The sequence below is a fragment of the Devosia sp. genome, from assembly GCF_048261455.1.
Taxonomy (GTDB): Bacteria; Pseudomonadota; Alphaproteobacteria; order Rhizobiales; family Devosiaceae; genus Devosia_A.
Genome location: NZ_JBLXGA010000002.1, coordinates 55643 through 169136, shown reverse-complemented (window position 1 = coordinate 169136; position 113494 = coordinate 55643). Strand labels below are relative to the sequence as shown.

106 protein-coding genes, 1 tRNA gene and 1 pseudogene (1 of these 108 only partly in view) are annotated in these 113494 nt (G+C 64.9%); 42 read left to right on the top strand and 66 right to left on the bottom strand.

The features are described 5' to 3' along the window. Positions 1-352, bottom strand: the start of a protein-coding gene (locus ACN0TK_RS02825; protein WP_417307924.1) for a LytTR family DNA-binding domain-containing protein. 422 nt of this gene lie to the left of the window's left edge; 352 of the gene's 774 nt are visible here — the first part of the coding sequence; its start codon is at positions 350-352; its stop codon lies off the left edge, out of view. A 90-nt stretch (positions 353-442) separates the two neighbouring features. Between ACN0TK_RS02825 and ACN0TK_RS02820 the strand changes: the two genes are divergently transcribed. After that, positions 443-937, top strand: coding sequence for a DUF2306 domain-containing protein (locus tag ACN0TK_RS02820; protein ID WP_417307923.1), 495 nt, complete (start codon positions 443-445; stop codon positions 935-937). A 43-nt stretch (positions 938-980) separates the two neighbouring features. On the opposite strand, the gene mbfA is transcribed toward ACN0TK_RS02820, so the two are convergent. Together mbfA and ACN0TK_RS02810 are read right to left on the bottom strand one after the other, a co-directional pair. Beyond that, the gene (gene mbfA / locus ACN0TK_RS02815) at positions 981-1964 is read right to left on the bottom strand and encodes an iron exporter MbfA (RefSeq protein ID WP_417307922.1); all 984 of its coding nucleotides are present in this window, start codon (positions 1962-1964) and stop codon (positions 981-983) included. A gap of 95 nt (positions 1965-2059) precedes the next feature. Beyond that, a complete protein-coding gene (locus ACN0TK_RS02810; protein WP_417307921.1) occupies positions 2060-3001 on the bottom strand; it encodes a LysR substrate-binding domain-containing protein in 942 nt (313 codons plus the stop codon). Positions 3002-3096: 95 nt separating this feature from the next. Here ACN0TK_RS02810 and ACN0TK_RS02805 point away from each other — a divergent pair, with 95 nt between their 5' ends. From ACN0TK_RS02805 to ACN0TK_RS02785, 5 genes are all read left to right on the top strand, one after another. Then, positions 3097-3231 carry a hypothetical protein gene (locus ACN0TK_RS02805; protein ID WP_417307920.1) on the top strand — a complete coding sequence of 45 codons (135 nt, stop codon included), beginning with the start codon at positions 3097-3099 and terminating at the stop codon, positions 3229-3231. 86 nt (positions 3232-3317) lie between these two features. Then, positions 3318-4151 (top strand): arylamine N-acetyltransferase family protein, encoded by an 834-nt coding sequence (locus ACN0TK_RS02800; RefSeq protein WP_417307919.1) that lies wholly within the window; start codon positions 3318-3320, stop codon positions 4149-4151. Further along, the gene (locus ACN0TK_RS02795) at positions 4151-4771 is read left to right on the top strand and encodes a YdeI/OmpD-associated family protein (RefSeq protein WP_417307918.1); all 621 of its coding nucleotides are present in this window, start codon (positions 4151-4153) and stop codon (positions 4769-4771) included. The genes ACN0TK_RS02800 and ACN0TK_RS02795 overlap by 1 nt, the downstream gene beginning before the upstream one ends. Further along, positions 4768-5286, top strand: a complete 519-nt coding sequence (locus ACN0TK_RS02790) for a DUF1697 domain-containing protein (RefSeq protein WP_417307917.1) — start codon at positions 4768-4770, stop codon at positions 5284-5286. The genes ACN0TK_RS02795 and ACN0TK_RS02790 overlap by 4 nt, the downstream gene beginning before the upstream one ends. Beyond that, positions 5283-6176, top strand: coding sequence for a ribokinase (locus ACN0TK_RS02785; protein ID WP_417307916.1), 894 nt, complete (start codon positions 5283-5285; stop codon positions 6174-6176). Before ACN0TK_RS02790 ends, ACN0TK_RS02785 begins: the two co-directional genes overlap by 4 nt. A gap of 3 nt (positions 6177-6179) precedes the next feature. On the opposite strand, the gene ACN0TK_RS02780 is transcribed toward ACN0TK_RS02785, so the two are convergent. Then, a complete protein-coding gene (locus ACN0TK_RS02780) occupies positions 6180-7040 on the bottom strand; it encodes a glycosyltransferase family 2 protein (protein WP_417307915.1) in 861 nt (286 codons plus the stop codon). A gap of 130 nt (positions 7041-7170) precedes the next feature. Here ACN0TK_RS02780 and ACN0TK_RS02775 point away from each other — a divergent pair, with 130 nt between their 5' ends. Both ACN0TK_RS02775 and ACN0TK_RS02770 read left to right on the top strand, forming a co-directional pair. Further along, positions 7171-7590, top strand: coding sequence for an Hsp20 family protein (locus tag ACN0TK_RS02775; protein ID WP_417308136.1), 420 nt, complete (start codon positions 7171-7173; stop codon positions 7588-7590). Positions 7591-7631: 41 nt separating this feature from the next. Beyond that, complete coding sequence (locus tag ACN0TK_RS02770) at positions 7632-7883, top strand: DUF1150 family protein (protein ID WP_417307914.1); 252 nt, start codon at positions 7632-7634, stop codon at positions 7881-7883. Positions 7884-7910: 27 nt separating this feature from the next. Here ACN0TK_RS02770 and ACN0TK_RS02765 read toward each other — a convergent pair whose 3' ends face one another. From ACN0TK_RS02765 to ACN0TK_RS02735, 7 genes and pseudogenes are all read right to left on the bottom strand, one after another. Then, positions 7911-8378, bottom strand: coding sequence for a PTS sugar transporter subunit IIA (locus tag ACN0TK_RS02765; protein ID WP_417307913.1), 468 nt, complete (start codon positions 8376-8378; stop codon positions 7911-7913). A gap of 35 nt (positions 8379-8413) precedes the next feature. Continuing rightward, on the bottom strand, positions 8414-8980 hold the full coding sequence (gene hpf, locus ACN0TK_RS02760; RefSeq protein ID WP_417307912.1) for a ribosome hibernation-promoting factor, HPF/YfiA family: 567 nt from the start codon (positions 8978-8980) through the stop codon (positions 8414-8416). A gap of 183 nt (positions 8981-9163) precedes the next feature. Further along, a complete protein-coding gene (gene rpoN / locus ACN0TK_RS02755; RefSeq protein ID WP_417307911.1) occupies positions 9164-10666 on the bottom strand; it encodes an RNA polymerase factor sigma-54 in 1503 nt (500 codons plus the stop codon). 107 nt (positions 10667-10773) lie between these two features. After that, positions 10774-11676, bottom strand: coding sequence for an LPS export ABC transporter ATP-binding protein (gene lptB / locus ACN0TK_RS02750; protein WP_417308135.1), 903 nt, complete (start codon positions 11674-11676; stop codon positions 10774-10776). Further along, a pseudogene (locus ACN0TK_RS02745) lies at positions 11571-11969 on the bottom strand (LptA/OstA family protein); the annotation flags it as partial. The gene lptB and the pseudogene ACN0TK_RS02745, both read right to left, overlap by 106 nt. Next, the gene (locus ACN0TK_RS02740; protein WP_417307910.1) at positions 11969-12616 is read right to left on the bottom strand and encodes a hypothetical protein; all 648 of its coding nucleotides are present in this window, start codon (positions 12614-12616) and stop codon (positions 11969-11971) included. The pseudogene ACN0TK_RS02745 and the gene ACN0TK_RS02740, both read right to left, overlap by 1 nt. A 4-nt stretch (positions 12617-12620) precedes the next feature. Further along, positions 12621-13235 carry a ribonuclease D gene (locus ACN0TK_RS02735; protein ID WP_417307909.1) on the bottom strand — a complete coding sequence of 205 codons (615 nt, stop codon included), beginning with the start codon at positions 13233-13235 and terminating at the stop codon, positions 12621-12623. A 118-nt stretch (positions 13236-13353) separates the two neighbouring features. Here ACN0TK_RS02735 and ACN0TK_RS02730 point away from each other — a divergent pair, with 118 nt between their 5' ends. From ACN0TK_RS02730 to dhaL, 8 genes are all read left to right on the top strand, one after another. Beyond that, on the top strand, positions 13354-15213 hold the full coding sequence (locus ACN0TK_RS02730; RefSeq protein WP_417307908.1) for a polysaccharide biosynthesis protein: 1860 nt from the start codon (positions 13354-13356) through the stop codon (positions 15211-15213). Positions 15214-15612: 399 nt separating this feature from the next. Continuing rightward, entirely contained in the window at positions 15613-17931 is a 2319-nt protein-coding gene (locus ACN0TK_RS02725) for a PAS-domain containing protein (RefSeq protein ID WP_417307907.1), read from the top strand. A 56-nt stretch (positions 17932-17987) separates the two neighbouring features. Continuing rightward, complete coding sequence (gene tsaE / locus ACN0TK_RS02720; protein WP_417307906.1) at positions 17988-18428, top strand: tRNA (adenosine(37)-N6)-threonylcarbamoyltransferase complex ATPase subunit type 1 TsaE; 441 nt, start codon at positions 17988-17990, stop codon at positions 18426-18428. Between the two features lie 52 nt (positions 18429-18480). Beyond that, on the top strand, positions 18481-21444 hold the full coding sequence (gene addB / locus ACN0TK_RS02715; RefSeq protein WP_417307905.1) for a double-strand break repair protein AddB: 2964 nt from the start codon (positions 18481-18483) through the stop codon (positions 21442-21444). Further along, entirely contained in the window at positions 21441-24860 is a 3420-nt protein-coding gene (gene addA, locus ACN0TK_RS02710) for a double-strand break repair helicase AddA (protein WP_417307904.1), read from the top strand. Before addB ends, addA begins: the two co-directional genes overlap by 4 nt. Positions 24861-24939: 79 nt before the next feature. Continuing rightward, positions 24940-25263 carry a thioredoxin gene (gene trxA, locus ACN0TK_RS02705; protein WP_417307903.1) on the top strand — a complete coding sequence of 108 codons (324 nt, stop codon included), beginning with the start codon at positions 24940-24942 and terminating at the stop codon, positions 25261-25263. Between the two features lie 191 nt (positions 25264-25454). Beyond that, complete coding sequence (gene trxA, locus ACN0TK_RS02700) at positions 25455-25778, top strand: thioredoxin (protein WP_417307902.1); 324 nt, start codon at positions 25455-25457, stop codon at positions 25776-25778. Positions 25779-25948: 170 nt separating this feature from the next. Then, positions 25949-27646, top strand: a complete 1698-nt coding sequence (gene dhaL, locus ACN0TK_RS02695; protein ID WP_417307901.1) for a dihydroxyacetone kinase subunit DhaL — start codon at positions 25949-25951, stop codon at positions 27644-27646. A gap of 64 nt (positions 27647-27710) precedes the next feature. Here the strand turns inward: dhaL and ACN0TK_RS02690 are convergent, their stop codons facing one another. The 3 genes from ACN0TK_RS02690 to trpA form a co-directional block, all read right to left on the bottom strand. After that, positions 27711-29030 carry a bifunctional folylpolyglutamate synthase/dihydrofolate synthase gene (locus tag ACN0TK_RS02690; RefSeq protein WP_417307900.1) on the bottom strand — a complete coding sequence of 440 codons (1320 nt, stop codon included), beginning with the start codon at positions 29028-29030 and terminating at the stop codon, positions 27711-27713. Between the two features lie 77 nt (positions 29031-29107). Next, positions 29108-30061 (bottom strand): acetyl-CoA carboxylase, carboxyltransferase subunit beta, encoded by a 954-nt coding sequence (accD, locus tag ACN0TK_RS02685; RefSeq protein ID WP_417307899.1) that lies wholly within the window; start codon positions 30059-30061, stop codon positions 29108-29110. Positions 30062-30194: 133 nt separating this feature from the next. Then, entirely contained in the window at positions 30195-31025 is an 831-nt protein-coding gene (trpA, locus tag ACN0TK_RS02680) for a tryptophan synthase subunit alpha (protein ID WP_417307898.1), read from the bottom strand. Positions 31026-31157: 132 nt separating this feature from the next. Here trpA and ACN0TK_RS02675 point away from each other — a divergent pair, with 132 nt between their 5' ends. From ACN0TK_RS02675 to ACN0TK_RS02660, 4 genes are all read left to right on the top strand, one after another. Next, positions 31158-31571 (top strand): lysozyme inhibitor LprI family protein, encoded by a 414-nt coding sequence (locus tag ACN0TK_RS02675; protein WP_417307897.1) that lies wholly within the window; start codon positions 31158-31160, stop codon positions 31569-31571. A 45-nt stretch (positions 31572-31616) separates the two neighbouring features. After that, positions 31617-31985, top strand: a complete 369-nt coding sequence (locus tag ACN0TK_RS02670) for a nuclear transport factor 2 family protein (protein ID WP_417307896.1) — start codon at positions 31617-31619, stop codon at positions 31983-31985. A 116-nt stretch (positions 31986-32101) separates the two neighbouring features. Beyond that, positions 32102-32452, top strand: coding sequence for a TIGR04076 family protein (locus ACN0TK_RS02665; RefSeq protein ID WP_417307895.1), 351 nt, complete (start codon positions 32102-32104; stop codon positions 32450-32452). Beyond that, positions 32452-33489, top strand: coding sequence for an aldo/keto reductase (locus ACN0TK_RS02660; RefSeq protein WP_417308134.1), 1038 nt, complete (start codon positions 32452-32454; stop codon positions 33487-33489). Before ACN0TK_RS02665 ends, ACN0TK_RS02660 begins: the two co-directional genes overlap by 1 nt. 15 nt (positions 33490-33504) lie before the next feature. Here ACN0TK_RS02660 and trpB read toward each other — a convergent pair whose 3' ends face one another. The 5 genes from trpB to sppA all read right to left on the bottom strand — a co-directional run bounded on the left by trpB (position 33505) and on the right by sppA (position 37143). Further along, a complete protein-coding gene (gene trpB / locus ACN0TK_RS02655) occupies positions 33505-34743 on the bottom strand; it encodes a tryptophan synthase subunit beta (RefSeq protein ID WP_417307894.1) in 1239 nt (412 codons plus the stop codon). Between the two features lie 104 nt (positions 34744-34847). Beyond that, positions 34848-35498, bottom strand: a complete 651-nt coding sequence (locus tag ACN0TK_RS02650; protein WP_417307893.1) for a phosphoribosylanthranilate isomerase — start codon at positions 35496-35498, stop codon at positions 34848-34850. 9 nt (positions 35499-35507) lie between these two features. Further along, complete coding sequence (locus ACN0TK_RS02645; protein ID WP_417307892.1) at positions 35508-35861, bottom strand: lipopolysaccharide assembly protein LapA domain-containing protein; 354 nt, start codon at positions 35859-35861, stop codon at positions 35508-35510. A gap of 17 nt (positions 35862-35878) precedes the next feature. Then, positions 35879-36163: an integration host factor subunit beta gene (locus tag ACN0TK_RS02640; RefSeq protein WP_417307891.1), complete on the bottom strand. Its 285-nt coding sequence runs from the start codon at positions 36161-36163 to the stop codon at positions 35879-35881. A gap of 38 nt (positions 36164-36201) precedes the next feature. Beyond that, positions 36202-37143 carry a signal peptide peptidase SppA gene (gene sppA, locus ACN0TK_RS02635; protein WP_417307890.1) on the bottom strand — a complete coding sequence of 314 codons (942 nt, stop codon included), beginning with the start codon at positions 37141-37143 and terminating at the stop codon, positions 36202-36204. A gap of 150 nt (positions 37144-37293) precedes the next feature. On the opposite strand from sppA, the gene ACN0TK_RS02630 reads away from it, so the two are divergent. Further along, positions 37294-37632, top strand: a complete 339-nt coding sequence (locus ACN0TK_RS02630; protein ID WP_417307889.1) for an ArsR/SmtB family transcription factor — start codon at positions 37294-37296, stop codon at positions 37630-37632. Beyond that, positions 37622-38065, top strand: a complete 444-nt coding sequence (locus tag ACN0TK_RS02625; protein WP_417307888.1) for an SRPBCC domain-containing protein — start codon at positions 37622-37624, stop codon at positions 38063-38065. The genes ACN0TK_RS02630 and ACN0TK_RS02625 overlap by 11 nt, the downstream gene beginning before the upstream one ends. Positions 38066-38136: 71 nt before the next feature. Here the strand turns inward: ACN0TK_RS02625 and ahcY are convergent, their stop codons facing one another. From ahcY to ACN0TK_RS02585, 8 genes are all read right to left on the bottom strand, one after another. After that, entirely contained in the window at positions 38137-39534 is a 1398-nt protein-coding gene (ahcY, locus tag ACN0TK_RS02620; RefSeq protein ID WP_417307887.1) for an adenosylhomocysteinase, read from the bottom strand. Positions 39535-39625: 91 nt separating this feature from the next. Then, complete coding sequence (locus ACN0TK_RS02615) at positions 39626-40165, bottom strand: DUF2937 family protein (protein WP_417307886.1); 540 nt, start codon at positions 40163-40165, stop codon at positions 39626-39628. A gap of 28 nt (positions 40166-40193) precedes the next feature. Further along, positions 40194-40799, bottom strand: coding sequence for a GrpB family protein (locus ACN0TK_RS02610; protein ID WP_417307885.1), 606 nt, complete (start codon positions 40797-40799; stop codon positions 40194-40196). After that, complete coding sequence (locus tag ACN0TK_RS02605; RefSeq protein WP_417307884.1) at positions 40796-41110, bottom strand: HPr family phosphocarrier protein; 315 nt, start codon at positions 41108-41110, stop codon at positions 40796-40798. The genes ACN0TK_RS02610 and ACN0TK_RS02605 overlap by 4 nt, the downstream gene beginning before the upstream one ends. Before the next feature lie 56 nt (positions 41111-41166). Next, entirely contained in the window at positions 41167-41565 is a 399-nt protein-coding gene (locus ACN0TK_RS02600; RefSeq protein WP_417307883.1) for a PTS sugar transporter subunit IIA, read from the bottom strand. Between the two features lie 83 nt (positions 41566-41648). Further along, positions 41649-42134 carry an HPr kinase/phosphorylase gene (locus ACN0TK_RS02595; RefSeq protein WP_417307882.1) on the bottom strand — a complete coding sequence of 162 codons (486 nt, stop codon included), beginning with the start codon at positions 42132-42134 and terminating at the stop codon, positions 41649-41651. Then, positions 42131-43921: a stimulus-sensing domain-containing protein gene (locus tag ACN0TK_RS02590; protein WP_417307881.1), complete on the bottom strand. Its 1791-nt coding sequence runs from the start codon at positions 43919-43921 to the stop codon at positions 42131-42133. The genes ACN0TK_RS02595 and ACN0TK_RS02590 overlap by 4 nt, the downstream gene beginning before the upstream one ends. 10 nt (positions 43922-43931) lie before the next feature. Then, positions 43932-44648 carry a response regulator transcription factor gene (locus ACN0TK_RS02585; protein ID WP_417307880.1) on the bottom strand — a complete coding sequence of 239 codons (717 nt, stop codon included), beginning with the start codon at positions 44646-44648 and terminating at the stop codon, positions 43932-43934. Between the two features lie 242 nt (positions 44649-44890). Here ACN0TK_RS02585 and pckA point away from each other — a divergent pair, with 242 nt between their 5' ends. Continuing rightward, positions 44891-46453, top strand: coding sequence for a phosphoenolpyruvate carboxykinase (ATP) (gene pckA / locus ACN0TK_RS02580; RefSeq protein WP_417307879.1), 1563 nt, complete (start codon positions 44891-44893; stop codon positions 46451-46453). Positions 46454-46533: 80 nt separating this feature from the next. Here the strand turns inward: pckA and ACN0TK_RS02575 are convergent, their stop codons facing one another. Beyond that, the gene (locus ACN0TK_RS02575; RefSeq protein WP_417307878.1) at positions 46534-47643 is read right to left on the bottom strand and encodes a Gfo/Idh/MocA family protein; all 1110 of its coding nucleotides are present in this window, start codon (positions 47641-47643) and stop codon (positions 46534-46536) included. A 409-nt stretch (positions 47644-48052) separates the two neighbouring features. On the opposite strand from ACN0TK_RS02575, the gene ACN0TK_RS02570 reads away from it, so the two are divergent. The 4 genes from ACN0TK_RS02570 (at position 48053) to ACN0TK_RS02555 (ending at position 50216) form a co-directional block, all read left to right on the top strand. Continuing rightward, the gene (locus ACN0TK_RS02570; RefSeq protein WP_417307877.1) at positions 48053-48784 is read left to right on the top strand and encodes a hypothetical protein; all 732 of its coding nucleotides are present in this window, start codon (positions 48053-48055) and stop codon (positions 48782-48784) included. 150 nt (positions 48785-48934) lie between these two features. Next, a complete protein-coding gene (locus tag ACN0TK_RS02565) occupies positions 48935-49630 on the top strand; it encodes a pseudouridine synthase (RefSeq protein ID WP_417307876.1) in 696 nt (231 codons plus the stop codon). A gap of 93 nt (positions 49631-49723) precedes the next feature. Continuing rightward, positions 49724-49948: a hypothetical protein gene (locus tag ACN0TK_RS02560; protein ID WP_417307875.1), complete on the top strand. Its 225-nt coding sequence runs from the start codon at positions 49724-49726 to the stop codon at positions 49946-49948. Between the two features lie 191 nt (positions 49949-50139). Beyond that, positions 50140-50216: transfer RNA gene (locus ACN0TK_RS02555), tRNA-Arg, on the top strand. A 92-nt stretch (positions 50217-50308) separates the two neighbouring features. Here ACN0TK_RS02555 and ACN0TK_RS02550 read toward each other — a convergent pair. From ACN0TK_RS02550 to ACN0TK_RS02540, 3 genes are read right to left on the bottom strand one after another with little or no spacing between them, the layout of a single operon-like run. Continuing rightward, positions 50309-51376, bottom strand: a complete 1068-nt coding sequence (locus ACN0TK_RS02550) for an ABC transporter substrate-binding protein (RefSeq protein ID WP_417307874.1) — start codon at positions 51374-51376, stop codon at positions 50309-50311. Then, on the bottom strand, positions 51369-52760 hold the full coding sequence (locus tag ACN0TK_RS02545) for a sensor histidine kinase (protein WP_417307873.1): 1392 nt from the start codon (positions 52758-52760) through the stop codon (positions 51369-51371). Before ACN0TK_RS02545 ends, ACN0TK_RS02550 begins: the two co-directional genes overlap by 8 nt. After that, complete coding sequence (locus tag ACN0TK_RS02540) at positions 52761-53450, bottom strand: response regulator (protein WP_417307872.1); 690 nt, start codon at positions 53448-53450, stop codon at positions 52761-52763. It lies immediately after the preceding gene. Positions 53451-53613: 163 nt separating this feature from the next. Between ACN0TK_RS02540 and ACN0TK_RS02535 the strand changes: the two genes are divergently transcribed. From ACN0TK_RS02535 to ACN0TK_RS02525, 3 genes are all read left to right on the top strand, one after another. Continuing rightward, positions 53614-54606, top strand: coding sequence for a Bug family tripartite tricarboxylate transporter substrate binding protein (locus tag ACN0TK_RS02535; RefSeq protein WP_417307871.1), 993 nt, complete (start codon positions 53614-53616; stop codon positions 54604-54606). A 61-nt stretch (positions 54607-54667) separates the two neighbouring features. Next, positions 54668-55099 carry a tripartite tricarboxylate transporter TctB family protein gene (locus tag ACN0TK_RS02530; protein ID WP_417307870.1) on the top strand — a complete coding sequence of 144 codons (432 nt, stop codon included), beginning with the start codon at positions 54668-54670 and terminating at the stop codon, positions 55097-55099. Between the two features lie 11 nt (positions 55100-55110). Then, positions 55111-56661, top strand: coding sequence for a tripartite tricarboxylate transporter permease (locus tag ACN0TK_RS02525; RefSeq protein WP_417307869.1), 1551 nt, complete (start codon positions 55111-55113; stop codon positions 56659-56661). A 70-nt stretch (positions 56662-56731) separates the two neighbouring features. On the opposite strand, the gene ACN0TK_RS02520 is transcribed toward ACN0TK_RS02525, so the two are convergent. Next, positions 56732-57520 carry a helix-turn-helix domain-containing protein gene (locus ACN0TK_RS02520; protein WP_417307868.1) on the bottom strand — a complete coding sequence of 263 codons (789 nt, stop codon included), beginning with the start codon at positions 57518-57520 and terminating at the stop codon, positions 56732-56734. 277 nt (positions 57521-57797) lie between these two features. Here ACN0TK_RS02520 and ACN0TK_RS02515 point away from each other — a divergent pair, with 277 nt between their 5' ends. The 7 genes from ACN0TK_RS02515 (at position 57798) to ACN0TK_RS02485 (ending at position 67413) form a co-directional block, all read left to right on the top strand. Continuing rightward, positions 57798-59873, top strand: a complete 2076-nt coding sequence (locus ACN0TK_RS02515; RefSeq protein ID WP_417307867.1) for an ABC transporter substrate-binding protein — start codon at positions 57798-57800, stop codon at positions 59871-59873. Positions 59874-59942: 69 nt separating this feature from the next. Further along, positions 59943-60953, top strand: a complete 1011-nt coding sequence (locus ACN0TK_RS02510) for an ABC transporter permease (protein WP_417307866.1) — start codon at positions 59943-59945, stop codon at positions 60951-60953. Then, positions 60950-62134: an ABC transporter permease gene (locus ACN0TK_RS02505; protein ID WP_417307865.1), complete on the top strand. Its 1185-nt coding sequence runs from the start codon at positions 60950-60952 to the stop codon at positions 62132-62134. Before ACN0TK_RS02510 ends, ACN0TK_RS02505 begins: the two co-directional genes overlap by 4 nt. A gap of 7 nt (positions 62135-62141) precedes the next feature. Continuing rightward, entirely contained in the window at positions 62142-63812 is a 1671-nt protein-coding gene (locus tag ACN0TK_RS02500; RefSeq protein WP_417307864.1) for an ABC transporter ATP-binding protein, read from the top strand. A gap of 32 nt (positions 63813-63844) precedes the next feature. Next, positions 63845-65212, top strand: a complete 1368-nt coding sequence (locus ACN0TK_RS02495) for an alpha-glucosidase/alpha-galactosidase (RefSeq protein WP_417307863.1) — start codon at positions 63845-63847, stop codon at positions 65210-65212. Positions 65213-65336: 124 nt separating this feature from the next. Further along, the gene (locus tag ACN0TK_RS02490) at positions 65337-66797 is read left to right on the top strand and encodes an alpha-glucosidase/alpha-galactosidase (RefSeq protein WP_417307862.1); all 1461 of its coding nucleotides are present in this window, start codon (positions 65337-65339) and stop codon (positions 66795-66797) included. A gap of 205 nt (positions 66798-67002) precedes the next feature. Then, positions 67003-67413, top strand: a complete 411-nt coding sequence (locus ACN0TK_RS02485; protein WP_417307861.1) for a DUF4279 domain-containing protein — start codon at positions 67003-67005, stop codon at positions 67411-67413. Between the two features lie 42 nt (positions 67414-67455). Here the strand turns inward: ACN0TK_RS02485 and ACN0TK_RS02480 are convergent, their stop codons facing one another. The 12 genes from ACN0TK_RS02480 to ACN0TK_RS02425 form a co-directional block, all read right to left on the bottom strand. Beyond that, positions 67456-69000 (bottom strand): tryptophan halogenase family protein, encoded by a 1545-nt coding sequence (locus ACN0TK_RS02480; RefSeq protein WP_417307860.1) that lies wholly within the window; start codon positions 68998-69000, stop codon positions 67456-67458. A gap of 298 nt (positions 69001-69298) precedes the next feature. Further along, a complete protein-coding gene (locus ACN0TK_RS02475; RefSeq protein ID WP_417307859.1) occupies positions 69299-70882 on the bottom strand; it encodes a peptide ABC transporter substrate-binding protein in 1584 nt (527 codons plus the stop codon). Further along, positions 70879-71898 carry an ABC transporter ATP-binding protein gene (locus ACN0TK_RS02470; protein WP_417307858.1) on the bottom strand — a complete coding sequence of 340 codons (1020 nt, stop codon included), beginning with the start codon at positions 71896-71898 and terminating at the stop codon, positions 70879-70881. Before ACN0TK_RS02470 ends, ACN0TK_RS02475 begins: the two co-directional genes overlap by 4 nt. Continuing rightward, positions 71895-72902 (bottom strand): ABC transporter ATP-binding protein, encoded by a 1008-nt coding sequence (locus ACN0TK_RS02465; RefSeq protein WP_417307857.1) that lies wholly within the window; start codon positions 72900-72902, stop codon positions 71895-71897. The genes ACN0TK_RS02470 and ACN0TK_RS02465 overlap by 4 nt, the downstream gene beginning before the upstream one ends. Further along, positions 72902-74071, bottom strand: a complete 1170-nt coding sequence (locus ACN0TK_RS02460) for an ABC transporter permease (RefSeq protein WP_417307856.1) — start codon at positions 74069-74071, stop codon at positions 72902-72904. Before ACN0TK_RS02460 ends, ACN0TK_RS02465 begins: the two co-directional genes overlap by 1 nt. Continuing rightward, on the bottom strand, positions 74068-74997 hold the full coding sequence (locus tag ACN0TK_RS02455; RefSeq protein WP_417307855.1) for an ABC transporter permease: 930 nt from the start codon (positions 74995-74997) through the stop codon (positions 74068-74070). The genes ACN0TK_RS02460 and ACN0TK_RS02455 overlap by 4 nt, the downstream gene beginning before the upstream one ends. A gap of 159 nt (positions 74998-75156) precedes the next feature. Continuing rightward, complete coding sequence (locus ACN0TK_RS02450; protein WP_417307854.1) at positions 75157-75663, bottom strand: GAF domain-containing protein; 507 nt, start codon at positions 75661-75663, stop codon at positions 75157-75159. A 275-nt stretch (positions 75664-75938) separates the two neighbouring features. Then, positions 75939-76763, bottom strand: coding sequence for a carbohydrate ABC transporter permease (locus ACN0TK_RS02445; RefSeq protein WP_417307853.1), 825 nt, complete (start codon positions 76761-76763; stop codon positions 75939-75941). Further along, a complete protein-coding gene (locus tag ACN0TK_RS02440; protein ID WP_417307852.1) occupies positions 76760-77692 on the bottom strand; it encodes a carbohydrate ABC transporter permease in 933 nt (310 codons plus the stop codon). The genes ACN0TK_RS02445 and ACN0TK_RS02440 overlap by 4 nt, the downstream gene beginning before the upstream one ends. Positions 77693-77730: 38 nt before the next feature. Beyond that, positions 77731-79032 (bottom strand): ABC transporter substrate-binding protein, encoded by a 1302-nt coding sequence (locus tag ACN0TK_RS02435; protein ID WP_417307851.1) that lies wholly within the window; start codon positions 79030-79032, stop codon positions 77731-77733. A 111-nt stretch (positions 79033-79143) separates the two neighbouring features. Beyond that, on the bottom strand, positions 79144-80301 hold the full coding sequence (locus ACN0TK_RS02430; protein WP_417307850.1) for a serine hydrolase domain-containing protein: 1158 nt from the start codon (positions 80299-80301) through the stop codon (positions 79144-79146). Further along, entirely contained in the window at positions 80298-81257 is a 960-nt protein-coding gene (locus ACN0TK_RS02425; protein ID WP_417307849.1) for a hypothetical protein, read from the bottom strand. Before ACN0TK_RS02425 ends, ACN0TK_RS02430 begins: the two co-directional genes overlap by 4 nt. Positions 81258-81393: 136 nt before the next feature. Here ACN0TK_RS02425 and ACN0TK_RS02420 point away from each other — a divergent pair, with 136 nt between their 5' ends. Together ACN0TK_RS02420 and ACN0TK_RS02415 are read left to right on the top strand one after the other, a co-directional pair. Next, entirely contained in the window at positions 81394-82458 is a 1065-nt protein-coding gene (locus tag ACN0TK_RS02420) for a LacI family DNA-binding transcriptional regulator (RefSeq protein WP_417307848.1), read from the top strand. A gap of 321 nt (positions 82459-82779) precedes the next feature. Continuing rightward, the gene (locus ACN0TK_RS02415; RefSeq protein WP_417307847.1) at positions 82780-83424 is read left to right on the top strand and encodes a GntR family transcriptional regulator; all 645 of its coding nucleotides are present in this window, start codon (positions 82780-82782) and stop codon (positions 83422-83424) included. Here ACN0TK_RS02415 and ACN0TK_RS02410 read toward each other — a convergent pair whose 3' ends face one another. The 15 genes from ACN0TK_RS02410 to ACN0TK_RS02340 all read right to left on the bottom strand — a co-directional run bounded on the left by ACN0TK_RS02410 (position 83425) and on the right by ACN0TK_RS02340 (position 102458). Next, the gene (locus tag ACN0TK_RS02410) at positions 83425-86352 is read right to left on the bottom strand and encodes an FAD-dependent oxidoreductase (RefSeq protein WP_417307846.1); all 2928 of its coding nucleotides are present in this window, start codon (positions 86350-86352) and stop codon (positions 83425-83427) included. It abuts the gene before it with no gap. Beyond that, positions 86349-87248 (bottom strand): dihydrodipicolinate synthase family protein, encoded by a 900-nt coding sequence (locus ACN0TK_RS02405; protein ID WP_417307845.1) that lies wholly within the window; start codon positions 87246-87248, stop codon positions 86349-86351. The genes ACN0TK_RS02410 and ACN0TK_RS02405 overlap by 4 nt, the downstream gene beginning before the upstream one ends. Before the next feature lie 3 nt (positions 87249-87251). Continuing rightward, the gene (locus ACN0TK_RS02400) at positions 87252-88316 is read right to left on the bottom strand and encodes a phosphotriesterase family protein (protein ID WP_417307844.1); all 1065 of its coding nucleotides are present in this window, start codon (positions 88314-88316) and stop codon (positions 87252-87254) included. Beyond that, positions 88313-89107 (bottom strand): amino acid ABC transporter ATP-binding protein, encoded by a 795-nt coding sequence (locus tag ACN0TK_RS02395; protein WP_417307843.1) that lies wholly within the window; start codon positions 89105-89107, stop codon positions 88313-88315. The genes ACN0TK_RS02400 and ACN0TK_RS02395 overlap by 4 nt, the downstream gene beginning before the upstream one ends. Further along, a complete protein-coding gene (locus tag ACN0TK_RS02390) occupies positions 89107-89808 on the bottom strand; it encodes an amino acid ABC transporter permease (RefSeq protein ID WP_417307842.1) in 702 nt (233 codons plus the stop codon). Before ACN0TK_RS02390 ends, ACN0TK_RS02395 begins: the two co-directional genes overlap by 1 nt. 102 nt (positions 89809-89910) lie before the next feature. After that, a complete protein-coding gene (locus ACN0TK_RS02385; RefSeq protein WP_417307841.1) occupies positions 89911-90774 on the bottom strand; it encodes an ABC transporter substrate-binding protein in 864 nt (287 codons plus the stop codon). Positions 90775-90814: 40 nt separating this feature from the next. Further along, entirely contained in the window at positions 90815-92119 is a 1305-nt protein-coding gene (locus ACN0TK_RS02380; RefSeq protein WP_417307840.1) for a M20 family metallopeptidase, read from the bottom strand. A gap of 203 nt (positions 92120-92322) precedes the next feature. Beyond that, on the bottom strand, positions 92323-93567 hold the full coding sequence (locus ACN0TK_RS02375; protein ID WP_417307839.1) for an amidohydrolase family protein: 1245 nt from the start codon (positions 93565-93567) through the stop codon (positions 92323-92325). Next, positions 93564-95225 carry a hydantoinase B/oxoprolinase family protein gene (locus tag ACN0TK_RS02370; RefSeq protein WP_417307838.1) on the bottom strand — a complete coding sequence of 554 codons (1662 nt, stop codon included), beginning with the start codon at positions 95223-95225 and terminating at the stop codon, positions 93564-93566. The genes ACN0TK_RS02375 and ACN0TK_RS02370 overlap by 4 nt, the downstream gene beginning before the upstream one ends. Then, positions 95222-97261, bottom strand: coding sequence for a hydantoinase/oxoprolinase family protein (locus ACN0TK_RS02365; protein WP_417307837.1), 2040 nt, complete (start codon positions 97259-97261; stop codon positions 95222-95224). The genes ACN0TK_RS02370 and ACN0TK_RS02365 overlap by 4 nt, the downstream gene beginning before the upstream one ends. Before the next feature lie 11 nt (positions 97262-97272). After that, the gene (locus ACN0TK_RS02360; RefSeq protein WP_417307836.1) at positions 97273-98049 is read right to left on the bottom strand and encodes an ABC transporter ATP-binding protein; all 777 of its coding nucleotides are present in this window, start codon (positions 98047-98049) and stop codon (positions 97273-97275) included. After that, positions 98046-99023, bottom strand: a complete 978-nt coding sequence (locus ACN0TK_RS02355; protein ID WP_417307835.1) for an ABC transporter ATP-binding protein — start codon at positions 99021-99023, stop codon at positions 98046-98048. The genes ACN0TK_RS02360 and ACN0TK_RS02355 overlap by 4 nt, the downstream gene beginning before the upstream one ends. A 19-nt stretch (positions 99024-99042) precedes the next feature. Further along, on the bottom strand, positions 99043-99873 hold the full coding sequence (locus ACN0TK_RS02350; protein ID WP_417307834.1) for an ABC transporter permease: 831 nt from the start codon (positions 99871-99873) through the stop codon (positions 99043-99045). Further along, positions 99873-100880: an ABC transporter permease gene (locus ACN0TK_RS02345; RefSeq protein ID WP_417307833.1), complete on the bottom strand. Its 1008-nt coding sequence runs from the start codon at positions 100878-100880 to the stop codon at positions 99873-99875. Before ACN0TK_RS02345 ends, ACN0TK_RS02350 begins: the two co-directional genes overlap by 1 nt. A 39-nt stretch (positions 100881-100919) precedes the next feature. Next, entirely contained in the window at positions 100920-102458 is a 1539-nt protein-coding gene (locus tag ACN0TK_RS02340; protein ID WP_417307832.1) for an ABC transporter substrate-binding protein, read from the bottom strand. Between the two features lie 270 nt (positions 102459-102728). On the opposite strand from ACN0TK_RS02340, the gene ACN0TK_RS02335 reads away from it, so the two are divergent. After that, complete coding sequence (locus ACN0TK_RS02335; protein ID WP_417307831.1) at positions 102729-103142, top strand: DUF3830 family protein; 414 nt, start codon at positions 102729-102731, stop codon at positions 103140-103142. Between the two features lie 105 nt (positions 103143-103247). Here the strand turns inward: ACN0TK_RS02335 and ACN0TK_RS02330 are convergent, their stop codons facing one another. The 7 genes from ACN0TK_RS02330 to ACN0TK_RS02300 all read right to left on the bottom strand — a co-directional run bounded on the left by ACN0TK_RS02330 (position 103248) and on the right by ACN0TK_RS02300 (position 111199). Further along, positions 103248-104399, bottom strand: a complete 1152-nt coding sequence (locus ACN0TK_RS02330) for a M24 family metallopeptidase (RefSeq protein WP_417307830.1) — start codon at positions 104397-104399, stop codon at positions 103248-103250. An 11-nt stretch (positions 104400-104410) separates the two neighbouring features. After that, positions 104411-105373 (bottom strand): ABC transporter ATP-binding protein, encoded by a 963-nt coding sequence (locus tag ACN0TK_RS02325; RefSeq protein WP_417307829.1) that lies wholly within the window; start codon positions 105371-105373, stop codon positions 104411-104413. Further along, the gene (locus tag ACN0TK_RS02320) at positions 105370-106347 is read right to left on the bottom strand and encodes an ABC transporter ATP-binding protein (protein ID WP_417307828.1); all 978 of its coding nucleotides are present in this window, start codon (positions 106345-106347) and stop codon (positions 105370-105372) included. Before ACN0TK_RS02320 ends, ACN0TK_RS02325 begins: the two co-directional genes overlap by 4 nt. Continuing rightward, the gene (locus ACN0TK_RS02315) at positions 106344-107216 is read right to left on the bottom strand and encodes an ABC transporter permease (protein ID WP_417307827.1); all 873 of its coding nucleotides are present in this window, start codon (positions 107214-107216) and stop codon (positions 106344-106346) included. Before ACN0TK_RS02315 ends, ACN0TK_RS02320 begins: the two co-directional genes overlap by 4 nt. Next, complete coding sequence (locus ACN0TK_RS02310; RefSeq protein WP_417307826.1) at positions 107213-108265, bottom strand: ABC transporter permease; 1053 nt, start codon at positions 108263-108265, stop codon at positions 107213-107215. The genes ACN0TK_RS02315 and ACN0TK_RS02310 overlap by 4 nt, the downstream gene beginning before the upstream one ends. A gap of 14 nt (positions 108266-108279) precedes the next feature. Further along, positions 108280-109857, bottom strand: coding sequence for an ABC transporter substrate-binding protein (locus ACN0TK_RS02305; protein ID WP_417307825.1), 1578 nt, complete (start codon positions 109855-109857; stop codon positions 108280-108282). 310 nt (positions 109858-110167) lie between these two features. Next, positions 110168-111199 (bottom strand): Gfo/Idh/MocA family protein, encoded by a 1032-nt coding sequence (locus tag ACN0TK_RS02300; protein ID WP_417307824.1) that lies wholly within the window; start codon positions 111197-111199, stop codon positions 110168-110170. Positions 111200-111535: 336 nt separating this feature from the next. Between ACN0TK_RS02300 and ACN0TK_RS02295 the strand changes: the two genes are divergently transcribed. After that, complete coding sequence (locus ACN0TK_RS02295) at positions 111536-112930, top strand: ABC transporter substrate-binding protein (RefSeq protein WP_417307823.1); 1395 nt, start codon at positions 111536-111538, stop codon at positions 112928-112930. Between the two features lie 140 nt (positions 112931-113070). Continuing rightward, the coding region (locus tag ACN0TK_RS02290) for a carbohydrate ABC transporter permease (protein ID WP_417307822.1) at positions 113071-113494 on the top strand (424 nt) is incomplete at its 3' end.

Here is a 113494-nt window from a genome sequence, read left to right as displayed (position 1 = left end):
CATCGCTGAACCCGAACGCCGGGCCGAACAGCGCCAGATTGAACCCGGTGACGACCAGCGCAATCGGCACGCCCGCCACCAGCCCGGCGATCACCGCCGCCAGCGGTACCGGCAACCGCGGGCGCAGCAGCCGCTCCATCGTGCTGGCGCACAGCGTGCCCACAGCCGCCGTCGTGACGACGATCGTGCCCCAATAGCCGATGCGCGGCACCACCCCCATCATCTCGAACGTCCCGAACGGGCCGATGAGGCCGACCAGCACCGACACGATCGCCAGCACCGCCCAGCTGCGCGGGTCGCGCGCCAGCTGGTGCGTTTCACGAAGCGCGGAATGCAGCGGCGTGTCGTTCACGAACTCGTCCTGCGGTTGACGAAGGGGCGTTTGCGGCCGCCACCATAGCCGTCGATTAGGCGGTGACAAGTTCAACCACGGACGCCGCTCATGACCCTCGCACCTCTGCTCGACGCCACGCCCGCCATCCAGATTCATGCCCTCGCGGCCATCATGGCCTTCCTGCTCGGCGCCGCCATCTTGTGGCAGCGCAAGGGAACGCGCCTGCATCGCTGGCTCGGCCGGGTCTGGGTTGCCCTGATGCTGGTCACCGCGACCAGCGCGCTGTTCATCAACGAAATCCGTCTGATCGGCCCGTTCAGCCCGATCCACCTGTTCGTTCTGTTCACCTACTTGGGCATCGGGCAGGGGCTCTACAGCATCATCGTTCACCGCGACATTGCCCGCCACCGCGCCGAAATGCAGGGCGTCTATCTCGGCGCGCTCATTCTCGCCGGTGCCTTCACATTGCTGCCCGGTCGGCGCCTGCACGCCGTGCTGTTCGGCGCCGATGCCGGCTGGTTGCCCTCGGTGCTGGTGATCGTCCCCCTGCTGCTGGCCGCATGGAGTGTCTGGCGGCGGATGGGCCGGGCGCGGGCGGCTTGAGCACCGCCTCCCCGCCTCAGCGTGTCAGTCCAGCGGGAGCGCCTCAGGCGCTCCCGATCAAGATTCCGGCGCCGAACACCAGGGCGCCGCCAACCACCACCTGCAGCGCCGCACGCCAGAACGGGGTGTGCATATAGCGCTGCTGGATGAAGGCGATGGCCCACAGCTCGATCACCACCACGATGGCGGCAATGGTGGTCGCCACCCAGAAATCGTGGATCAGATAGGGCAGGGCGTGCCCCAGCCCGCCGATCGCTGTCATCACCCCGGACGCGACGCCGCGCTTGATCGGCGAGCCCCGGCCGGTCAGCTGGCCGTCGTCCGATGCCGCCTCGGTAAAGCCCATGGAGATGCCGGCGCCCACCGCGGCGGCCAGCCCCACGAGGAAGGTCGACCAGGTGTTGCCGGTGGCGAAGGCCGCTGCGAACACCGGCGCCAGTGTCGACACCGAGCCGTCCATCAGCCCGGCCAGGCCCGGCTGCACATATGTCAGGACGAACTGGCGGTGCGCCTCGCTCTTTTCGGCGTCCTTTTCGCTGTCGCCGACATTCTGCGTCTCCAGCCGATCGGCGAGATTGGCGTGCTTGCGCTCTTCGGCTGCCAGATCGCCGAGCAGCTTCCGCGCCGCGGCATCGGTCGTCCGCTCGGCTGCCGCCATGTAGAACCGCGCCGCGCCGTCTTCCATTTCCCAGGCCAGCTGCCGCACCTGTTCGAGGCTCATCGTGTCCATCAGCCAGATCGGCCGGCGCGTCGGAAAGCCGCGCACATGCTCGCGCCGGATCGGTGCCAGTCGCGGCCCGAACTGCTGGACATAAAGATCGAGCAGCCGCTGGCGGTGCCCGTCCTCTTCCGCCGCCATGCCCTCGAAAACTTTGGCGGTTGCGGGATAGCTCTCGGCAAGCCGCATGGCGATCTCCGAATAGATCGCGCCGTCCTCTTCTTCGGCGGCGACGGCGAGCGACAGGATTTCGCGCGCATCGAGCGATTCGAACGACCGGCGGCCCGCCTGCAGGAAACGTGTGAGCATGGGAATGATGTCTCCATAGTTTGGAACTGTTCTAAACTATGGACGGTTTGCGATGCAAGACTGTCTGTTTGCAAGGCTGCCTTGTCCGGAAAACGTCAGTCTGGCGCAGTCTGCCGCGCCGCCTCAAGCCGCTGGCGCTGCGCCACATAGCCATCGCCCGAATCCGCCACTTCCTGCTTCAGCCAGTCGCGGAACAGCGTCACCTTGCGCGGCAGGCGCCGGGCTTCGGCGGTGACGAACCAGTAGCCGCCTGCCGCCTCGACGCTCACATCGAACGGCCGCACCAGGCGCCCGTCGCTGATCGTATCCGCCGACATCATGTCGACGGCCATCAGCACGCCCTGCTCGGAGATCGCCGCATCGAAGGCCAGCGCCGGATCGTCATAGACCGGCCCCGGCATCCGCTTGGGCAGCGCCAGCCCGGCCGCGGCGAACCATGGCGCCCAGGGCAGCATCGAGCTCGTGTCGTGGATCATCGGCACCTTGACGATATCCGCCGGCGTCTTCAGCTGCGCCGCGACCGGCGGCGCCGCCACCGGACGATAGCGCTGTCCGCCGATCAGCTCGGCGCGGATCCCCTCCCACGGGCCGGGCCCGAAGCGCACGCCGCAATCGATGTCGGAATGGTTGAGGTCGATCATCTGCCCGGTCACCACCAGCCGCGTCTCGATCTCGGGATAGAGCGCATTGAACTTGGCGATCCGCCAGATCAGCCAGCGCGAGGCGAAGACATTGCCCATCGTTACGGTGAGGACATTCTCGTTATGCGCCCGCAGGCCCGCCATGGCATCTTCCAGCGCCGCGAATCCCGCGCTCAGCCGCGGCAGGATCTGCACCAGCGCCGGGGTGGGGCGCAGCCCGTCGCGGGTCCGTTCGAACAGCTCCATTCCCAATCGCTCCTCGGCCCGCCGCAGATGCTGGCTGACCGCGCCGGGGGTCACGCCCAGCTCGTCGGCGGCCGGCGCCAGCGCCCCGCGGCGGGCGACGATCTCAATGGCGCGGATGGCATTGAGCGGAATGGCAAACGGGTTCGGCATATAGATTTTCTATACCGCGGCCGAAACCTTGTCGATTGCTGTGGCGCGGTCTGTAGGGCCATACCATCCGAAACCAACGAAAGGACCACGCCAAAATGTACAAGATCCTCCGCAGCCTGCGCCGCTGGCTCAGCATCGATGCGGCAACGCCGCGCCGCCCGGAAACCACCTGCGGCATGGATCCGCGCCAGCTCGCCGATCTGCCCCCGCATCACCCCCGCTGCGACTGAAAACTGCCCCCGCCGATAACGGCCGCGTGACAAACCCGCCCGGCTTGAGCATTATACGGGTCCCGGAATCGGCGGTGAGGAACTCCGTGGCTGAAGAGGCGAATATCGATGCCTATTTCGAGCGGATCGGCTTTGCCGGCTCGATTGCACCGAACCTGGAGACGTTGAGCCAGCTGCATCAGCAGCACCCGGCGGTCATCCCATTCGAAAATCTCGACGCGCTCATGGGAGCGCCTGTCAGGCTGGAGCTGTCCAACCTGCAGCAGAAAATGCTCTTCGATAAACGTGGCGGCTTCTGTCTCGAACACAACCTTCTGTTCAAGGCGGTGCTCGAGTCGCTGGATTTCGACGTGCGCCTGCACGGCGCGCGGGTCCTGTGGGGCCACGATCCGTCCGAAGAGCGCCCGATCAGCCATATCGTGCTGACCGTCGATATCGCCGGCACGCCCTGGCTGGCCGATGTCGGCTTCGGCGGCTTCACGCCGACTGCGCCGCTGCGGCTGCGCGCCGAAAGGGAACAGGCCACTCCGCACGAGACCTTCCGCCTGATGGGCGGCGAGCCCGACTGGCTGCTCGAAGTGCTGCTGGGCGAGGACTGGAAGCCGATCTACAGCTTCGAGGAGATCGATCTCGATCCCGAACGGCTCAATGAGATCAATGAGGCCGTGTCGAAAAAGGGCTCGCTGCACGACAATCTCGTCGCCACCCGCGCCCCCAAGGGCCGGCGCCTGGCGCTGAGGAACAACCGGCTGTCGATCTACCCTGCCGAGGGCGAACTCGAGCGCACGACGATCGCCGATGTGGCGGGCATCCGCGAGGCGCTGACCAGCCAGTTCGGCATTCAACTGCCGTCGGCCGAGCGGCTCGATCCGGCGCTGCTTAACGTCCTCGAGGGCACCCCGCCGGCGCCCGCGGACTGATGCCGCCCGTCATCGTCGACCCCGACAAGGTGCACGAATTCGTCGATTTCGACGGGTTCTATGCCTGGCTGGCCGAACACCATGACAGCGCCGACGAGCTCTGGATCAAGATCCACAAAAAGGCGTCGGGCCGGCCCACCATCACCCCGGTCGGGGCCATCGATGCGGCGCTGTGCTGGGGCTGGATTGACGCCATCCGCAAGAGCTTTGACGCGCACAGCTTCCTGCAGCGCTACACGCGCCGCGGCAAAAAGAGCATCTGGAGCCGCGTCAATGTCGACAATGTCGAACGGCTCATCGCGGCCGGGCTGATGACCGAGCATGGCCTGAAGCATGTCGAAGCCGCGAGGGCCGACGGCCGCTGGGACCGCGCCTATGGCACCACGGCCGAAGACATGCCGCTGCCCGAACCCTTCCTCGAGGCCATCGCCGCAGATCCCGCTGCACAGGCGACGTTCGACACACTCACGGCACAGAACCGCTTTGCCCTCGCGTTCCGCTTGCACAACCTCAAGACCGAGGCCGGGCGCAAAAAGCGCATGGCCGCCTTCGTCGAAATGCTCAGCCGCGGCGAAACCATCTATCCGCAGAAAACCAGATCACCGCAGGAGCCGTCATGACCGAGTGGGTCGCCTTTTTGCGCGCCGTGAACGTTGGCAAGCGCAAGATGAAGATGGCCGAGCTCAAGTCGGTCTGCGAGGCGTTGGGGTTCGCAGACGTGAAAACCATCCTCGCCAGCGGCAATGTCCGCTTCACCGCTGATGCCGATCCCAAGCAGGCGCTCGAGGCTGAAATCGAGCGCCATTGGGGCTGGTCCAGCGAGGCGATCCTGCGCACGCGGGCCGAGCTCGAAGCCATGGTTGATGCCGATCCCTTCGCTGCCTTTCCCGAGGATGGGCCCTGGCAGCGCTATGTCATGCTGTTCGATGCGCCTTTGCCCGAAGGCAGCCAGTTTGCCGGCAGTCCCGGCGACTATGAGATCGTGGCCGTCACCGCGCGCGAGATTTTCCTCGTCGGCCATCGCCAGCCGGACGGTCGGCACGGGCCGGGGCTGGACAAGTTCGACCGGCAATTGGAAAAGGGAACCGTTGCCACCACGCGCAACTGGAAGACCATTCCAAGGGTTCTCACGTGATCACCGTTCTCGGCTCCACCAATCTCGACCTCATCGGCGCTGTCAGCCGCATCCCCCGTCCGGGCGAAACCGTGCCGGGCGGGGCCTTTTCGACTGCCGCTGGCGGCAAGGGCGCCAACCAGGCGCTCGCCGCGCGGCGCGCCGGCGCTGACGTGCGCATGTTCGCCGCAGCCGGCACCGACAGTTTCGCCGAACAGGCGCTGGGCCTCTTGCGCGCCGAGCGCGTCGATCTCTCCGCCGTGCGCACGGTCGAAGGCGCCACGGGCATCGCCATGATCTTCGTCGATGCGGAGGGCGAGAACGTCATCGCCATCCTGCCCGGCGCCAATGGCACGCTCGGCACCGCCGATGCCGACAAGGCGCTCGACGGGCTGGGTATCGGCTCGATCCTCGTCGTCCAGCAGGAAGTGCCGCAACCGGCGACCATTCGTGCGCTGGAGCTGGCGCGAGAACGCGGCGTCATCTCGATCATCAACACCGCGCCCTTTCTCGAAACCACCCGCGACGCGGCGGAAATGGCCTCGATCGTCGTCGCCAATGAAACCGAGTTCCAGCTGCTGACCGGCGCCAGTATCGATCAGCTCGATACCGCCATGGCCGACTGGGCGAAAGCTCAGAACCAGACCGTCATCGTCACGCTCGGCCCCGAAGGCGCCCGCGCCGCGACGCCCGACACCAGCTTTGCCGTCCCGGCCTTCAAGGTCGATCCGGTCGATACCGTGGGGGCAGGGGACACTTTCGTCGGTTATCTGGCCGCCGGGCTCGATGCCGGGCTGGACCTCGAGGCGGCCATGCACCGCGCCGCCGTCGCCGGCAGCCTCGCATGCCTCAATCCGGGTGCGCAGCCCGCCATTCCCCATAAGGCAGACGTCGACGCCGCGCTCGCCTGAGCCTCACCGCGCCTCTCGCCGGGCCTTTGCCAGCAGCGGCTCCAGATGGTCCTCGAACAGCAGCTCCGGCCGCGCCGCAAGCGCCGCCGGATAGCGGGCTTCGGCTGCCAGTGAGATCTCGAGAAACCGCGTCAGCCCCGCCGTCGCCTGCGGATCGATGAAGGCGTAGTGGCCGGATTTGAGCCGCGCCAGCAGCGTCTGCTTCGAGCGGATCATGCCCTCGGTAAACCCTGCGCCATTGCTCATCGAGCTCGAAATCTTGAAATAGTCATGCGCCGGCCGACCCAGATGCCAGGTCGCCGGCGCCTGCTGCCACAGCTGCATTAGCAGTTCGAGGTCGGTCATGTTGCTCAGCGTCGTGTCGTAGCGCGCGTCGCAGCGCATGCGGTCCCACACGATCATCGAATCCATCGATAGGTTGGTAAACTTGTACGCCCCGGGCCTCAGCAGCCTGTCCGGCCCCGTTCCGACTTGCCGCAGCAGGCGCCCATCGCCTGAACAGACGTCGAGCGCCGAAGAAACAATCGCATGGGTTTCGAGCGCGTCCAGCGCCCGGTCAAGCTTGTCGGGCTTCATCCGGTCGTCGGCGTCGAGGATCGCGGCATGCCGCGTCTCGACCGCCGCAAGCGCCACATTGCGCGCTACCGATGCGCCGAAGCCGACGCCCCCACTGCTGACAAAGCGCTGGCGCGGGTCGCTCAGCCCCTGCTCGGCGAGCAGCGCCGCATAGTCGGTACCGTCATCGGCGATGATCCAGTGTTCCCACTCGGAATGGTTTTGCGCCAGGACGCTGGCGACCGCGGCGCCGATCCATTTGTGCGCGCCAAAGGCCGGGGTGATCACCGCAACGCTTTTCTGCCTCACGGTACGTCTCCCTACCCAGCCGTCCAGTCAGCCTTGAAGCTGCTGCGCCCGGGACCCATATCACGGTCTGGGATCGGTGCCACTGAAACTCGGGCCGGTCCACGACGTTGCTTTAACAAGGACGGTTTGTATGTCTCGCGTCTCGATGTTCTCGGCACCCTTTCTGTTGGGGTTCGACATGGTCGAGGAACGGATTGATCGGCTCGCCAAATCGGCGGACGGCTATCCGCCCTACAACATCGAGCGACAACTCGATGAAGAAGGCAACGAAACCTTCCTGATCTCTATTGCGGTCGCCGGCTTTTCGGCTGACGATCTCGATGTTGTGACGGAGGATAATCAATTGCAGGTCCGTGGCCGACAAAACGATGACGGCAGACGCGAATATCTGCACCGCGGCATCGCCGCGCGGCAGTTTCAGCGGACCTTCCTTCTGGCCGATGGCATGCAGGTGCGCGACGCGCAGCTGGCCAACGGCATGCTGACGATCGACGTCGTGCGACCGCGCGCCGAAAAGATCGCCAAGCGTATTGAAATCCGTTCTGCCTAGGAAAAGGGGAACCTGAAATGCAAGAAAACCGCGAAACTCAGTTGGACCATCCCCTACGGCATCTCACGACCGCCCAGTTCATGGCGCTCGGCGGTGATGCGGTGGTCTATGTGAAGCAGATTGCCGGCGACCAGCTCGCCGAAATCCTCAACGGCGAAGAACTGCCGGCCGCAGAGCAGGATTATCATATCGTCGTCGCCGCAGACGGGTCGCCGCTGATGATCGGCGACAGCTCCGAATCCGTCGATGACTGGTTGTCCGAACAGGCCTTTGGCATCGTCTCGGTGCACTAGGGGCGGTCAGCCCCCAGGTTCGGCGTATCAGGCGGCCTGGCTGGTCGCCAGCGGCTGAACGATAAGCGCATAGAGCGCTTCGGTATCGTCGGTGGCGCGCAACTGCTGCGTCACCGAGTCTGTGCGCAGCACCCGCGCAACCCGCGCGAGCGCCTTGAGATGTTCGGCGCCGGCACCCACCGGTGCCAACAGCAGCATCACCAGATCGACCGGCTGGTCATCCAGCGCGCCGAACTCGATGGGCGTGTCCAGCCGCGCGAAGACGGCGGTCACGCCCTTCAGTCCGATCATCTTGCCATGCGGAATGGCAATGCCGTTGCCCAGCCCGGTCGAGCCGAGCTGTTCACGGCTGACGATTGCCTCATGGACGGCAGCGACATCCTCGCCGGCCATCTGCGCAGCCTTCTCGCACATCAGTGACAGCAGATCGTCCTTCGAGATGTTGCCAGAGCAAGCAATCACGGACTCCTCTGCGAGGATGTCAGCCAATTCCATGAAACAGACCTTGTTACTGGGTGCCAGACACGGGCCTAGTTGGCCCGTAAGGCCGGATCAATCCAGCCAATATTGCCGTCGGCGCGCCGGTAGACCACATTTAGTCCGCCGTGTCCAGCATGGCGGAAAACCACGACTTCGGACTGACTCAGGTCAAGCTGCATCACGGCTTCGCCGACTGACATCTGGCTCAGGCTTGCAGTTGTTTCCGCGATCACCGGCGGCGAATAATCCTCATGCACTTCGTCGTCGTTGGAGGCGGCCAGCACATAGGCCTGCGCCTGTTGTTCATCACCGCCATTCGGGCGCCGGTGCGCCTTCAGCTTGCGCTTGTAGCGGCGCAACCGCTTTTCGATATGGGTTGCCATGCTCTCATAGGCGGAGATCGCGTCTCCCCCATAGGCACTCGCCTGCAAAACCGCGCCGGTATCGAGATGCACCATGCACACGGAATTGAATCCGGGGCCCTCGGGCTCGAGTGTCAGGTGACCGGTGTAATTGCCGTCAAAGTACTTTTTGACGACGGCCTCGATGTGATCCTCGGCCTTGCCCCGCAGGGCATCGCCGACGTCCATGTTCTTTCCGGAAACGCGCAGAGTCATGGTGTTCCTCTTATAGTCGTTGCTGCGGGTCGCAATGCCCGACTCCCTTGAGATGGGCAGCGCGACACCCGGAGTCTAGACCCGCCCTGAGGATGGAGCAATGCGGCCGAAGCCGGTTTCGGGCGCGTGCTGAGCGGACTAAGCACATGCGTGCAGCGCGCTGAAAACCCCTCAGTAAGGGCGTTAGCGGGCCGCGACCAGCGCGCGCTTCTGCCGGCGCCGGATCACCGATGAGGGGATGTTGAGCGCCTCGCGGTATTTTGCCACGGTGCGGCGCGCCACTTCGATCCCTTTTTCCCCGTTCAGCATGTCGGCGATCGTATCGTCCGACAGGATCTCGCCGGGTTTTTCCGCCTCGATGATCTCGCGAATGCGGTGGCGTACGGATTCGGCCGAATGGTCGACCCCGCCGGTGGCCGAGCCGAGCGCCGTCGTGAAGAAATATTTCATCTCGAACAGACCGCGCGGCGTCGCCATGTATTTGTTCGAGGTCACCCGGCTGACGGTCGACTCGTGCATCTCGATCGCGTCTGCCACCGTCTTCAGTGTCATCGGTTTCAGCCGCGCGATCCCCTCGTTGAGGAATCCGTCCTGCTGTTTGACGATCTCTGCCGCTACCTTTAGGATCGTCTGCGCCCGCTGGTCGAGGCTCTTGGCCAGCCAGTTGGCGGTCGCGAGGCTGTCGACCAGAAAGGTCTTTTCGGTCGCATTGCGCGCCTTGCGCGTCACCGAGGCATAATAGACCCGGTTGACCAGCACCCGCGGCAGCACTTCGGAATTGAGCTCCACCTGCCAGCCATCGGCGGATCCCTTGACGAAGACGTCCGGCGCCACGGCCTCGACGGGCGCCGTCTCGAAGGCGCGGCCGGGCTTGGGGTCGAGCTGGCGCAGTTCGGCCAGCATGTCCATCAGGTCTTCGCGATCGGCGCCGATGGTGCGCGCCAGCAGCGGCAGATCGTGTTTTGCGATTAACTCGAGATTGTCGAGCAGCCCCTGCATCAGCGGGTCGAGCCGGTTGCGGTCTTTCAGCTGCAGCGCCAGGCATTCGCCGACGTCGCGGGCGAACACGCCCACCGGGTCGCAGCCTTGGATGCGCTTGAGTACCGATTCCACGGTGGCGACCTCGGTGCCCAGCATCTGCGCCACCGTGTCGAGATCGACCGTCAGGTAGCCAGCCTCGTTCAGGCTGTCGATCAGGAACTGCGCGATCAGCCGTTCGCCTGCATCGGCCAAAATCAGCCCGGTCTGTGCGGCAAGGTGCTGGCTGAGCGTCGGCCGTGCCGCGACGAACTGGTCGATATCCGGCGCGTCCTCGCCGCCGCCGTTGCGGGCGCTCCATTCGAGGCTGTCGGTCTGCCGTTCGGCGGCAGACTGGGCCGGAAACACATTCTCGATTTCGGTGTCGTAGCCTTCCGCAATGCTGTCGGCGGAATGGATCCGGTCGCCATAGGCCACGGTGTCTTCGGCCGCATTGAGGCCTGTCGCAATCTCCGGTCCCTCCGGCGCCGCGTCGCTGGCCTCGATGCCATCCTCCCGCTCCAGCAGGGGGTTGCGCATCAATTCCATTTCGACGAACGCGTTGAGTTCCAGATGACTGAGTTGCAGCAGTCGTATCGACTGCATCAATTGTGGCGTGAGCGTCAGGCTTTGGCTCTGGCGAACCTCAAGCCGTGGCGTCATGGCCATGCTATAACTCCACACACAGAAATTTTGACTTCCCGGAAAGCAGCATGACTCAAACTGCGGCAGACAGCAAGAAGCGTGCCAATATCGGTTAACGTCTGCGTGAATACTTACACGTGGAAGCTGTCGCCCAGATAGACGCGGCGGGCTTCAGGGTCGGCCGCGATTGTCTCGGGCTTGCCCTGGATGATCACCTTGCCTTCGTGGATCAGATAGGCCCGATCGACCAGCGCCAGCGTCTCGCGCACCGAGTGATCGGTGATGAGTACGCCGATGCCGCGCTGCGTCAGATGCCGCACCAGGCCCTGCACCTCGCTCACCGCAATCGGGTCGACACCGGCAAAGGGCTCGTCCAGCAGCATGAACACCGGGTCTGCGGCCACGGCCCGGGCGATTTCCACACGGCGACGCTCGCCGCCCGACAGTGCCATGCCATTGGCCTTGCGCAGATGGGAAATGCCGAACTCGTCCAGCAGCGCCTTGAGCCGCTCCTGTCGCTCGGACCGCCGCTTCACATGGCCTTCCAGTACGGCGAGGATATTGCCCTCAACGCTGAGCCCGCGAAATATCGAGGCTTCCTGGGGCAGGTAGCCCATGCCCAGCCGACCGCGCTGGAACAGCGGCAGCGATGTGATTTCGTGCCCGTCGAGCAAAATCCGGCCGGTATCGGGCTTCACTAGGCCCATGAGCATGGTGAACACCGTCGTCTTGCCCGCGCCATTCGGCCCCAGCAGGCCCACGGCCTCGCCGCGGCGCACGGCCAGGCTCACGTCCTGCACGACCGTGCGGCGGCCATAGTGTTTCTTCAGGCTATGCGCGACCAGCCAGCCGCTCTGGTCGACACTCATTGCGGCGTGAACACGCCGGTCACCCGGCCACCGCTGGTGCCGCCGCTGAAGGTGCTGACATTGGTGGCGACATTGACCACCAGCAGCGGCCCTTTCAGTGTGCCCTGCGCATTGGTCACCGTCACATTGTCCATCAGCCTGAGGATCTGCGTATCGGGATCGTATTGCGCCCGGTCGCCGCGCGCCTCCTGCTGTGTCGTCTTGATCCGCACATTGCCGCTGGCCGTCATCTGGTCGATGTCGTTCTCGCCACCGCTGCCATAGGTGACGACCACTGTCCGGGCCCACAGCGTCATCCCGCTGCGCGTGATCACCACATTGCCGGTAAAGGTCGCGGTCTTGCCGGCCTCGTCGATCGTGAACGTATCGGCATTGACCTCGAGCGGCACACCGGCTGCATGGACCGGTGCCACCGCCAGCAGGACGGCCACCGCGAATGACAGCAGGCGCTTCAACATCATTCGGTGTCTCCCGGAGTCATCGGCAAGGTCAGCTTCACGCGCTCGAACTGCCACACTCGCTCTTTGCCATCATACTGCATCGTATCGGCTTCGATCACCGAGCCGTCTTCGAGCGTGATCAGCACGCCATTGTCGGCGTGCATCGTCTTGTTGATAAAGTCGGCGAACACCTGGTTCAGCACGCCGGTCATCCCGTCGCTGCCCGAAAGGTCGACCCGTCCGGGCACCGTTAGTTGCTGCGACGCAACCGCCAGCTGGCCCTCGGCCATCTTGGCGACATAGCTCGGTCCATCGGTCGATCTGACGCCCAGCGTCCCGTCGAACAGGGTGACCTGATTGGTATCGGATATCGCCGCCCGGGCCTCTCTGGCCTCGAGATCGTAGAGCGCCCCGTCCGGTCCGGTGGCCGTCAGCTTGGGGCTGTCGACCACCATGTTGTCGCGGTCGATCCGCAGATTGGCGATGCCGAACTGCGCGCCGATGCTCTGCAGGACGATCAAGCCAACGAGTGCCAAAAGCACCACCAGACCGATCGCCGGAACGCCGACCCTCAGGATTGCGACGAGACGGTTTCGCTGCCGCAATCGGGCGTACAGCGCGTTGCGCTGTTTGCTGTCGGCCCCGAAATCCGCCGCCGCCGCCATTCGCTCAGCTATGCGCGAAAATGTCGGTTTCGTCCCAGCCGAGCAGGTCGAGCTCGACCCGCGCCGACAGGAAATCGAAACATCTGGCCGCCAGTTCGGCCCGGCCTTCGCGCCGCAGCATGCGGTCGAGATGGCGCTTCAGGTCGTGCAGGTGCAGCACGTCCGAGGCCGCATATTCGAGCTGAGCATCGGTGATCTTGTCCGCCCCCCAGTCCGAGCTCTGCTGCTGCTTCGACATGTCGACGTTCAGCAGCTCGCGCGACAGGTCCTTCAGTCCATGCCGGTCGGTATAGGTGCGCACCAGCTTGCTGGCGATCTTGGTGCAATAGACCGGCCCAGTCATCACCCCGAAGCGGTGCTTGAGCACTGCGATGTCGAAGCGCGCGTAGTGAAAGATCTTGGTGCGGTCCGGGTCGCCGAGCAGCGCCACGAGGTTCGGCGCCTCATTGGAGTCGGCCGGAATCTGCACCACGTCGGCAGTGCCGTCGCCGGGCGACAGCTGCACCACGCACAGCCGGTCGCGATGCGGGTTCAGCCCCATGGTCTCGGTGTCGATTGCAACTTCGCGGCCATAGCGCGACAGGTCGGGCAGGTCGCCCCGGTGCAGTCTGATTGTCATCTTACGGTTCGTCCCAATCGCATTTCTTGCCTGATGCCATAGCACAATGGCGTTGGAAAGGCCGCGACGGATTGGCTAGAACCGCAGGCACGTATTCACGATGCGGTCAGGCGGGGCAATGTTGCAGCAGATCCGGGACGTCCTCAGCGCCTTGCAGCGCGGCCCGAAGCGGCTGATCTTGATCGCCTTCGATCTGCTGGCGCTGTTCGGGGCGCTCTGGCTCAGTTTCCAGGTGCGGCTCGGCGGTTCGTTCTCTCCGACCACGCCGCATCTGGCGCTGATGGCACTCGCGCCGCTGATCGCCATCCCGATCTTCATCCGGCTCGGCCTCTATCGCGCCGTGATTCGCTACCTGCCCGAGCGTGCCATGTGGACCATTATCCAGGCGGTGGCTCTGGCGACCGTGGTCTGGGTCATGGTGCTGTTTCTCGCCGAAGCGACCCGGCTGGCAATCTTCCCGCGCACCGTGCCGCTGCTCTATTTCAGCTTCGCGGTGATGATCGTTGCCGGCTCGCGTTTTGCCGCCAAGTCACTTTTGGCCACGCCGCAGGAACGCCAAGGCGGGACGGCCGGCGTTGTGATCTATGGGGCAGGGGCAGCCGGGGTGCAGCTCGCCATGGCGCTGAACGCCCATTCGCGCAGCCATGTGGCGGCCTTCATCGACGAGGACCGCGCCCTGCAGGGCCGCGACGTCTCCGGCATCCGCGTCCATCCGCCTTCGGCCCTTGCCGGTCTGATCCAGAATCGCGGTGTAAGAGAGGTGATCCTGTCGATCCCTTCGATGGATGCGGGCCGCCGTCGCGAGATCATCGCCGAGCTCAGCCAGCACGCGGTCAAGATCCGCGCCCTACCGGCCATCGCCGATCTGGCCTCGGGAAAATACCTCGTCAGCCAGCTGCGAGAGATCGATATCGACGATTTGCTCGGCCGCTCCGCCGTGCCCCCCGAACCCGAACTCTTCCGGAGCCTGCTGACGGCGCAGGTCATTCTCGTCACTGGGGCGGGCGGCTCCATCGGCTCGGAGTTGACGCGCCAGATCGTGCGCTGGCAGCCCAACCGGCTGATCGTGCTCGAGGCCAATGAATTCGCGCTCTACCAGATCGACCGGCAATTGCGGTCGCTGACCTCCTGCCCCGTCGTGCCGGTCCTCGGCTCCGTCACCGATGCCGGGCTGCTGCACCGGGTGATGCGCGAGCACGCGGTCGACGTCATCTTCCACGCCGCTGCCCACAAGCACGTGCCGCTGGTCGAACAGAACGTCTTCGAGGGCGTGCGCAACAATGTCTTCGGCACGCTCAGTCTGGTCGAGGCCGCCATCGCCGCAGAAGTCGAGCATTTCGTCCTGATCTCCACCGACAAGGCGGTGCGCCCGACCTCCGTCATGGGGGCGACCAAGCGCTGGGCCGAGCTGATCGTCCGGCACTATGGCGGGCAGGGCGACAGCAGCCGTCGCCGCTACTGCGCCGTGCGCTTTGGAAATGTGCTGGGGTCGAACGGCTCCGTCGTGCCGCTGTTTCGCGAACAGATCGCCGCCGGGGGGCCGGTGACCCTCACCGACCGGCGCATGACCCGCTATTTCATGTCCATCCACGAAGCCGCCGAACTCATCGTCCAGGCCGGCGCGCTCAGCGCGGGCGACGATATCTTCCTGCTCGAAATGGGCGAGCCGGTCCGCATCGTCGATCTGGCCGAAAACATGGTGCGCCTCGCCGGCCTGACGTTGCGCGATGCGGACAATCCCGATGGCGATATCGAAATCGTCGAATCCGGCGCCCGGCGGGGCGAAAAGCTTACCGAAGAACTGTTCTTCGACCCGGCGCAGGCGACCCGCACCAGCCAGCCAAAAATCCTGCGTGCCGTGCTCAAGCAGGACGCGGCGAGCGAATTGCCTATGGCTTTGGTGCAACTGCGCGCCGCCCTTGAAAGCAATGACGAGGAAAAGGTGCGCGAACGGCTTTTTGCCCTCACGGAGCGCTAAGCGGCGATTACTACGGGCAAATCCGTGTACGTGTTAACCAATTGTTCACTGTTCGGACTCGGGTCAACACCCCCCACCGCAAGTTCCCCGCTCTTCACATACAATTTGACTCTTTTTGTGCGAATCCCGGCCCGTTAAGTTCGTGTGATTCGCGGGGCATGGGTTTGGTCCGGCGATGCGGTTGGCCCACCCGGGCGCACCGCATCAGTAAAGCGTAGGTGCAGCCGCGAACTTTCGCCGGGCAGCGCCATCACACATCGGCATAAGGGGCAATGCATGGCGCCGGATAATCTCCGGAACGGTTGGGGATTCGCTCGTTTTTCAGGCCTGTCTGTCGGTCTGGCTGCGCTCGTTACAGCCACGCCCGCCCTTGCCCAGGGGTTGGCCTCCAGTTCTCTCATGGGCGCCGCTCCACTGGCCATTGCACTCGGTGCCGGTGCCTTCGGGCTCATTGCCACGGCGCTGGTGCGCCGCCTGCTGCGCGATCGGCGCCTGGCCGAAAGCCGCGCCGCCGACCAGATCGCCATGCTGCGCGCCCGCCTTGACGAATACGAGGCGTTGCTCTCGGGCTCGCGTGAAATCATCGTGCTGTGGGGCGGCGATGGCTCGCCGCCGCGCTTCCTCGGTCAGGCGTCCGCCCTGTTGCCACCCGGCCGCCGCGCCGATGCCGCCCTCGATTTCACCGCATGGCTTGGCCCCTCGGGCGCCGGCGATCTCGCCCAGAACGTGCAAGAGCTGCGGGCGACCGGCCGTACCTTCGAAATCACCGTCCGCGCCCGCGATGGCCATCTGGTCCGTGCCACCGGCACCGGCCTGGGCAATGGCGTCGTCCTGCGCCTACGGCCTGCCGCGACCGTGCAGGGCGCCGTGCCGGCGCCACCGCCCGAAGCCCGCCCTGCCGATGCGCGCCCGCTGCTCGACGGCTTCATCGATCCGGCCTGGCTGCGCGACGACACCGGCGAACTGGTCTATGCCAACGCCGCCTATCACGAACTCGCCCGCACCCTGGGCCGCCATTCGACCGAGGACCGCCCGGCCGAACTGCTCGACATTCCCGTCCGCCGCAAGGACCGCGAAGCCGCAACGCCCCAGGGCGTACCGGTCAGCCTCGGCCGCGCCGGCGATTATGACCTTATCGAAGTGCCCTATTCGGATGGCGCCGCCGGCTTCCTGCATCCGCGCCCCGTCAAGCGCGACGCCGATTCCGGCCTCAACCATCTCAGCGCCATCATCGATGCGCTGACGACGCCGATCGCCATCTTCAATGCCGGCCGCGAGCTGGTGCAGTTCAACCGCGCCTATTGCGCCCTGTGGGGGCTCGACCCCGAATGGCTGCAGCTCGGCATGGATGAGCGCGCCATTCTCGACAAGCTCCGCACCGACGGCAAACTGCCCAACGAGCCCGACTATCACGCCTGGCGCGCCAGCCACCTCGCCAGCTACCAGCTCAAGGTGCCGCGCGAACTGAAACCCTGGTACCTGCCCGATGGCCGGGTGGTGCAGATCATCGCCGCGCCGGCCGGCGCCATGGGCGGCGTCATCTATGTCTTCGAAGACATCACCGACCAGCTGAACCTGAAGAGCCAACATCGCGCCGTGCTCGACGTGCAGCGCTCGACGCTCAATTCGCTCAGCGAAGCCGTTGCCGTGTTCGGAACCAATGGCCGGCTGACGCTCTCCAATCCGCGGCTCTCCAGCCTGTGGAAGATCCCGGCCAACCTGCTGGCCGAGCAGCCGCATATCGATGCGATCTCCGCGGCGGTCGCCCAGGCGATGCCCGAAGACGGTGCCGGCATCTGGCGCGATCTCAAGCAGTCGATCATCGATCTCAACCCGACCCGCTCGGACCGCCAGGGCCGCCTCACCCGCGCCGATGGCAAGCTGATCGACTATGCCGTGGTGCGCCTGCCCGACGGGCAGAGCCTGATGACCTTCCTCGATGTGACCGAGAGTGCGAACTACCAGCGCGTCCTCAAGGAGCGCAACGAGGCGCTGATCACGGCCGACCGGCTCAAGGATGCCTTCGTCCAGAACGTCTCCTACGAGCTGCGCTCGCCGCTCACCAATATCATCGGCTTTGCCGATCTGCTGGCCTCCGGCGTCGTCGGCGAACTCAACGAGCGCCAGCACAGCTATACCGACTATATCCGCGCCTCCTCGGTCACCCTGGGCGTCCTGATCGACAACATTCTCGATATCGCCAATGTCGATGCCGGCATTGCCGAACTGCGCCCCGAGCCGCAGGATATCGCGCAATTGGTCGAAAAGGCCCGCGCCGGCCTCGCCGCCACCTTCCCCGAGGTCGAGGGCGAAACCTCGCTCAACCTCACCGTCAAACTCGACGACGACCTGCCGCCCTTCATCGCCGATGGCACCCGCATCGTGCAGGTGCTCTACAATCTGCTCTCCAACGCCGCGCGCTTTTCCGAGCCGGGCGGCGAAGTGCACCTCACCGTCACCGGCCGCTCCGGACGCATCCAGTTCATCGTCGAAGACGAGGGCGCCGCCATGCCCGATGATGTGCGCGCCGCACTCACCGATCGCACCGACAGCGCCGCGGCCGCCCGCCAGCGCGGCGCCGGTCTCGGGCTCGTCATCGTCAAATCCTTCGTCAACATGCACGGTGGCACGATTTCCATCGAACGGCGCGAGCCGCGCGGCAGCCGGGTGGTGGTCTCGCTGCCCTCCGACGCTTCCATGGCCGGCGCGGCCGAATAGGCCGAGGCACGCAATTGTCCTTGGCCGCGCCGTCGACCCTCGGCTAACACTGCGCCATGCGCGACCTGCCCGATACGCTCGACCTGCCCGATGACGCGGCGACCGCCGCACTTGGCGTCCGCCTGGCCGCGGCGGCCGAGCCGGGCGATCTGATCCTGCTCAGGGGCGATCTCGGTGCCGGCAAGACCGCGCTGGCCCGTGCCACCATCCGCGCTCTCGCCGGCGATCCCGGGCTCGCCGTGCCCTCGCCGACTTTTGCGCTGGTCCAGCCTTACGATGGGGCAGGGGGCCCTATCCTCCATGCTGATCTCTATCGACTCGGCGGCGAGGACGAGATCGATGAACTGGGCCTCTTCGATGATCCCACGGCGATCGTCCTTATCGAATGGCCCGAGCGCGCGCCAAGCCTTTCTGACCGCGCCGATCTCACCATTGCCCTCACCATTTCCGCCACCGGCGGCCGACATGTGCAGCTGACCCGGCGCCCGCGCGGCTGAGCGGCGTCTCCGCGGCTGGACTTCCCGGCGCCCGCCCGCTCATATCCCCCGCATGGTTCGCGACTCGCTTTTCACCATTGCCCCACATGCGCCCTTTCTCACCACGCTGTGCGACAGGGTGCTCGATGGCACGCTGCTGGGCGACTGGCCGCGCGAAGGCGCCTTCTGGCTGTCCGACATCACCATCATTCTGCCGACACGCCGCGCCCGGCTGCAGCTTGCGGCGGAGTTCGCCAGTCGTCTCGGTGGCGTCGCGCTGCTGCCCGATATCCGCACCTTCGGCGGCGAGGTGGCCGACGAGGAACCCTTCCTGCCCCCCTACGACCTGCCGACGCCCATGCCGGTGGCGAGCCCGCTCGAGCGCCGGCTGACCCTGTCGGCGCTGGTCCGCGCCTTTGCCATGAGCGCCGACGGTTTCGCCTCGCCACCCAATGCCGCCGAGGTGCTCTGGCTCGCCGACTCGCTCGGCACCGTCATCGATGACCTCACCATCGAGGCCGTCGACCCGCAGAGCCTCCGTGAACTGGTGCCCGACGAACTCGCCGCCAACTGGCAGCAGATCCTCAAATTCCTCGAAATAGTACTCACCGCCTGGCCGGCAACGCTGGCCGAACGCGGAAAGATCGACGCCGCCGCAGCCCGCAACCAGCGTCTCGCGCGCCAGGCCGAGGCCGCGCCGCGGCTTTATGGCGAGCGCCCGGTCATCGCTGCCGGCTCCACCGGCTCCATCCCCGCGACGGGCGACCTGCTGAAAGCCATCGCCGACCTGCCGCGCGGCGTGCTGGTGCTGCCCGGGCTCGATACGACGCTCAGTGCCGCCCAGCACGAGACGCTCCTGGCCGGCGACACGGCGCAGGGCCATCCGCAGTTCGTCCTCATGCAGCTGCTGCGCCGCCTCGGCGCCGGTGTCGCCGAGGTGCAGGATCTCGCAACAGACACCGAAAGCGTCGGCGCCGCCCGCACCGCGCTGGTCCGCGCCGCGCTCGCCCCGGCCGACGAGACGGCGGGCTGGGCCACCCGCCGCCGCGACCTGCCGGTCAATGAAGCGCTCGAGGGCGTCGCCATTCTCGCCGCGCCCAATGCCGATATCGAGGCGCGCGCCATCGCCCTCGCGGCCCGCGCCGCGCTGGTCGAACGCCGCACCGTCGGCATCGTCTCGCGCGACCAGAACCTCGCCCGCCGCATCGCCGTCGAACTCAAGCGCCATGGGATCATCGTCGACGACGCCGTCGGCACGCCGCTCTATCAGGCCGCCGCCGGCCGGTTGGCCCGCCAGATTCTTGCCGTAGCCGAATACAATTACGCCCCCGTCGATATCGTCGCCCTGCTGCGCGGTGCCGCGGTGACGCTGGGTGGCGAGCGCAGCGCCGTCTGGCGCCTGGCCGACGCGCTCGACATCCGGCTGCGCGCCGCGCGGCCGCTCCCCGGCCTCGCCGGGCTCAAGCAACTTGTCGAAGCCGATACCGAGCTCACCGGACTGCTCGACCAGTTGGGCACCGCGCTGGCGCCGGTCTTTGCCCTCATCGATCGCGCCGAGATCAGCGCCGCCGACCTCGCCACGGCGCTCGGCAGCGCCATTGCTGCGCTCACCGGTGGCGCCAGCCTGCCCGGCGGCGACGAATTCGCCCGCTGGGCCCAGGATATCGCCAGCCATCCGCCCGGCGCCCCCTTCCGCCCGGCGCAGCTCGACTCGGTGCTTGCCGCGCTCCTCGCCGGCACCAATGCCCAGCCCATGCCCACGGTGCGCGACGACATCCACATCTGGGGCGAACTCGAAGCGCGCCTGCAAAGCCCGGACCTGCTGATTCTCGCCGGGCTCAACGAGGATATCTGGCCGCCGATCGCCGATCCCGGCCCATGGCTCAGCCGCAAGATGCGGATCGACATCGGCCTCGCCCCGCCCGAGCGCCGGCAGGGTCAGGCGTCGCATGATTTCGCCATGGCCATGGGCAATGCCGAAGTGCTCGTCGCCTATGCGGCGCGGCTGGGCACCTCCCCGGCGCTGCCCTCACCGCTCTTGCAGCGGCTCGACGCCTTCATCGGCACCGAGGCGGCCAAAACCCTGCGCCGGCGCGGCGACATCTGGCTGCGTCAGGCCCAGGCCATCGACTTCGCCGGCCCGCCGAAGCCCGCGCCCCGCCCGGCGCCCATGCCGAGCGCGGCCCAGCGGCCGCGGCGCCTGTCGATCACCGATATCGAGCCGCTGATGCGCTCGCCCTATGACATCTACGCCAGGTACGTCCTGCGCCTCCGCCCGCTCGATCCGCTCGGCGCCGACCCCAGCGCGCGTGAGCGCGGCACCATGATCCACCACGTCTTCGAAACCTTCATCGAGAAGGGCCATGACTTCATGGCCAAGGACGCGCACGACCATCTGATGCAGTTCGCCCGCGAGGAGTTCGAGGGCCTCGACGCCATCGGCGAGCGTCGCGACATCTGGCTGCGCCGTTTCGAGCACGCCGCGCGGCAGATCCTGCAGTACGAGCGCGATCGCGACCCAATCGTCACCCGGCGCGTCGCCGAGAAAAAGGGCGAATGGGCCTTCCCGGCGCTAGAGGGCTTCGTGCTCTCCGGCAAGGCCGACCGGCTTGATATCCTCACCGACGGCACGCTCGAGATCATCGACTTCAAGACCGGCGGCGTGCCGGCGCCCGGCGAAATGCGCAGTTTCGAGGCACCGCAACTGCTGCTCGAGGCGGCGATGGCGCATGCCGGCCGTTTCCCCGACGTGCCGCCCCTCGATGCGTCGGCGCTCACCTATCTCAAGATCGGCCTCGGCCCCGCGGCGCTGGAACTGAAGCCGTTCAAGCTGCCGCCCGGCATGACGCTGCCCGAGGCCGTCGACGAAATCGTCCGGCGCCTCCAGCGCCACGTTCAGGCCTTCCTGCTGCGGGGCGACCTGCCCATGGTGCCCGACATCAAGCCGCGCCCCACTGCCGGCCGCCGCTTCCGCCGCGACTACGAACATCTCGCCCGCACCGACGAATGGGTGCTGACCTCGGGGGTGGACGAATGAGCCGTCGTCTCCTTACCCCCATGCCCGACGACATCATCGCGGCGCAGCGCCGCGCGTCCGATCCCGACCGCTCGGTCTGGGTGCGTGCCAATGCCGGCTCGGGCAAGACCTATGTTCTGACCGCCCGGGTGCTCCGCCTGCTGCTCGGTGGGGCAAAGCCTGAGGAAATCCTCTGCCTCACCTATACCAAGGCCGCCGCCGCCGAAATGCGCGACCGCGTGGCCAAGCGACTGGGCAAATGGGCCCTCGATGACGAGGCCGAACTGGTCAAGGACCTCACGGCGCTCACCGGCAGCCCGCCGACCGCCGGCATGCGGATCCGCGCCCGCACGCTCTTCGCCCATGCGCTCGAAACCCCCGGCGGGCTGCGCATCCAGACCATCCATGCCTTCTGCGAAGCGGTGCTACACCGCTTTCCCGGCGAGGCCGGCGTGCCCTTCGATTTCGCCGTGCTGGAAGAACACGAGCGCGACGGCATGCTGCTCGAAGCCCGCGAAATGGTGTTGGCCGAGGGCCTGCGCGGCAACACCAGCGCCGACGCGGTCGATACGCTCTTCGGCCTGCTCAGCGACTTCCAGATCGAACAGGCCATCATCGAGGCGCTGAACCAGCAGCGCACCCTGCGCCGTGTGCTGGAGAACCCGCAACGCGCGCTGCGCACTCTGCGCCAGCTGCTAGGCAATCCCGGCCGGCCCGATGATCTGTATGCCGATATCGTCGATGGCTATCCGCTGACCCGGGCCGACCACGACGCAATCTTTGCCCAGGTTTCACCGAAACCCGGCGGCACCAGCTTTGTCGATCGCCTCGCCGAGGTGAACCCCGAACAGCCCGATGCCGAAAGCCTGCTCAACGCCTTTCTCACCAAGGAACGCCAGCCCCGCGCCCGGCTGCTGACCAAGGCGGTCGTGGCCAAATTGCCCGATCTCGCCGAACAGATCATCGCCGAGGCCGATCGCCTCTGTGCGCTGCATGGCGCCATGGTCGCCGCCGGACTCTACGTCCGCTCCGCCGCCATGCTGGAGATTGTCGCCGCCATTTCCGCCCGCTACGAGGCGGCCAAGCGCAGCCGCTCGCTGCTCGATTTCGACGATCTGATCGAAAGCCTGTCCGCCCTGCTGCGCGACCCCGATCAGGGGCTGTGGGTGCGCTACAAGCTCGATGCGGGCCTCAGCCACATCCTCGTCGACGAGGGGCAGGACACCAATCCCGAGCAGTGGCGCGTCGTCGGCGCGCTCATCGACGACTTCTTTTTCGGCGACAGCGCCGCCGACCGGCCGCGCACCCTCTTCGCCGTGGGCGACCAGAAACAGTCGATCTTTTCCTTCCAGGGCGCCGATCCGCTGGAATTCGTCAACGCCCAGCGCCAATACGCGTTCTCGGCCCGCGCCGTCGACATCGAGATCGTCGACGTGCCCATGCGCTATAGCTTCCGCACCCTGCCCAATCTGCTGCGCGCGGTGGATGCCGTGTTTCAGCGCGACGACCTGCGCGAAGGGGCGCTGGAAGAAGACGGCCTGCTGCACGAGACGGCGCGCGCCGAAAAGGGCGGCGCCGTCACGCTCTGGCCGCTTATCGAGGCCGTCACCGACCCGGCCGATGACAGCGAGTGGCCGACCAAGCCGCCCGATTCCGCCATCACCAGCGCCCCGCGTCAGGTGGCGCAGCGCATCGCCGGACAGATCCGCGACTGGCTCGACAGCGGCCGGCCGCTGGGGCCCCGTGGCCGCGCGGTCCGCGCCGATGACATCCTGATCCTCGTTCAGGTCCGCTCGGTGCTGTTCCACGAAATCATCCGTGCCCTCAACGAGAAGGCCATCCCGACGCCCGGTGCCGACCGGCTCGGCGTCACCACCCATCTGGGCGTCCTCGACATGATGGCGCTGGGCGACGTGCTGTCCAACCCCGCCGACGATCTGCAACTCGCGGCCCTGCTGCGCTCGCCGCTTTTCGATGTCAGCGAGAATGACCTGCTGGGCCTCGCCCATGATCGCGGCGACAAGACCCAGCTATGGCGCGCCATGGCCGCCACCACCACTCCGTCGGTCGCCGCCGCCTACGCTCAGCTCACCGTCTGGCGCAGCCGGCTCGATTTCGACCGTCCGTTCAATTTCTATGCCGACGTGCTCTATGCCGGGGGTGGGCTGCAGCGCATGCGGGCCCGCTTCGGCCCCGAGATCGACGACGTCATGGCCGCGTTTCTCGATCTGGCGCTGGCCCACGAACAGGCGACCCAGCCCTCGCTGCTCGGCTTTCTTGCCGAACTGCGCAGCCGCGCTGTCACCATCAAGCGCGAACTCGCCGATACCGGCAATGGCGTGCGCGTCATGACCGTGCATGGGGCCAAGGGGCTCGAAGCGCCCATCGTCATCATGGCCGATGCCGGGACCACCGAGCGCGGCCGCGACCGCCGGGCGGTCTATCTCAATGCCGAGCCGCCGCTGTTCATTCATGCCCCCTCGAGCGCCAGCCACGCACCGCAGACGCTGGAGCACAAGGCCAATGCCGATGCGGCGCGGCAGGCCGAATACTGGCGCAAGCTCTATGTGGCGATGACCCGCGCCGAGGACGAACTCTATGTCACCGGCTATCTGACCAAGGGCGGCAAGCCCGAGGGCAGCTGGTATGAAGCCATAGAATCGGCGCTGCTCGCGGATGCCGAAGCCATCGTCGACGACACCGGCGCCACCATTGCGCATGTCTATCCGCGCGAGCGGCCGGCACCGGCGCCGCTCGGTGAACTGGCCCTGGCCGGGGCCGCCGACGCCACGCCGCTCGTCCTGCCGCCGCTGCCCGCGCCGCCGACGCGCGAAATCGTCCGCCCCTCGGCGCTGGGCGAAAAGGCGACGCCCGCCCGCATTCTCGCAACGCGCGCCGAACAGAGCCTTGACCCCGAAACCGCCCGCCAGGCCGGCACGGCGCTCCATGCGCTGCTGCAGCATCTTGGCCGCGTTCCCGAGGCCCAGCGCCAGTCGGTCGGCACCAATGCGCTCCTCACCCTTTTGCCCGATGCGCCGGACCTCCATGCCGGTCTCGTCGACAAGGCGCTGTCGATCATGACCCGGCCCGAACTCGCCGTCCTGTTCGGCCCCGACAGCCGCGCCGAGGTGCCGTTCCTCGCCCATGCCACGCGCGACGGCGCCCCGGTCACCATCGCCGGCCGTATCGACCGGCTGCTGGTCAGCGGAACCGAAGTGCTGGTTGTCGACTTTAAGTCAGATGCACACCCTGTCATGGACCCGGAATTGGTCAGCCCAGCCTATCGGGCACAGCTCGCGGTCTATGCGCGTGTTGCAGGCCAGCTTTTCCCCTCTTACAGGGTGCGCGCGGCCATTCTCTGGACTAGCTTGGAATCACTGCTAGAATTCGAAAGCGCTGAATCGGCGGAACCGGCGCAGGAGTTCACCATCCGGTGACATTGCTTGTACTGACACTGGACTCTAACCAGCTTTTGGATCACACAAACCGCCGCTTTCAACCCAAAAGGCAAAGCCCATGACAACACAAGTTTCCGACGCCAATTTTGGCGAGGAAGTTCTGTCTTCCAAAGAGCCCGTGCTCGTCGATTTCTGGGCCGAGTGGTGCGGCCCGTGTCGCGCAATTTCGCCCGTGCTTGAGGAGCTGTCCTCCGAACTCGCGGGCAAGGTGAAGATCGTCAAACTCAACGTCGACGAAAACCCGAACACCACTGTCAAATACGGCGTGCGCTCGATCCCGACCATGATCCTGTTCAAGGGCGGCGAAGCCGCCGACATGAAGATCGGTGCGGGCACGCCCAAGGCTGGCCTCGCCAAATGGCTCGAAGGTTACGCCGCCTGATCTGACCGTCAGATCCCGATATTTTCACACGCCGCCGGCACCTCCCTGCCGGCGGCGTTTGTGTTTCTGGAAGGGCCAACCTCCGCCCAAAAACCTTTCCCCGACAATCCGCCCCGCGCGCAAAGCCATGCCTTGGAGCGCAAGGCGCGAGGGTCTACACCCTTCATCGTGAATCAACGATCGAGGCAGCTATGGCGACCCATGTGAACGACACCAACTTCGACGCCGAGGTTCTGGGTGCGACCGAACCCGTGCTGGTGGATTTCTGGGCCGAGTGGTGCGGCCCATGCAAGGCGATGGACCCGATCCTCGATCAGCTGTCCGACGAGCTCGCCGGCACGGTGAAGATCGTCAAGCTCAACGCCGAGGAGAACCTCGGCACCGTCACACGCTATAACGTCCGTGCCATGCCCACCCTCATGGTGTTCCACGGCGGCGAGCCCGTCGACATGAAGGTCGGCGCCGGCCAGTCCCGCGTTCAGCTGGTCAAATGGCTGGAGCAATTCGCCGCCTAAACCTGACGGCCGCACCACCGCGCCTCACCCTGAGCCTGTCGAAGGGCGAGGCGTCGTACGCAGAGACGCGGTGCGGGGCTTTCCTCCCACCCGCATCGCCGCTATCGATTGACCCAACAGCAGCGCCTCATCCAGCGGGCGCCCGACGGTCGTAGTGGAGGACGCCGCCCATGAAAAAACTCATCAATGACGTCGACAGCGTCGTCCGCGAGCAGCTCGAAGGTCTCGTGGCGCTCCACCCGCAGCTGGCGCTGCTCGAGGGCGAACTGACGGTAGTGCGCGCCGACCTCGAGGCCTTCCGCGCCTCGGGCAAGGTCGCCATCCTCACCGGCGGCGGCGCCGGGCACGAACCCGCCCATGCCGGCTATGTCGGCGAGGGCATGCTGACGGCCGCCGTCAGCGGCGACGTCTTCGCCTCCCCGTCCACCGATGCGGTCTATGCCGGTCTCAAGGCCATCGGCACGCCGGCGGGCATCCTCGTCATCGTCAAGAATTACACCGGCGACCGGCTCAATTTCGGCCTCGCCGTCGAAATGGCCCGCGCCGAGGGCATCCCCTGCGAACTCGTCGTCGTGGACGATGACGCGGCGCTGGGCAGTGCCGAGGAAACCGCCGGGCGCCGCGGCATCGCCGGCACCGTGCTGGTTCACAAGCTGGCGGGCGCCGCTGCCGCCGCCGGCAAGCCGCTGGCCGAGGTGGCCGATGCGGCCCGTGATGCCATCGCGCGCGTGGCGACCATGGGCGTCGCCCTGTCGCCCTGCACCGTTCCCGCCGCCGGAAAGCCCAATTTCACCCTCGGCGACTACCAGATGGAACTCGGCCTCGGCATTCACGGCGAAGCCGGCGTTAAGCGCGTCAAGCTGCAGCCCGCGCATGAGGTCGTCTCGACCCTGCTCGATACCGTTATTGCCGACCGCAAAATCACCGAAGGCCAGTCGGTGGCGCTGCTGGTCAACAATCTCGGCGCCACCCCGCCGATGGAAATGACCATCGTCGCCCGCGACGCCCTGGCCAACCTGCGCGCCCGCGGCATTACCCCGGCCCGCGCCTGGTGCGGCACCTTCCTGAGCGCCATCGACATGGCCGGCGTCTCGCTGAGCCTGCTGACGGTCGATGCGGACCTGCTGGCGGCGCTCGACGCGCCTACCGATGCACCGGCCTGGCCGGGGCAGGGTGGCCCGCTGCCCGAAGCCGTCACCACCCTGCCTGTTGCGGCCAGCGCAGCCGCGGACCTGAGCGGCGCCGGCCCTGCCGCGCCCGACGGTTTCATCGAAACCCTGACCTTCGCTTGCCGTGCCATCATCGCCGCCGAGCCCACGCTCACCGAAATGGACCGCCATGTCGGCGACGGCGATATCGGCCATTCGCTGGCCGCCGGCGCCCGCGCCGTGATCGACCGCACCGACGAGTGGCGCGGCAAGCCGCTCGATGCGGTGCTGCGCGATATGGGGCTGGTGCTGCGCAAGGCGATCGGCGGCACCTCCGGCCCGCTTTATTCCGCCTTCGTCATCGCCGCGGCCCGCCAGCTGCAATCCGGCGCCGCCGATGCCGATGCTTTCCGCCGCGGCTTTGGCGCCGGCACCCAGTCGATCATCAGCCTCGGTGGCGCGGCCCCCGGTGATCGCACCATGGTCGACGCTCTGGCCCCCGCGGCCGAAGCCCTCGAAAGCGCTTCGGGCGACCTCGCCGCCCTCATTGCCGTCGCCGCCAATGCCGCGCGTGCTGGCGCCGAGGCCACGGCCCAGATGAAGCCGCGCCGCGGCCGCTCGAGCTATATCGGCGATCGCGCCCTCGGCTTCCCCGATCCGGGTGCCGTCGCCGTCGCCATGTGGCTCGACGCGGCCAACACGGGACCCGACGAGGCATAGTTCGCCGCGCGTTCCGGGACGGGGCGCTGGGTGGAGCAGGGCGCGCCTCAGGCCGCCCTTTGCCTCAGGTCGGCGGGGTGCCGTTCTGGTGCAGCACATGCCCGCCCAGATAGAGCGAGCCGCAGAACACCACGCGGCTCGGCGGACCTTCTGCCGCCATCGCCAGTGCGTTGACGATCGACTGCCCGTCGCGCGCCGCAAAACCGGCCTTCCGGGCATCGGCGACGATCGTCTCCGCCTTGTGCGCATTGGGTTCGCCCGGGATCGTCAGCCCGAAGACCTCGTCGGCCAGCCCGGCGAAGGGCGCCAGCACATCGGCCGGCTGCCGCGTGTTCATCAGCCCCATGATCAGCTTCAGCGGCATCGGCCGGCGCGCCTGCATCTGCTTCATCGCCTCGGCCAGCGCGGTCGCGCCATGCGCATTGTGGCTGCCGTCGAGCCACAGTTCCGAGCCGGCCGGCAGCAGCGTCTCCAGCGTGCCGTGCAGCGGCTGCAGCCGCGCCGGCCACTTCACCTGGCGCAGCCCCTCGGCAATCTGCGCCTCGCTCACCGGCAGGCCGAAATGCCGCGCTGCCGCGATCGCCAGCGCCGCATTGTCGAACTGGTGCGGCCCCGCCAGCGCCGGCGGTGGCAGGTCCAGCAAGCCGCTCTCGTCCTGATAGACCAGCCGGCCATCCTCGGCCCGCCCGTCGAAATCCTCGCCCTGGATCATCGGCGTGATCCCCAGCCGCGCCGCTTCGCGCATCAGCACCGCGCGGCTCTCCTCATGCTGGCGCGCGAACACCGCCTTGGCGCCACGCTTCATGATCCCGGCCTTTTCCCAGGCGATCTTGCTCAGCTCATGCCCGAGGAAATTCTGGTGGTCATAGTCGACAGGGGCGATGATTGTTCCCAGCGGTTTGTCGACGACGTTGGACGCGTCGAACCGCCCGCCCATGCCGGTCTCGAGCAGCAGGTAATCGGCCTTCACCTCGCTGAACAGCTTCAGCGCCGCCGCCGTCGTGATTTCGAAAAAGGTGATCGGCTCGCCGCCATTGGCTTCCTCGCAGGCTTCCAGCGCCGCGTTCAGCCGCCGTGTCGAGACCAGCTTGCCGGCCAGCCGGATGCGCTCGTTGAAGCGCACCAGATGCGGTGAGGTCATCATGTGCACGCGCTGCCCGCCCGCCTCCAGAAAGGCGCGCAGATAGGCCAGCGTCGAGCCCTTGCCATTGGTCCCGGCGATATGGATCACCGGCGGCAGGCGCTCCTGCGGATTGCCGAGCTTTTCGAGCAGCCGCAGCTCGCGGTCGAGCTTGAGGTCGATCAGCTTGGGGTGCAGCGCCAGCAGCCGCTTCAAAATGGCGTCGGTACGGGACACGGGTGTCAGGTTCTCGAACAGCAGCACGGCGCTTCTGGCACCGGAGGGCGCGGCTGTCGCAGCCGCTTGCCGGCACCCTCCGTAAGAGGTGGTGGCCGGCGCGCCTATTCGGCGTGCGCAGCCTCGGGAGCGTTAGGTGCCTCGGTATCGACCGGCTTGGGCGCGGCGGGCCGGGCCGGTGCGCCCTTGGCCAGTTCCGGCCGTTCGGGCAATTTGGTCAAAAGGCCGCACAGCGACCCGATGGTCGAACGCAGGTCATGCCGGTGCACCACCATGTCCACCATGCCGTGGTCGTAGAGATATTCCGAGCGCTGGAAGCCCTTGGGCAGCTTTTCGCGAATCGTCTGTTCGATCACCCGCGCGCCGGCAAAGCCGATCAGCGCGCCCGGCTCGGCCAGATGGATGTCGCCCAGCATCGCATAGCTGGCGGTCACGCCGCCGGTCGTCGGATTGGTCAGCACCACGATGAACGGCAGGCCGGCCTCGCGCAGCCGCAGCACGGCCACCGTGGTCCGCGGCAGCTGCATCAGCGACAGGATGCCTTCCTGCATGCGCGCGCCGCCCGAGGCGACGAACAGCACGAAGGGCGTCTTGTTCTTGGCCGCCGTCTCCAGCCCCGTGACGATCGCCGAACCGGCCGCCATGCCGAGCGAGCCGCCCATGAAGTCGAAATCCTGAACGCCCGCAGTGATCTCTTGGCCAAACAGCTTGCCCGTCGCCACGGTCACCGAATCCTCGGTGCCGGTCTTCTGGCGCTGCGCTTTCAGCCGGTCGGTATATTTCTGCGAGTCGCGAAATTTCAGCGGGTCCTGCGCCACGGCGGGTACGGCGACCTTGGTGTAATGGCCACCATCGAAAAAGCTCGCCAGCCGGTCCGTAGCCTTCATTTTCATGTGGTAGTTCGAATTGGGAACCACCCACATGTTCGCTTCGAGATCGCGGTAGAACACCATCTCGCCGGACTCGGGGTCCTTGATCCACAGGTTCTCCGAGCCGGTATCCTTCGGCTTGAGGAAGGAGCGGATCCGGGGACGGACGACGTTATTGATCCAGTTCATCTGCCTTGGCCTACTGCTGATGCTGTTCCGTGCGCGCATCACGCGACGGGCTCAGCCCCTAAGTGGTGATTGTGGCGATTGTTATCAGCTTCTGCCCGCGTGGTTAAGCGCCGGGCCGCGCTTGCGCACCGCTTCAGGCGGCACTGCGCGCCCGCCGCACGCCGGCGGCCAGTTCCTTGACCAGTCCGGTCAGCGCCGGCACGGTCCGCTCGGTGGCCTTGTTGTCGTCGAGCGAACTCGCCACCGCCTGGCACAGCGCACTGCCCACGACGACGCCATCCGCATCGCGGCCGATCAGCTCGGCGTCCTCGGCGGTCTTGATGCCGAAGCCCACCGCCACGGGCAGGTCCGTATGTCCCTTGATCCGAGTCACCGCCTCGCCCACGGCCGACAGGCTCTTGATCGCCGCGCCAGTGATCCCGGTCATCGACACATAGTAGACAAAGCCTGATGTGTTCTTCAGCACCGCCGGCAGCCGGCGATCATCGGTCGTCGGCGTCGTCAGGCGAATGAAGTTGAGGCCCTTGTCCAGCGCCGGCAGGCACAGCTCGCTGTCTTCCTCGGGCGGCAGGTCGACGATGATCAGCCCGTCGACCCCGGCATCGAGCGCCGCGTCGAGAAACGCGTCGACGCCATAGCTGTAGATCGGGTTGTAATAGCCCATCAGAACGATCGGCGTTGCATCGTCACTTTTGCGGAACGCCGACACCATGCCCAGCGTCTTGTCGAGCGTCTGTCCGTTGGCCAGGGCGCGCTGGCCGGCCAATTGGATCACCGGGCCATCGGCCATCGGGTCCGAAAACGGCATGCCCAGTTCGATCACATCGGCGCCCGCGCCGGGCAGCGCGTCGAGGATGGCCTGGCTCGCCACCGGGTCGGGGTCGCCCGCCATCACGAAGGTCACGAGGGCCGGCCGGTTCTCGGCAGCGCAGGCGGAAAAGCGGGCGGCAATGCGGGACGTCATGCGGGCATCCGGAATGCGAGAAAAGGGCCGTTTCGTTTAGGAGGGTGGCGTCCGGCATGTCAACGCCTGCGGCACCCGCCGGCTTGCCAATCGTGCCTGTGGCGCTACAAAGCGGGAAAGAGGAGACAATTCATGCTGAAAACCGTCATTGCCGCGCTGGCACTCGCCGTTGTCGCCACACCCGCCCTTGCCGCTGACGTCGAGACGGACCGCGCCGAATTCACGACCATGGTCGACACCTGCGTTGCCCAGTTCGGTACCATCGACAAGGATCTCGCTGCCTGCATCGAGGCGGAAATCGCCACCCGCGGCAATGCGCTCGAAGCCCGTATCGCTGAAGCCGCGAGAACGCTCGACGAAGCCGCTGCCGATGCCCTTTTCGCTTCGCAGGCGGCCTGGACCGACTGGCGCGTCGCCAGCTGCGCCTACCACGCCGCGCTCGCCCCACGCGACGCCGACCCCCGCGAGCTCTTCTGCAACCTGCGCCTGCTCAATGCCCGTACCGAGCAGCTCGAGGCCGGCTCGTCCTGGGCCGATTTCGAGTAGTGGAACTGGCGCCGTCCACATTCGGCTCAGTGAAAGAGTAGGCCCATGGCCCCGGATCCGGTTAGCCGCATGTTCGTGTACTGGAACGGCGCCTTCGCCGGCACCGGCTTCACCGCTGAGGGCTTTGTCACCCATTTTGCCGACGACGCCCGTCTGATCGTCAACGGACAGCCCCGCGCCTCCGGCCCGGCCGAGATCGCCCGCCATTTCGAAGCGATCCGTACCGCCGCCCAGAGCGCCACCGTCACCCTGCCGCTGCTCCGCTGCCTCACTGAGGGCAACGCCATGTTCGTGAAGTATCGCGTCGACGCCGTGGTCGATGGCACTGCCGAGGCCGAAGAGGCCATGGCCTACGTCGAGCTTGCCGATGGCCGGATCGCGCTGATGGAGGTGCTCTCCCGCCCGCTCGACTGATCCACCCGGACGCACCGCAAGAACTGAGTGGACCGCCCCGGCGGTCCAGATCATTGATTGCGCAACGATATCATCCTATCCCCAATGATCGTGGTGGTTGGAAGCGGAGCAGACCCATGCAGGACGAGACGAAGGATGACGACCGCTTCGAGCTCTATGACCTCAGGGTCGAGGTCGTCGCGCCCCCCGGTGGCGCCATCCACTGCGGCGCGAAGCCCGGTGACTTCTTCGAGTTGCACGGCGAAATGCTGACCCTGCCGCCGGGCCAGGGCTTTTCCATCTATTCGCTGGCGGCGCTGCTGCCGCTGCTCCCCGCCAAGCAGCGCGCGCTCCATCCCAATGACTGGATGACCAGCGACGCCGAGGTTGCCTGTCCCGATCCGAACTGTACCACCCGCTTCCGCATCACCCGCACCGGCAAGCGCAGCTTCCGCCATTCCGAGACCACAGCAGTGAAACGACCATGATCCCGCGCGCCACCATCGCCGAAGGCTACGACATCTCCCGCGTCATCAAGGGCGGCTGGCACTTGGCCGGTGGCCATGGCGAGGTCGACCCTGCCGCCGCCGTCGCCGACATGGCCGCCTTCGTCGCGGCCGGCATCACCACCTTCGATTGCGCCGATATCTATACCGGCGTCGAGGAGCTGATCGGCCGCTTCCGCGCTGCCGAGCCGCAGCTTGCGCAGAACCTGCAGGTCCACACCAAGTTCGTTCCCGATCTGTCGGAGCTCGCGACCCTTGCTCCCGCCGCCATCGACGCCCGTATCGATCGGTCCTGCGCGCGGCTCGGTGTCGAGCGGCTCGATCTCGTCCAGTTCCACTGGTGGGACTACGAGACGCCCGGCTATGTCGAAGCGGCGCTGCAGCTGACGCGCCTGCGTGAGGCGGGCAAGATCCGCCACATCGGCCTCACCAATTTCGACACCCCGCATCTTGCTGAGCTGGTCGCGGCCGGCGTGCCGGTGAAGACCATCCAGGTGCAATATTCCCTGCTCGACGCGCGGCCCGAAACCGCGATGGTCGCCTTCTGCCAGGAACACGGCATCTCGCTGCTCTGCTATGGCACGGTGGCCGGCGGCTTCCTGTCGGAGCGCTGGCTGGGCCGCGAGGCACCGGCCCTCGAAACGCTGACCAACCGCTCGCTCACCAAATACCGGCTGATCATCGACGAATTCGGCGGTTGGGAACTGTTCCAGACCCTGCTCGAAACCCTGGCCCGCGTCGCGGCGCGCCGTGGCACCGATATCGCCACCATCGCCTCGGCCGCCATGCTCGGGCGCACCGCCGTCGCCGCCGTCATCGTCGGCGCCACCAACCGGGCGCACCTGCCCGCCAACCAGCGCATCGCCGAGCTGCAACTGAGCCGAGAAGACATGGCCGAGATCGACGCCGTGCTGGCTCAACGCCAGGGCCCGCCGGGCGAAGTCTACGCCCTCGAACGCGACCGCACCGGCCCGCACGGCCGGATCATGAAATACGAACTGGGCAAACCCGCTGCCTAGAGCGAAGGCGCCGGCCTAGTTGGTCGGCTCGTCCTTCATCTTGATGCCCAGATGGCGCCCGACGCTTTCGACATCCTTGTCGCCGCGGCCCGACAGGCACAGCACGATCGTTTCGTCCTTGCCCATCGTCGGGGCGATCTTCATCACCTGCGCCAGCCCATGCGCGCTTTCGAGCGCCGGGATGATGCCTTCGAGCCGCGTGCACAGCTGGAACGCCTCGAGCGCCTCGTTGTCGGTGATCGGCTGATAGGTGACGCGATTAGTATCGTGCAGATAGGAGTGCTCCGGTCCGACGCCGGGATAATCCAGCCCCGCCGAAATCGAGTGGCCCTCGATGATCTGCCCGTCCTTGTCCTGCAACAGATAGGTGCGGTTGCCATGCAGCACGCCCGGGCGCCCGCCGGTCATCGATGACGCGTGCCCGTTCTCCTCGTCGATCCCGTGCCCGCCGGCCTCCGCGCCATAGAGCTTGACGCTCGGATCATCGAGGAAGGCGTAGAACGTGCCGATGGCGTTCGAGCCGCCGCCGACGCAGGCGACCACGGCGTCCGGCAGGCCGCCCTCGGCCTCCTGCATCTGCGCCTTGATCTCTTCGCCGATGACCTTTTGGAAATTCCGCACCATCTCGGGATAGGGGTGTGGGCCCGCCGCGGTGCCGATCAGGTAGTACGTCGTGTCGACATTGGTCACCCAGTCGCGCAGCGCCTCGTTCATCGCGTCCTTCAGCGTGCCGGCGCCAGCCGTCACCGGCCGTACTTCGGCGCCCAGCATCTTCATGCGCAACACATTCGGCCATTGCCGCTCGACATCGGTGGCGCCCATGAAGATCACGCAGGGCAGGCCGAACCGCGCGCACACCGTCGCCGTCGCCACGCCATGCTGGCCGGCGCCGGTCTCGGCGATGATCCGCTTCTTGCCCATGCGCTGCGCCAGAAGGATCTGGCCCACGCAATTGTTCAGCTTGTGGCTGCCGGTGTGGTTCAGCTCTTCGCGCTTGAAATAGACCTTGGCGCCGCCCAGGTGCTCGGTCAGCCGCTCGGCGAAATAGATCGGCGATGGGCGGCCGGTATAATGCTCACCGAGATATTTCAGCTCGGCCTGGAATTCGGGGTCGGCATCGGCGGCGCGATAGGCCTTTTCGAGGTCGAGGATCAGCGGCATCAGCGTCTCGGCGACATAGCGCCCGCCGAAAATCCCGAACCGGCCGTCCTCGTCGGGGCCGTTGCGCAGCGAATTGGCCAGAATAGCGTCCATCGATCGTCTCCCCGCACCCGCCCGGATCCAGTCCCGCGCGACGCGCCCGTTATAACGCCTGCCCGACCAAGGGCAAGCCGATCACAAAATTGGAAACGTCGTCGTCAGCTGGCGCGGACCGCCGAAATGACGGCGCGGATCTTGCCGGCGTCCTTGACCCCGGGCGCCGATTCCACGCCGGAACTCACGTCGACCCCCATCGGCCGCGGCGTGATGGTCGCGAGCGCACCCTTCACCGTCAGCTGCGTCAGCCCGCCCGACAGCAAATAGGGCAGCTCCGGGTCGAGGCCGGACAGCAGGCTCCAGTCGAACGGCTCGCCGAGCCCCCCCGGCCGGTCCGCGCCCTTCGGTGCCTTGGCGTCGAGCAGAACCCGGTCGGCCACCTCGGCGAAATCCGCGACATGCGCCACGTCGCTGGCCGAGCCGATCGGGATCGCCTTCATAACCGCAATCCCGGCCGCATCGCGGATGGTTTCCACCCGGTGCGGGGTTTCGGGGCCGTGCAGCTGGATCCAGTCGGGGCTCAGCGCCGCGATTTCCATCACCGTCGAATTGTCGGGGTTCACCAGCACGACGCAGGTTTCGATGCGGCCGCGCGCCACCGAAATCAGCTCTTGCAGCGTGTCGAGATCGACATGCCGCGGGCTGCGGGCAAAATGCATGAAGCCAACCATGTCGGCGCCGGCATCGATTGCCACATCGAGGATTTCAGGGGTCTTTATTCCGCAGATCTTGACGACGAGGGGGTCGGCCATAGCGCTGTGTCAGCTGGTGTGAGCGAGGTCTTCCGCCTCGAGTAGGGCGGGATTGCCCGGAGACCGGCGGGCGGTCTCGAGTTCACTGTGCAGGCGCTGCGTTTCGCGCCGGTAATGCCGTTCGTCGCGGCGGTGCGGGCTCTGGGCGAACCATGTCGCCGTTCCGCCCAGCACCACGCCGAGCAGCAGCACGCCGAAGATCACCAGAAACAGCGGCACGCCCACGCCGGGCGTTGCCAGCGCATCGGGCGATGCGAAGGGATTGAAATTCACCACCACCAGCTGGCGGTTGGCAAGTGCGAACACGATCAGCACCACACTCAGCGGTACCAAGACGACCCAGCCAACAATGCGTTTGAACATGAAACGTTCGCCTGAAATCAGTCGGCCTGGTTGATCCGTTCGCGGATCTCTTTGCCGGCCTTGAACTGGGGCACATATTTTTCGCCGACGGCGACGGTCTCGCCGGTGCGCGGATTGCGGCCGACACGGGCCGGACGGTTCTTCACGGAGAACGCCCCGAAGCCGCGCAGTTCCACCCGGTCGCCATTCGACATGGCATCGCCTACCTGGTCGAGGATGGCGTTGACGATATTTTCGATATCACGCTGAAAAAGATGCGGATTTTCGTCGGCCAGCTTTTGTACGAGCTCGGACTTGATCATGCCGCCCCTCTGGTGCCTCCTGCGATATCGCGGTTCATCTATAGCGTACCAGCCTGCCAAAGCGAGACCAGCCCGTCAAGCGCGATCGGTCCGCTGCCATCGAGCCCGATTGCCTGCCGCGCCGCCCGGCCCAGCCAGTCGCTGGCCCACCAGCCGCGCTCGGGCAGGGGATAGTAATCCACGATCGGCAGGTCGGCCTCGACCTCGCGGTCGCTTTCGAGCCAGGCCACGGCCTCAGGCTCGCCGCCGAAATCGTCGATCAGCTTCACCGCCAGCGCTTGCCGCCCGGTAAAGATCCGCCCGTCGGAAAGCTCCAGCGTTTCCGGCCGTGTCAGCCCGCGCCGCTCGGCGACGATATCGACAAACCATGCGAACGAATCGTCGACCAGCGATTGCAGCGCCACCCGGGGCGCGCCGGTCAGCGGTTCGTCGAGGTCGGGCTCGGCTTTCAGCGGTCCGGTCGCCACCTTGTCGAGGTCGACGCCGATCGTGTCGAGCAGCTTGCCGGCGTCGACATGCTGGAACAGCACGCCGATCGAGCCGACGATGGAGAGCCGCCGCGCAAAGATCCGGTCGGTCGAAATCGCCGTCATATAGGCGGCCGAGGCACCGAGTTCGCTCACCACGGAGACAACGGGCTTGGCTTCCCGCAGCTTGGCCAGCCCCTCATAGAGTTCCTCGCCGCCCGCCGTCGTGCCGCCCGGCGAGTTGATCGCGATGATCACCGCCTTGACCGCATCGTCTTCCGCCAGGTCCTGCAGGATCTGCGCGCGCTGCGGACTGGTAAGGATCGTGCCGACAATCGAAACCCGCGCAATCCGGTCGCCGATGCCGCTCGGGGTCATCGCAAAGCGCCCGACCAGCGCCAGAACGGCAATCGCCAGCGCCAGGAAAAACAGCACTCGCCAGCGCCGGCCCGACCGCCTCAGCTTGGCATTGGCCGGAATCATCTGCGCCGGGTCGCGCGAAATGTCGCTCATAGCAGGGCCTCGTGCCGCCTCAGTTCCCCTCGTCGGTAGCCTCAGGGCCCGTCAAAAGCAAGACGGCGTGACCAGCAGCCCAGCGCACGATAGTTAGCCGAAGGGCTACCTGTCTTGACGTGGCGCCACTCGCGCATTAAAGATAGCCATATGGATACCTATCAAGCTGATCTGCCCGCCGTCTTCGGCGCCCTGTCCGACCCCACCCGCCTCGCGGTCGTCGAGCGTTTGTCCCGCGGCGCCGCTTCGGTCTCGGAGCTCTCTGCCCCTTTCGCCATGGCCGCGCCTTCCTTCCTCAAGCACCTCAGGGTGCTCGAAGGGGCGGGCGTCGTGACCTCGGTAAAAAAGGGGCGGGTCCGCACCGTGCAGCTGCGGCCAGAGGCGCTGAGCCGCCTCGACGAGTGGATCGGCTGGAATCGCCGCCGCGTCGCAGCGCAGCTCGACCGGCTTGGAGATTATCTCGCTACGGAGGAAAACGATGACACCTGACTCACAGACCAGCGACAGTTTCACCATCGAGAAGGTCTATCCACATCCGCGCGACACGGTTTGGGCCGCCTGGGCGGTGCTCGAGCGCAAGAAGGCCTGGTTCGGTGATGGGCTGGAGCAGTTCGATTTCCGGGTCGGTGGCCGCGACCGCGGTGTCTTCAGCGACAAGATGGGGGAACACGTCAACGAAACGGCCTATTTCGAGATCTCCGATCGCGAGCGCATCGTCTACGCCTACTCGATGGCCATGAACGGCCGCGTCCACACCGTGTCGCTGGTCACCGTTCTGTTCGAGGATGTCGAGGCCGGCACCCGGCTGCGGCAGATCGAACAGATGTGGATCATGCCGCCCAGCGACGGCGTCGCCGGACGCCGGCACGGCTGGCAGGCCCTGCTCGACAACCTCGGCAGCTATCTCGAAAAAGCGAGCTGAAAGCCGCACATGAAAACGCCGCCGGTCCCTGTAGGGAGCGGCGGCGCAGAATGCAAAAGAGGCGGTACCGCTTAGTAGCGGTACTGCTCGGGCTTGAACGGGCCGTCCACCGGCACGCCGATGTAATCGGCCTGCGACTTGGTCAGCGTGCTCAGCTTGGCGCCGAGCTTGGCCAGGTGCAATTCGGCGACCTTCTCGTCGAGGTGCTTGGGCAAGACGTGCACGGCCTTTTCCATCTTGTCGCCATTGGTGAACAGCTCGATCTGGGCCAGCGTCTGGTTGGCGAAGCTGGCGCTCATCACGAAGCTCGGGTGGCCCGTGGCATTGCCCAGGTTCACCAGCCGGCCTTCGCTCAGCAGCACAATGCGGCTGCCGCTCGGCTGCTCGATGATGTCGACCTGCGGCTTGACGTTGGTCCACTTGAAGTTGCGCAGACCGGCGACTTCGATCTCGTTGTCGAAGTGCCCGATGTTGCACACGATCGCCATGTCCTTGAACTTCCGGACGTGGTCGACGGTCACGATGTCCTTGTTGCCCGTCGCGGTGACGATGATGTCGGCGCGCGGGGCGGCCTCGTCCAGCGTCACAACTTCAAAGCCGTCCATCGCCGCCTGCAGCGCGCAGATCGGGTCGATCTCGGTCACCAGCACGCGCGCACCGGCGCCGCGCAGCGACTGCGCCGAGCCCTTGCCCACGTCGCCGTAACCGCAAACGATCGCCACCTTGCCGGCCATCATCACGTCGGTGCCGCGACGGATCGCGTCGACCAGGCTCTCGCGGGTGCCATATTTGTTGTCGAACTTCGACTTGGTCACGCTGTCGTTGACGTTGATTGCGGGGAAGGGCAGTTCGCCCTTCTGCTGCAGCTGATAAAGCCGCATCACACCCGTGGTCGTCTCCTCGCTCACGCCCTTGATGGCGTCGCGAATGCGCGAATAAAAATTCGGGTGCGTGGCGAGACGCTTCTTGATCGTCGCGAAGAGGATTTCCTCTTCCTCATTGCCCGGATTGTCGAGCACCGACGGATCGCTCTCGGCCTTGGCGCCGATCAGCACCAGCATCGTGGCATCGCCGCCATCGTCGAGGATCATGTTCGGGGTCGAACCCGGCCAGTCCATCATCCGGTCGGTATACTGCCAGTATTCCTCGAGGCTCTCGCCCTTCTTGGCGAACACCGGGATACCGGCTGCGGCAATGGCCGCCGCCGCATGGTCCTGGGTCGAAAAGATGTTGCAGCTCACCCAGCGCACTTCGGCGCCCAGCGAGACCAGCGTCTCGATCAGCACTGCGGTCTGGATCGTCATGTGCAGCGAGCCGGCAATGCGCGCGCCCTTGAGCGGCTGCGCTGCGGCATATTCCTCGCGGATGGCCATCAGGCCCGGCATTTCGATCTCGGCCATGCCGATCTCGAGGCGACCATAATCCGCAAGGCCGATATCGCTCACCACATAATCGGTGTTGTTGGCCATCGGCCCGTCTCCGTGTCAGCTGGAATTGACCGCCTTATACGGGAGCGGACTGCGACGATCAACTGGGATATAAAGGAAGCTTTATATCCCCTTACACCGAAGCTGAGGGATCGGGCGCATAGCGCCGTTCCCGGCGCCGCCGCCAGAACGCTCGAAACGGCAGTAGCACCAGCGTTACCAGTGCAGAAACAATGAGATAGCCGCCAAGGAAGCCGGCGCCAGCATAGGCCAGGCCCTCCAGCGTCACGGGCACCCCGGGCTGGAAGTTCTCCATCGTGCGGCGGCCGATCTCGGTATCGAGATAGCGTGGCAGCTGCTGAAAGCGCTCCCAGCCAGAGCTGCCGCGCAGCTCCGCCAGCACCTCGCTCAGCTGCTCATAGCGCGCGAAGGTGCGGGTCATCGATTGCCCACGCCCCACAATGAAGCTGTCATTGGTTTCGGTGTAGCGCGCCAGCGCCTGCTGTCGGCTCAACCCGGCTTCGCTGGCCGCCGTGTCGAATTCGGCGATCAAGACGCGCAACTCGTCCACCGCGCCGCCGAGGCGCTGGGTATATTGCTGCGCATATTCGGGGAACTGGCTGAGCAGCACCGCCAGTATCAGTCCACCGAAGGCCGACAGGATCCTGCGCATCACACCTCTCGAAGCTTCCCGGCGCGCCTCACGCGCCTGACGTCGCAACGATAGGCGCAGCACTGTGGTTGCCCGCCTGCTGCACATGGGCGTCGCGATGGCGGTCCGTACCGGCGCGCGCCGGCCCGCCCGCAAGGGCGACGATCTCGTCGACAAAACCGGTCTTCAGCGTCGAATAGGCCGCGCGGTCGTCGCGATAGCGTTCCGCCAGCTCTTCCTTGAGCCGCTGATAGGCGTCCCTGGCGTCGGCGTGCGTCCTCAGGTAATCGCGGAACACCAGGTGCCGCCGCACCTCGTCCGCGTCGGCATAGATATGCAGGTGATGTGTGCGACGCGGGGCAGGGGGCAGGCCCTTCACCAGATAGAGCTTGCTCGTGTCCGGATTGTCCCGCCACCAGCTGTAGCCGCTGGCCTCGAGCCCGGCGATCGCCGGCCGCGCATCGTCCAGTGCGTCCATCAGCACGACGATGTCGATGACCGGCTTCGCCCTGAGGCCGGGGATCGCGGTCGACCCCATGTGTTCGATCAATCTGGGGGCAATGGGAAACAGCGGCGCGATCAGCTCGCGCTCGCGCGCGAAATCCATCGGCCAGGCCCCATCGGCATCATGGAGCACGATGGGCTCATCGCTCATCCGGCGGCCAGCCCGTCACTGTCCTCGTCGAAACCATTGTTGACCAGCGTGGTGATCGCTTCCAGCGCTTCGCGCGCCTGCTTGCCGGTCGCCTGTACGAGAATGGTCGAGCCCGGGCCGGCGCCCAGCATCATCAGGCCCATGATGGAATTGCCTTCCACCGACTGGCCGTCACGCACCACCTTGATCTGGGCATCGAACAGTTCCGCCGTCCGCACGAACCGCGCCGACGCGCGCGCGTGCAGGCCCTTGCGATTGACGATCGTCAATTGCTGCGCAAGCGCCCTGTCTGAACCTGCCGCACTGTCCATTGCTCAATAATGCCGCAAAATCCCCGCACGCGCCAGCCGGTAACCGCTCGGCGCGCTCAGCCGCCCAGCGTCTCACTGGCGACATTGATATATTTGCGGCCCGCCTCGGCGGCTTCCTTCACCGCGGCCTTGATATCCATGTCCTTGCGCACCCGCGCCAGCTTCACCAACATGGGCAGGTTCACCCCGGCGATCACCTCGACCTCGCGGTTCTGCATTACCGAGATCGCCAGATTGGAGGGCGTGCCGCCGAACATGTCGGTGAGGATCACCACGCCGGCGCCGCTGTCGGCCGCATCGACGCAGCTCAGAATGTCATTGCGCCGCGCTTCCATGTCGTCGTCGGGGCCGATGGCCACCGTCTCGATGCCGGTCTGCGGTCCCACCACATGCTCGAGCGCCAGTTTGAATTCGGTGGCGAGCGCTCCATGCGTCACCAGGACCATGCCGATCATATGCATTCCTCAACCTGCAGGTACCTGAGCGTCGGAGGCGACGCGGCGGACGGGTTGAAGTCTTGCCCCGTGGCCTAAGTGTTTCAAGTGGTTTTTTGTCGCGTCCCACCGCGGACCGGCGGCAGGGCCCGAATGGCCTCGCGGATCAGCATCAATTGATGCAGTCCATCGCTCACGCCCGCCTTGGGCACCGGGCACCGCGGCAGGCGTATTCCGGCCAGTTCGGTCTCGAGTTCGTCCTCTTCCACCATGCGTTCCAGCCTGTCGACCAGATCGATGACGAGATGCAGCCGCGCCGATTTCACATGCGGCCGGGTAACGATTCCGCGCCCACGCAATTCGATCAGCCCGGCAATCCGGTCCGGCGCATGCATCCAAACCGCCTTGTTGCGCACCGAAATATCGACCCGGTCGTCGGAGACCAGCTTGGCCGGCAACCCGCGATCGGTCCAGGCATCGAGCAGCGCCAGGGTGATCACCGATTTGCCGGCGCCCGGGTGGCCGCGCAGCAGCAGCCCATGCTTGCCCAGCACCAGTCCGGTGCCGTGGATATTGCTCGTCTCGCTCATTTGCGCCGCTCCACGGGTGCCCGGCGCAGCAGCACTGTGAACTGTGCCCCGCTGCGATCCGTCCGGTTTTCGGCGCGGATTGTACCCCCATGGGCTTCGATGATCTGTTTGGAGATGGCTAAGCCCAAACCTGAATGGTCGCCGAAACTCTCGCCCTCGGGCCGGTCGGTGTAAAAGCGCTGGAAAATCCGGTCCGTTTCGCCGCGAATGCCCGGGCCCTCGTCGGTGACGACGATCGAGATCCGATCGTCCGCTGGCGCCACGCGCACCCTCACCGTGCCGTTCTCCGGCGAAAACGACACCGCATTGTCGATCAGGTTGTTGATCACCTGCGCCAGCCGGCTGTCGTGGCCCAGAACGATCGCCGCCCGGCTGTCAGGCTGCTCCAGCACCACGTTGACTTTGCGCTTGGCTGCGACATCGGCCTGCACCGACACCATCGCCTCGGCCAGCTTGCCGATATCGACGCGTTCCGCGCTCTGCCGCGCCAGCTCCGCATCGAGCCGGCTGGCGTTGGAAATATCCGAGATCAGCCGGTCGAGCCGCCGCACGTCGTGCTGGATGATCGCATTGAGCCGCGCCCGGTCTTCGGCCCGCTTCGCCCGCGGCAGGGTTTCCACCGCGCTGCGCAGCGACGTCAGCGGGTTCTTCAATTCATGCGCCACATCGGCGGCGAACCGCTCGATCGCTTCGATCCGCGCATAAAGCGCCTCGGTCATCGAGCGCAGCGCCTTCGACAGATGACCGACCTCGTCGGTGCGGTTCGAAAAATCCGGGATTTCTGCCCGGCTGGTGATTGCCGATTGCACCGTCTCCGCCGCACCCGCCAGCCGCCGCAGCGGCCCGGCAATCGTCCCCGCGAGGAGGAGCGACAGCAGGATCGTCACCGTTGCCGCCGCCAAGGCAATCCGCAGCACGCCCCAGCGCTCCGCAGCCGCGATCGCGTCGATATCGCCCGGCTGCGTCGACAGCAGCAGCACACCGACGCTGCCGCGCACCCGCTGCACCGGCACCGCAACCGACACCACCAGCTGGTTCTGCGCATCGACGCGCACGATTGCCGTCGCCGAGCCGGCCAGCGCCGCCGCCACCTCGGGATAGCGCGTGCCCTCGTCGGCCCCATATTCCTGGTACAGCGGATAATCGTCGCCCGGCAGCCAGCCGGTCAGCGCATCCCACCACTCGAACAGGAAGAACCGGTCGTCCGTCGCGGGCTTGGGGATTTTGCGCAGCACATCGCCGCGCGCATATAGGTTCGCGCTGTCGAGGATCAGCAGCCCCTGCTGGTCATAGATCCGGGCCCGCGTCCGCGTCGGCGTCACGAGGTTGCCGAGCAGCGGCGCCACCCGTTCGGGGTTGATCGGAAATTCCAGCTCCGGGTCGAAAAAGCTCAGCGGCGAGATCGAGCCCGTGCCCTGCAGCTCCAGCAGCCGGTCCGGGTTGACGGTGATCACGTCGCTGTCGACCGTCGCCGAAGCGGCAATCGCCGCGGCGATGATCTCGCCCTGCACGCGCAGGCTCTGCACCCGCGCCTCGATCAACCCGGTGCGCCACTGGTTGAGATAGAGTATGCCCACCACCAGCACGGCGAGGCCGGCCAGGTTAAGCACCACGATGCGGCTGGTGAGCGTCGAAAAGATCGTGCGCGCCAATACGCGCTGCGCATGCTTGAGCCAGCGCAGCACCGCTTCGCCGAGCCGGCCCGCAGACTGGTTCAGCCTGGCCAGCAGGCCCGGCCGCCGTGGCTCCGCGCCCTCGGCCGGGCGCTCGTCTCCGGTGGCGGCCAAGCCGACCCCCTCACTGTTCCTTGAAGCGATAACCGACGCCGTAGAGCGTCTCGATCATTTCGAAGTCGTCGTCCACGGCCTTGAACTTCTTGCGCAGCCGCTTGATGTGGCTGTCGATCGTGCGGTCGTCGACATAGACCTGGTCGTCATAGGCCGCGTCCATCAGCGCATTGCGGCTCTTCACGACGCCCGGCCGCAGCGCCAGCGCCTGCAGGATCAGGAATTCGGTCACCGTCAGCGTCACGCGCTGGCCCGACCATGTGCAGGTGTGGCGCTCTTCGTCCATCACCAGCAAGCCGCGCTCGATCAGCGCCTTGCCGGTCGGCGCCTCGCCATTGGCCGTGCCCGCGCTGGCCGGGTCGCGCGGCGCCGCGCGGCGCAGCACCGATTTCACCCGCTCCACCAGCAGCCGCTGGCTGAACGGCTTGGTGATGAAATCGTCGGCGCCCATCTTCAGCCCGAACAGCTCGTCGATTTCCTCGTCCTTGGAGGTGAGGAAGATCACCGGCACGTCCGATTTCTGGCGCAGCCGGCGCAGCAGCTCCATGCCGTCCATGCGCGGCATCTTGATATCCAGAATGGCGAGGTCCGGCCGGTCGGCGGTCAGACCCTCGAGCCCCGAGGCGCCATCGGTATATGTGGCGACCTGATAGCCCTCCGCCTCCAGCGTCAGCGAAACAGAGGTCAGAATATTGCGGTCGTCATCCACCAAAGCGATCTTGGGCATCAAATTCCCTTTCCGTTTTCGGGAGGCAAATCACCTCGTACCCGAATTGTGGCGGCTATTGACGGCCACAATTGCGCATAAATAAGGCGCGCGCACCCGCATTGCCACCGCTCTGTGCGGCCTGCACGCGCTGAGACTTCCGTCGTAAGACCGATTTCGGGATGGGCCGGGCCACCAGCCAGCCGTAATTTCTGGCGCGAAACCGCCCGCTACGGCGGCATGTCAACGGAACGGACCGCGCCATGACAAAAGATTTGCACGCCCGGCTGCAGGCCAGGATCACCGCAGCGGCGATGTCGATCTCCTGGGATGAATTGCCGCCGGTCCTCGTCACGAGGGCGCTGGCCGAAGGGCAGGGCCGCCTCACCGCCGATGGGGCGCTGGCGGTCACCACCGGCGAATTCACCGGCCGCTCGGTCAAGGACAAGTTCATCGTTCGCGACGCCGAGACCGCCGGCACCGTCTGGTGGGACAATGCCAGTGCCATGACGCCCGAGCAGTTCGATACGCTGCTTGAGGACATGCTGGCGGCTGCGGCGGACCGTCCGTTGCACGCCCAGCACCTGCTGGCCGGCGCCGACCCGCAGGCGCAGTGGAACGTTGCCGTGGTGACGGAAAGCCCCTGGCATGCGCTGTTCATCCGCCACCTGCTGATCCGGCCCGACGCACCCTTCGCCGACGACGAGACCGACGTCACCATCCTGCATCTGCCTGGCTTCACCGCCGATCCGGCCCGCCACGGCACCCGCACCGGCACGGTCATCGCGCTCGACATGGCTCGCCGGATCGTCCTCATCGGCGGCACTTTCTATGCCGGCGAGATCAAGAAATCGGTCTTCTCGCTGTTCAACTATCACGCGCCGAAGGCCGGTACGCTCCCCATGCACTGTTCGGCCAATACCGGCGCCGACGGCGATGTCGCGCTGTTCTTCGGCCTGTCGGGCACCGGCAAGACCACGCTCTCCAACGATCCGGCGCGTCCCCTGATCGGCGACGACGAGCATGGCTGGACCGACGCTGGCGTCTTCAATCTCGAAGGCGGCTGTTATGCCAAGACGGTCAAGCTCAGTGCCGCCGCCGAGCCCGAAATCCACGCCGCGACCCGCAGGTTCGGCACCGTGCTCGAAAACCTCAAGCTCGATGACGCGCTCAACCCGCTCTACGACGACACTTCGCTGACAGAAAACACCCGCGCCGCCTATCCCATCGAGGCGCTGCCCGCCATCGCCCCGGGCGGCGTCGGCGGCACCCCGAAAACCGTCGTCTTTCTCACGGCCGACGCCTTCGGTGTCCTGCCGCCCATTTCCCTGCTCAGCCCAGAGCAGGCGGCCTACCATTTCCTGTCGGGCTACACCGCCAAGGTTGCCGGCACCGAACGCGGCGTCACCGAGCCGGTCGCCACCTTCTCGGCCTGCTTCGGCGCCCCCTTCATGCCGCTGCACCCGACCGTCTATGGCGACCTCTTGAAGCAGCGCCTCGAGGCCTCGGGCGCCCGCGTCTACCTGCTCAACACCGGCTGGACCGGCGGCGGCTATGGTACCGGCAAGCGCATCGACATCAAGACCACCCGCCGCCTGCTCAACGCCGCCCTGTCGGGCGAACTGGCGGCCGGCGACACCCGCACCGAGCCGCTGTTCGACATGCAGGTCCCCGTCGCCGTCACCGGTGTCGCCCCCGAACTGCTCGATCCGCGCCAGAACTGGGCCGACAAATCCGCCTACGACGCCGCCGCCAAAAAGCTGCAGCAGCTCTTCCAGAAGAACTACGAAAAGTTCGAGACCCCCCTGCCCATGGCCGCAGAATAGGGCAGGGCCCCACCTGCGAACCGGGGATCACTAGGCGGCCTCACCCTGAGCCTGTCGAAGGGCGAGGCCGTGGCCCGCTGCTACGCCAGCTTTCCATCCCGCAGCGACTCGCTCAGCGGGGCAGGGCGTTCCACCGGGGTGGTGATCTCCACCGGGCGGCTTTCCGTGCTGGCGGTCTCTAGCGCTTCCATCACCTCGAGCGCATGCAGCGCCAGGGCACCCGAGGCGCGGTGCGGCCGGCCCTCGATTATCGCCGCCGCCATATCGGCGACGCCCAGCGAGCGATAGTTCGCATCGGCATAGGGCTCGGCATGCGTCGCCACCGTCCACTCTTCCGCGCCCGCCGGCTTGGTCTTCACGTCGCCGCCGAACATGTTCGGGTCGGGCACCAAGAGGCTCTTTTTCGTGCCGTAGAGCTCGTAGGGCACATGCATATGCGCCGGCACGTCAAAGCTCATCGTCATCTGAATGATCGCGCCCGAGACGAATTCCAGCAGCCCCGCCACATGCGTTGCCACCTTCACATCCATCATCTCGCCCTTCTTAGGCTCCGACAGGATCTCGCGGCGCGTATGCGGCATGGCGCTCATCGCCATCACCCGCTTCACCGGGCCCAGCAGGTTGATCAGGTCGGTGACGTAATAGGGCCCCATGTCGAGCACCGGCCCGCCGCCGATATCGTAGTAGAACGCCGGATCGGGGTGCCAGCGCTCATGCCCCGGCGCGCCCATGAAGGCCGTGCCGCCGACGATCGTGCCGACCTCGCCGCTGTCGAGCAGCGCCCGCGCATGCTGGTGCGAGCCGCCGAGGAACGTGTCCGGCGCCGAGCCGATCCTGAGCCCGGCCTTGTCCGCCGCATCGAGCAATTGCTTGCCCTCGGCGAAACTGATCCCCAGCGGCTTTTCGCCATAGACGTGCTTGCCCGCCGCCAGCGCCCGCAACCCGACCTCGACATGCGCGCGCGGAATCGTCAGGTTGACGACGATCTGCACCTTGTCGCTCGCCAGCAGCTCGTCGACCGACATCGCGGTGAGCCCGAACTCCTCGGCCTTCTTCTCAGCCACCTCGGGCCGCATGTCGGCGATACCGACGATTTCGAGCACCGGAAAATCGGCCATCGCCTTCAGATACTGCGTCGAGATATTGCCGCATCCGATGATGCCGACGCCCATGCGATCGCTCGCGCCCATGAAATCCTCCCAAACTGCTGTGCTGGAGCTTGTGCCCGAACGGGCCGCCCTGAATCCACGCCCCATCATCTGCGCAATCGCGCCGAATTTCCAGAGGTACGCACATCAGAATGCGTCGCTTAGGCCACCAGTATCGTGGGGCAACAGGGTCGCCGGCGTGGGTGAGGAAACAGAGAGCGTGAGTAGGACTTGGATAGACTTGAGAGAGATCGGCAAGGTAAAGGTAGATGAAGGCCAAGTACCAGGGCGCGTCAAGTTTCGCGGCGGCGTATAACTCCGAAAAGACATAGGCGTAAATATTCCGTGGTATCGTGTATAATTATTGCGGAAGTAAATGCAATAGGATGACAGGCGGTCGAGTAAATATGCGCTATATGAGCTCGCTTACACGGAACGCGGGAGGTGAATATTGATTGATCATGATATTGAAAACTCAAGAAGAGCTAGAAAGTTAGTTTTTAGATTTATTATTATCTCCTTGTTGATTTTGTCGATTTTTGTTTTTGAGATAGCGTATCGGTCAATCTACGTGGTTCCGGAGATCGAGCGCCGACTCGTTCATTCAATGGAAGAACGACTTACTACTGATGCTGGGGTAGTCAGAGGACTGCTGGCTGCCAGCTTTTTATACGATAAGATTGGAGGAGAATGCTTCGACTGCCCTGTATATTCGACATTTACGAAAATCGAAAAGGTATTTGTAGTTTCAGCGTTAGGGCAAGAGCAGGGTCGCGCAAGATTTTCGGAGGCGTCCGCTACTTGTGAGCGACAAGTTAGGGCGGCATGCAAACCGGTTGTGACCCTGGTGCCGACCGATGAATCGCTTGTTGAAGAATATCATGCATCGCAAACTCAGGACAGTATTTGCCTGCCGCTGGGTTTCTGGCTCTACAATTCGGAGTTCTGCGTAAAGTCAAATTCGTACCTTTGGCAAGAGCATGAAATCTTCGCAACGGTGAGGATCGGTCCGTCGTTCGCGAAGTCGATACTATCCATGTTCACCTTCATTTTCGGATCCGTGACTCCATTGGTTGGGGTAAAAATTAGTCATGAAACGGGCGTCTGTGAATATTTCAACTTGAAATCAAATAGCGCAAAATGGAGCCTGGAAAAGTATGGCTGTCGAAATGATATCCTCTGAGTGTCGTGCCCTCGCCAATTAAGCCGCACTCAGGGTGATACTTGTCATCGACGCTACTCCCTTCCAGCCGTCTAGGAATATCCGGGATGGCGAGTGCGCTTCGCTCTTCGCAAGTTCCCCGCCTGCGGCAAACCTGCTAAGCCGCCGCGCATGACCCCCGCCATCAATCTCGAGCCGCTCCATCCCCTGCCAATGAGCTTCGATTATCAGCCGCCCACCGAGCCCTGGCTCACCGTGGTCGTGGCCGATGACGACCTGGTCGTGCTCGACAAGCCCTCGGGCCTCCTCACCGTGCCCGGCAAGGATCCGGCGCTGGCCGATTGTCTCGAGGCGCGCGCCCGCGCCCGATTCCCCACGGCCGCCGTCTGTCACCGGCTCGACAAGGACACCTCCGGCATTCTGGTGATGGCGCTCAACAAGAAGGCCCTCGGCCATGTCGGCCAGGAGTTCGAGCAGCGCCGCGCCCAAAAGACCTATGTCGCCCGCGTCTGGGGCGAGGTGGCAGGCGAAGAGGGCGAGATCGATCTGCCGCTCGCCACCGACTGGGAGAACAAGCCGCGCCAGCGCGTCGACTACGAGCGCGGCCGCCAAAGCCGCACCGGCTGGCGCGTCGAGGCGCGCGAACCGGGCGGCATCACCCGGCTCAGGCTCTTCCCGCACACCGGCCGCACCCACCAGCTGCGCGTGCACCTCCGCGCCATCGGCCACCCGATCGTCGGCGACAGTTTTTACGCCACCGGCGATGCGCTGGCCGCCGCCGACCGGCTGCAGCTGCACGCCGAAGAGCTCGCTTTCAACCATCCGCAGGGCCACTGGGTACACTACGTGGTGCCCGCGCCTTTCTGAACGCGATGACATGAAATGGTCACGACGGCGCCCACAAATCGGCAACCGTCCGCGCAATGTTTAACGTTTCGACCCTGATGGGAGAGTGACGTTATGACCCTCGATCACGTGCCGTCCGACGCCCCGACCACCAATGCCGCCGTACTCATCGGCCCGCAACGCCCCGATGATCTCGAAGCGGGCGTGGCCTCCATCTTTGCCGAGGTCCATGCGGCCGGTGGCCCCGACCTGCCCAGCGACGACGATATCGCCGAAGCCAACGAACATACGTTCGAACTGCTGGGCGAACTCGACCGGCTCTGGTCGCACGCAGCCTGAGCGTCGGGCTGCGGACGATTTCTGCGCTTGGGCTCCCTTCATCTGCGCTCAAAACCGCCTGAGTGATGTTCAGCAGCGGTTCATCGCGATGGCCGGCTGATGGCAATTGTGCAGCAATGCCGTCACAATGGCGCCGCGCCGCAACACCCGCTTGCACCGCAGCCCCCAATCGCATATGGCTTTTCGCCGCCGCACCCGTAGCTCAGCTGGATAGAGCGCTGCCCTCCGAAGGCAGAGGCCACAGGTTCGAATCCTGTCGGGTGCGCCAAGTTTTCCCTTGAGATCGGTGGCTTGATGTACCGCAGCGCGCGTCTGTAAGTCGTTGGCGCAGCTCGCCGATCAAGCACTCCTGATCACCGCTCAACGTGCTTCCAGATTCTCGCGCCACAGCTTGAGGAATATCTGGCGCTTGTGTTGGTCGAGGCCGACGAGCAGGCGCGGCGACAGGCGGATGAGCCGGAGATTTGCTGCCGCACCACCGGGGAGCGGCAGGTCGGCGTCATCGCCCAGAAAGTCGATGATGAGCCGGGTTTCCTTCAGCGCTGCCACCCCCTCCGGCGCGAGCGTGAAGTCGATGAACTGCTTGGCAAGATCGGCATTGCGGGCCCAGGCCGGAATATAGGCGCCGCGAGAGAGGACCAGCGTGTAGTCGGCAGGGGCGAGGACACCGATATTCGGATCGGTTTCGGCCCGCGACAGGGCATAGGAGCCGAGGACATTATAGCCGACCAGATAGATCCCCTGCGAAACGGCGTCGATGATCTCGGCTGAGCAGCAGGTCGCGACCGCCCCCGAGCGGCCGAACGCCTCCATCAGCCGCCCGAACGTATTTGCCTGTTCGGAATCGACGAAAGCGAACAGATAGCCGAGGCCCGATTCCTCGATGTCATAGGTGGCCACGCGTCCGGCCAGAACCGCGTTTTCCGGGCGCAAAGCGTCGATCAGGTCGAACCGCGAGCGTGGAACGTCATCGGGTTCCAGCAACTGGCGGTTGTAGATGATGACGGCCGGCTCGTAGGTCAGGCCGAACAGCTCGTTTCGCCAGTTGCGCGTCTCAGGCAACCGTTCTGTGAGGCTTGATGAAAATGGTTGCGCGCAGCCGTCGTTGACCAGCCGGGTCTGCAGATCAACCGCTGAACTGATGACAAGGTCGGCCGGGTTTTCTGCGCCGGCACAGGCGCTGGCACTGAGACTGTCGAGGGCGATCGACCCCCATTGTTCGTAGCGCACGCCCACGGCCGGATGGGCCGCCACATAGGCCTTAAGCAGCGGAGCGAGCGCTGCAATATCCGTTGTGCTGCGGATGAGAAGCGTCCGGGTCGCATCCTGGCGGCCAAAGTCTGCGACGTCTTCCTGTGCGGCCACCGGCCCAATCAGCAGAACAAACACAAGAATGCGCGGCAGATGCCGCTTGAGGAACTCAATCATCGTCATCACGTCCAAACGCTGTCATTCGAAGCGCAAAGATGAGCACAACCTGAAACTTATCCGCCCCGGGATTGCCGGTTTCGATTTGTGCGTCATGGGCCAGCATGACCGCCCGGACGATCGACAGGCCCAAACCGCTGGGACGGCCGTGCTCGCCCTTTTTGCCAAACCTGCGGGAGCGGTTGCGCCACTGTTTCGCATCCATGCCGGGCCCACTGTCGATCACCGCCAGGCGTGCGCTGCCGGCAGTTGTCATGACCCGCACCTCGTAGGGCGCCTGCCCATGTGCGATGGCATTCGAGATGAGGTTCTTGACGGCTTCGATCAGCGACGTCGCATCGCCTTCGATCATGACCGGCGTCTCGGGCAGTTCGAGCCGTATCGCCTGTCCCTGCGGAACCAGCGCGTCGACGGTCTCGACCGCTTCGCTTGCAACATGCCGAAGGTCGAGCCGCGCCAGCCTGCCGGCATCCGCGCGATGGATGACCAGAGCGCGGCTCAGCAGCTGATCGGTGAGCCGGCCGAGCCGCGCAGCCTGCCTGTCGATCTTTTCCAGCGTTGCCCGCTCCTGCGTGGTGGTCGTGTCCTCGGCGGCATTGCGCGTGGTTGCCCGCAGTGCAGCGATCGGGGTGCGCAACTGATGTGCCGAATCCGCGATCAGGTCCTGCATGACGCGCATCTGCCGCTCGATGCGGCCGGCAAACCGGTTGAATGCGGCGATGAAGGCGGACAGTTCGCGCGGCACCTGCAGATCGATCGGCGAAAGATCTTCGGGGTCGCGCGCCAGCAGATGCTGGCTGACGCGCCGCAGCGGCTCGAGCGCCGAGCGCATGGCGAACAGGGCCAGCGCAGTCATGCCGATCCCCGCGAGCAGCAGAATGAGCCAGGCGTTCTGCATGATGTCCCAGGCCAACGCGTTGCGGGCGTTGAGCGTAAGTCCGACGATAGTGATTGTGGACCCTGAAAAATCGCGCTCGGCGAAGTTCCGCGACACTGCAACGAACCGGGCTGCTTCCCCCGTGATGTCGCCACTGTAGAAGGACTGGCCGGTCGCAAGCTCGGGCAGCGGCACGCGTTCATAGCCGGTCAGGGTCTCTCCCGTCGCCTCGGCGACACGATAGACGACGCGATCATTGCGCGACAGGGCGAGCAGGTCGAAGGCCGTCGCAGGAACATCGACCAGCAGCTCGCCATCGCTGAGGGAAATCGACGCCGAAATCTGTTCTGCGGCGCCCAGCAGCAGCCGGTCGAAGGCCTGTTGTGCCGCCCGCTGGCCGTTGCTCCAGGCCAGAACTGTAACAATCACGCCGCCGACCAGCACGATGGCGAGCCCCGCGACTGCGAGGCGCGAGGTCAGCGACAGCGTTTGCGGCCGGGCGGCCATTTACGCGCGCCCCTCTGTCCCGGCGACCAGTTGATAGCCGAGTCCGCGCAAGGTCCGTATCTCGACGTCAGAGCCGGAGAGTTTGCGCCTCAACCGGCCGACATAGATCTCGACGGCATTGATGCCGACTTCAGTCTCGTTGATGGAGAACATTGTGTCGAAGATCGTCTGCTTGGCCACCACGCGGCCTCTGCGGGCGATGAGGATTTCGAGAAGCGCGAACTCCCGCCGGGTCAGATCGAGGGGCGCGCCGTCGCAGCTCGCCGACCGCGATGACATGTCGACCTCAAGCTGGCCGAAACTGATGAGGGACGTGGCCGAAGGGTCGCGCATTGTGCGGCGCGTCACCGCGCGCAGCCGCGAATCCAGCTCGCGCAGATCGAAGGGTTTGACCACATAGTCGTCGGCCCCCAGATCGAGTGCCGACACACGGTCGTCGACCTGAAGCTTTGCCGTCAGCATCAGCACCGGCGTGGGGTCGGCGCGCTTGCGCAGCGCCGCCAGCAGGTCGGTCCCTTCGCCGTCGGGCAGGTTGATGTCGAGAATGATGACTTCATAATCCTGCACCGCCAGCAGAGCATATGCCGATTCAAGGTCCGGTGCGTGGTCGAGCGCATCGCCCTTTTTCGTGAACCACGCGGCAACGGGGTCCGCTACGTCCACAGCATCCTCGACAAGCAAAATACGCACGCTTCCTCTCCCGACGGCAGAGACTGCGGGGCAATGCGACGGGTGACAAGGCGCAATCGACGGAACGCCTGCTGGGCGTGACAGCTCCATGACAGGTTTGTCCTGCACAGTATCCGGCGCTGGATGTCTGAGGAGGATGTCCACGTTTGTGGAGGAACTCATTATGAAACTGATGGACGCAGTGCGCTCGGCACTGCTCGTGACTGGTCTTGCGCTCACTGCTGGCGCCGGCCCCGCCTTGGCGTTCGATCCCGAAAATCCAGAGTGCATTGCGCCGGCCAATCCCGGCGGCGGCTGGGACTTCACCTGCCGGCAGGTCGGCAAGAGCCTTCAGGACGAAGGCCTGATCCCCTCAACCATGCAGGTCGTGAACCTCGCCGGTGGCGGTGGTGGTGTCGCTTTCGCCGAAGTGGTGAACAAGCGCGACGACGACAACAACCTGATCGTCGCCGCATCCTCGGCCACTGCGACCCGGCTGGCGCAGGGCGCCTACCCGGGCAACAACATGGACGAAGTGCGCTGGCTGGCATCGATCGGTGCCGATTATGGCGTGATCGCGGTTGCCGCCGATTCCGACATCAACACGCTTCCCGAACTGCTCGATCAGATCAAAGCCGATCCGACTTCGGTTTCCATCGCGGGCGGCTCGGCCGTTGGCGGCTGGGATCACCTCAAGGTGCTCATCGCCGCCGAAGCCTATGGCATCGATGATGTGCGCTCCGTCAAATACATCGCCTTCGACGGCGGTGGCGAAGCGGTGACCCAGCTGTTGGCCGGTTCGGTTCAGGCATTCACCGGCGACATTTCCGAGGCCAAGGGCTTTGTGGAGTCAGGGGACATCAAGGTGATCGCGGTTCTCGCGCCCGAGCGCCTGCCGGGCGAGTTCAACGCCTACCCGACCGCCATGGAACAGGGCATCGATGCTGTGGGTGCCAACTGGCGCGGCTTTTATGCCCCCGGCAACATGTCTGACGAAGCCTATGACTATTGGGTGACCCAGATTGGCACCCTGTATGAGTCCGACGAATGGAAAACCGTGATGGCCAACAACGGACTGGCGCCGCTGGACCTGCGCGGCGCGGCATTCGAGGAGTTTGTGGCGGACTCTGTGGCGTCGATCACCGAGATCTCCAAGGAAATCGGCATCATTCAGTAATGCCCGCATCGCACTGACGTGATGGGCGGGAAACCGTCCATCACGGCTCGGGGGAGGACATATGAGCGACAGAATTTTCGGTGGCATCGGCCTGATCATCGCCGCCATCTTCATCTGGCAGGCCACTCTCATTCAGGAGAGTTTCATCTCTGATGCCGTGGGTCCCAAGACCTTCCCCATCATCATCGCCGTCGTGCTGGGGCTTTCCAGCGTCTATTTCCTCGTTCGCCCCGACGCGCCGCCGGCCTGGCCGACGTTTGCTGTTCTGGCAGAGCTGTTCATGGCTGTCGTCGTCATGGTGGCCTACGCCGAACTCCTGCCGGTGCTCGGCTTTGCCATCGCGACAGCATTTGCTGCCGCTTACCTGTCGTGGCGACTGGGCTCTCCGACACTGCACGCTCTGATCGCGGGGGTCGCGACCTCTGCCGGGCTCTACATCATCTTCCGCCTGCTGCTGGGCCTGTCGCTGGCGCGCGGCCCCCTCGGGTTTTAGGAGTTCGACATATGGACGTGCTCGGTTCTCTTGCTGATGGCTTCGCCGTTGCTCTGACCTGGGAAAACCTGCTGCTGGCACTTCTCGGATGCCTGTTGGGCACCATCATGGGGGCCCTGCCGGGGCTCGGTCCGTCGAATGGCGTTGCCATCCTCATCCCGCTGGCCTTCACGCTGGGCCTCGGCCCGACGCCCTCGATGATCCTGCTGACTTCGGTCTACTACGGGGCGATGTATGGCGGGCGCATCTCGTCGATCCTACTGAACATACCGGGTGATGAACCCGCCCTGATGACGACGCTCGACGGCTACCCCATGGCCCAGCAGGGCCGGGCCGGCGAAGCTCTGGCGCTTTCCGGCATCGCCTCATTCGTCGGTGCCTTCTTTGCGACCTGGGGTCTGGTTTTTCTCGCGCCATTGCTCGTGACCGTCGCCCTGCTCTTCGGGCCAGGCGAGTATTTCGCCCTCTATGTTCTGGCTTTTGCCACCCTGGGCGGTATCGCCTCGCGCAATCAGGCCAAGGCCGCCTTTGCCGCGGCGCTCGGCCTCGGCATCGCCATGATCGGTGTCGATGGCCAGACCGGCGTGCCGCGTTTCACGTTCGGGGAAGTGCACCTTTACGACGGTATCGACTTCCTCGTGGCGATCGTGGGCCTCTTCGCATTGTCGGAAGTCTTCATCTTCATCGAGCATGCCGCCCAGCGCCGGAAAAACAAGGACACACCCGACGAGAGCAAGCTGTCCATCGGGCGCATCGTCCCGTCATGGTCGGTAATCAAGAGCTGCATCCCGACCATGGGCCGCACCACCATACTGGGCTTCCTCGCCGGCGTGCTGCCGGGCGCCGGGGCCTCGCTAGGCTCCTTCATCGCCTACTCGGTCGAAAAGCGCCTCGTCGACAAGGAGGGCACGTTCGGCAAGGGCGATCCGCGTGGCGTCGCCGCGCCCGAGGCCGGTAACAATGCTGCCGCGGGTGGCGCGCTGGTGCCGATGCTGGCGCTGGGCGTCCCCGGATCGGGCACCACCGCCGTGCTCCTCGCGGTCCTTCTGGCCCTCAATATCACGCCCGGGCCGCTGTTGTTCACCCAGAACCCGGATGTGGTCTGGGGGCTGATCGCCGCGCTCTTCATCGGCAATCTCATGCTGCTCGCGATGAACATTCCGATGGTCGGGCTGTTCGTCAGATTGCTGCTTGTGCCGACGCGCTACCTCATGCCGGTAGTCGCCATGGTCTCCTTCGTCGGCATCTACGGCATTTCGGGCTCGAGCTTCGATCTTCTGGTGATGATCGGCTTCGGCGTCCTGGGCTGGGTGCTGCGCAAACTCGACGTCCCGCTGGTCCCGATCATCCTCGGCATTCTGCTGGGCGGTGCCATGGAAAAAAACCTCCGCCGGGAAATCACCATCTCCAATGGCGACTGGTTCTCCCTGTTCGACTCCGGCCTGTCCCTTACCCTGTGGGCCGTCGCTATCATCGGCTTCATCCTGCCGATCGTGCTTGGCCCGGTGATCCGCGGACGCATGGCACAGCGACGCGACGCAGAAAGCAGCGCCGCCGACTGACGCGGCGACCAGCGAAAGTGCGAAGCCGGGGACCAACCGCGCCCCGGCTTCGGCCATGAAATTCCGGGCCTCAGCCGTGGAAGTGCTGCGAGCGCAGCTGTCGTGGCGTGATGCCATAGGCTTTGCCGAAATGGTCATAGAATTGGCTCAGCGAGGTGAAGCCGGAGTCGAACGCCACGTTTTCGATCGACAGATTGCCCTCGAACAGCAGGCTGCGCGCCCGGATCAGCCGCATCCTCGTGACAAAGCGGTGGATGGAGACGTTCATCACCGCGCTGAACAGGTTGAGCGCATAGTTCGGGTGGAGGCCCACGACCCGAGCAATATCCTCGGCGCGCAGCGGCTCGCTGAGATTGTCGAGGATGTGCTTGATCATCGCCACCACATAGCGCAGCGGCGTGGCGCCGCGCGTCGCGGGGCTCACCGCTTCGATCCAGGCCGGCAGCAGATCCTCCCAGCCATCCACGGCCGCCCGGCGCAGCATCAGCGCGATCTCCGAGCGCAGAATGTCGCCGCGTTCGGCGTCGCCGCGCCGATAGTCGGTGTACCAGCGCTGCAGCGTCTCGTCGCCGATCGTGCCTTCGGGCAGCGCGATCATGCCGCCACCCATCATGGTTTCGGTCAGTTTGCCGAGCTTGGGCATGTGCAAAAATGCGTCGAGCGGGAGGTAGACATTGCACTGTCTGGCGTCATCGCCGGGGCCCTTGTCGAGCCCGGTGGTCTGATGTGGGATACCCGCCCAGAACAGCACCAGCCGCCGCGACGGCACACGGACCGGCTTGCCATCGACGAGATAGTCGAGGCCGCCGGTGGTCAGCCAGTTCATCTCGATATGGCCGTGTTGGTGCGGCACGTCCATCAAGCGCGGGTCGAACCAGCGAATGCCAAATCGCCCAAATGCAGACGACTTCGCGTAGAATTGCCGATCCGGCCGCGGAACGGGCGCGTGTGTCTTCGCCGTCTGGGCTGCCGATTGCGCCATATAGAGACCTTTAAATCCCGGAAATACTGATCGAGATATCGGATTGTAGCGTTTGCTGCAAGTCGTACCATTTGCCACAGCTGGACCAAGGAGACCGGGCGAGGAGGCCTGCTCTCCGGTACTTTTTGTCCTGTCCAGCACAAAGGGAGGTATCATGCGAAAGCCCATTTATGCCCTTGGCGGGGCAGGCCTTCTGCTGTCCGTATCCATGCTGGCGGCACAAGCGCAAACTGTCGAGCCGACAACCCCGCCCGATCCGCCGGCCTTCGAGGCGCAAGGCACCCCGAACTTCGTCGGCATTACCGACATGTTCGAATACAAGGCGCTGCCCGAGTATCACGAGCCCGAGTGGGTGACCTCGGAATATGTCGATACCGGCAAGCTGCCGCCGGTCGGCGAGCGCCTGCCCAAGGAACCGCTGGTCTACAAGACCGCCAACATGCCCGACGGCACCGGCGTCTATGGTGACGTGATGCGTCACGTCATCGGTGGCCGGCCCGAAGGCTGGAACTATATCGGTGGTCAGAGCCAGGGCTGGGGCGGTATCGATATCGGCCTTTCTGAATGTCTGACCCGCACCGGTCCGCTGTTCCAGGTCCGCGCCGAAGAACTGGCGCCGCTGCCGAACCTGGCCAAAAGCTGGGAATGGTCCGAAGACGGCCACGAACTGACCATGCACCTGATCGAAGGCGCAAAATGGTCCGACGGCGAACCCTTCACCGCCGACGACGTGATGTTTTATTGGGAAGACAATGTCCTTGATCCCAATGTCGCCCCGCTGAACGGTGCGACGCCGGAATCCTTCGGGCCTAACACGACTCTCGAAAAGGTCGACGACTACACCATCAAGTGGACCTTCGAGGCGGTCGAGCCCAAGCAGTACCTGTATACCATGGCCTACGGCACGTTCTGCCCCGGCCCCAGCCACCTGCTGAAACCCCAGCATCCGAAATATTCTGACAACACCTACGAGCAGTACAAGAACGCCTTCCCGCCCGAGTATCTGGGGATTCCGACCATGGGCGCCTGGGTGCCGGTCGAGTATCGCCCGGACGACATCGTCGTCATGCGGCGCAACCCCTATTACTGGAAGGTCGACGAGGCGGGGAACCAGCTGCCCTATCTCGACGAGATGCACTACCGCCTCTCGACCTGGGCCGATCGTGACGTGCAGGCCGTAGCCGGTTCGGGCGACTTCTCCAACCTCGAGCAGGCCGAAAGCTATGTCGAGGCCCTGCGTCGCTCCGCCGACGAGGATGCTCCGGCGCGTCTCGCCTTCGGCGCCCGCACCATCGGCTACACGCTCGATCTGAACCTCTCGGCCAATGGCTGGGGCGAACCCGACGAGCGCGCACAGAAGGTCCGTGAACTCAATCGCGAGCTCGATTTCCGCAAGGCGGTCAGCATCGGTCTCGACCGGCAGCGGCTGGGTGAATCGCTGGTCCGCGGTCCGTTCACCGCCATCTATCCGGGCGGGCTCTATGCCGGCACGGCGTATTACGACAAGGACTCGACCGCCTACTACGCCCACGACATGGCGGCGGCCAATGCGCTGCTCGACGGGCTCGGCCTCGAGGACACCGACGGCAACGGCATCCGCAACTTCGCAGGTGGCGGCGACGATGTGGAAATCACGCTGCTCGCCAATACCGACTACGGTACCGAAACCAACCTCGCCGAAGGCATCATCGCCCAGATGGAGCCGCTGGGGCTGCGCGTCATCGCCAACTTCCAGCAGGGTACGGCGCGTGACGACATGCAGCAGTCCGGTCAGTTCGACTGGGTGATGCGGCGTCCGGGTTCGGAAGTCGTGTCGGTGGTCCAGGCGACCGAAACGCTGGCACCGACGGGTCCGCGGACCAGCCACTTCCATCGCGCCGGCACCGACGGCACCGTGGATCTGCTGCCGTTCGAAGAGGAACTGGTGGATGCCGTCAACGGCTTCATCAATACCTCGGACAATGCCGAACGGGCCGAGCTGATGAAGACCTATCAGAAGCTGTTCACCGAGAACGTCTACTCGATTGGTCTGACCCAGTACCCCGGCGCGCTGATCATCAACAAGCGCTTCGCAAATATCCCGGAAGGCGCGCCGATCTTCATGTTCAACTGGGCCGAGGACAACATCATCCGCGAGCGCGTCTACGTGCCCGAGGACAGGCAGGGCAATTTCGAACTGCATCCGCAGACCCTGCCGGCCGAGCCTGGTTCGTCCACCGGCACGATGTAACCAAACGTCCACGCATTCGGGTGGGGGGAGTCATTCCCCCACCCTCGACCAAACCGGGGCGGCGCAACCATGTTCAGATTTCTCGCGACGCGCATTTTGGGAGCCATTCCGCTGCTCCTGCTGCTCAGCGTCGTCACCTTCGCCATCATCCAGGCGCCACCGGGCGACTATGGCGACTACATCCGCTCAATGCTGATAAATCAGGGCGGCGTCGCTGCCGACCAGGCGGAGATTCAGGCCGAGGCCTATCGCGAGGCCAATGGGCTGAACGAGCCGATCGTGGTCCAGTATTTCAACTGGATCGGTGGTATCCTGACCCGCTTCGATTTCGGCCATTCACTCTACTACAACAAGCCCGTCGGCAATGTGGTGGCCGAGCGGCTGCCCCCCACGATCATCTTGGCGTTGACCTGCCACATCCTGGCGTCTGTGCTCGGCATCGGGCTCGGCATCGTGGCCGCCACGCGCCAGTACAGCTGGGTCGACACGTTGCTCGGTGTCGTCTCCTTCATGGGCATGACCATCCCGCGCTTCCTGATGGCGATCATCATCCTCTACGTGCTCGTCTTCCAGCTCAATGTCAGCGAAGTCGGCATGTTCTTTTCCGCCAAATATGGCGGCCAGCCGTGGAGCTGGGACAAGTTCGTCAACCTCGTGCAGCACGTGTGGCCCGTGGTCTTCATCGCCACCTTCGGCGGCCTCGCCTACAATATGCGGGTGATGCGCGCGAACCTGCTCGACGTGCTCAACTCGCAATATGTCGAGACCGCGCGCGCCAAGGGCCTGGCGGAATCAAGCGTCATCATGAAGCACGCCGTGCCCAACGCGCTGCATCCCCTCGTCGCCTATCAGGGCGTGGTGCTCCCCTACATGCTCACCGGTGAGATCGAGGTGGCAATCGTCTTCGGTCTCGCGACCGTCGGCCCGGCGATCGTCGGCTCGATGGCCGTGGGCGATGTCTATGTCACGGCGACCTTCATGCTGGTGCTCGCCACCACGCTGATCATCGGCAACATCATCGCCGACCTGCTGCTTGCGGTGCTCGATCCCCGCATCCGTCTCGGGGGGAATGCCGAATGAGCGAGAACACGACCAAAGACCACGTGCAGCCATTGCCGCCCGATGTCGGCGGCGGCCCGGCACCGACCACCGAAGTCACCGAGACCGGCGTCGCCGAGCGGTTCCGGCACGGCGGCGAAGGCTATGCCACGCTGGTCTGGCGGCGGTTCCGTCGCTCCACCATGGGCATGATCGGCCTCGTGCTGGTGAGCCTGCTGCTCATTGTTGCGATCTTCGGCGATTTTTTCGCGCCGATGGATCCCAAGCGACCCGAACTGCCCTTCGCGCCGCCCGACATGATCGCCTTCGAGGACCCGGCCGGCAATTTCAGCCTTCTCCCGCATATCTATCCGATCGGGGAAACCGGTGAACTCGACCCGATCACGTTCCAGCCGCTGACCGGACCCGTACTCGACGACCCGACCCCGGTTGGGCTGTTCGTCAAGGGCCACAGCTACAAGCTGCTGGGCCTGATCCCGACAGATATCCATTTCTTCGGCACCACCGACGGCCGGCCGATGCACCTGCTGGGCACCGACAAGTTCGGTCGCGATATCCTGTCGCGCGGCATTGTCGGCTCGCAGATCTCGCTCACCATTGCGCTGGTCGTGGTGGCGATCACCACGGTCGTCGGCACGCTGGTCGGCATCACATCGGGTTATCTCGGGGGCGCTGTCGATACCTGGGTGCAGCGCTTTGTCGAGTTCGTCCTCGCCTTTCCGCAATTGCCGCTTTATCTCGCGCTCACCTCGCTGATCCCGGTCACCGCGCCGTCGAATATCTTCATCGCCTTCGTTATCGGCGTGATGGCGGTGCTCGGCTGGGCCCAGCTCAGCCGCGAGGTACGCTCGAAAACCCTGTCCCTGGCGCGGATCGACTATGTGCGCGCTGCGATCGCGGTCGGCTCGTCGGATACGCGCATCATCACCCGCCACATCCTGCCCAACGTCCTCAGCCACGTCATCGTCGCGGTCACGCTGGCGGTGCCGACAGTGGTGCTGCTCGAAAGCTTCCTGGGCTTTCTCGGCTTTGCGGTGAAGCCGCCGCTGATCTCCTGGGGCCTGATGCTGCAGGACACCGGCACCTTCTCGGTCATCGGCTCCTATCCCTGGATCCTCAGCCCCGTGATCTTCGTGCTCATCGCCGTCTTCGCGTTCAACGCGCTGGGCGACGGCTTGCGCGACGCGATCGACCCCTATTGAGGCGAAGATGAACAACGACAACACAAATCTGAGCCCCAGCGAACGTCACGATCTCGGCGCGCATGGCCGCGAGCTGATCCTAGATGCCCGCAATGTGGCGGTCGACTTCAAGGTCGAAGGCGGCATGGTGCATGCGGTCGAGGACGTCTCGTTCCAGCTGCACAAGGGCGAGACCATCGCGCTCGTCGGCGAGAGCGGCTCGGGCAAATCGGTCACCGCGCGCACCGTGATGCGGCTTCTGACCAAGCGGGCGCAGGTGAGCGACAAGACCGTCATCACGCTCAACGGTCGTAATATCTACGAGCTCACCGACACGCAGATGCGCAAGCTGCGCGGCAACGAAGTCTCGATGATCTTCCAGGAGCCGATGAGCTCGCTGAACCCGGTCTATACGATCGGCCAGCAGCTGTGCGAGGTGCTCCATCTGCACAACCGGATCAACCGCAACGAGGCGATGAAGCGGGCCGAGAAACTGCTCGAAGAGGTGCAGATCCCCGAGCCGGCAGCCCGGCTCAAAAGCTACCCCCATCAGTTGAGTGGCGGGCAGCGCCAGCGGGTGATGATCGCCATGGCGCTGGCCAACCGGCCGGACGTCTTGATCGCCGACGAGCCGACGACGGCACTCGACGTCACCGTGCAGGCGCAGATCCTCAACCTGATCGACGAGCTGAAAGACAAATACGGCATGGCGGTGATCCTGATCACCCATGACCTGACCATCGTCCGGCAGTTCTCCGAATATGTCTATGTGATGCAGAACGGCCGCGTGCAGGAGCACAACCGCACGGAGGACATCTTCCGCAACCCGCAGCACGCCTACACCCGGCATCTGCTGGCCTCCGAGCCCAAGGGCACTGCGCTGCCGCTCGACGAGGGCGCGCATGACACGGTGCTCGAGGGCCAAAACGTCAAGGTCAGCTTCACGCTGAAGCGCGGCGGCTTTTTCAAGCCGGACTTCTTCGAGCTGAAAGCCGTCGACAATCTCGACATCAAGCTGATGCGCCACGAAACGCTGGGGATCGTCGGCGAAAGCGGCTCGGGCAAGACCACCTTCGGCCAGGCCCTGATCCGGCTGATCGGCAACCAGGGCGGCAAGATCACTTTTGACGGCGAGTCGATCGAAAACTATGACCGCCAGCAGATGCGCCCCCTGCGCAGCCGCATGCAGATCGTCTTCCAGGATCCCTTCGCCAGCCTCAACCCGCGCATGTCGATCCGTCAGATCATCGAGGAAGGGCTGATCGTCAATGGGCTCGGACAGGGGAGCCGCGAGCGCATCGAGCGCGTGCAGCAGGCGCTGCGCGACGCCGGCATGCCCGACACCATCCTCAACCGCTTCCCGCATGAGTTCTCGGGCGGCCAGCGCCAGCGCATCGCCATTGCCCGGGCCATTGCGCTCGAGCCGGAATTCATCCTGCTGGACGAACCCACCTCGGCCCTCGACCTGTCGGTGCAGGCCCAGATCATCGAACTGCTGCGCAAGCTGCAGGACGAAAAGGGCCTGAGCTACCTGTTCATCTCGCACGATCTCAAGGTTGTCCGTGCGCTGTGCCATCGGGTGATGGTGATGCAGCACGGCAAGGTGGTGGAAGAGGGCCCCGTGGCCGACGTATTGACCAACCCGCAGACAGATTACACGGCCCGCCTCGTGCGCGCCGCATTCGAAATCGCCGCATAGCCGGCGCGCCAAAATCTACCGGAGACTTCCCTATGGCCAACCCAAAGATCACATTCATCGGTGCCGGTTCGTCGGTATTCATGAAGAACATTGTCGGCGATATCCTGCAGCGCGAGGCGCTGGCCGGCGCCGAAATCCGCCTGATGGACATCAATCCGCAGCGGCTCGAAGAAAGCGCCATCATCGCCGGCAAGCTGGTCAACACGCTGGGTGTGCCCGCGACGGTCGAGACCTTCGACAACCAGCGCAAGGCACTCGACGGCACCGACTTCGTCGTCGTCTGCTTCCAGATCGGCGGCTACGAGCCCTCCACCGTCGTCGATTTCGACGTGCCCAAGAAGTACAACCTGCGCCAGACCATCGCCGACACCCTCGGAGTCGGCGGCATCATGCGCGGGCTGCGCACCGTGCCGCATCTTTGGTCGATCTGCGAGGACATGCTCGAGGTCGCTCCCGAGGCGGTCATGCTGCAATACGTCAACCCGATGGCCATCAACACCTGGGCCATCGCCGAGAAGTACCCGACCATCAAGCAGGTCGGCCTCTGCCACTCGGTGCAGGGCACGGCGATGGAGCTGGCCCACGATCTCGACATTCCCTATTCCGAGATCCGCTACCGCTCGGCCGGCATCAACCACATGGCTTTCTATCTGAAGTTCGAGCACCGCCAGCCCGACGGCAGCTATCGCGACCTCTACCCAGATCTGGTCCGCGCCTATCGTGAGGGCCGCGCGCCCAAGGCCGGCTGGAACCCGCGTTGCCCCAACAAGGTGCGCTACGAGATGCTCACGCGCCTCGGCTACTTCGTCACCGAAAGCTCCGAGCATTTCGCCGAGTACACGCCCTATTTCATCAAGGAAGGGCGCGAGGACCTGATCGAGAAGTTCGGCATTCCCCTCGACGAATATCCCAAGCGCTGCATCGAGCAGATTGAAAAGTGGAAGACCACCTCCACCGAGTACCGCAATGCCAACACCATCGAGGTCAAGCAGTCTAAGGAATACGCGTCCGAGATCGTCAACGCGGTCTGGACCGGCGAGCCGGGCGTCATCTACGGCAATGTCCGCAACAACGGCGTCATCACTTCGCTGCCGAACAATGCCGCGGTGGAAGTGCCGTGCCTCGTCGACAGCTCCGGCATCCAGCCGACCTATATCGGCGAGCTGCCGCCGCAGCTGACCGGCCTGATGCGTACCAACATCAATGTGCAGGAACTCACGGTCGCGGCGCTGATGACCGAGAACCGCGAGCATCTCTATCACGCCGCAATGCTCGATCCGCACACTGCGGCCGAGCTCGATCTCGAGCAGATCTGGAACCTTGTCGACGACCTGCTGGCCGCGCATGGCGACTGGATCCCCGAATGGGCCCGCGTCTCGCCCAAGCAGAAGGTCGCCTGACCAGAAAACCCGGCCCGCGTCCTCGGCACGTTCGGGGACGCGGGCCAAACCGCTCCCGACTCGCCGTCGCCCTCATGGTGAGCCTGTCGAACCACGAGGGCCTAGCACGAGGCTGAAGGCAGACATGTCGCCCACATTCAAGATCGCCATCATCGGAGCCGGATCGGTCGGCTTCACCAAGACGCTGATTTCGGACCTGCTCAAGGTGCCGGAATTCGTCGGCTGCGAATTCGCACTCACCGACATCAATCCACACAATCTGGAGATGATCGAGGAGATCATCTCCGAGATCGTCAAGGTCAACGACCTGCCGGCCAAGGTGACGGCGACGACCGACCGGCGCGAGGCGCTCACCGGCGCGCGCTACATCATGAGCTGCGTGCGCGTCGGCGGGCTCGAGGCCTTCGCCACCGACATCTCGATCCCGCTCAAATACGGCGTCGACCAGTGCGTCGGCGACACCATCTGCGCCGGCGGCATCATGTATGGCCAGCGCAACATCCCGGTGATCCTCGACTTCTGCAAGGATATCCGCGAGGTCGCCGAGCCCGGCGCGCTGTTCCTCAACTATGCCAACCCCATGGCGATGAACACCTGGGCGGCGCTCGAGTATGGCGGGGTCAACACCGTAGGCCTCTGCCACGGCGTGCAGCATGGCGCCGAGCAGATCGCCAATGTGCTGGGCGTCAAGCTCGAGGAACTCGACTACATCTGCTCGGGCATCAACCACCAGACCTGGTATATCGACATCCGCGCCAAGGGCCGCAAGATCGAGAAAGAGGAGCTGATCGCCGGGTTCGAGGCGCATCCGGTCTATTCAAAAACCGAAAAGGTGCGCATCGACGTGCTGAAGCGCTTCGGCGTCTACTCGACCGAGTCCAACGGCCACCTCTCCGAATACCTGCCATGGTACCGCAAGCGCCCCGACGAGATCGAGCGCTGGATCGACATGAGCGACTGGATCCACGGCGAGACCGGTGGGTACCTCCGTTACTCGACCGAGCGGCGGAACTGGTTCGAAACCGATTTCCCCAAGTTCAAAGCCGAGGCCGCGAAGCCGCTGAGCGAGCACAAGCGCACCTCCGAGCACGCCAGCCACATCATCGAGGCGCTGGAAACCGGTCGGGTCTATCGCGGACATTTCAACCTGCGCAACAATGGCGTCATCCGCAACCTGCCCGATGACGCGATCATCGAAAGCCCCGGTTTTGTTGATCGCTTCGGTATCAACATGGTCGAAGGCATTACGCTCCCCACCGCCTGTGCCGCTACCTGCTCGGTCTCGGTGTCGGTGCAGCGGATGAGCGTCGAAGCGGCCATGGAAGGCGATATCGACAAGCTCAAGCTCGCCGTGCTGCACGATCCGCTGGTCGGCGCCATCTGCACGCCCGACGAGGTCTGGCAGCTCGTGGACGAAATGGTCGTCGCCCAGGCCGACTGGCTGCCGCAATATGCCGATGCCGTCCCCGGTGCCAAGGCGCGGCTCGAAAACGCCACGGTCAAGACACGCGATTGGCAGGGCGCGGCCCGCAAGGTGGTCCGCTCGGTCGAAGAACTGCGCGAACTGAAGGGCGCGCATCGCTGAAATCTGGCCGGCGCCCGGGCGAGAAGCCCCGTCGCCGGCCGCCCGATCCTCCCAGACTGACCCGTGGCCCGAAAGGGTTGCGGGTCTTTTGTTATGGGAAGGGGCAGAAGGCCGGCTCGACTTTTTGCGATCAATCTGCGGACCATGGCTCTATGCCGTCAGACGGGCTAGGATTCCTTGATCAGCGTCGTTTTGAGCAGAACAAATGGGTGAGGTTGAAAAGACGGCGGCGTCGTTGCGGATTGCTGGGGCAACGCTGGTGCCCGAGGACATCACCGGATTACTGGGCCGCCCGCCGGACTTCAGCTACCGGTCGGGCGAGCGCATACCCCTGCCCAATGGACGCGTCGGCGCCATCCAGCGCCACGGACTGTGGAGCATCAAGTCTGCGGTCGCCCGGCCGGGCAATCTGGATGCCCAGATCGTCGAGCTTTTGCGCGCCGTCACCGAAGACCTGGCCGTCTGGGGACAGTTGACCAGCCAATTCAAGGTGGATCTGTTCTGCGGCCTCTTTATCGCAGACGGCAATCAAGGCTTGACCATTTCGGCCTCAAGCCTTCTTGAACTCGGAAGGCGCGGCATAGAACTGGAGTTCGATGTCTATTCCCTCGACTGACTCACGACCGGGGGAATTACAGGGGTGTCGCAGTTGCCATCGTTAGCTCCACCGTCGCTCCCGCACACCCTGCAAGAACTCAGCATGCCCTAGCGCCTTGGTGGCCGCCTGCTTGTATTCCTTGACCAGCGCGTCATGCGTTTTTCTGGCGAAGCTGCGCAGTTTGGGGTCCCGCGCCATCTCGGCCTTGGCAAGGGCCGGGTCCAGCAGCCCGAGGCCGTCGAGCACCGGGTAATGCAGCTGGGTTTCCATATGCGGCAGGCCGAAGAGATACTGCGGGAAATGCTGGTGCCGCGGCATCTCCTGTTGCCAGCGGGCGAGGCGCTCGCGCGTCTCGGGGTGAATGCGGTTGGCGCGGACCTCGCGCCAGAACGGCGTGTCGTCGCGCTCGGTCATGTAGTGCAGATTGACGAATGAGCGGAAGTCGTCGACCTGCCGGGCGACGCGCCGGTTGTAGTCGGCACACAGGTCGCGCGTGATCTCGGCAGGATCGCGCAGATACTGGCCGGCGAACATCATCATCTGCACGATCGTGCCGTGGATCGAAGTCGATTCCAGCGGCTCGAGGAAGCTTGAGCTCAACCCCACCGCCAGCACGTTGTTGATCCAGACGTTTTCGAGCCGGCCGATCTCGAAGCGGATGTCGCCGCGCACCTCGACCTCGCGGCCGAGCGCCCGCTCGATCTCTGCATGGGCCTCGTCCGGCGTGCGGAACGCGTCTGAAAAAACATAGCCGCAGCCATAGCGAGTCTGCGTCGGAATCTGCCACATCCAGCCGGCATCCTGCGCCCAGGCGCGGGTATAGTTGGCGATCTCCTCGCCCGGCTCCACCGGCAGCCAGAAGGGCAGGGCGCGGTTGACCGGCAGCTCATGCGCATAGCTCACCCATGGCGCCTGCAGTTCGCCAACGATCAAGCGCTTGCGAAAGCCCGTCGCGTCGATGAAGAAATCGCCTTCGAGCCGCTCGCCGTCTTCAAACACCAGCGCGGTGACATCGCCGGTATCGGCGTCGCGTTCGACACCCGACATCACATTGTCGACCAGCGTGATCCCCTCGGATTTTGCCTTGAGGTACTGACCGACCAGCGCCTGATCGAAATGATAGGCCGGCAGGAACGGGCCGAGCGGCAGCAGGCTCCCATCCCCCTTGACCGTCCATGGCGCCTTCTTGCGCTCCAGCAGCGGGCCGAACAGATGCATGTCCTGCACCGGCTTGCCGACCGAGATCGCATAGACGTTGAGATAGTCGCTCGGCGCCCCCGGCGGCGCCTGCACCACCTGATGCGGGTCATCGATCGGGCCGTAATAGGTGACGCCCTTTTTGCGCCAGTCCTCGTGGCGGATGCCCAGCTTGTAGGTCGCCTCGCAGCTGCGCATGAAATCGAGCGTGTCGATGCCGAAATGCCGGAGGAACAGGTGAAACGCCGCCGTCGTCGCTTCGCCGACGCCCACGGTCGGGATTTTCGAGGATTCCACCACGTGCACGCGCGCATCGAGCCGCAGGCGTTTGATGGCGTCCTGGACGATGAACGCCGAAATCCACCCGGCGGTGCCGCCGCCGACCACCACGAAGCGCGTTGATGCCACTGATAAAATCCTCCCCGCCCGAGTTTAGGCGGTTAGGTAGGGCAGGGGAATGGGCTTCGGCCGTGTCTGCGCGCGCGCGAAGCCGCCAGCGCCGCGCGCCCCGATCTGTCCCCCTCATGGCCGGGTTCATCCCGGCCATCCAGTGTGCTGCCGCAACATCCCGCTGAATCAACGGGACAAGCCCGGTGATGAGGGGCGTGTAGCATGAGGCGGCCGCGCCCACCCGAGGCGCGACGGTGCAAAAAGAAAGCCCGGCAGCGCGCGGCTGCCGGGCTCTCGGGTCGTCAGGTCAGATGCCTTACTCGGCGATCTCGGCGTCGCGGAAATACGGCACGTTCAGCGACGAGCGCCAGAAGCCGGTCACTTCGGGGCTCATCATCATGTAGTTGTAACGGTGGTACTGCGGCAGGATGACGTGATCGTTCATCAGGATTGCCTCGGCCTTGCGCATTTCGGCCAGCGATTCCGCCTCGTCCCCGGTCGCCTTCGCCGCGGCGATCGCCGCGTCATAGTCGGCATTCGACCAGTTGTTGAGGTTGTTCGGGCTGCCGGTCACGAAGTTGTCGAGGAAGGTCATCGGGTGCGGATAGTCGGCACCCCAGCCCATCTGCGCGATCTGGTATTCGACCTTCTGCACGTCCGGGTAATAGACCTGCCACTCGGTCGCCTGGATGGCGACGTCGATGTTCAAGTTTTCCTTCCACATCTGCTGGATGGCTTCCAGCAGCTTCTCGATCGGCGGCGACGAATAGGTGACGTAGAGCGTGTCCGGGAAGCCTTCGCCGTTCGGATAGCCGGCCTCGGCCAGCTCGGCCTGGGCGCCTTCCACATCGGCGGTCTCGCTGAGGCCGAACGTGTCACGGCCTTCAGTGAACTCTTCGCCGGCGACGTTCATGCCCGGCGGCACGAGGCCGAGGGCAGGGGTGTCGGCCGACTGCAGCACGAACTCGACGATGTCGGTCCGGTCGATCGCCATATCCAGCGCCTTGCGCACGTGGATATTGTCCAGCGGCGCCTGATGCGGGTTGAAGAAGGCATAGGTGGTGCCGAGCGCCGGCACGACCATGAAGCCATCGGACTCGACCGAAAGGCGCGGAATTTCCGGTGCCGGCACGGCTTCGATGCCGTCGACATCGCCGGCCTCGAAGGCGGCGAGCGCCGTCGCGGGATCGGGGATCAGGCGGAAAGTCAGCGTGTCGAGGCTGACAGCGTCGGCGTCGTAGTAGTTCGGGTTCTTCTCGAACACCACCGACTCGCCCTGGTTGAACTCGGTGACGCGGAACGGGCCGGTGCCGATGAAGGTCGCCGGGTCACGCGTCCAGCCCTCGGGATCGGCTGTCACGACGTCTTCGCGCACCGGGAAGAAGGTCGTGTAGGTCAGCAGCTGCATCATGTAGGGGACGCGCTGGTTCAGCGTGAAGGTCAGCGTCTTGTCGTCCGGGGCAGAGATCGCGATGTCGTCCGCGCTGCCTTCGCCGGCAAACGCCGCCTCGGCGCCCACGATCGGGTAGAGCATCGCGGCGTTCATCGCACCGGTCGAGGCGTCGAGCACGCGCTTCCAGGCATAGACGAAATCGCCAGCCTTGACCGGCTCGCCATCCGACCACTTCGCATCGCGCAGGTGGAACGTATAGGTGAGGCCGTCATCGGAGATTTCCCAGCTCTCGGCGAGCGCGGGGATCACTTCGTTTTCCGGGTTGAAGCGCACCAGGCCTTCGAACGTATTGCCGATGATTGGCGCAGCGAAGGTCTCGGCGGTCGTGCCGGGATCGTACTTGGCGCTCTCGTTGTTGACCACATAGGTCAGGTCGCCGGCGGCATAGCTGCCGGCGGTCGAGGCGAGCAGCGCTGCCGCGACGAGTGGCAGAACAAACTTCTTCATGATGTTCTCTCCTGGTTGTGGGGCTGGGCCCCGGTGGATTCTTGCGCCAGTTCGCTGGCGAAATGACAGGCGGACAGGTGCCCGCCGCCAATATCTTCGAGGGGCGGCTCCGCTTCGGCGCAGATCGGCTTGGCCAGCGGGCAGCGGGTGCGGAAACGGCAACCCGATGGAATGTCGATCGGGCTCGGGATTTCACCGACCATCGGCGCATTCGGCCGCGCCGCCTCCGGGTCCGGCACCGGAATCGAAGCCAGCAGCGCCTGCGTATAGGGATGGCTCGGCCGGTGATAGAGCTCGGCGCTGGTCGCCAGCTCGACGATCTTGCCCAGATACATCACGCCGATCCGATCCGAGATGTGCCGCACCATCGACAGGTCGTGGGTGATGAATAGATAGGTCAGCCCCAGGTCCGCCTGCAGATCCTCGAGCATGTTGACGACCTGCGCCTGCACCGACACGTCGAGCGCCGAAATCGGCTCGTCGCAGATCACGAGGTCCGGCTCGAGCGCGATCGCCCGGGCAATGCCGAGGCGCTGGCGCTGGCCGCCCGAAAACTCATGCGCAAACCGTGCCCCCGCATCGCGCGGCAAGCCGACGCGATCCAGCAGATCGGCAACCTTCTTCCGCCGTTCGGCCGGTGTGCCGATCTTCGCGATCTCCAGCGGTTCTGCAATCAGGTCGGCAACGCTCATCCGCGGGTTCAGCGAGGCATAAGGATCCTGAAAGATCATCTGCACCCGCCGGCGCAGGCCCTTCAGCTCGCGCTCGGGCACCGAGCTCACATCCTCGCCGTCGAACAGAATCTGTCCCGAGGTCGGCTCGTGCAGCCGGATCACCGTGCGCGCCAGGGTCGACTTGCCACAGCCGGATTCCCCCACAAGGCCCAGCGTTTCGCCCGCCATCAGATCGAGATCGACCCCGTCGATGGCGCGCAACAGCGGCCGCGGCGTGAACAGCGGCGCCGGCAGCCGGAAGTGCTTGTTCAGGTCGCGCAATTGCAGAAGTGGCGTCGTCATGCGGCCACCTCGTGAATACCGTCGACCTTGGGCGCCTCGGCATGATGCAGCCAGCAGCGCGCCTGATGCAACGTGCCGAACAGCGGCGGCCGCTCGTCGACGCATTTGCGCATCGCATGCGGACAGCGCGGCGCGAAGGGACACCCCGGTGGCGGCTTCAGCATGTCGGGCGGACTGCCGGGGATCGGCGTCAGCCGTCGGTGCGTGTCGTCGCGCAGGTCCGGCACCGCGTCCAGCAGGCCAACCGTATAAGGGTGCGCCGGCCGCGCGAACAGCTCGCGCACGGGCGCGGTTTCCATCACCAGCCCGCCATAGAGCACCAGCACCCGGTCGGTGACCTCGGCGATGACGCCCAGATCATGGGTGATCAGGATCACCGACATCCCCAGCCGCTGCTGCAGGTCCTTCAGCAGCGCCAGGATCTGGCGCTGGATGGTCACGTCGAGCGCCGTCGTCGGTTCGTCGGCAATCAGCAGTTTCGGGTCGCACGCCAGCGCGATGGCGATCATAACCCGCTGCCGCATGCCGCCCGAAAACTCGTGCGGATAGGATTTGAGCCGCGCCGCCGCCGAGGGGATGCGCACCAGTTCGAACAGTTCGATCGCCCGTGCCCGCGCCGCGTCGCGGCTGACCTGGCGGTGGCGCAGGATGGTCTCGATCACCTGTTCGCCCACCGTCAGCGTCGGGTTCAGCGAGGTCATCGGGTCCTGAAAGATCACGCCAATCCGGTTGCCGCGCAGGTTCGCCAGCGTTTCTTCGTCGAGCGCCAAAAGGTCATTGCCCTCGAAATGCGCGCTGCCCGCCTTGATCTTGCCCCCGGCTTTCAACAGCCGCAGCACCGACATGCAGGTGATCGACTTGCCCGAGCCGCTCTCGCCGACCAGCCCGAGCATTTCGCCCGGCCGCACCTCGAAGCTGACGCCGCGCACCGCCTGCACTTCGCCGCGCCGGGTAAAGAACGAGGTGGCGAGATCGCGCACCGACAGAATGGGTTCGTTTTCCATCAGCGCATCCTCGGGTCGAGCGCATCGCGCAGCCCGTCACCCAAAAAATTGAAGGCGAACATGGTGAGCGAGATGGCGGCAGCGGGGAAGAACAGCTGATGCGGATAGGCGCGCAGCGTCTCCACCGCCTCCGATGTCAGCGTGCCCCACGACGCGAGCGGCGGAGTGACGCCGAGGCCGATGAAACTCATGAAACTCTCGATAAAGATGGCCGAGGGGATCAGCATGGTCAGCGTCACGATGATCGGGCCGATCGCATTGGGGAGCAGGTGCCGGGTGAGGATACGGGCCGGCGAGGCGGCCATGGTCCGCGCCGCCGCCACATAGTCCTGGCTCTTCAAACTGAGGATCTGCCCGCGCACGATGCGCGCCATATCCACCCAGAATACCGAGCCGATGGCGACGATGATCGAGATCAGCCCATTGTCGAACACCACCATCAGCAGCACGACATAGAGCGTCAGCGGAATGGTCGAGATGATCTCGACAATGCGCATCATCACCGCGTCGACGCGACCGCCCAGATAGCCCGAGATGCCGCCGTAAAAGACCCCGATGAAAAAGTTCACCAGCGTGGCGACGAAGGCGACGGTGAGCGAAATGCGCGCGCCATAGAGCTGCCGCACCAGCACGTCGCGGCCCAGCTGGTCGGTGCCGAACAGATAGGTCATGTTCCAGCTCCAGCCCGAAGGCCGGATCTCCGCGCCGTCGAGCGCGATCAGCCGCGCCGGCAGCTGCGAATAGTCGAGTAGGATCTCGGCATCCCCGAATGTATAGGGCTGCTGCTTTTTCAGGATGTCCTTGCGTCCGCCGCGCAGCAGCCCCAGCACATGCCCGTCGTCGTCGAGCTGATAGAGGTTGAAGTTCGACCCGTTGAGGAAGAACCGCGTGCGCTCGCCGTCACTGGCGGTCACCTCATAGGTGTCGAAGGCCGGCGGGATATTGGCGAGCTTCAGGTTCTGCTGAAAATAGCTGAACGGGCTCAGCATCGGCCCGAAGATCGCAGCAAGCACCAGCAGCACGATGAAGACGATGCTGATCACGGCGGGCTTGTTCTCGAACAGCCGTCGCCGGGCTTCCTGCCCGAACCCGGGAGCGGGCGGCGGCGGCGCTGTGGTCTTGGCTTCGAGCGGCAGTTGTTCCCACTCGGCGGCGCGTGTCTCGGTCATGCGGCCACCCGGGTCAGCTTGATGCGCGGGTCGAGCCATACATAGAGCAGGTCGACGATGAGGATCATCACCATCAGGATGGCGGCGTAAAAGATCGTGATGCCCATGATGGCCGTATAGTCCCGGTTGGTGATCGACAGCACGAACTGCCGGCCGATGCCGGGCAGTGCAAAGATCTGCTCGATGACGAAGGAGCCGGTAACGAGATTGGCGATCACCGGTCCGATGACCGTCACCACCGGCAGCAGCGAATTGCGCAACCCGTGCTTGATGAGGATCTGGCCGCGACGCAGCCCCTTGGCCCGCGCCGTGGTCATGTAGTCCTGCTGCAGCGTCTCGAGCAGCGACGACCGGGTCAGTCGCGCCACGAAGGAAATCCAGAAGCCCGACAGCGCGAACACCGGCAGGAAATAGCCGCGCCAGTCATCCAGCCCGAAGGTCGGCACCCAGCCCAGCTTCAGCGCGAACACATACAGCGACACCGTCGCGATCACATAGCTCGGGATCGCGACGCCCAGCGTTGCGATGAACATCACCGTTGTATCCGGCCAGCGATTGCGGTTCAGCGCCGCGACGATCCCCAGCGGCAAACCCAGCGCCACGACGCAGATCACCGACAGCAGCCCGACCTGCAGCGTCACCGGCAGCCCCGAGGCGATCATTTCGTTCACCGATACGCCCGGATATTTAAACGATGGGCCCAGATCGAAGCGCGCAATGCTGCCGAGATAATTGAGGTACTGCTGCCAGATCGGCAGATCGAGCCCATACTTGGCGTTGATCGCTGCGGAAATTTCCGGCGCCATCATGCGCTCGGAGACAAATGGCCCACCCGGCACCGCGTGCATCAGGAAAAAGGTCAAAGTGATAATGCCGAACAGCGTCAGCGCCATCATGCCCAGGCGTTGGGCGAGGTAACCGACCATCTAATGCAAACCAGATTGTGAACGGGCCGCGCGGTCACGCAGCACACAGAATGAAAAACTCGTGACGGGCGTTATAGCATCCCTTTCCTGCTCGCAACTCAAGCGGGTGTGGCAAAAGATGCTGACAAATCGCATTCGCGTAGATCGAGTCGAGCGTTGTCAGATGCCGAAATGGCGCCTCAGAATGAGGAACACCGCGGTGGCCGGTACGATCAGATCGGAGGCGCGCGCCACCGCCTTGTCGTCATACTGCCCCTCGGCGTCCAGCGCGTTGATCGTGCCCACAAGTTCGCCGCCGACCATCACCGGCACGCTGAGCGACGCGTTGCAGCCCAGCGAGCGGATGGTCTCGAGATCGGGGAACTGCCCCTCCATCCCGGCCGCCGTGTTGATCGCCGTGATCTTGCGCTCGGTGCGCATTGCTTCGAACCATGGGTCGATGACGATCGGCTTGGTGCCGAGCACCGCATAGACCTCGGGATGGCTGGAGTAGACCCGCCGCACCTGCATCAGCGGCATCTCGATCGCCGTCAGCGTGAACAGCTTGACCCCGATCAGCGCTTCGGCGAGCCGGTGGAGGGCGGCGCCGGTGTCCAGCGGGTCGTCATGACGCGCCAGGACTTCTTCGAACTCCCGGAACGCGTGTGCTGGATCTGCGGTGGTCAATGCTGAGTCTCCTGGGTCGTCTGATGTGCCGCCGTCCATACAGGATCGGCATCGGCGACGCCGCCCCAAAATCTGCGCCCAGGCGTTTTGTCCCGCACGATCTTTAGGGCATGGGCCTGAGTCCTTAATAAAGTTGATCTTGTCAACAAAGGGGACAGCAGGCGACTGGGTTGGCCGCGTAGGATTTGAGCCGGTCCGACACCGAGAGGCATCGGACCGGCCTGCTTGTCTTTGAGCGTCTGCACGCGATGCGGTTGGGCGCAGACGCCATGGTCTCAGCCCTTCACGGCGCCCTGCATCAGTGCCGCCACGAACTGCCGCTGGAACGCCAGGAATATCGCGATGGTCGGCGCAAGGATCAGCAGGGCGCCGGCGCACAGCAGCGGTACGTCCGTGCCCCACTGGCCCTGGAACGCGCCCAGCGCGCCGGCCATGGTGCGATTCAGCGGATCCTGAACCAACACCACCGGCAGCAGGAACTGGTTCCAGGTCCACAGGAACAGCAGGATGGTCAGCGACATGATTGCCGGCCGGGCCAGCGGCACCTGCACGCGCATGAACTCCTGCCAGCGCGTGGCGCCGTCGAGCTGCGCGGCTTCACTCAGATCATTGGGGACGTTCAGGAAATGCGCCCGCATCCAGTAGACCGAAAACGGCATGTAGAGCCCAATCAGCGGCAGGATGATCGCAAAGCGCGTGTTCAGCAGGCCCATCGCCCGCACCTCGTAGTAGAGCGGCGTGATCACCGCCTCGAAGGGCAGGGTGAGCCCGAAGACGAACACGAGGTAGAGCCACTTGTATTTCTTGGTGGTGAGCTTGGCGAGGCCATAGCCGGCCATTGTCGAGATCAGCACCGAGATCGGCACCACGCCGAGCACGATCAGCGTGCTCGACAGCAGCAGCTGATCCATATGCGCCACTTCGAACGCCTTGACGAAATTGCTCCACTGCGGATCGGCCGGCCATTGCAGGCCATTGGGATAGCTGCCCGACGGCGCGAGCGCCGCCGACAGCATGCTCAGGAACGGCAGGAGCGTGATGATCATCAGCAGGACGATCAGCCCCTTGGCGAACAGGGATTTGGCGGTCACGGGTGTCATTTCTTCTCCCGCGTGAACCACTGGACGGGGGCAATCGAAAGCAGCACCAAAATCATCAGCACGATCGCCAGCGCCGAAGCGAGGCCGACCTGCCGGTGTGCAAAGGCCAGTCTGTAGATCTCCAGTCCTGGCACGGTGGTGTTGATCCCGGGGCCGCCCTGGGTCGCGATATAAACGATGTCGAAGCTGGCGAGCGCCGCGATGACCGTCACGGTCACGCACACGCCGATTTCCTGGCGCAGGCCCGGCAGTGTGATGTAGCGGAACTCGTGCCACGGCTTGGCACCGTCGAGCTTTGCCGCTTCATAAAGGCTCGGGTCGATCTTGGTGATGCCGGTCACCAGCAGCATGGTGCAAAGGCCCAGCAGCACCCAGGCGCCGATCACGCCCACGGCGGGCAGCGCGAAGGTGAAATCGCCCAGCCAGCCCTTCACCCAGCTCGACAGGCCCACGGCGCGCAGCATCTGGTTGACGAGCCCAGTCGAGGCGAACATCCAGCTCCATGCGATACCTGCCGCGACGAGCGGAATGACCTGGGGGAGAAACAACACGGTCCGCGTCAGCGTACCGAACTTGCCGGCCATCTGGCTGCGGATCGCCGATGCCACGGCCAGCCCGAGCAGCACGGGGATCAGGGTGAAATACAGCACCAGCTGGAAGGCATTCCCGATGATCTGCAGCAGATCGGAATCGGTGAGCACGGTGACGTAATTGCGCAGCCCGTAAAAACTGGACTCGCCAATGCCGTCCCAGCGCAGCAGCGAATAGTAGCCGGACATCACCAGCGGCCCCAAAACAAAGGCAGCATAGGCGATGAAGGCCGGCGTGATGAACAGCCACGCCGTCAGGGATTTGCGGCTCCCCCCGGAAAGGGAGAGCCGCTTTGTGTGCCGGGGTGCGTCCGGCCCGGATGTCATGGAATCAGTCATGTGAGGTCCCGGCCCGGACTGGGCATCTCCCGTGTCGATTAACGCGAAAGCTGCGTCTCGTACTCGTCCTGCACCGCGTCGAGCAGGCCTTCAGCCGTCTGCTGGCCACCCACCATCTTTTGCAGTTCCGGCGTCCAGCCGGCAGCAAAGATAGCGCCCGTGGCATTGGCGATGAAGTCCATGGCGCCGTTGTCCTGCGCCAGTTCCTGGCCGGCGGCCAGCGAGGCTTCGGTCACCGAGCCGGGCTCGACAGCCGGGATCGGCAGATCGGCCGGACCGCCGGGGTTCGACCCGCCGACTTCGACGTTGATCTGGCGGGCTTCCGGATTGGTCGCTACCCAGTTCAGGAAGAAGGCAGCACAATCGGGATGCTCGGCCTTGGCGGAAATGCCGAAGGTCAGCGGCGCGGACATCGACGCATGACGGCCGTCGGCCTCTTCGGTCGGCATGATGAAGAAGCCGAACTTGCCCGGTGCATTGGTGTCGAAATTGCCCGACTCCCAGTCACCGTTGAACATGAACAGGCCTTCACCGCCGATGAAGCGGCTCATCATCTGGAAATATTCGATGGCGTTGGCGTCTGGCGGGAAGTAGCCGGCGTCGATCCATCCCTTGAGATGCTCGGCCGCTTCCAGGTTCGCTTCGGTGTCGATCGTGGCGCCTTCCTTCTGGAAGATCCACTCGTTGATCGGCTCCGGATCGCCATAGGCGCCCATGAGGTTCTGCAGCGGGAAGGCGAAACCGCCGGTGCCCTTGTTCCACTGCATGACCGGTAGCAGGCCGGCGTCCTTGGCCTTGGCCATGAGCGCGTCCAGCTCGGCGACGGTCTGCGGCGGCTCGGTCATGCCGATCTGCTCGGCCAGTTCCTTGTTATAGAACACGCCGGTCATCGAGTAGTTGAGGCCCATCGCATACAGCGAACCACTGCCACGCGGGCGGCCGCCCTCTTCGACGCGCAGCTGCACCAGCTGCGAGGCGGGGAACTGATCCCAGCCGAACTCTTCGAAATAGCCATCAAGGTTGAGCAGCAGGTTGTTGGCAACCAGATCGCTCATCGAGGGCAGACGGACCAGATCGGGCGCATTGTCTTCCGACAACAGCCGCGGCGTGGTCTCCATCATGTTGGCGAACTGATCTTCCTTGATGTCAAAGGTGACATTCGGGAACTGCCTTGTGAACTCTTCGGCCAGCCGCGTCGGCAGCGGGAAGCCGGTCTCGAAATACGAGTTCATCACGACGGGGTCGGTGCCGCAGCTCGGCGCAGCGAGTGCGGTGCCGGTCACGGCGGCAGCGGAAAGGCTTAGGGCGATGCGAAGTGCATGGAGAGACTTGGTTCTCACGGCTTTCTCCTCCGGGGTAAATTGGGCAGCGAGGTTTCCTCGTCTGCTAAATGGATGTAGCGCACGGGCAATCGGCGGAGTCAATATCCCGCCGAACCACCCGCGGGTGCGTTAGACAAGCAAACGCAGGGCATCGAGCACCTGCGTCGCCCGTTGGTCTTCCGGCCCCATCATATAGTTGGTGACATAGCCGAAACCGATACGGCGGGCGGGATCGGCAAAGCCCACCTGGCCCCCCGCACCATCATGACCGAAGCAGCCATCCGATAGATAGCGCCGTGCTTCGGAATCGAGCTGGAAGCCGCAGCCCCAGCGCGAATAAGGACCTTCACCGCCGAACACCGGTGCGCCAGAGCTGCGGGGTCTCGTCGCCTCGACGATCACAGCATCGTCCAGCAAACGGATGCCCTTTGTCGGTGTTACGGCGGCCGACCAGATGGTCGCCAGCGCCTCGGCGGTGGCAATCCCGCCGGCACCGGCCAGTTCGGCACCGCGAATGACCTGTGTGTTGAACCCGCCTGTTTCCGTTACCAGCGTCGGCGGCAGGGCATTGCCAAGCGTCATGGCGCGAAACGGCCAGTTCGGCTCGGGCTTTGCCGCTTCGTCGGCCCATAGCGCCCGCAGCAGCGGGCTGACCTGCAGGTGCGCAGGCCGGTCCGCCAAACGGTCCGGCAGTCCAATCCAGGCATCGAGCTTGAGGGGCTCCGTAACGAGGCTGGCCAGATAGCCGCCGATCGATTGTCCGGTCGCGCGCCGCACCAGCTCGCCGGTCAGCCAGCCATGCGTCAGCGCGTGATAGCCATAGCCGGTGCCCGGTGGCCACAGCGGTTCCTGCGCGGCAAGCCGGGCCGCCATCTGCTCGGCATCGACGATGTCGCGGACCGTCAGCACATCGCGGGGCGCCGAAAGGCCGCCCCGATGCGCCAGCACGTCCCCGACGCTGATGGCGTCCTTGCCCTCTGGCGCAAACTCCGGCCAGTACTGCGCCATCGGCGCGTCATAGGCCAGCTTGCCCTCCATCACGAGGCGCGCCACCAGCAGCGAGGCGATGCCTTTCGTGCACGAAAAAATGACCGATGGCGTGTCGGCCTCCCAGGCACGGTCGGTGCGCGCATCGGCAACGCCGCCCCAGAGGTTGATGACGGGCTGGCCGTCGATCATCACGCACAGCGCCGCCCCCATGTTGGGATTGTCCACGAACCCTTTGGCAAAAGCATCGGCGACCGGCGCGAAGCCGTCTGCCACGTGACCCGAGATCTTTGCGCTCATGATGAGGCCTGAATGCTCAGATAGCCGTCGGCGTCGGTCTGCAGCGCAATCGGGTCGCTGATCCCCCCGCTAAACCCGCCGTCGGGCGTGTCATTGTGGAAGGCCATCAGAAACGCCGCACCGGTCCGGTCCTTCACGACACGCCCGGCATAGAGCGACTGGTCGACCAGAAGGCGCGCCTGGCGCGGGTCGATCGGCCCCGGCACCTCGCCCACCGGCATGCTGAATACGCCGCCCATCTTGCCGGCGTTGATGCCGGAAAGCGTCGTGCTGGCACTGCAGAACACCAGATGGTCGCTCCCCTCGACGCGCACCGTCTGGAACACTTCGAGATGCGCAAACCCGCCGCCGCTCTGGCTCAGGGGCGGCTGCAAGGTCCAAGTGCCGAGATCGGGCGATGTGGCATGGCCCACCACGCCGCGCTCGGGGTCCGGGCCTTCGTTGCTGCGGGCGGTGATCAGCATGTGCCACAGCTGGTCGTGTTCGCGCCAGAACACCCAGGGGTCCCGGAATGCTTCTTCGGGCCAGCTGCTGGTCCCCAGCGTTTCATACCACTTGGGGTCGGCGACACAGATCGGCCCGGGCTGTTTGGTCCAGGTTTCGAGGTCGGGCGAGGTCGCGACGCCGATGGTCTCGACATTGACGAAATTGTCCGGGTTCAGGAAGCGCGAGCCGGTGTAGAACATCCGCCACAGCCCGTCCGGACCTTTCACGACGCTGCCGGTCCAGGTGGCGCTGCCGTCAAAACTTCCCGGCGCGCCGGCGTCGAACACCTGACCATGGTTCGTCCAGTTGCGCAGATCGGTCGATGTCGCGTGGCCGATGCGGGCATTGCGATGCCGCAGCTGCGGGTCGCCGAGCGATTTCGGTGCGTGAAGATAGAACAGGTGATAGCGCTCTGAATCGTCAGCGCACCAGAAATCCCACACCCAGTAGCCGGGCAGATTGAAAGACAATAGAAACTCCTCCCAGAGCTAAAAGCATTTAGCACATGCTACGCGCCACCGAGCTTGTCAAGCGTGACGCTTCATGGCTATCCAAACGCACCGTTGTGCGACGGTATCTGGCGGCAATGTGGAGAGCGTAAACAGCGTGCCCAAGAAACGCGTGACATTGGCCGATGTTGCTCGCCTGGCGGGTTTGTCGACCACGGCCGCCTCGATGATCCTCACCGGCCGGCCCGACACGCGGCTGTCCGCCGAAGCCCACGAGCGGGTGCATGCCGCCGCCGCCAAGCTCGGCTATCGCCCGAACATCGCCGCCCGCGCGCTGCGCACCGACAAGTCGCGCTCTATTGCCTTCATTTCGGACTATGTCGCCACCACCCGTTTCGCCAGCGGCCTGATCCGCGGTGCCCTGGCGGGGGCCGAGGCGGCGCGCCATGTCATGCTGGTGCTGGAAACCGGCGGCGAACCCGCCCGCGAGATCCAGGCCGTCGAGGCGGCGCTCGATCGTCAGGTCGACGGTCTGATCTTTGCCGCCATGCGGGCGCGCGAGGTCTTCGTGCCGGACATGACGATCAACGCCCCGGTGCTCATGCTCAACGGCACCAGCAGCCGTTTCCCGACTGCCGTCCTGCCCGACGAATACGAGGGTGGTCGCTCTGCCGTCCGGCTGCTGGTGCAAGCCGGAATTGCCGACAGCATTGTCCTGCTCGGCCACAATGCCGAGGTCGAGCGCGGCCTGTTCCGCTCAGAACCGATCGCGCGGCGTCTGGCTGGCATCCGCGACGAGATGCAGGCGCAGGGGCTAACCTTCGAGGCCGAGCTCAGTTGCTGGAACTGGGAGCCCGCCAATGGCTATGACCTCGTCAGTGACTATCTGCGAACTGGCCATCCGCGTGCCTTCCTCTCGCTCAACGATCGGCTGGCCTTCGGCGCCTATCAGGCCCTCACCGAAGCGCGCATTTCCATTCCCGATCAGGTCGGCCTCGTCTCCTTCGACAACGACGAACTCGCGACCTACCTGCGGCCGGGACTGACCACGATTGGACTACCGCACGAGGCCATGGGGCGGGCTGCTGTCGAGCTCCTGCTCGCCGGAGGCACGGACGAAGAGACCCTGGTGCCGATGCCGGTGTTGATGCGCGGGTCGCTGCCTGGCGCAGTCGAGCCTGCGCCCGGGAAAGCCGAACCAGGAAATGATGTCGGGGCGTGAGCACAGGCAGCGCGACAACAGCGCAAGCTCTGCGTGACGGCAAAGCTGTAGTTCTCCCCACCACCCATTGCCCTTATAGCCTTCAGACTTGGTGAATATCTCGATTTTCTATGGACCTCGCCCTGCCGCGCGGGCCATACTTTCTTATGTTGCCTGGCCGCGTCCGGTGGGGCGAGAAACACCAGCCTCGGTCAGACACCGCACCGCATCCACGATCATGTGGAACATTTTGCGGCAGCATGCTCAAACTGTCGGCACAGTCATTGTTCGCATGCATATTGTATGCGATAGGGGGAGCGATTGTGGTCAAGAGGATCAGCCGTGCAAGATAGAGCCAGAACCGCCGCGAAACAGGCGGATGACGCCCTGTCGGATCGGGTGCACGGCGCGGTTTCCAATCTCATCAGGTCCCAGCAGCTGCATGGCGGTGACATCATCATCGAGTCCCGCCTCGCCGAAATTCTCGGCGTCTCGCGCACCCCTTTGCGCGAAGCCCTGCAAAAGCTCGAAGGCGAAGGGCTGGTCGTCAAGAACGGCCGCTCTTTCGTCGTTCGCGCCGTCGGCCTGGCCGAATACCTGCAAAGCCTGAAAGTTCGTGAAATCCTCGAAGGCGAGGCTGCTGCCCTCAGTGCCGGCCGGGTGCCGGCAGCTGCCATCAAGAAGGTCCGCGACAATATCGATGCGCTGCTCTCGGCACCCGAATATCTCCCGGTCGCGCACTGGCAATCCGACGATGAAGTGCATGCGCTGGTCACCGATTACGCCGGCAATCCAGTGCTCGCCAACATGGTCCGCAATCTGCGCATGGTGACCCGTCTCTATGAGACGCTGAACCTCGCCGATCGTCTGGTGCCCGATGCCACCGAGCACCTCGAGATCATCGATGCGCTCGAAGGCGGCGACGCCAAGCAGGCCCGCCAGCGCACCCAGTCGCACCTCAAGAGCCTCTACAAGGCCTCGATCTGATCAGTCGAAGCGCTGCAGCGTGAAATAGTCGATGGCGCGGCCCGGATCGCGCCCGGCCGCCAGCGCTGCCGTCAGCATGCCCATCATCGGCCCCAGCGTATAGCCATTCGCCGTCGCCGCGACGAAGACGCCCGGATGCCCGGGCAGGGCGCCGAGCAGTGGCGCGCCGTCGATATTGATGTTCATCGCCGCCCATGAGCGGATGAGGTGCAACCCGGCAACCGCCGGTACCGTGCGCTCCGCCACCCACAGATTGCCCTCGATACTGTCGCGCAGCACCCGCGAATAGCCGGTCCTCGCATGGGTGTCGGCGGTCCACGCGCCCCCAATGATGAGGTTGCCGCTCGTTGCCTGTTTCATCGTCAGGTGCCGGTCGGCATGGGCGATCAACTGTTTCAGCAGCGGCCGTGTCGGCTCGGTCACCAGCATCTGCAGCGGCGCGCCGGAGATCGGCAGATTGCAATCGAGCAGCGTGCCCAGATGCCGCGACCAGCCACCCGCCGCGATCACCACGCGCTTGGCAACAATGCTGCCTCCGGCCGCCGTGCTGATGCGATAGCCGGTCCCCTCCGGGGCGATGGCAGTCACGCCGTGCCCGCCACAGAACCGCGCGCCCAGCCGCTGCGCTTCGGCGACGATCACCGGCGTTGCCTTCAGCGGATTGATCTTGCCTTCCGCCGCGCAATAGGCTGCGACCACCATACGTTCGGAAACGGCCGGCGCAATCTCGCTCAGCTCGTCGCGACCGATGACTTGCGTGTCGATCCCCACCGCCTGTTCTGCCGCCGCCTTGTCGCGCAGGAATGTCGCCTGCGCCTCGTCCTCGGCCACCATCAGCCCACCGGTGGTGACGATCTCGAAATCGGCGCTCAGTTCCCGCTCCAGCGTTTTCCAAAGCGCCACCGAGTCGCGCTGCAGCGGCAGGGTGCGTTGCGCGGGGCTACCGCCGGCCATGGCTTTCTTGCCGAAGTCCCAGCTCAGCAACTGCACATGCAGGCTGCCCGCATTGCCGCCCGAGGCTTCGCTGTTGGGCGCGCTGCGGTCGACCACGACCACTTCCATGCCGTCGCGCGCCGCATACATCGCGGTCGAGGCGCCGGTGATTCCGCCGCCGATGACCAGCAGGTCGCACTGTGGCGGCAGCGCATCGATGGTTGCCGCCCCGCGTGGCGTCACATGCGTCGGCACCTCGCGGTGCCCGCCCCATTCTCCCTTTTCCAGCGCCAGCGCCGCCGCCGGCACGGGGCGCACCGGCGCCTGTGGCGCCATCAGGTCGGCTTCCACCGCATCCGACAGATCGCCGCGCAGCAGCTTCAGCGCCTTGCCGGTGCAATAGCGCCCCTGGCAGCGCCCCATGCCCAATCGTGTCTGTCGCTTCAGGCTGCCGATATCGGCAACGCCCGCCGCCCCAGCCGCGGTGATCGTGCCCGCGGTGACACCCTCGCACCGGCAGATCACCGTCTCCGGCGTCGGCTCGGGCGTCTCCACCGCCGGCGCAAACAGCGTCCACAGCGCATCCTGAAACTTCCCGGCGCGCGCCAGCCGGGTCCGCGCACTGCGCGTCTCGACCGGAGCGGATTTCAGCCGGGAGACGATATCGAGCGCCGCGAGCTCTCCCCGCGCCAGCGCCGCCTGGCTGCCGCGAATCCCCGCCCCGTCTCCGGCGACCCACACTGTTCCGACGCTGCTGCGTCCGGCATCATCGACCGCGGCCACGGGGAACCCCGTCCGCGCGTCGACCCGCACGTCGCAGCCCAGCATCCGCGCCAGCTCGGCCGTCGGTATGAACCCATAGCCAAGGCTCACCGCGTCCGCCTTGAATGTCAGCTCACGCCCGTCGGCGCGCCGCGCCGTAACCTGCTCCACATGCCCGGTGCCGGAGAGCCCGGTCACCACCGTCGCCTCGTGCACGGCAATCCCCGCCACAGCGAGCGCCGCGCGCATCCGCATGCCGTCGAGCGCCAACCCTGGTGCATGCAGCGCCATCCGGGCAAAGGCACCGGCGCTGGCGGGCCGGGTGAGCCGCGAGCTTTCGATGAGCGCCACGACCTTGGCGCCGCCCCGCGCCAGTTCCAGCGCCACCTGCCAGTTCAGCGGACCATTTCCGGCGACGACGATGCGCTGTCCCGGGCTCACGCGATAGGCACGCGCCAGCGTCTGAGCAGCGCCGGCGGTCATTACGCCGGGCAGCGTCCAGCCGGGCACATGGTGCGGCGCTTCATAGGCGCCGGTCGCCAGCAGCACCGCCTTGGGCCGCAGCAGATAGGCGCCCTGTGGCCCGTTGATCGCCAGCTCCGGCTGGCCATCTGCATCGGCGCTGGCCTGCCACACCAGCGATCCGGGTCGATGTTCTGCCCCTGCGGCGAGGGCCGCGTGCCGACGTCGGTCGCCCTCGGCGAACTGGCTGTCCGTCGGTCCGGCATCGAAGTGGTGCGACGGCGCGAGCGGCTTGAAATACTGCCCGCCTGCCTGGTCGCGTTCGTCCAACATCACCGTCGTCAGTCCCGCGCCGGCCAGCACCGCAGCCGCCGCCAGCGCCGCCGGCCCGGCGCCGACAATCGCCACGTCGCAGCTTTCGGTATTCAGTTCTGTCTGCGGCGTCGCGGCCAGCGGTTTCAGCTGGCTGTTCGCTACGATCGCCCGGCGCGCATCCATGCCGGCCACGACCTTGCTCATGCAGGCGCGCTGGCTGCCCTTGCCGTCAATTTCGACAAGGCACTCCTGGCAGGCCCCCATGCCGCAAAAGACGCCCCGCCGGTCACCAGCATGGGCTTCGCGCAGGTCCATCAGCCCCGCCGCGGTCAGGGTCGCGGCAAGGCTCTCGCCGGCGAGCGCCGTCACCGGCTGCCCATCGAAACTGAAACTGATCGTTTCGTCCGTTGCGTCGATGCCCGGCGTGTTGAGGCGCCGGCCGTCAGCTGCACTCACGCGGTAACACCTGCCAGTTCGACACCGGAGCGCAGCAGCGCATCCCGCATGTCGGCCAGCTCGTTCTCCGGCAGCGGCAGGCGCGGCGGGCGCGGCTCGCCGACATAGCGCCCCATTGCCGCCAGCCCGGCTTTCGATGCCGAGACGTAGCGGTGCCCGCCCACCAGGCGGATCACCGGCAGCACCTTCTTGTACAGCGCCCGTGCCGCATCGAGGTTCTTGTCATCCATGGTCAGCGTGAAGATCTCCGCCATTTCCTTGGGCATCAGGTTCGATCCGACGGCCACCCAGCCCTCGGCGCCGGCGAGGAAAGACTCATACCCCATGATCCCGCCGAACACCGTCATTCGGTCGCCGCAGAACTCGAGGATATCGCGGATGCGCGTCACATCCATCGTCGATTCCTTGATGTAGCTGACGGTGTCGATTTCCGACAGTCGCGCGACGATCTTCGGCGTCAGGTCGACATTGGCCGTCGCCGGGTTGTTGTAGATCATGATGGGGATCGAGATCGCTTCGCCGATCCGCTTGTAGTGGTGGAACAACTCGTCCTCGGTCGGCGTCGAATAGAACGGCGGAATAATCATCACCCCGTCTGCACCGAGGCGCTCGGCTTCGCGCGAGTAGCGGATCACGTCGTCGGTGCTCTCGGCGCCCGTGCCGATCAGCACCGGCACCCGGCCCGCCGCCGTTTCGATCACCGTCTGCGCCACCGCAGTCTTTTCGTCGTCCGTCATCGACAGGAATTCCCCCGTCGAGCCCAGCGGCACCAGCCCGTGAATCCCCGAAGTGATCTGCCAGTCGACGAAATCGGCCGTCGCCGACAGGTCGATGGCGCCGTCCGCGTCGAACGGGGTGATCATGACGGTATAGGTGCCGCGGAAAGTCTTTGTCATCATCTAGTCCTGGTTGAAAGTCGGTGCGGCCAGAGTGAGAAGCCGGAGCGGGTTGAGCCGGAGAAGCTGGGTGATCTGTTCGTCAGACAGGCCGGCGCGCTGCATCAGCGCCGGGCCGTTGCGCATCAGGTGGCCGTAGCCATGCCCGCCCCAGCGCGTCATGCGGGTGCAGGTGCAGATATCGTGGCTGACGACGATGCGCCCGCCGAAGCCCTCGTCGAACAGTGCCTTGATCAGTTTCAGACGCTGCAAATCGGTCGGCAGTTCGATCTCGCCGAACCAGTAGTGCGAGGTCTCGACCCCAAAAAAATCCCACTCCACATTCACGCCGGTCGCGAGCAGTTCGCGCACGCGGTCGCCGTCGGGGTAGGTGCGGTCCATGTGGCAGATGACGACGCGGTCAAGCGCCGCCCCTGCCGCCCTAAGGATGTCCACAATCGCGAAGGGCGCATCGCGGTGCCGCCCCGGATGCACGCTGATCGCGGCGCCCGTCAGCCGGCTGGCCCGTGCCGCGGCAATCAGCGCACGCTTCTCAGCCGGGTCAATCGGCCAGGACGTCCCGATCTCGCCGATCAGCCCGGCGCGGATATCGCTGCCGTCGAGCCCCGTTTCCACCTCGGCGACAAATCGCGCCGTCAGTGCCGCGACATCCAGCGCACGCGTCTCCGCATCGAGGTAATCGACGACATAGGTGCCCGCCGCGGCAACGACATGCACATCTGCGGCCTCCGCTGCGACCTGCAGGCCCGGCGCATTGCGCGCCAGCCCCTGTGTCGATTGGTCGACGACCAGCGAGCCGCCATCCGCCGCGAACTGGCGCAGCTCGCCTGCCGTCACCTCTGGGTCGCGCTGGCGCGCATTGTTGCGGTTCTCGTTTGAGCGATAATCGATCTGCCAGCGGTTCTGGGCCGTGATCGGCGCATCAGTGACGCTGTCTCGGTCCTCGGGCAGCACCAGATCGAACAGCAGGTGCTCGTGAAAGGCGATCCGGCCGATCTCGGCCGCCGGCACGTCGCCACGCACCGTCCGCACCACCCCGAGGCTGTCAGGAAAGCCGGCGCTGGTCATTTCAGGATCTTCGACAGGAACTGCTTGGTGGCGTCGTGTGCGGGCGCCGTGAAGAACTGCTCGGGCGGTGCATTTTCCACCATGACGCCTTCATGCATCAGGATCACCCGGTTCGCCGCGGCACGGGCAAAGCCCATTTCGTGCGTCACGACGATCATCGTCATCCCCTGTTTGGACAGGTCCACCATCACGTCCAGCACTTCGCTGATCATTTCAGGGTCGAGCGCCGAGGTCGGTTCGTCGAACAGCAGAGCCCGGGGCCGTATCGCCAGCGCCCGCGCAATGGCGACACGCTGCTGCTGGCCGCCCGACAGCATCCGCGGATAGGCGTCGGCCTTTTCGGGCAACCCGACCTTGTTGAGCAGCTCGCGGGCATAGGCCTCGGCCGTCGCCCGGCTCTCGCCCCGCACATTGATCGGCGCGACCACGATGTTCTCTAGCACCGACAGGTGCGGGAACAGGTTGAACGACTGGAACACCATGCCGAGGTCGCGGCGCTGGCGGGCCACTTCGTTTTCCTTCAGCGGCACCAGCCGGCCGCCGGAATGGCGATAGCCCACCATCTCGTCACCGGCGTAGATCGCCCCGGCGTCGATGGTTTCGAGGTGGTTTATGCAGCGCAGCAGCGTGCTCTTGCCGCTGCCCGAGCGGCCGGCGATCACCACCACTTCGCCCGCCATCACGTCGAGTGAGACGTCGCGCAGCACGAGATTGTCGCCAAACGCCTTGCGCACGCGCTGGATGCGGATGAGGGGACGGGTGCTGTCCTGTTGCGGAGCCACGGTGCTCATCAGCGGGCTCCCTTGGCGGCGAGGGCAGGGCTGTTCATCTCGAACGGCCGGTCATAATGGGCCTCGATCCTGCGCTGGAAGAAGCTCCAGACCGTGGTCATCACGAGGTAGTAGATGGCGGCGACGAAATAGACTTCGAGCACGCGGAATTCGATCTGCGCCAGCTGCTGGGCACTGCGCAGCAGCTCGTTCATCGAGATGACGGACGCAAGCGAGGTGGTCTTCAGCATGCCCAGGAACTGGTTGCCGAGCGGCGGAATGATCACGCGGGTCGCCTGTGGGAGCACCACGATGCGCATCAGCTGCCGGCTGGTCATGCCAAGGGCGCGCGCCGCATCGTTCTGTCCCTTCTCGACGCTCATGATGCCCGAGCGCATGATCTCGGCGAAATAGGCGCCTTCATTGACCGCCAGCCCGATAATCGCGCTTTCGATCACCCCCAGCCGGATGCCGATCTGCGGCAAGCCGGTATAGATGATGACGAGCTGCACCAGCAGCGGCGTACCGCGCCACAACCAGATGTAGAACACCGCGATCTGCTTGAGGATCTGGTTCTTCGACATCTTCATCAGCGCAGCGATGAAGCCGAGCACGATACCGATCAGCATCGACACGACCGCGAGCCAGATGGTCGTCCACGCTCCACGCAGCATGTAGGGGCTGACGAGGTACTCGAAAAAGTCTGGCCAGCTCCAGTTCATGTCGTCTCCAGAATCGTGGGCGGGGAAAAGAGGGAAGCGTAAGGGGAGGGAGGGCACCGGTCCGGCCCGGGAGGAGCGGCCGGACCGATGCCGCGGAGGAGGTTACTCCTCCGTGTGCCAGGCCTTGAACGTGCCATCCCATTCTGTCCAGGTGTCGATCTTGGTCGCACCCTGGCTGTCCATCATCTCGACATAGGTGCCATCAGCCAGCATGTCGTTGAGCACGTCGGCAATGGCGTTGCCCAGCTCAGGCTCGATCGTGGCGAAGGCGCCCGGGCTGCCCGGGAACAGGCCGGTCACGGCCATCGTGAACTTGCCCTTGTCCTGGTAGTACTTGCCGATCGCGTCACCCGCGAACACGGCCTCGACCTGGCCGGCGCCGAGCGCCAGGAAGGTGTCGCCATAGGTGTTGAACACCCGGATATCCATCGGCTCGAGGCCGGCAGCGACCTGCTCTTCGTTGATCTCGCGGATCTTCTTTTCTTCAAAGCCGGCGATCTCCACGCCAACGATATGACCGGCGAGGTCTTCCGGACCGGCAACGTTCAGCGGGTTGCCGTCGGCCACGATCAGCGCCAGCGCGTTGATCGTATAGGGGATCAGATACATGATCTTGGCGCGATCTTCGGTGAAGTAGAGACCGGTGTTGATCATGTCCCAGCGCTTCGACTGGAGGCCCGGGATCTGCACTTCGAACGACACATTCGCATAGACCGGCTCGAGGCACAGCCGCTTGGCGATCTCGTTGCCGAGGTCGACGTGCAGCCCCACGAGGTCACCATCCTCGTTGATGTACTGCTTGGGCGGGATCGTCGCATTGATCGACATCGTCAGCTTGCCGGCCTCGGCCAGCGGCAGGTCGGTCGGGCAATCCTTCTGGGCCAGCGCCGCACCGGCGCTGAACGCCATCGTGCCGGCCACCAGCATCGGGGTGATCAGGGAGTTCAGTCGAAAGGCAGTTCTCATCATCGTTTCCAGTCGTCTGTTTGAGAGGGCGGAAAGAAACTCAGGCAGTGCCACACCAGCCGACAATGCTGGCGGCGGTGACCTTGACGGCGCGAACGTAGTCGTCGCGGTCAACCCATTCATTGCGGCGCCCGGTCTGGGTGAGATCGCCGCAAAGCGGTCCGAGCCCGATGGTCGGAATGTCCTTTTGCACCATCGGATTGCGGATATCGGAGGAAGTGTGCATCGGGTTCACGTGCGGATCGACGCCGCAGACCTCGCGGATCGCCGCGGCGGCGGTGGCGAACAGGTCATGCGAGGCCTGCACTTCCGCACCGGTGACACCCGATCGCCAGTCAATGACCGGCGGATGGGCGCTGAGCCATTCGTCACCGGCGGCAGCCTTGTCGATGGCTGCGATGATTTCGGCCTGCACGGCCTCGATGCTCTCGCCCGGCGGAAACGAGATCGCCCCGCCCAGTTCGAGCGTTTCGTGAAAGCGTGAAAACGCGCTGCCGGTGCCGAACTGCACTGAGGACAGGTGAATATTGGTCGAACGACCGACTTCGGCATCAAGCAGCGGGTGGTGCACGCGCGCGCCGCGCTCCGCGTCGAGCGCCTTCAGCGCCGCGATCACCGGCATCATCTTGTCGAGCGGGCTGACGCCCAGATGTGCGAACGAGGTCTTGCCGGGCTCCGTCGTTTCCGGCGCCTTGCCGGTGATGGTGACGGTAAATTCCAGCTGCCCCGAGGCAATAGCTTTGATCTCCTGCATGCCGACGCCGGATTCTGCGGGGTGCAGATAGATCGCGCCATCGGCGACATAGCCATTGTGCATCACCGCGGCGACACCGCGCGCGTGCCGCTTGCTCGGCGTCGAGGCGACGATCACTTCGCCGGCGAGCTTGATGCCGGCCTTTTCGATCAGCGCCATCGCTTCGGTCATGATAGCGACGCCCGCCAGGTCGTCGGCGACCCCCCAGCCGTAGATCTTGCCGTTGGCGATCTCGCCGCTGAACGGGTCGCGGTCCCAGCCGGGTTCGGCTTCCAGCGGTTCGCCATCGGGATGCGCGAACAGGATCACGCTGCGTCCACCGGCTGCCGCCGCCGGGAAAATGCCCAGCACGCTGTCGCGGTCTTCGCCGGGGTTGCCGGCGCTTGCTGCGAATTCCTTGATCACGGGCACGTCGGTCGGGCTGTAGGTCATGTGCTCGACCCGGGCCCCAAGCGAAGCCAGCCGCTCGCCGACGGCCGTCTGAATCGCCGGTTCACCCTGCGGCTGCAACCGGATCAGACTTTGCACAAAGCCGATCATCTCGTCTTCGCTGCCTGCTGCCATATCGAGCATCTTGCTGACGTCGGTCACCGGAGCTGTCCCTTCGTGGTCTGGTGGAACGCAGCGAACCACCAATTGCATACAATAGCAATGCAAAAAGCATGCGATGTCTGTGGATGGACGTGAATGGCTCCTATGCACTGACGTACGGGCGCGGACGAAAAAATGCCCGGCCCCGCAGCGCACTGCGGAAACCGGGCAAGGGTCGGAGAGGGATGCTCCGAAGCTTCGCGTCAGACGCCGGCGAACAACCCGTGGTCGTCGCGGACGGTTTTGCTCGCCTGCAGCACGCCGACGATCTTGTTGTCGTGCTGCGAGAAGCATTCGAGCCCGTCATAGGGATTGGCGTCGACCACCAGAATATCGGCCAGAGCCCCCTCGGCCAGCTCTCCGATCTGCCCGTCCATGCGCACCACCCTGGCATTGTTCACCGTGGCGTGGCGCAGCGCCTCCACCGGTCCGCAGACCTTCTGGTGGATCATCAGCCCGTCGCCCTGATAGCTCTTAGGCGACCAGCACAGGTCGGTTCCGTAGCCGACGTTCACCCCGGCCGCGAGCGCCACTTCCAGCGACTTCAGCCCGCTGGCCAGCACCTCGGCGTTCTTCTCCGCATTCTCCGGCGCCCAGCCGAAGCTCATGCCGTACTTCGCGTCCGCTTCGTAGGTAATCAGCGTCGGCACCAGATGCGCCTCGCGGTCCACCATCGCCTTGGCCGATTCCGCCGACAGGAAATTGCCGTGTTCGATCGAGCGCACGCCGCATTCCACCGCCCGGCGGATGCCGATGTCCGAATAGACATGCGCCATCACGTAGCGCCCGACCCGGTCGGCCTCTTCGACGATGGTGGCGATCTCTTCAAGCGAGTATTGCGGATGCACCAGCTTGTCGCCAGGCGAACTCACACCGCCACCGGCCATGATCTTGATCTGGTCGGCGCCCTGCCGCACGTTCTCGCGCACCGCCCAGCGCACCTGATCGATGCCATCGGCAATCATCGAAATCCCGCCGATCTGGGAGGAGCACGAACAGGTGTCGGCGCGCCCGCGATGGTCTCCATGCCCGCCCGTCTGCGACAGGATGCGGCCGGCAACGAACATCCGCGGACCGGGGAACAGTCCCTGTTCCTGCGCCGCCTTGTGGCCCTGGTCGGCGCCACCCGCGTCGCGGATGGTCGTGAAGCCGCGCTGCAGCATTTCGGCCAGATACTTGCCCGAACGGGCCGTCATCTCCGATGCCAGTACATGGCCACCATCGTTGAACTGGCCGATGAACACATGCGCATGGCAATCGATCAGGCCCGGCGACAGATAGCGCCCGCCAACGTCGACCGTCTCGATGCCGTCGGGCAGGGCCCCGGTCTCGACGATCTGGCTGATCTTGCCGTCACTGACCACAATGGCCTTGCCATCGATGATCTCGCCCGCCACCACGTCGACGATCTTGCCGTTGGTGATGGCGAAAGTCTGGGTCTCACTCATTTGCTGTCATCCGTTGTCGTGCCTTCGGGGGCTCTGCTGATGTAGCCGTTGCGCAGGTCATAGGCGATGGCTTCGGGGTCGCGCTTGGCCGGATCGCCCCAGCCGGAGCCCCCGGCGCTGAAATTTTCGAACCGCTCGCCCTTTGTCAGTTTCTGGCGATACATGCCGACGGTCTTTTCGCGCGCCTCGCCGGGCCATAGCACCATGCGATTGTGCACAGGCGAGGGCTTGCCGCCGTCGCGGCCCCAGCCGCCGGTCTTCGATTTCTTCTTCATCGAGATCACCTCGATGTCACCGACCATGCGCACCAGCCTCCGCACGCCCACGCCACCACGATACTGGCCCTCACCGCCCGAATCCGGGATCAGCTCCAGCGCTTCGTGGAACAGGTTCGCTTGCCGTTCCAGCACTTCGATCGGCGTATTGCGCACCGTGCTGGTCGACGGGTGCTGCAGCGCATTGGCGCCGTCATGGCGATAGGTCGCGCCCCAGCCGATCCCCTCGTTATTGCTGGTCACATAGCTCTTGCCCGTCTTGTGGTGCTTGCCCAGCGCCATGAAACCCGGCTCGTCGCCACCCGACGAGGCCGGCAGCCAGTCGATCACCGGCGCCAGCGCCTTGGCGATCAGTTCGAACGCCACCATGTGCGTCCATGGCATATAGGTCGCCGACGGGTAGATCGCGTGGAACAGGTTGCCGGGGTCGGCCTTCACCTCCATCGCGAGGTAGTTACCATGGTTCGACGGCGTGTCCGACGAGGTGAGGTATTTGAAATAGGTCTTGGCCATCGACACCGTCGCACCATAGGGCGAATTGACCGGCCCCTCGACCATCGGGTCAGAGCCATTGTAGTCGACGATGAACTTGCCGTCCTCGATCGTCACATTCACCTGCATCTTGATCGGCGTGTCGGTGACGCCGTCGTCGTCGAGATATTCGACCGCCGACCAGGTGCCCTTGGGCAGCTTGGCGATCGCCTCCAGCGACTTTTCATGGCTGTGCTGGAAGAACGCCTCGATGGCGCCGCGCACCCGCTCCGTGCCGAACTTGGCATAGATCTCGCGCACGCTCTTTTCGCCGGTCCTGAGGCACGCGACCTGCGCGCCGAAATCGCCCTCGATCGCCTCGGGCAGCCGGGAATTGGCCATCAGGATGCGCCAGATGTCCTTGTCCACCTGGCCTTCCTTGATCACCCGCACACCGGGAATGATCACGCCTTCCTGGTGAATATTGGTCGAGTCGATCACATAGCCCGCATCCTTGGCGCCCAGATCGAGCCAGTGCGCGCGCACGCACAGGAACATTTCCGGCGTGTCGCCATCGATGAACACCGGTGCCATCAGCAGCGCATCCGACATATGCGCCGAGTTCCAGTACGGGTAATTCAGCATCACCACGTCGCCGGGGCGCAGGCTCGCCATGTCGGTGTTTTCCATCAGCATCTTCAGCGCATAGTCATTGCCGCCGATGAACGAGGTGATGCCGGCCGCTTCCGCCACCATCCGCCCCTGTGCGTCGGCGATCGAAATGCCGAAATCCAGCACCTCGTAGATCACCGCATTGAACGCCGTGCGCACCAGCGTGCGCCGCATCTGCTCTGCCGCCGACAGGAACAGGGCGGAGATGATCTCGATTTCTGCAGCCTTGCTGATTGTCATCTCACATCTCCAACCCGGCGTATGCTGAGCATTCCAAATTCATCCACGCTCAGGCTCTGGTTGCCGTGGATGGCGAGGGACGAGCCTTCGTCGATCACCAGCATCGGCCCGGGGTAATCCGTGCCGGCAGTGAGCGCGAGGCGGTTGAGTTTCTGGCAATCGACCATCGTGCCGCTGTGCTGGTCGAACATCCGGTGCGGGCTCGCCGCCGGCAGTTCGGTCGTCGGCTTGATCGGGGTGGCGATGTGCGGCTTGTCGGTCACCACCGCCAGCCGCGCCACCAGCGCCACCAGTTCGGCATCCGTGTCGAACGAATGGCCGAACCGCTCCGCATGACCTTCCGAGAACCGCGCGAAGAAGCTCTTGGCCGTGTCATCTCGGAAGAACGGAATGGTCAGCGTGTGCTCCTGTCCGACAAAGCGGATCCGGGCGAAAAAGCTCACCTGCGGGTCCACCGTCTCGCCCACCTTGTCGCGCAACTGCTGGATGCTCGACGCCTCCAGCGCATCGGCGTGGCTGCGATAGTCGGCCATGGTGTCGTCCGAGATCACCGTCAGCACCGAGGTCGAATCCGAGAACGTCAGGTCGGATGCCATCATGCCCCAGGCTGAAAACACCGACGGCAGCGGCGGGATCACCAGCTCCGGCATCTCCAGTTCGTTCTGCAGCATCGGCCCGAACAGCGGCCCGCAGCCACCGAAGCCGAGCATCGCGAATTCCGATGGGTCCAGTCCGCGCTCCAGCATCATTTCCTTCACCGATGACGCGGTACGCGAAATCAGCACCGAAAAGATCGAGCGCGCCGCGTCCTCGACCGAAATCCCCAGCGGCGTTGCGACATTGTCCGAGAGCGCCTTGGTCGCAAGGTCGGTCGCCACCGCCATCTCGCCGCCCATGAAGTTCGACGTGTCGATATACCCCAGCAGCACCGCCGCATCGGTCACCGTGGCGTCGGTCCCCCCACGGCCATAGCAGGCGGGGCCCGGCACCGCGCCGGCGCTCTTCGGCCCGACACGCAACAGCTTGTTGTCGATCCAGGCGATCGAACCGCCACCGGCGCCAAGCGTCCTCAGATCGAAAATCGGCTGCAGCATCGGGAAATTCTCGATGCTGGCCTCGAACACATCCATCGGCTTGCCGTCAACGATCAGGCACGCATCGAGGCTGGTGCCACCCACGTCGACCGACAGCATGTTCGGCCGCCCGGTGGCGTTGGCCACATAGAGCGCGCCCGAAACGCCGCCCGCCGGGCCCGACAGCACGGTGGCGATCGGTTCGGCCTCGGCCAGCGAGAAAGTCAGCGCCCCGCCCGACGAGTTCATCACATATTTCTGCCCGGCAAACCCCTGGTCCGCCATGCCGTCGGAAACGCGGCCCAGATAGTTCTTCAGCACCGGCTTGATGTAGGCGTCGAGCACCGCTGTGCTGGTCCGCTCATACTCGCGATATTCATTGGCAATCATCGCGCCGGCGGAGACTTCCAGCTCCGGCACATGCTGGCGGATCAGCTCCACCGCAGCGCTCTCATGCGCCATGTTCGCATAAGAGTGCAGGAAACTGACCGCCACCGCTTCGCACCCGGCTTCCTTCAACTCGCGCGCCGCCGAAATCACTGCCTCGTGGTCCAGAGGGTCGACCTCGACACCCTCGAAATCCATGCGCCCGGTGACACCCTTGGTCAGATAGCGCTCGACCAGCGGATGCGGTGTCTCATAGTCGAAATTGTACATGTCGACGAAATCGAGCGCCCCGCGACCGATTTCGAAAATGTCGCGGAAGCCGGCATTGGTGATGATTCCGACCTTGGCGCCCTTGCGCTCGAGGATCGCGTTGAGCCCCAGCGTCGTACCGTGGATGAAGTCCGAAATCTCGCCCGCCGGCGCATCGAGCTTGCCCAGCGAGGCAATCACGCCTTGCGCCGGGTCGTGCGGGGTCGTGGGCAGCTTGAAGGCGCGCACCACCTTGCTCTGAACGTCGAACGAGACGACGTCGATGAACGTGCCACCGATGTCGATGGAGAGCTTGTAGCGGCTCATGAAGTCCTCAACTAATAGACCGCCGCCAACAGGCGCGCGGTGTACTCATTCTGCGGGTTCGTCAGCACGTCGCGTGCTGTACCCTCTTCGACGATGCGACCCTGGTTCATCACATAGACCCGGTCGCAGATCAGCCGCACGACATTCACGTCGTGCGAAATGAAGATGATCGTCAGGTCGCGCTCGCGGATCAGCTTGACGAACAGCTCCAGCACCTGCGCCTGAATGGAGACGTCGAGCGAACTCAGCGGTTCGTCGCAAACCAGCAGTTCCGGCTCCACGGCGATGGCCCGCGCAATGGCGATGCGCTGGCGCTGGCCGCCGGAAAACTCATGCGGATAGCGATCGCTGCAATCGGCGGGCAACCCGACCTCTTCGAGCAATTGCGCTGCCCGCGTCTGTCGCTGGGCTTTGGTCAGCTCCGGCTTGTGCAGCGCCAGCCCTTCCATGATGCTCGCACCCACGGTGGCGCGCGGGTTCAGGCTGCCGAAAGGATCCTGAAAGACGATCTGCACTCGCGCCTTGAAGCCGAACGCATCGGATTTGGCGAAACCCGCCACGTCGCGACCGTCATAGCGATAGGTGCCGGCGGTATAGCTGGCGAGCCGGGTGATGATATTGGCGACCGTGGATTTGCCACTGCCGCTCTCGCCCAGGATGCCGACCACTTCACCGCGGTTGACCACGAGGTTCACATCGCTCAGCGCAAAGCTGCGGCTTTGCACCAGCAGCTGTTTGCCGAAAGTCTTCCCGACGCCTTCGAGCGTCACCAGCGGGGTCTCGGTCATTGGCGGGCTCCCCGTCCAACTATGCAGGCGCTGAACGCCTCAGCGGGAATGGTGTTGAGCGGCAGCGGCGTGTTGCGGCACCTGTCCTCGACATAGCGGCAGCGCGAGGCGAAGGCGCAGCCGGTCAGCCCGAACCCGGCGCCCACCGGCTCGCCGCGAATGGCGCGAATGTCCTCCAGCGCCTTGTCCTTGCTGGGAATGCAGTCGAACAGTGCTTCGGTATAGGGATGCACCTGCTCGCTGCCGATCTCCGATGCGGCGGCGATATTGTGCAGCTGACCGCCGTAGAGCACCGCCACCCGGTCGACGCTTTGGCGCAGCAGTTCGAGATTGTGGCTGATCAGGATCACCGCCATGCCGCGTGTCCGGCACCGGTCGAGCATCAGTTCGATCACCCGGCGCTGGGTGATCGCGTCGAGCGCCGTGGTCGGCTCGTCGGCGATCAGCAGCTTGGGATCCTGCGCCAGCGCGATGGCAAACACGATGCGCTGCCGCATGCCGCCGGAAAACTGGTCTGGAAACTGGTTGAACGCCAGTTCCGGCTCCGGAATACCGACCTCGGCCAGAACCTTGATCGCGGCTTCGCGCGTCTCGTTGGCGTTCATCGCCATGCCGCGCGCCAGATAGAGCGCCTCGGTGATCTGCTTGCCGACGCGCATTGTCGGGTTCAGCGACGAGAACGGGTCCTGCGGTACGAAGGCGATATTGGCCCCCAGCAGCTTCCGCGCCGCTTTGGCATAGCCCTCGGTCGGCAGCGTGCTGCCATCGAAGGTCACTTCGCCATTCGCAAGATAGGTGTCGTCCTGCAGTCCGAAGATCGTCCGCGTCAGCAGCGTCTTGCCGGAGCCGGACTCACCCACCACACCGAACACTTCGCCATGCCCGACAGAAAAGCCGACACCGGTCACCATGGGCTTCTTGTTGGAGCGCAGGGCCACGGTCGCGTCGTGGATTTCGAGAAGGGGTTTTTGCATCTGGAGTGTCACCGGTCCGCTAGCGTCGACGCGAGGTCGGATCGAGTTCGCGCCGCAACATGTCGCCGATGATGTTGAAGCTGAACGCGGTGAGGAAAATCATCAGGCCTGGCGCCAGGACGATCCACCAGCCATTGGCTACATAGGAGCGCCCGTCGGCGATCATCGCACCCCATTCCGGTGCTGGGATCTGCGCGCCGACGCCGATGAAGCTCAGGCCCGAGATCGCCAGCATGATCGCCGAGATATCGAGCGTCACCTGCACGATCAGCACGTCGAACGCATTGGGGATCACGTAGCGCAGCACCTTGGCATGCGTCGGCACGCCCAGGGCATCGGCGCTGGCGATGAACTTGCGCGACAGGATGTCGACCGTCACCATGCGCGTCAGCCGCGCATAGTTCGGCCACCACGAAAAGATCAGCGCCCATACGGCCGCTTCGAGGCTGGCGCCCATCGCCGAGGCAAAACCCAGCGCCAGGATCAGCGGTGGAAAGCCCAGCCACACATCGGCAAGTCGCATCAGCAGATTGTCGACGGCCCCGCCCACAAAGGCCGAGAGGATTCCCACAGCACAGCCGAAAAGCACCACGACCACCAGCACCACGGCGGTCGAGGCCAGCGTCAGCCGCGCGCCATAGAGCAACCGGCTCAGAACGTCCCGGCCCGAGCCGTCGGTGCCCAGCAAATGCTCCAGCGACGGCGGTTGCAGCTTACCGCGGAAGTCGATCTGCAGCGGGTCGAACGGCGTCAGCCAGCCACCGAAGATCGCCATCAGGATTACCAGTCCGGCGACGATCAGCGCCGTGCGCTCCACATGGGTGCGCGCGTAATTCCACAATGTCAGCATCAGTTCGCTCCCCGCTTGCGCGGGCTCAGCGCGTAAATCAGAATGTCGATCAGCAGGTTGGCTGCGAGGAACACCGCGCCCACCACCAGCACCACCGCCACCACGGCATTGATGTCCGATTGCGTCACTGCCTTGATGGCGTAGCGCCCAATCCCCGGGCGGCCGAAGATTTCCTCCACCAGCACGGTCGCGCCCAGCATCCAGCCGAACTGCATGCCGAAGACCGTGAGGGCAGGGGTCGCACCATTGGCAAACACATGCCGGAACATGATCCGGCCCTCGCCGGCGCCTTTGGCCCGGGCCAGCGTCACATAATCCTTGCGGAATTCATTGATCATCGAGGTGCGGGTGATGCGCACGCCGACCGCGGTGAACAGCAGCGACAGCGCCACCGCCGGCAGCACCAGATGCGCCAGCGTGTCGAGCGTTATGCCGGGTTGGCCCGTAATCAGCCCGTCGATCAGGTAGAACCCCGTCGGCCCCTCGAAATTGCGGTTGGCAAAGCTGATCCGCCCCGCGATCGGCAGCAGCCCCCAGTTTCCGGCAACGATCTGCTGCAGCAGGATCGCGATCCAGAACACCGGCAGTCCGGCGCCCGCCATCACCAGCAGCCGCACCGTGTCGTCGAAGCGCGAATTGGCCCAGCGCGCCGTCAATAGTCCCAGCGGCATGGAAATCCCGAGATTGATCGCCATGGCGACGAACACCAGTTCCAGCGACGGCGGCAGTTCACGGATCAGGTCGGTGAGGATCGGCTGCTGGGTGAACCAGGAAATGCCGAGATCACCGCGCAGGATATTGCCGACATAAATGCCGAACTGCACGAAGATCGGCTGGTCCAGCCCCATCTGCTGGCGCAGCAGCGCGATCTTTTCCGCGCCGGCATTGGGTCCCGCCGCCACCAGGGCCGGGTCACCGGCCACCACATGGCTGAGCAGGAAGGTAATCAGTAGCAGGATGAAAAGGGACAGGATCGAGAACGCGATCCTTTGCAGTGCATACCTCATTTCCCGTCCCTTTGGTCGTCGTCAGTCAGTCAGGGTCGATCAGTCGACGCTGATGTCCATGTAGTTGAAGGTCTGGTGATGGGCGGGGTTGTAGACATAGCCCTTCACCGCATCGGACATCGCGACCACCGAACCGGGCAGCGACACGGTGATGACCACATGGTCATCGCCCACCAGTTCCTGCACCTCGCCATACATTTCGGCGCGCTCGTCGGGGTTCGGCGAAGTCGCGGCGTCGTTCAGCAGCGCATCGACATCCGGATTTTCATACTGCGACCAGTTGTAGCCGCCGTTCACCCCGGTCAGAGCGCCGTTGAACGTCGAGTTCAACACCGCGTGCGGGTCGGGAAAGCCCGGGAAGCTGTAGATCATGTTGAGGTCGGACGTGGTGTCGATCGCCGTCAGCGTCGCCGCCTGCGCCGGCCAGGTCATGCCTTCGGCTTCGAGGTCGATGCCGATCTGCGCCAGATTCGACTGCAGCTGTTCCACTGCACTCTTTTCTTCCTGGATCGCCGGCAGGTAGCGCACCAGCAGCTTGGTGCCGGCCCAGCCCTTTTCGTCGACCATAGCCTTGGCGGCCTCTAGATCGTAACCGGTCTCGGTGCCCGAGACATGGCCCATCCAGCCAACCGGCAACGGGCCATCCGGCAGCGTCCCGAAGCCCATCAGCACCTGCTCCAGATGCAGCTCGCGGTCGAAGGCCATCGACAGCATCTCGCGGAATTCGGGATCCGCCGTCGGGCCGTCGCCGGCCGTCTTGATGGCGAAATACAGCGGCGTTGCGGCCGCGCCGACATCAACCGTGTAGCCGGCCTCATCCATCAGCGCGAGCTTGTCTTCCACCGTGATATCGGGCGCGATCTGCACTTCGCCGCTCTTGAGCAGGCTCAGCTGCGTCGAGGGCTCCGAGACATAGCGGAACACGACTTCTTCCACATGCTCGCCGTCCCAGCCGCCCCAGAATTCGGGATAGGCCTTCAGCGTCACCGCTTCGGTCGGGTTGTACGCGGTGATGGTGTAGGGGCCGGTGCCGGCCTCGTTCACCGCCAGCCACTGGCGCCCGTTGTCGTCGCCCATGTTCGGCTCGACCATCGCCTTCGACACGATATAGACGCGAGACAGCGCCGAGGTGAAGGGCCCGAACGAGGCGCTCAGGTTCAGCTTGATGGTGTTGTCGTCGACCACTTCGGCGCCGACATAGGGGCCGAGGTCGTTCAGCACATTGGCCGAAGCCGCCTGCAGCCGGTCGAGCGTGAACTTCACGTCTTCCGCCGTCATCGGCGAGCCATCGTGGAAGGTCACGTCGTCGCGCAGGGTGAACGTGTAGCTCAGCCCGTCGTCGGACACCTCCCATTCGGTCGCGAGGCGTGGGCTGACCGAGGTCTCGCCGGCCTTGAACTGCACGAGCGCGTCATAGACGCCGATCAGCAGCTGGTTGACCGTCGAATTCGTCGCGTTGGCCGGGTCCAGATTCTCCGGCGTTTCATTCTCGGCAATCACCAGAACCCCGCTGGGGTCGGCCAGGGCGACGCCGGGAAGCGCCACGGCTGTGAGCGAAAGGGCGAGAGCAGATACCATAGTCCGAAATGTGCGCACCATTAACCTCCGTGGATCACATTGTATACGATATGTATTGGAAGCTAACACAGCGACGGAGCGTGTCAACGCTTAGGCGTGTCGGATTTGCAGTGGGCGGGATGCCGTAGGCTGCAAGCCGGCCAGCAGGCATCCGCTGCGCCGCCCCTTCACGACATTGACCAATCGGCACGCACACTGCATACAGAGCGCATGCCGTGACTTCAACAGCGCGCCCCAGAGCGGCACGCCAATGACAAGCGAGGACTACCCATGCGTTCCATAAAGGTGACCGCCGGCCCCTACACATTCGAAGGCCATCTGGAAGACGAACTGGCGCCCAAGACCTGCGCCGCTTTCGCCGCGCAGATGCCCTATACCGGCAAGATCGTGCACGTTCGTTGGAGCGGCGAGGGCGTGTGGATTCCCCTCGGCGACCTCGATTTCGGCGTCACCTACGAGAACCACACCAGCCACCCGGCGCCGGGCCACGTAATCCTCTATCCGGGTGGCATCAGCGAGACCGAAATCCTGCTCGCCTATGGCGGTGTGGATTTCTCGTCGAAGATGGGTCAGCTCGCCGGCAACCACTTCATCACGCTGACCGGTGGCCTTGAAAACCTCCACGCCCTCGGCACCAAGGTGCTCTGGGAAGGCGCGCAGGACATCCGCTTCGAGTTCGTCTGAGCCAACACGCCGCCGCCGCTTCGCCGGCCATGAAGTCGTCTCCCTCCCCCGTGTGGGGAGGGATCAAGGGTGGGGGCGTCCCGCGCGTCGAGCGCCCCCATTCCGTTAGTCGATGACGATCAACTCCTGAAAGCCTTCGGTCAGCCGCTCGCCGCCGCCGGGCCGCACCACGACGCAATCTTCGATCCGGGCACTTGCCCCGGAAGTCTGCAGGATCGAGGGCTCGACCGTGAACACCATGCCCTCTTCGACCGTGATGTCGCTGCCCTTGGTCAGGAACGGCGGCTCGTGCACGTCCCAGCCGATCGAATGCCCCAGCCGGTGCCGGAAGGCTTCGCCATAGCCGGCATCGGCGATCACGGCACGCGCCGCCGCATCCGCCTCGGCGCAGGTCGCCGCACCGGCCTTTAGCATCGCGATGCCCGCCGCCTGCGACTGCATGATCAGCCCATGCACCTTCAGCTGTTCGTCGCTCGGCGCGCCGAACACCACCGTCCGTCCATAGTCATAGACCGGCCCGTCGCCGATGGCGCCGAAATCGAGGAGGATAGAGACACCGGGCAACAGCGGCCGCGGCCAGGATCCGAGCCGGTCGCCCGGCAGCCACGGATGCTCCGGTCCGGTGCAATAGAGCGTCGTCGTGAACGAGGGGCCGAGCGAGCCCAGCCGCTTCATCTGCAGATCGAGCTCGGCAGTCATCTCGAGCTCGGTCATCCCCGCCTTGAAGCTCGGGATCGCCGCCTTCAGCGCCCCCTCGGTAATCGCGCCGGCGGCCCGCATCAGCGCAATCTCGTCGGCATCCTTGATCTGCCGCAGCGGCCGCAGCAGCGCCGTCGCCGACGAGAATTTCGCGTCGGGCAACAGCTGCTGCAGTTCGATCATCGTTTCGGCTTCGGCGGTCTCGCTCACCGCCACGCGCGGTGCGGCCGGCAGCTTCAGTGAGTCGAGAATGCCGCGCACCATGGTTCGCGGGTCATCCCATTCGCCCAGCACCCGCACGTCGAGATCGTCATTGCCATCGGCGCGGCCGCCGAGTTCGGCTGTCATGCGCGGCAGCGTCAGGATCGGCGTCTGCCCCGGCGCCATCCAGGCGCCCTCCAGCCAGCCACCAGGGTGGATCACCCGGCCGAAATTGGGCGTGTCCCGCCGGATCCCGGCCAGATAGTCGAGATCGGTCGAAAACGGGATGAACACCAGATCGGCCTTTCCGGCGATCAGCTCGAGATATTTGCGACGGCGTTCGGCATAAGTGGCCACGGGACTTGTCCTCAGTTGGTGGATGCGCCGGCAAACTGCGCGGCGGCGACATGACAGGCCGCACTGCGCCCCGGCAGCAACTCCTGCCGCCTCGGCTCGTCAGTGCGGCAGATGGGAATGGCGGCCGGGCAGCGCGGATGAAACCGGCAGCCGCTCGGGGGCGCGGACGGATCGGGCACGTCGCCAGGCAGGTCCGCCGGCAGCCGCCCGCGTCCGTCCGGGCGCGGAATGGCGCCAATCAGCGCCTTGGAATAGGGGTGCAGCGGCTCGGCCCACAGGTCCCGGCTCGGGCCCGTCTCGGCGATCTTGCCCAGATACATCACCGCGGTCACGTCGGCGATTTTTCTGACGATCGCGAGGTCATGCGAAATGAACAGTAATCCCATGTCGAGTTCGCGCACGATCTCCAGCAGCAGATTGGCGATCGCCGCCTGGGCCGATGCATCGAGCGCCGAGATCGGCTCGTCCGCGACAATGCACTCGGGTCGCGCCGCCAACGCCCGGGCAATCGCAATGCGTTGCCGCTGCCCGCCCGAAAACTGATGGGGGAAGCGTGACACCGCGTCGGTCGGCAGGCCCACGCGCTCGAGGCACTCGCCCGGGCTCATCGCCGCTTCGCCGGCAGCCAGCGCCACGCGCGTGCCCTCGGCAATCTGGTCGCCGATTGTCCGGCGCGGGTTCAGCGAGGAATAGGGGTCCTGAAACACCATCTGCAGCTTGCGCTGTTTGACCGGCCGCGCCGCCCGGCCCAGCGGCACCAGCGGTTCGCCCTGAAACGTCACGCTGCCGCCCGACGGGGCGATCAGCCCCACGGCGGCCTTGCCCAGCGAGGACTTGCCGCAGCCTGATTCCCCCACCAGCGCCACCACCTGGCCGCGTTCGACGCTGAGGTCGACCCCGGCCACGGCGCGCACGCTCTTGCCGGCATGACCGGCATAGCTGACTTCGAGATCGCGGATATCGAGCAGGCTCATGCCGCGACCTCGGCGAACGGATCGACCACGCAGGCGATCGCCTGGTCCGGTGCGACGGGCGCCAGCGGCGGCTCGGCCAGCTGGCAGCGCGGCTGCGCATAGGCGCATCTGGGGTGGAAAGCACAGCCTTCCGGCAGCCGGCTGATGGCGGGCGGTGCCCCTTCCAGCGGCAGCAGCTTGGCCGCGTCATCCTCGACATTGGGCAGCGCATCCAGCAGCCCGCGCGTATAGGGGTGGCGCGGCAGCCCCAGCACGTCATTGCGCCCGCCGATCTCGACGATCCGCCCGGCATACATCACCGCCACCCGGTCTGCGACGGCGCTCATCACTCCGAGGTCATGGGTGATCAGCAGCACCGACAGCCCCAGGTCGTCGCGCAATTCGCGCAGCAGCCGCAGGATGCCGGCCTGCACTGTCACATCGAGTGCCGTGGTCGGCTCGTCGGCAATCAGCAGTTTCGGGTCGCAGGTCAGCGCAATGGCAATCGCGATCCGCTGCCGCATGCCGCCCGAAAACTGGTGCGGATACCGCTTCAGCGCCTGTTTGGGGTCCGGAATGCGCACCTTGGCCAGAAGCTGTGCCGCGTGGTCGAGCGCCGCCTGGCCCTTCAGCCCGCGATGCCGCGTCAGGTGTTCGCTCATCTGCCTGCCGATCGACAGCATCGGATGAAGCGCGGTCAACGGATCCTGGAACACCATGGATATGTCGCGCCCGCGGATATCGGCCATCTGCCGCTCGCCGAGGTCCAGGAGGTTCTTGCCGTCATAGCCGATCCGGCCACTCGCCTGACCGCCCTGCGGCAACAAGCCCAAGAGGCTCAGCGCCGTGATCGTCTTGCCGCTGCCGCTCTCGCCCGCCAGCCCGACGATCTCGCCGCGCCCGATGGCGAAATCGACGCCCCGCACGGCGTAGAGCCGCGAGCCATCGGGCGCACCGAGGCTGATCGCCAGGTTTTCGACCGTCACAAGGCTCATCGGAATTCCTTCGACGAGCGCGGGTCGAGCACGTCGCGCAGCGTGTCACCGAGGAAATTGGCGGCCAGCACCACCAGCAGGATGGCGAGACCCGGGAACAGGCTCAGCCACCACTTGTCGAAAAACCGCGTCCCTTCCGACACCATGCTGCCCCACTCGGCCGAGGGCGGCTGGGCGCCGAGCCCGAGAAAGCTCAGCCCGGCGAGGATCAGCACCGCATGGCCATATTCGAGTGCCGCCAGCACCACCACCGGCCCGGCGACGTTCGGCCGGACGTCGACCCACAGCGTCCGCGCCGCCGAAGCGCCGAGCAACCGCGAGGATTGCACATAGGGCTCGTCGCGAATGGTCAGGATCATGGCGCGCACCACACGCGCATAGGTCGGCCAGCTGACGATCACCACCGCCAGCACCGCGTTGAACAGGTTCGGCCCCAGCGCCGCCACCACCGCCATGGCGAGAATGATATCGGGGAACGCCATCACGAGGTCCGCGGCACGCATGATGATGCCGTCGATCCAGCCGCCGAAGAACCCGGCGATCGCCCCCAGCGCTGTGCCGATCAGCGCCGACATTACCACCAGCTGCAGCGCATAGGGCAGCGAGATCCGCGCCCCGTGGATCACCCGGTCGAACAGGTCGCGTCCCAGCTGGTCGGTGCCGAACCAGTGCTCGGCGCTCGGCGGCTGCAGCCGCATGGCCTTGATCGCCGTGCCGCCGTCGGGCGCAATCAGCGGTGCCACCAGCGCAATGACGATGAAGCCGATCAGGATGGCGGCGCCGATCAGCCCGAGAGGCTGCAGCCACAGCGAGCGCTGGCGCTTGCCGGCCGCGTGTGGCCCGGCGATGGCGGGGGAAGTATCGCTCATCCGAGGCGGATCCTTGGATCGATGACCGCATACAGGATGTCGATCACCAGATTGACGAGAATATAGACGACGGCGATCACGAGGCTCACGCCCATGATGGCCCTGAGGTCGAGCGCCAGCGCGCTGCGATAGGCGTATTCGCCGATGCCCGGCCACGAGAACACGGATTCGACCAGCACCGCGCCGCCCAGCATTCGCCCGAAGGCCATGCCGGAGACCGTGATGATCGCCGCGAGCGCGGGCCGCAACGCATGGCGCAGGATCACCGTCGCCGGCAGCAGCCCCTTGGCCTTGGCCGAGCGCACATAGTCCTGCCCCAGCGACTCGAGCATTGCTGCGCGGGTGAACCGTGTCACCGCGCCGATTGTATAGACGGCCAGCACCATGGCCGGCAGCGCCAGATGCGCCAGCGCGTCCCACAGCAGCGGCCAGTCGCCCACCAGCGTCGCGTCGATGATCACCAGCCCGGTGAACGGTCCCGGCACGTCGGCGCCCGGCGACAGTCGCCCGACCCCGGGGGAAATCCCGAGCTGATAGAAGAACACATAAAGGCAGATCAGGCCGAGCCAGAACGTCGGCACCGATACCCCCGCCAGCGACAGCACCCGGATCACATGGTCCGGCCATCGCTCCCGCCAGATCGCGGCGATGATCCCCAGCCCGACCCCGACCACCATGGCAATCACCATGGCCACGGCCGCCAGCTCGATCGTCGCCCCCATATACTTGCCCAGGTCGTCGGCAACCGGCCGGCGCGATTGCTGCGATTCACCGAAATCGCCCTGCAGCAGCCGGCTCACATAGACCACATATTGCTCGGGTAGCGGCTTATCGAGGCCATAGTGCGCGCGGAAGGCGGCGACGATTTCCGGGTCGGACGCGGCGCGGTCGCCCAGGCTCGCGACCACCGGGTCGCCGGGCACCACCTGCGTCAGCGCGAAGGATACCAGCGTCACCCCCACGCACAACAGCGCGCCGACAACCAGTCGGCGCGCCGTGAAGCGGACGATGCCGGGCAGCTTGTACCAAAAGGCTGCAAACATCGTCATCTTGCGTCAGTCTCTCACTCTGCCAGTTCGGCCGCGCCGAGGTCGACAGTCCACATCGGGTTGTAGGGCAGGGGCTCGATCGTGTTCGAGGTTGCCACAGTCACGGCCGGCTGGAACAGCCCGATGAACGGACCTTCCGCATTCATTGCCTTCTGCCATGTCTCATAGAGCGGCGCGCGCTCGTCCGGATCGATCGCGGCTGCAGCCGCATCGGCGGCTTCGATCACGTCCGGTGCCGCGCCTTCGGCCCAACCGGCACGCAGACCGACCAGAGCACCCGGGTTGAACAGCAGATAGTTGCTGGGATCGGGGAAGTCCGGACCCCACCACTGGATCGACATCTGCATCGTGCCGGCACGATAAACGTCCAGAATGGCGCTGATCGGTTCGGGCTTCAGCTCGGTCTCGATGCCGACGGCCAGCAGGTCCTGCTGCAGCTTGGCGGCGATATCGGAGAACGACACGCCGTTCTTGGTCAGGTCCGAGGCATAGCCGAGTTCGACGACCGGGTTCTCGATCCCCGAGCGCTCAAGCGCTTCCTTGGCCTTTTCGACGTCCTGCGACGGGCCTTCCGAGGCCGGCAGCGCACCGGCGAACATGCTCGGCACCACGCTGCCCGGCCGCTGCGCACCGGCACCGACGAGGTTCAGGATGCCGTCATAGTCGATGGCGTAGCGCACCGCTTCCTTGAAGTCCGGGTTCGCGGTGATCTCCGAAATCTCGGGGTTCGAGTTGGTGAACAGGAAGCCGACATCAGCGCCGGCGGTCTGCTCGACATTAACGTTGTCACCCAGCGACGACACCATGTCCGGCGGCACATCCAGCGCAATCTGGCTGGCACCGCGCGAGATGTTCATCTGCTGCGCGCTGGTGTCGACATTGCGGATCACGATGGTGTCGAAATCCGGCGTCTCGCCCCAATATTCATCATTGCGCTTCAGTACGATTTCCGAAGCCATGTCGTACTTGTCGAGCACATAGGGGCCCGAACCGGCCGAGGTGGTCGCGAGGAAAGCATCAGCCGTGTCCTCGGTGCTAGCGTCCTCGCTTGCCGAGCCGCCGTTTTCCATCAGCAGGTCGGCGTTGAGGATGGCCAGCGCCGGGTTGGTCAGCTTGTAGGGCAGACCCGGATCGGACTCTTCGGTGGTCAGCACCACCGTGCCCTCTTCCTCGCCGGCCGCAACGCTGACGCCGGCCATCAGGAAGGACGGCGTGCCCTTCACATTGGCGACGCGCTGCAGCGAGAACACCACGTCTTCCACCGTCACCGGCGTGCCATCGGCAAACGTGGCATCGGGGTTGACCGTGAAGGTGAAGGTCTTCGAATCGTCGGAAATGACGGGCAGGCTGGCAATCGACGGCACGACCTTGGTCAGGTCGCCGCCATCGAAGGTCACCAGGTTTTGGTAGATGGCGTGCATGAACAGGTTGGCAGTCGGCTCGAACTGCCGCGCCGGGTCGGCGGTCTTCAGCTGAAAGTTGGTGTCGACCACCAGCGTTTCAGCCTGTGCGGCGGCGGTGCCGAGGCTGAGCGTGACGGCCAGGGCGGCCAGCACACCACGGGTTGATGGGGTCCCTCGAGAAATACGCATCTTTCTTGCTCCAATGGGCATGACGTTTAGTGGCATGACGGGTCCGGCGCCGGTCAGATCAACGGTGTACGACGATTGAAACGACACGAGGCGTCGGCAAAATCAGGGGCGAGTTTGCTCTATTGTATGCGAACTGTACACGAAGGGAGGACAGCACAGGTAAAACACGCATGCAACCCTGCAGTGCGCAAAGTGATGTTCGCGCGGTGGGTTGGCGTCGCAGCCAGATCTGGTTCGAACGCACAAAGACCCCCGGCGCGTCTGGGCACACGGGGGTCTGTTGAAAGTCAGATGACTACTTTTGCGTCTGCTAGATTCCGGCGACCGCGACCCGCGTGCCGCTGTGCCCGGTTTCAATCAGAGCGTCGATCAGCCGATGCACCTTCAGCGCCTCTTCACCGGTGACCCGCGGCGGCCTGTCCTCGCGGATTGCGGCGACGAAGTCGGCAATGACCGCGCGGTGATAGTGATGCGGGAACGCCATCGGGTCGGCGCCGGTGCCGCCGGCGCTGTTGTCCGGCGCCAGTTCCGTCTTCTCGCCCGACTGCAACTGCACGGTCAGTTCTGTACCGATAAGGCTCGCTGTACCCTTGCTGCCGATGATTTCGATTCGCTCAGCAAACCCGGGGTAGGCGGCTGTCGTCGCGTCGATCGTGCCGAATGCGCCATTGGCGAACCGCGCCGCGGCACACACCAGGTCCTCGGTTTCCATCGTGTGAACCCGCGTCGTCGTCGCAAATCCGGCGACCTCCGCAACTGGTCCAACCAGACTGAGCATCAGGTCCAGTGTGTGGATTCCCTGTGACATCAGCACGCCGCCGCCGTCGCGGGCAAAGCTGCCCCGGCCCGGCTCGTCATAGTAGCTCTGTGGCCGCCACAACCGGATCGTCGTTGAACAGCCGACGATCTCGCCCAGTGCCCCGTCCGCCAGAAGCTCGGCGAGTTTCATGCCTGCCGGTCGGAACCGGTGCTGCAGCACCACGCCCAGCTTCACCCCGGCTGCGCGGCACGCTTCCACCACGGCCTCGGCCCGCTCGGTCGTGATGTCGACCGGTTTTTCCAGCAGCACGTGCTTGCCGGCGTGCGCGCAGCGCTCGGCAATATCGAGATGCGTATTGGCCGGCGTCAGGATCAGCACGGCCTCGACGCTGTCGTCGCTGAGAATCGTCTCTAGGCTGTCGCACAGCGGAAAATCGAATGTCTCGGCAAAAGCTGCGCGACGCTCAGCGCTGGGCGCGAAGGCATGAACGACCTCGACACTGTCCCTGAGGTCTTCGAGCCCCCTGGCATGCGGCGTCACCGCCATGCCGAGCCCAACGATTGCAATACGCGTGCGGGTCATCTGTCAAAATCCTCCTCAGTGTCAGCGCGGTCGGTGCGCCCGGCTTACGGCGGGCCGCAAGCTTGAACAAGTGCAGGCGGTACCGTTGCTGCGCACCAACAGGCAATCGCGCCTCTGCATCCATTTACGGCGAAGCACTTAACTGCCCGATTTTTGGGCTGATCATGAAAAAACGCACAGTTTTGACGAGAATGACTGCTTCTGGGCGCCCAGCGCTGTTGCAGACGCTGTCATTCTGGTCAATGGTGTATGACCCGCCGGTAATCGTGGACGCTAAAGTATCGCGAACGGCCGGGACGACTTGTTAGACGAGTCATCCATACGGAGGAGAAACTTATGGATATCAAGAACCTGAGCCGTCGTAGCCTGTTGCTGGGCACGGCTCTGGCAGGTGTCGGTCTGATGGCGAGCGGCGGAGCTCTGCCTGCGCTGGCGCAGGACGAGGCACTGCCCACCGGTGAGGCTGGCACGCTTACCGTCATTCACCGCACCGAATATTTCGAAGCGGCGCAGCAGGCGTTCCGTGACACCGTTCAGGAATTCGCCGACGAAAAGGGCGTCGCCCTCGACATCTCGACCACCAATCCCGAGTCCTTCGGCGACTTCATGGGCAAGATGACGGCCGCGGTGCGCGCCGGCAATCCGCCGGACTTCGCCTATACGTCCAACGTCTCGATTTCGCAGCTGCACCTGCTCGATCTGGTTGAGGACGTGACCGACGTCGTCGATAAGGCCGTGGAGATGTACGGCGACATCATGCCGGGTCTCAATGCAGCGCAGACCGCGAAGCTTGACGGCCGCTGGTATGCCATCCCGCTTATCGGCACGACCACGGGCTTTTACGCGCGCGGTGACAAGCTGAAGGAAGCCGGCATCGACCCCGCTTCGCTCACGAACATCATCGATCGTCGCGAGGCCGCGCTGGCCATCTCCGATCCGGAGAACGACTTCTACGGCTGGGGTTTCACGCCCAACCAGTCCGGTGACGGATTTGGCTTCCTGATCTCCGTCGTTCAGGCCTTCGGCGGTTCGTTCACCGACGAGTCCGGCACGGTCATCACCTTCGATTCGCCCGAGACCGTTGAGGCCTTCAAGTTCCTCGACGAGACCTACGATCGTGACGGCAAGTACGCCGACATGCTGCCGCCGGGCATCGAGAGCTGGAACGACGTCGGCAATAACGAAGCCTTCCTCGCCGGCCAGATCGGCTTCACGCAGAACGCCTTCTCGATCTACGCCCAGGCCAAGCGTGACAACAATCCGGTCTACGATGATATCGTTCTGCTCCCGGCACCTGCCGCAATCAACGGCGACAGCCGCGATGGTGGTAACGTCGGTGGCTGGATGACCATCTTCAAGAACTCTCCGAATGGCGAGCTCGCCAAGGAACTGGCGCTCGACCTGCTGAACCCGGAGAACTTCAACAAGATTTCGGCTCTCGGCGGCGTGCTCTTTACGCCGGCCTATCAGGACCTCTGGACTGAGGAACTGATGGCAACCGATCCGAACCTTGCAACCATCAAGCAGCAGGTGGATGTGCCCGATCCGTTCATCGGCCAGTCCTGGCCTGCTGACCCGAATGCGGGCATCGACGCCATCCGCGCCCAAGGCGTGCTGGAGCAGTCGGTGGGCAACATGATCGCGGGTCGCATGACCCCCGAGGAAGCCGTTGCCGACGCCCACCAGAAGATGGTGGATCTGTTCGAAGAAGGCGGGATCTCGCAGCCATAAGGCTGACGTGACTCCCCGCGGAAGGGCAGTTCGCTGCCCTTCCGCGTTACCGCGCCGCTATGCGTCATGACCGTTCGACGCGCGGCACCATCTCCTGCGCCGAGACGGTACACGGCGCTTTAGCTGGAAGGAGCCTGTCTGTGGACAAGCGCATTTCTATTGGTAGCCCTGTTGTCGGCGCCAGCTCTACCGCGCCGCGTCCGCGGTTCAAGGTGAAGGATATTCTCGGCCGCGATTGGCGCATTGCCTATCTGTTCGTGTTGCCGATGTTTCTGCTCATGGCGGGCCTGATTTTCTGGCCGTTCATCAGCGCCATCGCGATGTCGACCACGACATTCAACTTCCTGACAGGCGACACGGTCAGTGTCGGCCTGCGCAACTACCAAAAGCTCTACACAAATTCCGACTATCTGCTGTCGCTGTCCAACACGATCAACTTCACCTTCTGGTCGTTGTCGATCAAGTTCGTCACCGGCATGACCATCGCCATGATCCTGCACTCCAAGATCCCTTGGAGGAATTTCATCTCGGCCATCATGCTGCTGCCCTGGATCGTGCCGCAAA

What these genes read in the sequence shown, in the direction of transcription:
- ahcY (WP_417307887.1), bottom strand. Translation starts at nt 39,534, where the DNA reads ATGGCCAACAACACCGATTATGTGGTGAGCGATATCGGCCTTGCGGAT.
- ACN0TK_RS02350 (WP_417307834.1), bottom strand. Translation starts at nt 99,873, where the DNA reads ATGCTGACATTGTGGAATTACGCGCGCACCCATGTGGAGCGCACGGCG.
- ACN0TK_RS02550 (WP_417307874.1), bottom strand. Translation starts at nt 51,376, where the DNA reads ATGATTGAGTTCCTCAAGCGGCATCTGCCGCGCATTCTTGTGTTTGTT.
- ACN0TK_RS02605 (WP_417307884.1), bottom strand. Translation starts at nt 41,110, where the DNA reads ATGGACAGTGCGGCAGGTTCAGACAGGGCGCTTGCGCAGCAATTGACG.
- ACN0TK_RS02475 (WP_417307859.1), bottom strand. Translation starts at nt 70,882, where the DNA reads ATGAAGAAGTTTGTTCTGCCACTCGTCGCGGCAGCGCTGCTCGCCTCG.
- ACN0TK_RS02730 (WP_417307908.1), top strand. Translation starts at nt 13,354, where the DNA reads ATGTTGCAGCAGATCCGGGACGTCCTCAGCGCCTTGCAGCGCGGCCCG.
- ACN0TK_RS02735 (WP_417307909.1), bottom strand. Translation starts at nt 13,235, where the DNA reads ATGACAATCAGACTGCACCGGGGCGACCTGCCCGACCTGTCGCGCTAT.
- ACN0TK_RS02740 (WP_417307910.1), bottom strand. Translation starts at nt 12,616, where the DNA reads ATGGCGGCGGCGGCGGATTTCGGGGCCGACAGCAAACAGCGCAACGCG.
- ACN0TK_RS02615 (WP_417307886.1), bottom strand. Translation starts at nt 40,165, where the DNA reads ATGCGCAGGATCCTGTCGGCCTTCGGTGGACTGATACTGGCGGTGCTG.
- ACN0TK_RS02470 (WP_417307858.1), bottom strand. Translation starts at nt 71,898, where the DNA reads ATGACGACGCCACTTCTGCAATTGCGCGACCTGAACAAGCACTTCCGG.
- ACN0TK_RS02390 (WP_417307842.1), bottom strand. Translation starts at nt 89,808, where the DNA reads ATGAACTGGAGCTGGCCAGACTTTTTCGAGTACCTCGTCAGCCCCTAC.
- ACN0TK_RS02395 (WP_417307843.1), bottom strand. Translation starts at nt 89,107, where the DNA reads ATGAGCACCGTGGCTCCGCAACAGGACAGCACCCGTCCCCTCATCCGC.
- pckA (WP_417307879.1), top strand. Translation starts at nt 44,891, where the DNA reads ATGACAAAAGATTTGCACGCCCGGCTGCAGGCCAGGATCACCGCAGCG.
- trpB (WP_417307894.1), bottom strand. Translation starts at nt 34,743, where the DNA reads ATGGACGCTATTCTGGCCAATTCGCTGCGCAACGGCCCCGACGAGGAC.
- ACN0TK_RS02820 (WP_417307923.1), top strand. Translation starts at nt 443, where the DNA reads ATGACCCTCGCACCTCTGCTCGACGCCACGCCCGCCATCCAGATTCAT.
- ACN0TK_RS02400 (WP_417307844.1), bottom strand. Translation starts at nt 88,316, where the DNA reads ATGACCAGCGCCGGCTTTCCTGACAGCCTCGGGGTGGTGCGGACGGTG.
- addB (WP_417307905.1), top strand. Translation starts at nt 18,481, where the DNA reads ATGGTTCGCGACTCGCTTTTCACCATTGCCCCACATGCGCCCTTTCTC.
- ACN0TK_RS02725 (WP_417307907.1), top strand. Translation starts at nt 15,613, where the DNA reads ATGGGCGCCGCTCCACTGGCCATTGCACTCGGTGCCGGTGCCTTCGGG.
- ACN0TK_RS02305 (WP_417307825.1), bottom strand. Translation starts at nt 109,857, where the DNA reads ATGCGTATTTCTCGAGGGACCCCATCAACCCGTGGTGTGCTGGCCGCC.
- ACN0TK_RS02320 (WP_417307828.1), bottom strand. Translation starts at nt 106,347, where the DNA reads ATGAGCCTTGTGACGGTCGAAAACCTGGCGATCAGCCTCGGTGCGCCC.
- ACN0TK_RS02495 (WP_417307863.1), top strand. Translation starts at nt 63,845, where the DNA reads ATGGCCAACCCAAAGATCACATTCATCGGTGCCGGTTCGTCGGTATTC.
- ACN0TK_RS02460 (WP_417307856.1), bottom strand. Translation starts at nt 74,071, where the DNA reads ATGACCGAGACACGCGCCGCCGAGTGGGAACAACTGCCGCTCGAAGCC.
- ACN0TK_RS02370 (WP_417307838.1), bottom strand. Translation starts at nt 95,225, where the DNA reads ATGACAATCAGCAAGGCTGCAGAAATCGAGATCATCTCCGCCCTGTTC.
- ACN0TK_RS02440 (WP_417307852.1), bottom strand. Translation starts at nt 77,692, where the DNA reads ATGACTGATTCCATGACATCCGGGCCGGACGCACCCCGGCACACAAAG.
- hpf (WP_417307912.1), bottom strand. Translation starts at nt 8,980, where the DNA reads ATGACTCTGCGCGTTTCCGGAAAGAACATGGACGTCGGCGATGCCCTG.
- ACN0TK_RS02560 (WP_417307875.1), top strand. Translation starts at nt 49,724, where the DNA reads ATGACCCTCGATCACGTGCCGTCCGACGCCCCGACCACCAATGCCGCC.
- trxA (WP_417307903.1), top strand. Translation starts at nt 24,940, where the DNA reads ATGACAACACAAGTTTCCGACGCCAATTTTGGCGAGGAAGTTCTGTCT.
- ACN0TK_RS02485 (WP_417307861.1), top strand. Translation starts at nt 67,003, where the DNA reads ATGGGTGAGGTTGAAAAGACGGCGGCGTCGTTGCGGATTGCTGGGGCA.
- ACN0TK_RS02310 (WP_417307826.1), bottom strand. Translation starts at nt 108,265, where the DNA reads ATGACGATGTTTGCAGCCTTTTGGTACAAGCTGCCCGGCATCGTCCGC.
- mbfA (WP_417307922.1), bottom strand. Translation starts at nt 1,964, where the DNA reads ATGCTCACACGTTTCCTGCAGGCGGGCCGCCGGTCGTTCGAATCGCTC.
- addA (WP_417307904.1), top strand. Translation starts at nt 21,441, where the DNA reads ATGAGCCGTCGTCTCCTTACCCCCATGCCCGACGACATCATCGCGGCG.
- ACN0TK_RS02610 (WP_417307885.1), bottom strand. Translation starts at nt 40,799, where the DNA reads ATGAGCGATGAGCCCATCGTGCTCCATGATGCCGATGGGGCCTGGCCG.
- tsaE (WP_417307906.1), top strand. Translation starts at nt 17,988, where the DNA reads ATGCGCGACCTGCCCGATACGCTCGACCTGCCCGATGACGCGGCGACC.
- ACN0TK_RS02775 (WP_417308136.1), top strand. Translation starts at nt 7,171, where the DNA reads ATGTCTCGCGTCTCGATGTTCTCGGCACCCTTTCTGTTGGGGTTCGAC.
- ACN0TK_RS02625 (WP_417307888.1), top strand. Translation starts at nt 37,622, where the DNA reads ATGACACCTGACTCACAGACCAGCGACAGTTTCACCATCGAGAAGGTC.
- ACN0TK_RS02790 (WP_417307917.1), top strand. Translation starts at nt 4,768, where the DNA reads ATGACCGAGTGGGTCGCCTTTTTGCGCGCCGTGAACGTTGGCAAGCGC.
- ACN0TK_RS02505 (WP_417307865.1), top strand. Translation starts at nt 60,950, where the DNA reads ATGAGCGAGAACACGACCAAAGACCACGTGCAGCCATTGCCGCCCGAT.
- ACN0TK_RS02300 (WP_417307824.1), bottom strand. Translation starts at nt 111,199, where the DNA reads ATGACCCGCACGCGTATTGCAATCGTTGGGCTCGGCATGGCGGTGACG.
- ACN0TK_RS02335 (WP_417307831.1), top strand. Translation starts at nt 102,729, where the DNA reads ATGCGTTCCATAAAGGTGACCGCCGGCCCCTACACATTCGAAGGCCAT.
- ACN0TK_RS02595 (WP_417307882.1), bottom strand. Translation starts at nt 42,134, where the DNA reads ATGAGCGAGACGAGCAATATCCACGGCACCGGACTGGTGCTGGGCAAG.
- ACN0TK_RS02530 (WP_417307870.1), top strand. Translation starts at nt 54,668, where the DNA reads ATGAGCGACAGAATTTTCGGTGGCATCGGCCTGATCATCGCCGCCATC.
- ACN0TK_RS02385 (WP_417307841.1), bottom strand. Translation starts at nt 90,774, where the DNA reads ATGAGAACTGCCTTTCGACTGAACTCCCTGATCACCCCGATGCTGGTG.
- ACN0TK_RS02365 (WP_417307837.1), bottom strand. Translation starts at nt 97,261, where the DNA reads ATGAGCCGCTACAAGCTCTCCATCGACATCGGTGGCACGTTCATCGAC.
- ACN0TK_RS02765 (WP_417307913.1), bottom strand. Translation starts at nt 8,378, where the DNA reads ATGGAATTGGCTGACATCCTCGCAGAGGAGTCCGTGATTGCTTGCTCT.
- ACN0TK_RS02345 (WP_417307833.1), bottom strand. Translation starts at nt 100,880, where the DNA reads ATGAGGTATGCACTGCAAAGGATCGCGTTCTCGATCCTGTCCCTTTTC.
- ACN0TK_RS02360 (WP_417307836.1), bottom strand. Translation starts at nt 98,049, where the DNA reads ATGACCGAGACCCCGCTGGTGACGCTCGAAGGCGTCGGGAAGACTTTC.
- ACN0TK_RS02600 (WP_417307883.1), bottom strand. Translation starts at nt 41,565, where the DNA reads ATGATCGGCATGGTCCTGGTGACGCATGGAGCGCTCGCCACCGAATTC.
- ACN0TK_RS02375 (WP_417307839.1), bottom strand. Translation starts at nt 93,567, where the DNA reads ATGAGTGAGACCCAGACTTTCGCCATCACCAACGGCAAGATCGTCGAC.
- dhaL (WP_417307901.1), top strand. Translation starts at nt 25,949, where the DNA reads ATGAAAAAACTCATCAATGACGTCGACAGCGTCGTCCGCGAGCAGCTC.
- ACN0TK_RS02490 (WP_417307862.1), top strand. Translation starts at nt 65,337, where the DNA reads ATGTCGCCCACATTCAAGATCGCCATCATCGGAGCCGGATCGGTCGGC.
- rpoN (WP_417307911.1), bottom strand. Translation starts at nt 10,666, where the DNA reads ATGGCCATGACGCCACGGCTTGAGGTTCGCCAGAGCCAAAGCCTGACG.
- ACN0TK_RS02565 (WP_417307876.1), top strand. Translation starts at nt 48,935, where the DNA reads ATGACCCCCGCCATCAATCTCGAGCCGCTCCATCCCCTGCCAATGAGC.
- ACN0TK_RS02535 (WP_417307871.1), top strand. Translation starts at nt 53,614, where the DNA reads ATGAAACTGATGGACGCAGTGCGCTCGGCACTGCTCGTGACTGGTCTT.
- ACN0TK_RS02455 (WP_417307855.1), bottom strand. Translation starts at nt 74,997, where the DNA reads ATGGTCGGTTACCTCGCCCAACGCCTGGGCATGATGGCGCTGACGCTG.
- ACN0TK_RS02325 (WP_417307829.1), bottom strand. Translation starts at nt 105,373, where the DNA reads ATGAGCCTGCTCGATATCCGCGATCTCGAAGTCAGCTATGCCGGTCAT.
- ACN0TK_RS02520 (WP_417307868.1), bottom strand. Translation starts at nt 57,520, where the DNA reads ATGGACGTGCCGCACCAACACGGCCATATCGAGATGAACTGGCTGACC.
- ACN0TK_RS02665 (WP_417307895.1), top strand. Translation starts at nt 32,102, where the DNA reads ATGCAGGACGAGACGAAGGATGACGACCGCTTCGAGCTCTATGACCTC.
- ACN0TK_RS02650 (WP_417307893.1), bottom strand. Translation starts at nt 35,498, where the DNA reads ATGGCCGACCCCCTCGTCGTCAAGATCTGCGGAATAAAGACCCCTGAA.
- ACN0TK_RS02510 (WP_417307866.1), top strand. Translation starts at nt 59,943, where the DNA reads ATGTTCAGATTTCTCGCGACGCGCATTTTGGGAGCCATTCCGCTGCTC.
- ACN0TK_RS02670 (WP_417307896.1), top strand. Translation starts at nt 31,617, where the DNA reads ATGGCCCCGGATCCGGTTAGCCGCATGTTCGTGTACTGGAACGGCGCC.
- ACN0TK_RS02630 (WP_417307889.1), top strand. Translation starts at nt 37,294, where the DNA reads ATGGATACCTATCAAGCTGATCTGCCCGCCGTCTTCGGCGCCCTGTCC.
- trxA (WP_417307902.1), top strand. Translation starts at nt 25,455, where the DNA reads ATGGCGACCCATGTGAACGACACCAACTTCGACGCCGAGGTTCTGGGT.
- ACN0TK_RS02445 (WP_417307853.1), bottom strand. Translation starts at nt 76,763, where the DNA reads ATGACACCCGTGACCGCCAAATCCCTGTTCGCCAAGGGGCTGATCGTC.
- ACN0TK_RS02515 (WP_417307867.1), top strand. Translation starts at nt 57,798, where the DNA reads ATGCGAAAGCCCATTTATGCCCTTGGCGGGGCAGGCCTTCTGCTGTCC.
- ACN0TK_RS02355 (WP_417307835.1), bottom strand. Translation starts at nt 99,023, where the DNA reads ATGCAAAAACCCCTTCTCGAAATCCACGACGCGACCGTGGCCCTGCGC.
- trpA (WP_417307898.1), bottom strand. Translation starts at nt 31,025, where the DNA reads ATGACGTCCCGCATTGCCGCCCGCTTTTCCGCCTGCGCTGCCGAGAAC.
- ACN0TK_RS02575 (WP_417307878.1), bottom strand. Translation starts at nt 47,643, where the DNA reads ATGGGCGCGAGCGATCGCATGGGCGTCGGCATCATCGGATGCGGCAAT.
- sppA (WP_417307890.1), bottom strand. Translation starts at nt 37,143, where the DNA reads ATGAGCGACATTTCGCGCGACCCGGCGCAGATGATTCCGGCCAATGCC.
- ACN0TK_RS02500 (WP_417307864.1), top strand. Translation starts at nt 62,142, where the DNA reads ATGAACAACGACAACACAAATCTGAGCCCCAGCGAACGTCACGATCTC.
- accD (WP_417307899.1), bottom strand. Translation starts at nt 30,061, where the DNA reads ATGAACTGGATCAATAACGTCGTCCGTCCCCGGATCCGCTCCTTCCTC.
- ACN0TK_RS02645 (WP_417307892.1), bottom strand. Translation starts at nt 35,861, where the DNA reads ATGTTCAAACGCATTGTTGGCTGGGTCGTCTTGGTACCGCTGAGTGTG.
- ACN0TK_RS02315 (WP_417307827.1), bottom strand. Translation starts at nt 107,216, where the DNA reads ATGAGCGATACTTCCCCCGCCATCGCCGGGCCACACGCGGCCGGCAAG.
- ACN0TK_RS02805 (WP_417307920.1), top strand. Translation starts at nt 3,097, where the DNA reads ATGTACAAGATCCTCCGCAGCCTGCGCCGCTGGCTCAGCATCGATGCG.
- ACN0TK_RS02340 (WP_417307832.1), bottom strand. Translation starts at nt 102,458, where the DNA reads ATGGTATCTGCTCTCGCCCTTTCGCTCACAGCCGTGGCGCTTCCCGGC.
- ACN0TK_RS02430 (WP_417307850.1), bottom strand. Translation starts at nt 80,301, where the DNA reads ATGAGCGCAAAGATCTCGGGTCACGTGGCAGACGGCTTCGCGCCGGTC.
- ACN0TK_RS02675 (WP_417307897.1), top strand. Translation starts at nt 31,158, where the DNA reads ATGCTGAAAACCGTCATTGCCGCGCTGGCACTCGCCGTTGTCGCCACA.
- ACN0TK_RS02810 (WP_417307921.1), bottom strand. Translation starts at nt 3,001, where the DNA reads ATGCCGAACCCGTTTGCCATTCCGCTCAATGCCATCCGCGCCATTGAG.
- ACN0TK_RS02585 (WP_417307880.1), bottom strand. Translation starts at nt 44,648, where the DNA reads ATGCCCAAGATCGCTTTGGTGGATGACGACCGCAATATTCTGACCTCT.
- ACN0TK_RS02545 (WP_417307873.1), bottom strand. Translation starts at nt 52,760, where the DNA reads ATGGCCGCCCGGCCGCAAACGCTGTCGCTGACCTCGCGCCTCGCAGTC.
- ACN0TK_RS02640 (WP_417307891.1), bottom strand. Translation starts at nt 36,163, where the DNA reads ATGATCAAGTCCGAGCTCGTACAAAAGCTGGCCGACGAAAATCCGCAT.
- ACN0TK_RS02525 (WP_417307869.1), top strand. Translation starts at nt 55,111, where the DNA reads ATGGACGTGCTCGGTTCTCTTGCTGATGGCTTCGCCGTTGCTCTGACC.
- ACN0TK_RS02795 (WP_417307918.1), top strand. Translation starts at nt 4,151, where the DNA reads ATGCCGCCCGTCATCGTCGACCCCGACAAGGTGCACGAATTCGTCGAT.
- ACN0TK_RS02465 (WP_417307857.1), bottom strand. Translation starts at nt 72,902, where the DNA reads ATGGAAAACGAACCCATTCTGTCGGTGCGCGATCTCGCCACCTCGTTC.
- ACN0TK_RS02295 (WP_417307823.1), top strand. Translation starts at nt 111,536, where the DNA reads ATGGATATCAAGAACCTGAGCCGTCGTAGCCTGTTGCTGGGCACGGCT.
- ACN0TK_RS02405 (WP_417307845.1), bottom strand. Translation starts at nt 87,248, where the DNA reads ATGACAAAGACTTTCCGCGGCACCTATACCGTCATGATCACCCCGTTC.